Origin of the sequence: Albidovulum inexpectatum (assembly GCF_002927635.1) — a bacterium.
GTDB lineage: Bacteria > Pseudomonadota > Alphaproteobacteria > Rhodobacterales > Rhodobacteraceae > Albidovulum > Albidovulum inexpectatum.
Genome location: NZ_PRDS01000003.1, coordinates 1 through 113,658 on the forward strand (window position 1 = coordinate 1; position 113,658 = coordinate 113,658).

Consider the following 113,658-nt stretch of genomic DNA (forward strand, 5'->3'; position numbering starts at 1 on the left):
ACCGGTGTCGAGATGTTCCGCAAGCTGCTGGATCGCGGCGAGGCGGGCGACAACATCGGCGCGCTGCTGCGCGGTATCGAGCGTGACGGCGTCGAGCGCGGCCAGGTTCTGGCCAAGCCCGGCTCGGTGACGCCGCACACCGAGTTCGAGGCCGAGGCCTACATCCTGACCAAGGAAGAGGGTGGCCGCCACACGCCGTTCTTCGCCAACTACCGTCCGCAGTTCTACTTCCGCACGACGGACGTGACGGGCACGGTGAAGCTGCCCGAGGGCGTCGAGATGGTCATGCCGGGCGACAACCTGAAGTTCGAGGTCGAGCTGATCGCCCCGATCGCGATGGAAGAAGGCCTGCGCTTCGCCATCCGCGAAGGCGGCCGCACCGTCGGCGCCGGCGTCGTGTCCAAGATCCTGAAGTAAGAGACAGGTTCAGACAGGATCGGGGCGGCCCCTCCGGGCCGCCCCTTTTGTTTGACCCCGTGCGACAGGTCAGCCGATTCTGCTGTCTCGGGCGCCAGGTTGTGCGTATGTGACAAGGGAGTCCGCGTGCGGAACCACGCAGATCGTTGTCCGTCCGTCAGAGACGGTTCAATCCTTGGTGTTTTCGCGCTCGATATAGGCCCGCAATTCCTCGGCCTCCTTGCGCGCGTCCCGCAATCCGTCCATTGCAGCTTCCAGTTCGGCCTCGACCTGGTGCAGGCGGTTATTCAATTCCGCTTCGCGCTCGGCAAGGCGCTCTTCCGCGGCGTCCCGGGCAGCTTCGGCCTCGTGCAATTCGTGCGCCAGGCGCTCCAGCTCGCCCATGTCCGACTGGGTCACGCGCCCGAACCGTTGGACGATCCAGCAGGCCAGCCACCCCAGAAGGAAGGCCACGAACAGGATGACCGATGTGGCGATGATGAATTCCGTTCTGTTCATGACAGCCTCTTGCCTGCTTCTTCAAGGGACGCGTTGCATTACCGGTTCGGCCGGGGCTTCGGTCGCACGGTATCGGGGCCGGGCGTCTTGACCGCGACCCGAGGTTCGCCCGCGGCCTTGTCTCCGGTCTCGTCGCTCGCGATATCCGTGTCGAGCAACCGGAACTCGATCCGGCGGTTGGCCTCGCGGCCCTCCTCGGTGTCGTTTGGCGCGATCGGCTGCGCTTCGCCATAGCCCACAGCCGTAAGGTTGCTGGTCAGCACGCGCCGGTCCAGCAGGGCCGCGATCACCGCCTCGGCACGGCGCTGCGACAGCTGCTGATTCATCTCCTCGCGCCCCTGTGAATCAGTATGTCCGCCAACCTCCATCCGAACGTCGGCGCAGGATCGCAGCTGTTCTGCGATCCGGTCCAAAGTACGCCCGGCCTCGGGCGTGATCTGCGCCGATCCCGGCTCGAATGTGATCTTTGACTCTGCCATGATTGCGTTGATCCGGGCGACGCATTCCTCCGGTGTCGGCAGCGCCTTCAGCGGGTCCAGCGATTCGTCATAGCGGATATCGAGCGTCAGCTTCTGCCCTTCGCCAAGGCGTTGGGTCAGAATGCGTGCGGCTTCGTCGCTGGCATTTTGCGAGCCGCTGACACCCGCGATCTCGATCCGGTCGGGAAGGATGCGCGCCGTACCGTGATCAACCTCACCCAACGCGTCCAGCGCCGCAAGCACGCGAACCGTCCAGCCTCGCGGCATCTCGGGATCAAGACGGGCCGCCATCAGCACGGCATCAGAGCCGAATTCGGCACGGGCAAAGCTTTCCACCGCCTCGCGCGCCAGATCGTCCGCGACGCGGCCGCGCAGCTCGATACGGCCGTCCTCGTCCAGGACGGCGACGAATTCGCGGGGGCCTTCGGTACTGGCCTGTTCCTCGGCTCGCGGGGTCAAGGTCGCTTCGAGGGAAAAGACTTCGGGCAGGTTTGATTCCAGTTCCCCGACCACGCGGTCGAAATCGTCCTGCGAAACGGTTTCGCCGGCGATCAAGGCAACATCCGTGTCCGAGAAGGTGACCGAACCCGATCCAAGGCGCGCCAGGGCCCGGATCGCCATGCTGACCGCGTCGGCCCATTCCGGCGTGGGGACGCCCAGGCCGATGGTGCATGTCAGTTTGCCTTCGGCGCCTGCCTGGGACGCGGCAGCAAGGATGCGATCGCGGGCCGATTCGCTATCGGCTGCGCAAGCGTCGAAGCGTGCGCCCTTGTCATCCATGACAAAGCGCAGCGTGAAGGGTGCGATCACCGGGCGTGGCGCGGAGATGTCCATCACCAGACGCAGGCCTGCGGGCTTGCGGCGGGCCAGCTCGGCCTCGATCCGTGCCTTTTCGGCCGCGCTATCAGAGATTGCCGTCACGGTCATCTCCTGGGCGGTGATCGAGATCTTGGAGCGCGGCAGTTTCTTCAGCGCCTCGGCCCCGAAGGCGACGGCCTTTTCCCAACCCTCCGGGGGCGGGTAGTCCGCCGTTTCGACAAGATCGACCACGTCCTCCTTGGCCGCTGCGCTGAGTTCGGAGACCAGCCGCTCCTGATCGAACGATTCCGGAACCAGGCCGATCAGCGAGATGCCATCGGAATTGCGCAGGATCTCGAGGCTGAATTCAGGAGCAACGACGCCCGATCTGTCCTGAACGTCGATCAGGTCGACGACACGGTCCGAATCGATGACACCTGCCGCAACCGAAAGTGCCCGAAAGCGCGCGGCTTCGTTCGGGGCGGTGCCCGACAGCTGCACTTGCAAACCGTCGGCATCGACATGGACCCAGGTCAGGCCGTTCCGTTCAAGCGCGTTTTCGACCGCCGCGACCGACCGGGTCTCGAGCACGCCAACGCTCCAGACCGAGGTTCCGATCGAAAAGATCAAACCCACCGCAAGCGCGATCCCTGTCAGAAGCGTCCGGCGCATGGTACCCGTCGATGTGGCCGCAGATGGCATGACTAGCCCTCTCGTCTGGTCGTCCGCGCATTGTCTATGCGGGCATATGGCTGGGTTCAATCAAAGCGCAGCCGCGATGGCAAGAAACAGCGCAGCCAGAAGGCCCGTGTCGCGGTTCGACCGAAACAGGCGCAGACAGGTATCCGGGTCGTCGATGTCCAGCCTTTGCAGTTGCCAAAGCAGATGCCAGCCCATCGACCACGGAGCGATCAACGCCACGGCCAGTTTCATCGGCGCGGCATGTGGCAGCAATTCGATCAGAATTGCGACGGTCATCAGCGAGACGGCAAGGATCAGGAACAGGCCCAGCCATTTGCCCGTCCTTTCCCCGAACAGCCGCGCGGTGGACTTGACGCCGATCAGCACGTCGTCTTCCTTGTCCTGGTGGGCATAGATCGTGTCATAGAACAGGGTCCACGCGATGCCCGAGGCATAGAGCAACACGGCCCCCGGTCCCACGCGCCCCGAATGGGCGGCATAGGCCAGGATTGCGCCCCAGTTGAACGCCAGCCCCAGAAAGACCTGCGGCCACCATGTGAAGCGCTTTGCAAAGGGGTAGATCGCCACAAGTGCCAGCGAGGCCACGCCCAGAAGAATCGCCAGCCGGTCGAAGGTGAACAGGATCAGCCCGGCCAGCGCCATTTGCGCGAACATCCAGATCAGCGCCTGCCTTACGCTGACCTGACCTGACGGGATCGGGCGTGACCGGGTGCGCCGCACGGCCGCGTCGAAATCCCGATCGGTGATGTCGTTCCATGTGCAGCCGGCACCGCGCATCAGGAACGCGCCAAGCGCACAGCCCAGTGCGATCCACACGTCTTCGGACCGCCAGCGATCTCCCGCGGCGGCCAGTGCCAGCCCCCACCAGCAGGGCAGCAGCAACAGCCATGTCCCGATCGGCCGGTCCGCGCGCGACAGGCGCAGATAGGGGCGCACGGGCTCGGGCGCCCACGTGTCCACCCAGTTGCCGCGCACCGCGTCGGCGACCGGGGTATCGGAATTGCGTCCTGTTTCGGCCTCTGGTCTTTCGCCGGGCGCGCTCATACTCTCTGCCTCATGCGGGATACAAGGATCAGGCTCTGTTTAGACCAGCCCCTTGGTGCGGGGCAATCGGTTCTCCTGGCCGAGGCGCAGGCGCATTACCTGTTCGGGGTCATGCGGCTGACCGAAGGTGCGCGGCTTCTGGTGTTCAATGGCTGTGACGGCGAATGGCTGGCCGAGGTGAGCGAGGCCCGGCGCAAGCGCGGCGCGCTGACATGTCTCGAGCAGGTTCGTTCGCAGCAGATGCCGCCCGATCTGTGGCTGATCTTTGCCCCGGTCAAGAAGGCGCGAACCGATGTGATTGTCGAAAAGGCGGTCGAGCTTGGCGCCGCGCGTCTGATGCCGGTGCTGACCGACTACACCAATTCCGAACGCTTCCGCCGCGACAAGGCCGAAGCCCACGTTCGCGAGGCCGCCGAGCAATGCGGAGCGCTGTGGCTGCCGCAGGTCGAGGATGCGCAGCCGCTCTCGCGCCTGTTGCAGGGATGGCCCGAAGGGCGAACCCTGTTCTGGGCCGACGAATCGCGCGCCGGTGCACGCGACAGTTTCGCATCCGCCCCCGACGGGCCGGCCGGGATCCTGATCGGACCCGAAGGCGGCTTTTCCCCCGCCGAACGTGGCCGTCTGACCGAACTGCCTTTCGTCCATCCCGTGTCCCTGGGGCCACGGATCCTGCGTGCCGAGACCGCTGCGATCGCGGCCCTGACATTGTGGCAGGCCACCCATGGGGATTGGAGATGACCGGTCTGCGGCCCGAAGTCATCGAATTCCTGACACGCTGGCGCGAGCTGATCGCCGCCGTCGCCGCAGCACTTGTCGGCATCTGGGTTTGGTCGTGGGGGGGCTGGTTCTGGCAGGGCTTGGGTGTCGTGGTCGTGCTTGCCGCGGCAGGCTGGGCCCGGGTCGCATGGAGCCGTGCACGTCTTGCAGGCATCGCGCGCGCGCCTGGGATCGTCCAGGTGACCGAAGGCCAGATCTCGTTTTTCGGGCCTCATCGCGGAGGTTTCATCGCGCTGGCCGATCTGCGCGAGGTTCGTCTGTCGCAAGAGAATGGCCACCGCGTCTGGTGCCTGATCTCGACCGAGCGGGAAGCGCTGACCATTCCCGTTGCGGCCGAAGGCGCCGACAAGCTCTATGATCTGCTTGCCGCCCTGCCGGGCATGGACATTGGCGCGGTCTCGGCGGCGATTTCCGGCCCGATCCCGCCGGGGGCCCTGTGGACCCGGCCAGGCTCCCGCGCCTTGTTCCGCGGTGGTGCAGACCTGCTGCGCATGGGGGCACAAAATCGCGATCCGGGCCGGGCTTGACTTGAAGCCGGTGCCGATACAGGTCTATCCGTCCTGAAAGCCATCAGATCGAGGCGCTTCATGTCCATTCCCCAGACCGGCGGCGGTCCTATCGAACGCGAAGAGCAGCTGGCCGAGTTTCTTGCCGCGGGGTGCAAGCCCAGATCGGATTGGCGCATCGGGACCGAGCACGAGAAGTTCGGATATTGCAAGGATACGCTGAAGCCCTTGCCCTATGACGGGCCTCGGTCTGTTCGGGCGATGCTGGAGGGCCTGCGTGACCGCTATGGCTGGCAGCCCGTCTTCGAGCAGGACAATATCATCGGTCTGGTCAAGGGTGGCGCGAATATCAGCCTTGAACCCGGCGGCCAGCTGGAATTGTCCGGCGCGCCCGTGGAGACGATCCACCAGACCTGCGATGAGGTGAACGAACATCTGCGCGAGGTGCGCGATGTCGCAGAGACAATCGGCGCGGGGTTCATCGGACTGGGCGCGGCGCCGATCTGGCGTCACGAGGACATGCCGATGATGCCGAAGGGGCGCTATCGGCTGATGACCGACTACATGGACAAGGTCGGCACCCACGGCAAGCAGATGATGTACCGGACCTGCACGGTGCAGGTGAATCTCGACTTCGCCTCGGAAGCCGACATGGTCAAGAAGCTGCGCGTGGCGTTGAGCCTGCAGCCGGTTGCAACGGCCCTGTTCGCCAATTCCCCCTTCTTTGAGGGCAAGCCGACCGGGTTCAAGTCGTGGCGATCGCGCATCTGGCGCGATCTTGATCCGTCGCGCACGGGCATGCTGCCCTTCGTCTTCGAGGACGGAATGGGCTTCCAGCGCTATGTCGATTACGCGCTCGATGTGCCGATGTATTTCGTCTATCGCGACGGCCGGTACATCAACGCGCTGGGCCAGTCCTTCCGCGACTTCCTGCGCGGCGAGCTGCCCGCCTTGCCCGGGGAGAAGCCCACGCTTTCGGATTGGGCCGACCACCTGACGACGATCTTCCCCGAGGCACGCATCAAGAAGTTCATCGAGATGCGCGGCGCCGATGGGGGGCCTTGGCGGCGGCTATGCGCGTTGCCCGCGCTGTGGGTCGGTCTGATGTACGACGACAGCGCGCTGGACGCGGCATGGGATCTTGCCAAGAACTGGGATGCCGAGACGCGGGAAGCCTGGCGGGTCCAGGCCTCGATCCATGCGCTGCAGGCCGAGGTTGGCGGCCGCAAGATGCAGGATCTGGCGCGCGAGGTCGTCGCCATCGCCGAGGCGGGGCTGAAGGCCCGGGCGCGCAAGGGGGCGGGCGGCATGGTCCCCGATGAAACCCATTTCCTGAACCCGCTGCGCGAGAGTGTCGAGACGGGGCGCGTTCCGGCCGATGAGCTGCTGGAAAAATATCATGGCGAATGGAACGGGGACCTGACCCGGATCTACGCGGAATACAGCTACTGAACAGCGCAAGCCCCGTGTTGCGCGGGGAAGGAAGGTCGCGCCGGTCCTGGGTGCAAGTGCGCGATTACCTGCGCCCGCCGATCTTCGGTTCGGTCCCGGCCATCAGGCGTTCGATGTTCGGAATGTGCTTCCAGTAGATCATGGTCGCCAGGATGACCGTCAGATAGACAATCTGCGGATAACCAAGCCAGGCCGCCCAGATCGCAGCCAGAGCGGCAGAAACCAGCGCCGACAGCGACGAAATCCGTGTCACGAGAGCCGTCACCAGCCAGGTCGCGCAGGCCGCCAGCCCGACGGGCCAGGCAAGCGCCAGAAGCGTGCCAAGGAAGGTCGCCACGCCCTTGCCCCCGCGGAATTTCAACCAGACGGGGAACAGATGCCCGGCAAAGGCGCCAAGGGCGGCGGCCTGCGCGGCGTCCTCGGCGGCAATGGCGCGCGCGATCAGAACGGCCGCCGCGCCCTTGCCGCCATCGAGTATCAGCGTGGCCAGCGCTGCGGCCTTGTTGCCGGTGCGCAGCACATTGGTCGCCCCGATATTGCCCGACCCGATCCGCCGCAGATCGCCAAGGCCCATCAAGCGGGTAATCACCACCCCGAACGGGATCGAACCCAGCAGGTAGCCCAGAAGGAGCGCCCCGATCAGATACAGCGGCGCGGTCGTGAAATCGGGCATGTCAGTCCTCCGGGGTGAAAACGCGATGGCCGCCGACCCAGGTGCCCAGCACCCGACCCTCCATCCGATGGCCGTCAAAGGGCGTGTTCTTGCACTTCGAGCGCAGCGAGAAGCGGTCCAGGACAAAGGGCTGGTCCGGGTCGAACAGGACCAGGTCGGCCGGTGCGCCCTGGCTCAGCCGACCTTGCGGCAGGCCCAGGATTCGCGCCGGGTTCAGAGACATCGCGCGGAACAGCTGTGGAATCGTCAGGTCCCCGGAGTGATACAGACGCATCGCGGCCGGCAGCATCGTTTCCAGCCCGACCGCGCCGGACAGCGCGTCTTCAAAGGGCAGGCGCTTGCTTTCCTCGTCCAGCGGCGTGTGCATCGAGCAGATGACGTCGATCAGCCCGTCCGCCACGGCCTGGACGACGGCCTGCCGGTCGTCCTCGGATCGCAGGGGGGGCGTCAGCTTGAAGAAGGTGCGATAGTCACCGACATCGAACTCGTTCAGCGTCAGGTGATGGATCGACGTTCCGGCCGTGACCTTCAGCCCATTGGCCTTGGCCCGCTGCAGGGGCGGCAGGGCCCGGGCCGTCGTGATCTGGTCGAAATGGTAGCGGCAGCCGGTCATCTCGACGAGGCCAAGGTCGCGGTCGATCCCGATACGCTCGGCCATGGGGCTGACGGCGGGCAGGCCGCGCAGGCTGGCGAACTTGCCGCTGGTCGCCGAGGCGCCGCGCGACAGGCCGGGTTCCTGCGGATGGCCGATGACCAGCGCTTCCATGGCCCGGGCATAGGTCAGCGCACGCGACAGGACCTTGGTATCGGTCACGACCCGGTCGCTGTCGGTGAAGGCGACCGCGCCCGCATCTATCAGAAAGCCAAGTTCGGTCATCTCGCGGCCTTCGCGGCCCTTGGTCAGGGCGGCCATGTGGCGGATGCGGACCGGGCTGGATTCGGCCGCGCGTCGCGTAACGAATTCCAGCGTTTCAGGTGTATCGATCGCGGGCGTCGTGTCAGGGCGCGCGATGATCGTGGTGACCCCGCCCGCCGCGGCCGCCAGCCCGGCCGAGCGGAAACTTTCCTTGTGGCGTTCGCCCGGCTCGCCGATCTTGACACCCAGATCGACGATGCCGGGCGCCAGGCATTTGCCGCCACAATCGATCACCTCGGCGTCCGACGGGGGCTCGACCTGGCCGACGGCCACGATCGCTCCGTCGCGGACGAGAAGATCGCCATGCGATTCGGTCAACGACTCGGGGTCGATCAGGCGGGCATTGGTGAACAGGATCGTCATGCCATTTCTCCCGCTGCCTGGCGCCCGCGATCGGCGCGCAGGTTTCGCGCCAGAAGATCAAGGCAGGCCATGCGCACCGCCACGCCCATCTCGACCTGTTCCTGAATGACCGACCGGTTGATGTCATCGGCCAGTTCGCCGTCGATCTCGACCCCGCGGTTCATCGGGCCGGGATGCATGACGATCGCATCGGGACGCGCCAGTTTCAGCTTCTCGGCGTCCAGGCCATAGCGGTGATAGTATTCGCGTTCCGACGGAATGAAGCCGCCATCCATCCGTTCCTTCTGAAGACGCAGCATCATCACGACATCGGCATCCCGCAGACCCTCGCGCATGTCGTGATAGACCTCGCATCCCAGATCCGCGGCCCCCGCGGGCATCAGCGTCGGCGGCGCGATCAGGCGCACGCGGTTTTCCATCTTGCCCAGCAGGATCAGGTTCGACCGCGCCACGCGGCTATGTGCGATGTCGCCGCAGATCGCGATGGTCAGCCTCTGGATCCGCCCCTTCTTGCGCCGGATCGTCAGCGCGTCCAGCAGCGCCTGGGTGGGGTGTTCGTGCCTTCCGTCGCCCGCATTGATGACGGCGCAGTTGACCTTTTGCGCCAGAAGTTCGGCCGCGCCCGAGGCCGGGTGGCGTACGACCAGCAGGTCGGGATGCATCGCGTTCAGCGTCAGCGCCGTGTCGATCAGCGTTTCGCCCTTCTTCACGCTGGACTGGGCCACGCCCATGTTCATCACGTCTGCGCCCAGCCGCTTGCCGGCAAGTTCGAAACTGGCCTGCGTGCGCGTCGAGGGTTCGAAGAACATGTTGATCTGGGTCATGCCCGCCAGCGCATCCGAATGCTTGATCGTGCGCCGGTTCAGCGAGACATAGCTTTCGGCAAGGTCCAGAACGGTACGAATGTCCTCGGGCGAGAGATGCTCGATCCCCAGAAGGTGACGCGCGCGAAATGTCATGCAGCCGACCCTTTTCCGTTTGGTCGCTGCTTATGGCAAATGGCGGGGCATTGGGCAACGCCTGATGCGTCCTCTTGCCCCGCGCCTGCCACTTGCCCCGCCCGGCTTGGCGGCCTAGCTTGACCGCCATGAACGAGCCCCGGCATATCGACCCCCATGCTGCCGCCGCGCTGCTGGCGTGGATGGTGGAACTTGGCGCGGATGAGCCGATCCTCGATGCGCCGGTCGATCGCTATGCCCTGGCGGATGCGCCACGGCCCGCGCACGAGCCGGCGGCGGCCCCCGCAATCGTGGCTCCAGTCGTCGAGGAAGGTCCCGACCCGGTCGCCGTGGCGCGCGAGCTGGCCGCGCAGGCGCAGGACCTGGAAAGCCTGGCCGCACTTCAGGCTGGCTATGATCTGTGCGAGCTGAAGAAGGGCGCGCGGAATTTCGTTTTCGCCGATGGCGACCCATCGGCCCGCGTGATGATCATCGGTGAGGCGCCGGGGCGCGACGAGGATCTCGAGGGTCGGCCCTTCGTGGGGCGTGCCGGGCGCCTGCTGGACCGGATGTTTTCCGCCATCGGCCTGTCGCGCAATGCCAGCCATGCGGACGAAGCGCTTTACATCACCAATGTCATGCCGTGGCGGCCCCCGCGCAATCGCGACCCCGAGCCGCAGGAAATCGCGATGATGCTGCCCTTCGTGCAGCGCCATGTCGAGCTGGTCGATCCCGAGATCATCGTGCTGATGGGCAACACGCCCTGTCAGGCCGCGCTGGGCCGCAAGGGCGTGCTGCGGTTGCGGGGCACATGGGTTCAGGCCTTCGGGCGCAGCGCGATGCCGATGACGCATCCGGCCTATCTGCTGCGCAATCCCGCCGCCAAGCGCGAGGCCTGGGCCGATCTGTTGGAAATCCGCGCCAGATTGAGGGACGCCTGATGAGCCGCATCGACGAATCCAAGCCGTTCATTCCCGTTCGCATCGCCGTCCTGACCGTCTCGGACACGCGCAGCCTGGCCGAGGACCGCTCGGGCGACACGCTTGTCGAACGCATAGAGGTCGCCGGGCATGTCGTGGCCGACCGCCGTATCGTGCGGGATGAGCGCGCCGAGATTGCCAGACAGTTGCGCGACTGGATCGCCGATCCCGGGGTTGACGTCATCCTGACCACCGGGGGGACGGGGCTGACGGGCCGTGATGTCACCGTCGAGGCGCATCGCGACGTCTATGAGAAGGAGATCGAGGCATTCTCGACCGTCTTTACCATTGTTTCGATGCAGAAGATCGGCACATCCGCGGTGCAGTCGCGGGCCTGCGGCGGGGTCGCGGGCGGGACGTATCTGTTCGCCTTGCCAGGCAGTCCCGGCGCCTGCCGGGATGCATGGGACGAGATCCTGAAATGGCAGCTCGATTATCGCCATCGGCCCTGCAATTTCGTCGAGATCATGCCGCGCCTGCAGGAACATCTGCGGCGTAAATGATCACATGCGCCGTTCAGGCCGAATTGGGGGAAGACTTGGTGCATTCCGCCCGGACGCGCTAGACTGACCGGCAGGAACGGAGCCGAAGACATGCGCTTTCTCTATCGCAGCCTGATCGGTCTTGCCCTGGCTGCCATCACGCTTGCCCTTCTGGTCATGGCCGCGATGACCCTGCGCGATGCGATCACGGCGCGCAATGCAGACCGCGGGGCAGGGCGTCCCGCGCAAGAGCGTGTGTTTGCCGCGCGCGTCATCCGTCTGCAGCCTGCCCGCATCTCGCCGGTGCTCACGGCCTATGGCGAGATCCGTGCGCGCGACCAGATCGATCTGCGCGCCGCCGAGTCCGGCCGCATCGTCGAGCTGATCCCGGGATTTGGCGACGGGCTCCGAGTCGAGCGCGACGCCCTGATCGCGCGGATCGACCCCGAACCCGCGCGCACGGCGCTGGAACTTGCCCGGGCCGATCTGCGCCAGGCCGAGGCCGAACTGTCCGAGGCCGAGAATGCCCTGCAGCTGGCGCGCGACGATCTGGCGGCTGCCGAGGACCAGTTGCGACTGCGGCGTCAGGCGCTGGACCGCGTGCGCGGCATCTCGGGCCGGGGGCTGAATACGGCGACCGACCTGGAGGCCGCCGAACTTGCCGCATCCAACGCGACCCAGGCCGTCGTGTCGCGTCGGCAGGCGCTTGCAGCGGCCGAGGCGCGGCTGGATCAGGCGCGGATCATGCTGGATCGGCGCAGGCTTCAGGTCGCCGAGGCCGAGCGACGCCTGCGTGACACCGAAATCCGCGCCCCCTTTTCCGGCATCCTGGGAGAGACGGGCCCCAGCCTGGGCGCGCTGGTTGCACAGAACGAAGTCATTGCCCGGCTGATCGATACCGACCGGCTGGAAGTCGCGTTTCGCGTCTCGGCCGCCGCGCTGCAGGGGCTGACCGACCCGGATGGAGAGATCCTGCCGCTGCCGGTCATCGCCGAACTGGACGTTTCCGGGATGCGGCTTGGCGCCACGGGTCGGCTTGCGCGGCTGGACCCTTCGGTGGGCGAGGCCGCCGCGGGTCGCCTGCTCATCGCCGAACTGGACGCGGCGCGGGGGCTTCTGCCCGGTGACTTCGTGACCGTGCGCGTGGAAGAGCCTGCACGCGATGACCTTGCGCTTGTGCCGGCGCGTGCGCTGGACGCCGACGGGACCGTCCTGGTCGTGGGCGATCAGGATCGCCTGACAGAGGTTCCCGTTGTCCTGGTGCGCAGACAGGGCGACGATGCGCTGATCCGGGTCGGCGACCTTGCCGGGCGCGAGATCGTGGCCGAACGCACCGCGCTGCTTGGCGAGGGGATCCGCATACGCCCGCTGCGGCAGGAGCCGGACGCGCCCGACGCCAGCGATGCGGCGATGATCGAACTGACACCCGAACGGCGCAGCGCGTTGATTGCCTTCGTCGAGCGCGACGGAGACATGACCGAAGAGACACGAAGCCGCATCCTGAGCGCCCTGCGCGCGACCCGCGTCCCGCGCGAGATCGTCGAACGGCTTGAATCGCGGATGGGGGGCTAGGATGACCCGGCTGCGCGATGCGATGGCAGGGGCGTCCGGAATCCTTTCCTATTTCACGCGCCATGCGACGGCGGCAAACCTGCTGCTGATCGTCCTGATCGCCGCGGGGCTGTTCGCGCTGCCCCGGATGCGGGCACAGTATTTTCCCGACGTCATCATCGAGGAAATCTCGCTGACCGTCCGTTGGGAGGGCGCCGGGGCGGCGGATGTGGACCGCGCGATTGTCCAACCGCTCGAACCCGCCTTGTCGGCGGTCGAAGGCGTGACCTCGCTGCGGGCACGATCGCAGGAAGGAATCGCGCGGTTGTTCCTGGAATTCGAACCGGGCTGGGATCTTGGCCGGGCCATGGACGAGGTCAAGGCAGCGGTCGATTCAGTGACGGATCTGCCCGAGGATGCCGAGACGCCCGAGATCATTCGCGCGGCCTGGCGCGACCGTGTCGCGGATGTGGTGATTTCGGGACCGCTCGGAGAAGAACAGCTGGCTCGGCTTGCCGACGAATTCATGGCCCGTGCATGGGCGGAAGGCGTCACGCGGATCTCGGTCCAGGGGCTTGCGGGAACCGAAATCCGGGTCGAGGTCCCCATGGCCCAGTTGATCCGCCACGGCCTGACCCTGTCCGACATCGCCGCCCGCATCCGGGCCGAGACCCAGCCCGATCCGGCGGGCACGCTGTCGGACGGTTCGGCCCGGCTGCGCAGCGGCACTGAGCGGCGCAGCGCCGATTCGGTGGCCGGGATCGTGGTCATGACATTGCCCGATGGGGCAAGGGTAACCCTGGGCGATATCGCCGACATCCGGCATGTCGGCGCGACCGAGTCGCGACGGTTCATGGTTGGCGACAATCCGGCGGTCACCCTGCGTGTCGATCGCTCGGCCGAGGGGGATGCCATCGAGATTCATTCCCGGATCGAGAGCATCGCCGAAGCGATGCGCCCGGAACTGCCCGCCGGGGCGAAGATTGACCTGATCCGGGTGCGCACGAATGACATCATTGCCCGTCTGAACATCCTGGCCGAAAACGGCGCCTTCGGGCTGGCGCTGGTGCTGGGCCTGCTGTTTCTGTTTCTGAATGCCAGAACGGCGCTGTGGGTGGCGGCCGGAATTCCGGTCGCGATGCTGACCACCGTCGCGCTGATGTATGCCTTTGGGCTGACGCTGAACATGATCTCGCTTTTCGCGTTGATCCTGACGCTGGGCATCGTCGTGGATGACGCGATCGTGGTCGGGGAACATGCCGATTTCCGCTTTCGCCGCCGTGGCGAAGGCCCGGTCGAGGCCGCCGAGAATGCCGTGCGCCGCATGGCGGCGCCGGTCTTTTCTTCGACCATCACGACAATCATCGCCTTTCTGGGGCTGACGGCCATATCGGGACGGTTCGGCGATCTGATTTCTGACATTCCCTTTACGGTGGCGGTTGTCCTGGCCGCGTCGCTGATCGAATGTTTCCTGATCCTGCCAAATCACATGTCGCACGCGCTGGCCCATGCCGGGCAGGGGCGGTGGTACGATGCGCCCAGCCGCGTGTCCAACCGCGCGCTGGGCTGGTTTCGGGACCGCCTGATGCGGCCGATGACCGAGGCCGTGATGGCGGCCCGCTATCCTGTGCTGGCGGCCGCGATCCTTGCGCTGGCGGTTTGCGTGGCCATGTTCCTGCGCGGCGACGTCACATGGCGGTTCTTCAACGCGCCGGAACGGCCGACGATCACGGCCAATTTCGCCATGGTCGATGGCGCAAGCCGCGACGACACGGCGCGGATGCTGGCCGATCTGCAAGCGGCGATCGACGATCTTGCGCGGCAGTATCGCGAACAATACGGGGTCGAGCCGCTGAACCACGTGCTGGGCCAGATCGGTGCGAATTTCTGGCCCGAACTGGCCGTCGCCGAAACCAAGGACAACGATCTTCTGGGCGGCGTCGCGATCGAACTTGTCGATCCCGATCTGCGTCCGTGGTCTGCCTCGCAATTCATTTCCGACCTGCAAGAGGCTGCCCCGCGTCACCCATTGCTGGAGGAATTGTCGTTCCGCAGCTGGCGGCACGGTCCGGGCGGCGGCTCGCTGGAGGTCGATCTGACCGGCGCTGAGCCGGACGTTCTGAAGGAGGCGGCCGAGTCGCTGAAGCGCGAACTGGCGGGCTATCCCGAGGTGTCCGGGCTCGAAGACAGCCTGCCGTTCGATAAGGTCGAGCTGGTCCTGGAATTGACACCCCTTGGCCGCCACCTGGGCTTCACGGCCGAGGCGCTGGGCGCAGAGCTTCGCAACCGCCTGACGGGCATCGAGGCGGCGACCTTCCCCGAGGGCACGCGCAGCGCGGCCATCCGCGTCGAACTGCCAGCCTCGGATCTGACGGCGGACTTCCTGGACCGAACCATGCTGCCCACCGCCCAGGGCCATCCGGTGCCTCTGTCCGATATCGTCAGGGTCACGATGCGGCAGGGGTTCTCGACGATCCGGCGTGAACAGGGGCAGGCCGTGGTCACCGTCTCGGGCGAGCTGTCCGAGGATGACCCCGCGCGGGCCGAGGCGATACGAAAGGCTCTCGAGCTTCAGATCCTGCCACGTCTGACCGAGGAACACGGCGTGGGCTGGCGGCTTTCGGGTCTGGCCGAACAGGAAACGCGCTTTCTGGGCGATGCGATGATCGGCTTTGGTGCGGCGCTGGCCGGCATCTATGCCGTCCTGGCCTGGATCTTTGCCAGCTGGACGCGTCCGCTGGTCGTGATGTCCGTCATTCCGCTGGGTCTGGTCGGCGCGATCTGGGGCCATTGGTGGTGGGATGTGCCCTTGTCGATGTTTTCGGTCGTTGGCCTGATCGGGATGTCGGGCATCATCATCAATGACGCGATCGTGCTGATTTCGACCATCGACGAAAAGGCCCGCATCCGGGCCCTGCGCCCTGCGATCGTCGAGGGTGTGGCCGAGCGTCTGCGGCCCGTCCTCTTGACGACCCTGACGACCGTGCTGGGACTTGCGCCGCTGCTGTTCGAAACCTCGCGTCAGGCGCAGTTCCTGAAGCCCACGGTCATCACGCTGTGCTACGGGCTGGCCTTTGGCATGGTGCTGGTGCTGGTCGTGATCCCGGCGCTGATGGTCGTGCAGCGCGATATCGGACTTGCGGCCCGCGGATTGCGCCGGGCGCTGAGGGTGCGGCGCCTGCGCGGCATTCTTTTCATCGTCGGGGTTGGTCTTGCCGGGGCCTTCGCCGCGATCATGGGGTCGGCGCTGATCTCGGGCGGGGGATGGTCCACGGCCTTCGCCCTGTTCGTGGCGGCGGTCGTGGCAATCGTGTCAATTGCGGCGGTTTTCGCAGCTTTCATGCGCGCCCGGCATGGCGCGTGACCAGCCCGGTCAGGAGGCGCAGCCGCGTATCTCGATGGCCTTGCCGTTCTCGCCAATGACCGTCACGCGCAGGGCCGAACGGTCGAGCGCGAAGGGGCGCGCGTTGGCCGGGACCATGTCGACCGTCGCGCGCAGGACGTCGCCCGCCCGCGCGGTTTCCGCAGCCGAGATCCAGACCGGTTGCGCCTGATCCAGCTCGACCACGGTGACCTCGCGCGGGCCGACCGAAGGCGCAGTGATCTCGGTTGTCAGTCGCAGTCCGTCGCGGATCGGTTCGGCCCTGCAGCGCGCCGCACCATCGACGGGGCGTGGCTGGTTGGCCAGCGCGGCCTCGATCACGGGGTCCGGGGCAGGGGTATTTGTCGTCTGGGCTGCAAGATCCAGGACCATCGGCATGCAGATGGTTTCGCATACGCCAAGCTCGACCGATGTCTTGACCGTAACCGGCTGGTCGGGATCGACCGGCGCGATCTCGATCGGCAGGACCAGCTCGTCGCGGTAGCCTATGACCTCCATTCCGTTCAGGTCGAAGACCTGCGGGACTGGCCAGTGGAAGGCCACCGCGCGCAGATTTCGCGAGCCCGACCAGTCGAAGCGTGGCGGTATGCCTGCTTCGCCGGGCGCGCGCCAATAGGTCTTCCAACCCGGCTGCAGCTTCAGATGCAGCGCAACCATCCGGTTGCCGTTGGCCAGTCGCCAACCCGGGCGCAATTCGGCATCGGTTATGCCCTGAGGCACCGGTTGCGCAACGGCGGGCATGCCGCCGATGCTAAGCGCGAACGAAAGTATGGCCGTCGAAATCCTCATGCAGCCAAGCTAGTGCGGGCGCGGCGGAAGAAAAGCGCCAATCGGCACCGATCACGAAGAATTTTGTACGTACCGGGCCTTGTCTTGGCGCCATTCAGAACCGATCCTTATTGGGGAAGGAGGCATCGCCAATGAACCTGACAGGCAAGATGCTGATCGCCATGCCCGGCATGGGCGATCCGCGTTTCGAACACAGCGTGGTTCTGGTCTGCGCCCATTCCGACGACGGCGCGATGGGCCTGATCGTCAACAAGCCGACGCCGGATCTGACGTTCAGGGACCTGCAGGAACAGCTTGGCATTCCGCAGACCGAAGCGTCACGCCAGATCCGCGTGCATTTCGGCGGCCCGGTCGAGGTTTCGCGCGGCTTTGTCCTGCATTCGGCCGATTATGACGGCGAGGGCTCCACGCTGAAAGTGTCAGAGCAGTTCGGCATGACCGCGACGATCGACATCCTGCGTGCCATCGCGGCAGGGGCCGGTCCGCGACAGTCGCTTCTGGCGCTGGGTTATTCCGGCTGGGGCCCGGGGCAGCTGGAAAACGAGATCATGATGAACGGATGGCTGACCTGTGATGCCGATCCCCAGCTGGTCTTTTCCAGCGATGACGGCACGAAATGGGAAAGCGCGTTGCGGGCGATCGGAATCGATCCAATCGGTCTGTCGGCGACCGCCGGCCGGGCCTGATCTCAGCCCGCCCCGGGCCTTGGCGCGGCGGCACGGCGCAGGCGGTCGTTGATCGCGCGGCCCAATCCCTGGTCCGGGATCGGCGATACGGCGATCGTCGCGTCGGGGCTGATGCGCGCGTCGGCCTCGCGCAGATAGTGGAAGAGATTGGCCGCTGCTTCGACCAGATCCGCCGCGGGCGACAGGTTCAGTTCGGCTCCGGCGGCCTCGGGGCCAAAGCCCAGCCAGAATTCGCCCGGCTCGGGGCTGCGGACATTCAGCCGGACCCGCGCGCGCGGCGCGTAATGCGAGGAAAGCTGGCCCGGCGCATTGGGGCGTTCGGCCGCGGCCATGTTGTCCAGACGGGTGCCCAGAAGATCCTCGATGGCCTCGACCGGCAGACCGCCTGGCCGCAGCAGAACGGGCCGGGGGCCGTATAGCCCAAGGATCGTCGATTCCACGCCCACCTTGCAGGGGCCGCCATCGATCACCGCCGCGATCCGGCCCGAAAGGCCCGACAGGACGTGTTCCGCGCGCGTCGGGCTGACCCGCCCCGAGGGATTGGCCGAAGGCGCTGCGAGCGCGGCGCCAAATTCCGTCAACAGGGCCCGGGCCACCGGATGGGCCGGCACACGGATCGCCACCGTGTCCAGCCCGGCGGTCACCAGCGGCGACAGGCGGGCCCCTTCGGCAAGCGGCAGAACCAGCGTCAGGGGGCCGGGCCAGAACGCGTTCGCAATCCTTTCGGCCCTGTGGTCGAACCGGGCCAGCTTGCGCGCTGCGTCGAGCGAGGCGACATGCGCGATCAGCGGGTTGAAGCGCGGGCGGCCCTTGGCGTCGAAGATTCGGGCAACGGCGTGGTCATTGGCGGCGTCGCCGCCCAGGCCATAGACCGTTTCGGTCGGAAAGGCGACTAGGCCGCCATCGCGAAGGATTTCGCGGGCGCGGGACAGTCCGGCATCGTCCGGTTGCAGGATTTCGGTCGTCATCTCGGTCACTTCGCGCGGGGTCCTTCGTGACGCAGCGTTGCGGTTTGATGGGCGGCGGTGGCGTGGCAATTATGGGTTCAGTGAATTGTTGACATACGCGCCCCGTTCCTGCTTGCCAAGGCGGGCAGACAAGGAGTTCCCGATGCCCTATCGCGCACCTTCGGCCGATATTCGCTTCATCCTCGATCACGTCGTGCCGCTTGCCCCCGTTTCGGCGACCGAGAAATTCGCCGACGCGACAGCAGAGATGGCCGGCGCCATCCTGACCGAAGCCGGCCGCCTGTGCGAAACCATTCTGGCCCCGATCCAGCGCAACGGCGATCTGCACCCTGCGCGCCTGGAAGACGGGGTGGTGCGTACCTCACCGGGTTTCGCCGAGGCCTATCAGGCGATCTGCGAAGGCGGCTGGATCGCGGTCTGCGCGCCGACCGAACATGGCGGCATGGGCCTGCCGCAATGCGTGAACATGGCGATCCACGACATGATGTCGGGCGCCTGCCTGTCGTTGCAGCTTCTGCCGCTGATGACGCAGGGCCAGATCGAAGCCCTGGATCATCATGCCAGCGACGAACTCAAGGCGCTGTATCTGCCGAATCTCATCTCGGGCAAGTGGGCGGGCACCATGAACCTGACCGAGCCCCAGGCGGGGTCCGATGTCGGGGCCCTGCGCACGCGGGCCGAGCCGAACGGCGATGGCACCTATTCGATCACGGGGCAGAAGATCTTCATCTCCTGGGGCGACAGCGACCTGGTCGAGAATGTCTGTCACCTGGTCCTTGCCCGCCTTCCCGGGGCTGCGCCCGGCACCAAGGGCATCAGTCTTTTCATGGTGCCCAAATACATCCCCGACGAAAACGGTGCTCCGGGCAAGGCCAACAGCCTGCGGGTGGTCAGCCTGGAACACAAGATGGGCCTGCACGGATCGCCGACCTGCGTGATGTCGTACGAAGGCGCGACGGGATGGCTTGTGGGTCAGGAAAACCGCGGCATGGCGGCGATGTTCACCATGATGAACAATGCGCGCCTTGGGGTGGCGATGCAGGGCATAGGTGTTGCCGAGGCCGCCTGCCAGGCCGCGACCGCCTATGCGGCCGACCGGCAGCAATTCGGCCCGATCATCAACCATGCCGATGTGCGCCGGATGCTGGCGGAAATGCGCTGCGAAACCTTTGCGGCGCGCGCGATCGCGCTGGCCTGCGCCCAGGCGATCGACATGGCGCATGCGACCGGGGATGCGGACTGGGCGGCGCGTGCGGCCTTCCTGACCCCGATCGCCAAGACCATCGGCACCGAAACCGGGATGCGCGCCGCCGAAACCGCGATGCAGGTCCATGGCGGCATGGGATTTGTCGAGGAAACCGGCATCGCGCAATATTACCGCGACGTGCGGGTGACCGCGATCTACGAGGGCACGAACGGCATTCAGGCAATGGATCTGGTCGGCCGCAAGCTGTCGGACGGGGGCGAGGCCGCCTACCGCCTGCTTGAAGAGGTCCAGTCCTATGCCGAGTCGGTCCGCGCGGCAAATCCCGATCTTGCAGGGGCCGTCTGGGCCGCGGCCGAGACGCTGCGCGAGGCGACGGAATGGATGGTCGCGCAGGCCCCGCGGGATCGGCAGGCCGGGGCCATCCCCTATCTGCGCGCATTCGCGCGGGTCCTTGGCGCGCATTTCCACCTGAGGGCCGCCATGGCCGACGAAATCGGCGCGCGCAAGGCGCTGGCCGGGTTCTTCATCCGCAGGCTGCTGCCGCAACATGCCTCGCTTCTGGCCGAGGCGCGCGATGGTGCCGAAACGGTCGATTCCGTCACGCCGGAAGTGTTGGGCGCATGAGCGAAGCCCGCCTTGCCGATCCTGGGGCGGCGATCCGCCATCCTTTCGCGGACCCTCCCGCGCCCGGCGAGGCGGTCGAGATTGCAGAAGGAATCCTGTGGCTGCGTCTGCCGCTGCCGATGGCGCTGGACCATGTCAACCTGTATGCGCTGGACGATGGCGATGGCTGGACCCTGATCGATACCGGTCTGAACAGCCGCGCCTGCCGCGAGGCGTTGACGCGGGCTCTGGATGGTCCGCTGGCGGGCAAGGCCGTTCGGCGCGTCGTGCTGACACATTATCATCCCGACCATGTGGGGCTTGCGGGCTGGTTCCGCGAGCGCGGCGCCGAGCTGGTTGCCACCCGCACCACCTGGCTGTTCGCGCGGATGCTGACGCTGGATGAACAGGGCCGTCCGCGCCCCGAGGTGCTGGACTTCTGGCGTGACGCGGGCATGCCGGCCGATGAGTTGGCGCGGCGCGCGGGCGAACGACCTTTTAACTTTGCCGACGTCGTGGCGCCGATCCCCCTGGGGTACACGCGCATTCGCGACGGGCAGGTGATCCGCATGGGCGGGCGTGACTGGCGCGTTCGCATCGGCGACGGCCATGCGCCGGAACACGCGACCTTCTGGGAGGAAGGCGGCGATCTGGTGATCGGCGGCGATCAGCTGCTGCCCGCGATATCGCCCAATCTGGGTGTTTATGCAACCGAACCGATGGCCGATCCGGTGGCCGAATGGCTGGGTTCGTGCCGGGCCTTTGCGACGGTCGCAGACGATGACCAATTGGTCCTGCCCGGTCACCAGCTGCCCTTTACAGGCCTGTCCCGCCGACTGGGGCAGATGATCGACAATCACCTTGCCGCGCTGGCGCGGCTGGAAGACGCGCTGCAGGTTCCGCGAACGGCCGTCGAGTGCTTTCCGGTCCTGTATCGCCGTCGGATCGGACAGGGCGAATATACCCTGGCCCTGGTTGAAGCCGTGGCCCATCTGAACCATGTTTACCTCGCGGGTCGCATCACGCGGCAACGCCGCGAAGATGGAGCCTGGCTATGGAAGAGAAAGACGTCGGAAAGCTGATACAGACCTCGGCCGAGGTCCACGAGGCCAGCGCCTTGCCCTGTGCCCGCGTCGTTCATACCGCGCCGGATGCCCCGCGCACAGCCGAGATGCAACCGTTGCCCGACAGTGTCGCCGCCCAGCCGATCGAGGAAAAGAGCCCCGCCCAATGGGCCTATGAGCGGCTGATCCTTTACATTCGCAATTTCGAGGAACAGCTTGACGACGAACACGAAGTCGCCATGGGCTTTGTCGGCGGCGATACTGGCGTTCTTCGGATCGAGGGCCTGGGATATTTCGATCCCGACATCATCACATTCTACGGCGCGGGCGAAGATGGCGTGCGGATGCAACTGATCCAGCATGTCAGCCAGCTTTCGGTCATGCTGCGCGCCATGCCGAAGGCGCCGGAAGTCCAAGAGCCGCGCCGGATCGGCTTTCGGCTCGTCTCGGCGCTGGAGAGGGACAAGCAGGCCGACGGCTAAGCCGATCAGGTCGCCGAGCCGCCAACGGTCAGCCCACCGATCAGCAAGGTCGGCTGGCCCACGCCCACCGGCACCCACTGACCGGCCTTGCCACAATTGCCCATTCCCGGGTCCAGCGCCATGTCGTTGCCGATCGCCCGGATGTTCAGCAGCGCCGTCGCGCCGTCGCCGATCAGCGTGGCGCCCTTGACCGGATCGCCGATCCGGCCGTTCTTCACGCGGTAGGCTTCGGTGCAGGAAAAGACGAACTTGCCGTTGGTGATGTCCACCTGCCCGCCGCCAAAGCCCACGGCATAGATGCCATCCTTCAGCTCTGACAGGATGGCCGAAGGTTCGGCCGAACCGCCCAGCATGTAGGTGTTGGTCATGCGCGGCATGGGGGCATGGGCAAAGCTTTCGCGCCGCCCGTTGCCCGTGGGGCTGACGCCCATCAGCCGCGCGTTCTGCCGGTCCTGCATGAAGCCCACCAGGATGCCGTCCTCGATCAGGACATTGCGGCCCGACGGCGTGCCTTCGTCGTCCACGGTGATCGAGCCGCGGCGTTCGGGGATCGTGCCGTCATCGACGACCGTCACGCCGGGCGCGGCGATGCGCTGTCCCATCAGTCCGGCAAAGGCAGAGCTCCGCTTTCGGTTGAAGTCGCCTTCCAGCCCATGCCCCACGGCCTCGTGCAGCAGGATGCCCGGCCAGCCCGGGCCCAGCACGACGTCCATCACGCCGGCCGGCGCGGGCACCGCGCGCAGATTGACCGCGGCGATGCGCAGGGCCTCGCGCACCTGGGCCTGCCAATGGGCGGGGTCCAGCAGCGCGGCCAGTCCGTGCCGACCGCCGCCGCCGGCCGATCCGGTCTCGCGCCGGCCGTCTTCCTCGACGATCACCGAGACGTTCAGACGCACAAGGGGGCGGATGTCGCTGACGGTCTCTCCCTCGGGGCGCAGGATGACGACTTCCTGCAGCGAAGCCGCGATCGAGGCAGTCACCTGCACGACGCGTGGGTCCAGGGCCCGGGCAAAGGCATCGATTTCGCGCAGGGTTTCGACCTTCAGGCCAAAGCCTGCATCCGCCAGCGGATTCAGCTGGGGATACAGGTGCCGGTTGGTTCCGGGCGGGGGCGGGGCCATCACGCCGCCGCCATCGGCCACGGCCAGCCGGGCCGTCTGTGCCGCGCGGCGCAGGGCAGCCTCGGATATCTCGGTCGCATGGGCATAGCCCGTGACCTCGCCCCGCACGGCGCGCAGGCCAAAGCCCTCGGCCGCGTCGTAACTGGCCGAGCGCAATCGGCCGTCGTCGAAGACAAGCGATTCGGACCGCCGCCGTTCGAGGAACAACTCGCCGTCATCGGCCCCGGCGGTCGCCTCGCGCAGGATACGCAGGGCCGTGTCGCGGTCGATGAGGGTCTGGAACGGTGAAAAGCAGCTGTCTGTCATTGTGGGACTCCGCGGTCCTTGATCTGCGTCAATTCGCGGCGGTTTGCCGCTATGGTTTTGCTTGTCGGACTGCACTTAATATGATTTTAGGGTGCGCGGATACAACCGGGCCCCGGAAAAACCTGGGTCAGATCTGAAAGCGGCGCGAAAGCCGCGGCAAGAACGGGAATTCGACATGCGCTTTGCGACCAAACTTTCCGGCCTTGGGGCCGCCTTCAGTGCAATGATGGCGGCCGGGACGCTGATGGCACAGGACGGGATCACGGGACTCGAGGTCGTGGGTGCTCCGCACCCCAAGGGAACCGGGTTCCAGCCGGCGGCGACCGAACTGGCCCGCGATCAGCAATGGCTTGATCACATGCTGCTGTATCTTTGCATCGGCGTGGTTGCGCTGGTGCTGACGCTGCTGCTGGTGGTCATCCTGCGCTACAACCAGCGGGTCAACCCCAAACCGTCGCGCTTTACGCACAATACGCCGCTGGAGGTGACCTGGACGTTGATCCCGATCATCATCCTTGTGGTTCTGGGTTCCTTCTCGTTGCCGGTCCTGTTCAAGCAGCAGGAGATCCCCGAAGCCGACGTGGTCATCAAGGCGATCGGCAACCAGTGGTACTGGTCCTACGAATATCCCGATGAGGGGATCTCGTTCGACAGCTTCATGCTGGCCAAGGAAGACCTGGCCGACTACGGATATTCGGAAAGCGACTATCTGCTGGCCACGGACACGGCGGTCGTCGTTCCCGTGGGCAAGAAGGTCGTCGTTCAGGTCACCGCCAACGACGTGATCCATTCGTGGAAGATTCCGGCCTTTGCCGTGATGCAGGACGCCGTTCCGGGCCGCATCGCCGAGGCCTGGTTCCAGGCCGATCGCGAGGGTATCTATTTCGGCCAGTGCTCGGAACTGTGCGGCAAGGACCACGCCTATATGCCGATCACGGTCAAGGTCGTCAGCGAAGAGGTCTATCAGGACTGGCTGCAGCGGACCAAACTGGCCCAGATGGGCACCTCGGCCCCGGTTCAGGTGGCGCAGGCCGAGTGACGCGAAATCCTGCCGGGCGCTGGCATCGTGCCATGCCCGGTATTTGCCTGGGAGAGAGGGCGCCCGCTGCTGACGCGGACGCGAGGATGCAGGGATGAGCGATTTCACTGCGATAGAGCAGAGCCGCGAGGCAGGTTTCGGCGATTACGTGCAATTGCTGAAACCGCGCGTGATGTCTCTGGTCGTGTTCACGGCGATGGTGGGCCTCGTGGTTGCGCCTCAGCCGGTTCATCCCTATGTGGCCTTCGTCTCGATCCTGCTCATCGCGCTTGGGGGCGGCGCGTCCGGCGCGCTGAACATGTGGTATGACGCGGATATCGACCGTGTCATGCGCCGTACCATGGGACGCCCCATTCCGTCCGGACGCGTCAGCGAGGGCGAAGCCCTTGGACTTGGCCTTGGTCTTTCCGGCCTGTCCTGCCTGATGCTGGGGCTTGCGGCGAACTGGTTTGCCGCGGCCTTTCTGGCGTTCACGATCTTCTTCTATGTCGTCATCTACACGATGTGGCTGAAGCGCTTGACGCCGCAGAACATCGTGATCGGTGGCGCGGCGGGGGCGTTCCCGCCGATGATCGGCTGGGCCGTAGCGACCGGCGGGGTCAGCGTCGAATCCATCCTGATGTTCGCGCTGATCTTCATGTGGACGCCGCCGCATTTCTGGGCGCTGGCGCTGTTCATGAAGGACGACTATTCCCGCGCGGGCGTGCCGATGCTGACGGTGACGCATGGCCGCGCGGCCACGCGTCGGCACATCCTGGTCTACACGGTCCTTCTTGTACCGGTGGCGTTTGCACTGGCGTTCAGCTCGATAGGCGGTCCGGTGACCCTGCTCGCCGCTGTCATCCTGAACGCAATGTTCCTGCGCGGCGCCTGGGCGATCCGGCAGCGTGACGAGGCTGAGGCCGAGGCCGATGGCTATCGGATCGAAAAATCGTTCTTCAAGCTTTCGCTTGCCTATCTCTTTGCCCATTTCGGTGCGCTTCTGGTCGATGCATCGCTGAGGTCCTTCGGGGTCGGAGGCTGGGGATGGCTCTGAATCGTGAGCATGATCTTCATCGGCGCCGTTTGGGCCGCAACATGGGGCTGGGCCTGGTGCTTGGCGCACTGGTCCTGATGATCTTCGGTCTGTCCATCGTGAAGATGTCGCGGCTGGAAGAGGGCAAGCTGCCCGCGTCGCAGGAGACGTCGCAATGAAACGTCTGGACGGAAATGCACGTATCGCTGCGCTGCTGGTCGGCGTGGTCGTTGGCATGGGGGCACTGGCATGGGCGGCGGTGCCGTTCTACGACTGGTTCTGCCGCGTCACGGGCTATGGGGGCACCACGAACGTGGCCGAACAGGCCTCGGACAGGGTTCTGGACCGGACGATCAGCGTGCGTTTCGATGCGAATACCGCCCCCGACATGCCGTGGCAGTTCCGTTCCAAGCAGAATGTCATGAAGGTCCGTATCGGCGAGACCGCGATGGCGTTCTACGAGGCCTACAATCCCACGGACAAGCCCGTGGCCGGGACGGCCAGCTACAATGTCGCACCGGACGTGGCGGGCTATTACTTCAACAAGATCCAGTGCTTCTGCTTTACCGAGCAGGTATTGCAGCCCGGCGAGCGGGTCGAAATGCCGGTTGTGTTCTATGTCGATCCCGAAATCGTGGACGACCCGGATGCCAACCGTGTTCACCAGATCACGCTCAGCTATACCTTCTATCAGACCGAACTGCCGGACGTGCAGGCGGGACTTCCGTCGACAGAAGGCACGACCTATAACTGAGGCCAACCAGAGACACAGGCCAAATCAGGGAAACCGACATGGCGCATACCAAGAACCACGACTATCAGATCCTTCCCCCGTCAATCTGGCCGCTTCTGGGCTCGCTGGGCGGCTTCACGATGCTGTTCGGCGCGGTGCTGTGGATGCAGGGTATCACGCCCTTCGTCTTTGTCGCCGGGGCGATCCTTGTTGCCTATGTCATGTACGGCTGGTGGTCGGACATGATCCGCGAGGCGAATGCCGGCGAACACACCCCGGTCGTGCGGATCAGCCTGCGCTATGGCTTCATCCTGTTCATCATTTCCGAAGTGATGTTCTTCGCGGCGTGGTTTTGGACCTTCTTCAAGCACGCGCTGTACCCGATGCATCCCGAAGGGCTCAGCCCCAAGGTCGATGGCGTCTGGCCGCCTGCGGGGATCGAGACCTTTGACCCCTGGCATCTGCCGCTGATCAACACGCTTATCCTGCTTTGCTCGGGCGCGGCCGTGACCTGGGCTCACCATGCGCTGGTGCATGAAAACAACCGCAAGGACGTGGTCAACGGTCTTGCCCTTGCCGTGTTCCTGGGGGTCTGCTTCACGATCCTGCAGGTCTATGAATACAGCCATGCGGCCTTTGGTTTCGCGGGCAACATCTATGGCGCGACCTTCTTCATGGCGACCGGCTTCCACGGCGCGCATGTGATCATCGGCACGATCTTTCTGCTGGTCTGCATGATCCGCGCGATGAAGGGCCACTTCACGCCGGAACAGCATGTCGGCTTCGAGGCAGCCGCCTGGTACTGGCACTTCGTCGACGTGGTCTGGCTGTTCCTGTTTGCCGCGATCTATATCTGGGGCAGATGAGTCGCTCCTGCATGAAGAATGCCGAACGCGGGGGCCGGTCCCCCGCGTTTTTCTGTGAGGACGCATGAAACGATATCTGTCCGCGCTGATCCTTGGTCTTGGCGGTGTTGCGATTCTGGTTTCGCTGGGCGTGTGGCAGTTGCGCCGGCTCGAATGGAAGGAAGGCGTCATCGCCGCAATCGAGGCGCGGCTGAACGCTGACCCGGTGCCGCTGGCCCAGATCGAGTCGCCTGATCCCAGGAATGATCAGTATCGTCCGGTCCGGGTAAGCGGCCGCACCACCGGCCAGGAATTCCTTGTCCTGTCGGGCCGAAAGGGGCAGGGGGCCGGCTTTCGGGTGATCTCGGTCTTCCAGACCGAGGATGGCCGCCGGATCTTGCTCGACCGCGGTTTCATCCCCGAATCCCTGCGCGATGCCCCGCGCCCGCCTGCGCCGCTGTGGGTGGTTGGCAATCTGCTGTGGCCGGATGACGCCGACTCGTTCACGCCGCCGCCGGATCAGGCCACGGGGATCTGGTTCGCCCGTGATGTTCAGGAAATGGCCCGAGTGGCAGGAACAGAACCGGTCATGGTCGTTGCCCGCGCAATCGCCGGCGAGCTGCAAGGGGTCGAGCCGGTCGCCCTTGACACCTCGCATATCCCCAACGATCACCGCAACTACGCGATCACGTGGTTTTCCCTGGCCGTCGTCTGGGCGGGGATGACAGGCGTGCTTGTGTGGCGTATCAGGCAACGAACCGTTTGAGGAGGCGACATGCGCTATGTCTCGACCCGGGGGGCTGCCCCGACGCTTGGCTTTGACGAGGCGATGCTGACGGGCCTGGCCCGCGACGGTGGCCTGTACGTGCCCGAGACGGTTCCGACCTTGTCCCCCGACGAGATTGCGGCCCTTTCCGGCGTTTCCTATGAAGAGGCGGCCTACCGCGTGATCCGGCCCTTCATCGGCGACAGCTTTACCGACGACGAGCTGCGCGGAGCAATCGAGCGGGCCTATGCCCGGTTCGGGCACGCAGCGCGCGCGCCAATCGTGCAACTGGCGCCCAATCATTTCCTGCTGGAGCTGTTCCACGGCCCGACCCTGGCCTTTAAGGATTTCGCCATGCAGCTGATCGGGCAGCTGTTCCAGATCGCCCTTGCGCGTGACGGGCGGCGGATCACCATCGTCGGTGCGACCTCGGGCGATACCGGTTCAGCCGCGATCGAGGCCTTCCGTGGCCTGCCCAATGTCGATGTCTTCATCCTGTTTCCCGAGGGTCGCGTGTCGGACGTCCAGCGCCGCCAGATGACCACGCCGGACGAGGACAACGTGCATGCACTGGCCATTCAGGGCGATTTCGATGATGCCCAGGCGCGCGTAAAGGACATGTTCAACCATTTTGAGTTCCGCGATTCAGTAAATCTTGCCGGTGTGAACTCGATCAACTGGGCGCGGGTCCTGGCGCAGGTCGTCTATTACTTTACCTCGGCCGTATCCCTTGGTGCCCCGCACCGGCCGGTCAGCTTTACGGTGCCCACGGGCAATTTCGGCGATATCTATGCAGGCCATGTCGCGCGACGCATGGGGTTGCCGATCGACCGGCTGGTGATTGCGACCAACCAGAACGACATCCTGCACCGCTGCCTGACGACTGGCGAGTATCGACCCGATGGGGTCAAGCCGTCGATCTCGCCTTCGATGGACATTCAGGTCTCGTCGAATTTCGAACGGGCGCTGTTCGATGCCTATGGCCGCGACGGCAAGGCCGTGGCCCAGCTGATGGACGAATTGAAGCGCAACGGGGCCTTCAGCGTCTCGCAAGGGGCAGGCGAAGCGCTGCGCGAGGTCTTTGACTCGGGTCGCGTGTCCGAGGATCAGACGCTGGCCACGATCGCGCGGATCCGTCGGTCGACCGGGCAGCTGGTATGCCCGCATACGGCGGTCGGTATCGCCGTGGCAGAATTGCGGCACGATCCCGCGGTCCCGATGATCACCCTGGCTACGGCGCATCCCGCGAAGTTCCCCGATGCGGTGGAGCAGGCGACCGGTGAGCGGCCCGCACTGCCCGATCGCATGTCGGATCTCTTCTCGCGCCCCGAACGTGTGACCTCGGTTCCCAATGACCTGTCGGCCATCGAAAACCTGATTCAGCAAAGGCGCAGACGATGAGCACCGAACTGACTTCCCTGGACAATGGCCTGCGCGTCGTCACCGAACGGATGCCGGGACTGGAATCGGCCAGTATCGGCATCTGGATCCGGGCGGGTGCGCGCCATGAGCGTGCCGAACAGAACGGTATCGCGCATTTCCTCGAGCACATGGCTTTCAAGGGCACGTCCCGCCGCAGCGCGCGCCAGATCGCCGAGGAGATCGAGGACACCGGGGGCTACATGAACGCCTACACTTCGCGCGAGATGACGGCGTATTACGCGCGTGTCCTGCGCCAGGACGTACCGCGCGCCTTCGATGTCCTGTCCGATATCCTGCTGAACCCGCTGTTCCGGGATGCCGACATCGAAACCGAACGCCATGTCATCCTGCAAGAGATCGGCCAGGCGCTCGATACGCCCGATGACGTCATTTTCGACTGGTTGCAGGAGGTCGCCTATCCCGATCAGCCCTTGGGTCGCACGATCCTGGGGCCGGCAAAGCTGGTGGAACGGTTCGACGCCGAGGACCTGCGGGCATTCGTGGCCGAACATTACGGGCCCGACCGCATGATCGTGGCCGCGGCCGGCGCGGTCGAACACGATCAGATCGTACGTCTGGCCGAGGCGGCCTTTGGCGCGCTTGCGCCGCGAGGCGGCGGAGAGTTCGATCCAGCCCGCTGGGGCGGGGGTGAAAGACGCGAGGTCAAGGACCTGGAACAGGTCCACCTGACGATGGCCTTTCCGGCCCCCTCGGTGCGTGATGACGATTACTACATCGCCCAGGTCTATGCGACGGCAATGGGCGGGGGCATGTCCTCGCGCCTGTTCCAGACGATCCGCGAAGAGCGCGGGCTTGCCTATGCGATCCACGCGCAGGCGGGCAGCTACGAGGATACCGGCATGATCTCGATCTACGCCGGAACGTCGGGCTCGGAAATCGCGGAATTGTCCACCCTGACGATGGACGAGCTGAAGCGCGCCGCCGACGACATGTCCGAAGCCGAGGTTGCACGGGCCAGGGCCCAGTTGAAGGCCGGGTTGCTGATGGGGTTGGAGCGTCCTTCGGCGCGGGCCGAGCGAATGGCGCGGTCGCTTGCGATCTGGGGCCGGGTGCCTGACCCGGCGGAAACGGCGGCGCTGATCGATGCTGTCGGGCGCGATGACGTGCGCAGATTTGCCGCGCGATTGGCCGAAACGCCGAACATGGCAATGGCGCTGTATGGTCCGGCAGACGGCGCGCCGCACATCGACGCCCTGCGCGAAAGGTTGGCTGCCTGATGTTTCTGCGCCGTCGCAGGGTCCGCATCGAAACCGAGCGCATGACCCTGCGCCTGCCGCAACATACCGATTATCGTGCCTGGGCCGCCCTGCGCGCGCAAAGCCGGGACTTCCTGACCCCATGGGAGCCGACATGGGCGCCCGACCATCTCAGCCGCCGGGCCTTTACCAATCGTGTCTATTGGGCGCAGCGGGCCGAAACACAGGGAACCGCTTTGCCGCTGTTCCTGATCCGGCGCGAGGACCAGGTGCTTCTGGGCGCGATCACGGTGGACAATATCCGTCGGGGCCCGGCCCAGGCCGGCACGATCGGTTATTGGATCGGTCAACCCCATGCGCGCCAGGGATACATGGCCGAAGCCCTGCGTGCCGTCATCCATCATTGTTTCACGGTGCTGGACCTGTCGCGGCTGGAAAGCGCCTGCCTGCCGGAAAATGCCGCCTCGCGTGCCTTGCTGGAAAAATGTGGCTACAAGTACGAAGGCGTCGCGCAAAGCTATCTCCAGATCAACGGGCGTTGGCGAAATCATGTGCTGTACGCGAATCTTCGGGGCGACCGGCGCGGTCGCACCGATATCGGGCGCGGCTAGGCCATCGCCGCGCTTGCGCAGCCCGTTTCTGCCGTGCTTCATCATCCCATGCTGAACCCTGCCGACGCAACCTTTGCCCAGCGCCTTGCCGAGCGGCTTCCGCCCGATACGATCGGACCGGCAGAGCCGCGCCACCTGGAAGATCCGCGCGGGCGGGCGCGCACGCCGCAAGCCGTGCTGGCCCGTCCGCGCAGCGTAGCAGAGGTCGCCACGATCCTGAGCGCCTGCGCGAGCGCGCGGGTGGGGCTGGTGCCCTTCGGCGGAGGGACGGGGCTGGTTCTGGGGCAGATCGTGCCCGATGGTCCCGCGCCGCTGATCCTGTCGCTCGAGAGGATGAACAATCTGCGCGGCATCTGGCCCGAGGAAGGGCTGATGATCGTCGAGGCGGGCATGACGCTTGCCGCCGCGCAGGAGGCCGCGCAGGCGGCGGGCCGGCTGTTTCCGCTTTCGCTCGCCTCCGAGGGCACGGCGCGGATCGGCGGGGTGCTTGCGACGAATGCCGGCGGGGTCAACGTCTTGCGCTATGGCAATGCGCGCGAGCTGTGTCTTGGGATCGAGGCCGTCATGGCCGATGGATCGGTGCTGCATGGTCTGAAACGGCTGCGCAAGGACAATACGGGCTATGACCTGAAGGACCTGCTCATCGGTTCCGAGGGGACGCTGGGCATCATCACGGCGGCGGTGCTGCGGCTTTGGCCGATCCCCGCGGGTCGCGCCACGGCGCTGGTTCAGGTTCCGTCGCCCGAAGCGGCATTGAGCCTTCTGTCCCTGGCGCAGGACCACACCGGCGGCAATGTCACGAGCTTCGAACTGATCAGCGGGCAGGGGCTGCACTTCCTGCACGAGGTGATGCCCGATCTGCGCCAGCCCTTCGATCCGATTCCGGAATGGTCGGCACTGGTCGAACTGGGTCTGCCCCGCGGCGTCGATCCGGCCAGCACCATGGAAACCATCCTGCAGGCAGGCGCAGAGCGTGCGCTGCTGTCGGATGGCGTCATCGCGCAGTCCGAATCCCAGGCGCAGGCCCTTTGGACCATGCGCGAATCGATACCGCTGGCCAATCGCCGGATCGGCGCGATCGTCTCGCACGATATCGCGGTTCCCTTGGGCGAGATCGGAAATTTCGTGCGCGAGGCCACCCGTGCCGTGGGTCAGATCGGGCCGTTCCGCGTGAACTGCTTCGGCCATCTGGGCGACGGAAACCTGCATTTCAACGTCTTTCCACCCGCAGGCAACAGCGCGCAGACCTACCGGGCGCAGGCAGACGAAATCCAGCGGCGGGTTCATGACCTTGTCGATCGCTACGGGGGATCGATCAGCGCCGAACACGGTATCGGCCGCGCCAAGCGCGCCGAGCTTGAGCGTTACGGCGATCCGACGAAGCTTGCAGCGATGCGGGCGATCAAGGCGGTGCTAGATCCGGTGGGGATCCTCAATCCCGGTGCGGTGATCGGGCCGGCTTGGCCAGACAAGATCCTTTCTTGAAAAGGCCCCGCCGGAGAGAGACGGCGGGGCCCAACGAACGCGTGCGGGCGAAACCGTTGAGTAGTGGCTCAATTCTGCGAACCACGATCCTGTCGCTGCCTGCCCGGTTACGTTGCCACGCGGACCTTTTCAACGGGTTAACGACGCTCAACTTCCCTCGAATTCGCACAGGACGTGTACGTTCATCCCCATCTGTTCCAGCAGGCGATGACCGCCAAGTTCGGGCAGATCGACGACAAAGGCACAGCCCACGACCTCGGCGCCCAGCCGTTCGCAAAGCTTGATCGCGGCTTCACAGGTGCCGCCCGTGGCCAGAAGGTCGTCGACGATCAGGACCTTCTCGCCGGGTTGCAGGGCGTCGTCATGGATCTCCATCACCGCTTCGCCATATTCCAGCTTGTAGGCCTGGCTGATCACCGCGCCGGGCAGCTTGCCCTTCTTTCGGATCGGGACGAAGCCCGTCGCCAGCTGATGGGCAACCGCGCCACCCAGGATGAAACCGCGCGCCTCCAGCCCGACGACCTTGTCGATCCGCTGCCCTGCGAACGGGTGCAAGAGCTGGTCCACCGCCATGCGGAACCCGCGCGCGTCGGCAAACAGCGTGGTCACGTCGCGGAACATGATTCCTTCGTGCGGGAAATCGGCGATCGTGCGGATGTAGTCCTTGACGGTCTTTTTCATGGGGATCCTTTCGGCTGGTCAGGTCTGCGCACCCAGAACGCGTCCGGCCACGGCGTCAAGCCGGGCAAGCAGCCGGGGGTCGCGCCGGTCGGGTGCGGTCATGATCGCGTGGTCCAGCGCCCGGTCGCAGCCCTGCGGGCAGGCCGCGTGACGGGACGACAAAAGACCCGGCAAGGCGGCGATCAGCGCCCGGGCATTCGCGGCGTTCTGGCCGACGGTCTTGATGACAGCAGCCACGTCTACCGCATCGTGGTCGGGATGCCAGCAATCATAATCGGTGACCATCGCGACCGAGGCATAGCAAAGCTCGGCCTCGCGGGCCAGCGCCGCCTCGGGCATTCCGGTCATGCCGATGATGTCGGCGCCCCAATGGTCGCGATACATCAGGCTTTCGGCGCGGGTCGAGAATTGCGGCCCCTCCATCGCCAGGTAGGTGCCCCGTTCATGCACGCGCAGGTCCAGCGCGCGCGCGGCCTGCAGGCACAGCGCCGAAAGGCGCGCGCAGGTCGGATGGGCAAGGCTGACATGGGCCACGCAGCCGGTGCCAAAGAATGACTTTTCGCGCAGATGCGTGCGGTCGATGTACTGATCGACGATCACGAAATCGCCTGGCGCCATCTCCTCGCGAAAGCTTCCGCAGGCCGACACCGCGATCACGTCGGTCACACCCAGGCGCTTGAGCGCGTCGATATTCGCCCGATACGGCACGGTCGAGGGCGAATGCACGTGCCCCCGCCCGTGGCGTGGAAGAAAGGCCATGCGCATGCCGCCCAGCCGACCCGTCAGGATCTGGTCGCTGGGCTTGCCCCATGGCGTGTCCACGCTGACCCAGCGCGCATCCTCGAGCCCCGCGATGTCATAGACGCCCGAGCCGCCGATCACGCCGATCATGGTTTCCATTCCCCAGCCTCCTGTTCTGGCGTCGTTGTCGCCGGCAGGTTAGTGCGCGAGGGGCGCGCGGCAAAGGGGTCTCATGCCTCGTCGGGACGTGGCATTTCGAAGACCGAATCGATCCGGGCGTAATCGCGATATCCGCAGCGCGCGAGCGGCCGGACCAGTGTCAGATCGAACCGGCCGTCGCGCAGGCAATCGTCGCGCATGTGGATGCCGGTGACCTCGGCGATGACCATGTGATTGTCGGGGCCCTCCAGCCGCAGGATCTGACGCGCGGTGCATTCAAGAACGGCGGGCGAATCCGCCACGCGGGGGCAATCGATGGTTTCGCATTCGGCCTTTGGCACACTGGCATGGATGAATTCGTCCGTTCCGGCCGGAAGCGTGGCCGAGGTCAGGTTCATGCGCTCGGCCATTTCGGAAGCGACGATATTGACCGAAAAGACACCGGTTTCCTCGATATTTCGCAAGCTGTCCTTGCGCGCGGTCGAGGCGAACATGACCTGTGGCGGCGTATAGGCCACCGCGTTGAAGAATGAATAGGGCGCAAGATTGTCGCCCAGCCGGCCGCGCGTGGCGATCCATCCGATGGGGCGCGGGGCGACGATCGCGTTGAACGGGTTGTGGGGCAGGCCATGGCCGTCCTGCGGACGATAGAACATGCGTGTCTCCGATCCGGTTTGAACCGACAATTTCCCCATGATAGGGCCGATTGCCAGCGGATTCGCCAAGAGGGGGTGCCGCAATGTACAGGTTGCAGCAGGAAAGCGAGGCCGACGAACCCGAAGTCGAGGCCCTGTACGACCTGTGTTTTGCGCCGGGACGGACGGCACTGTCCTCTTATCGCTTGCGCGAGGGGGTGGATCCGGTCCGCGACCTGTGCCTGATCTTGCGCGATGGCGAGGGCATCCTGGCGGCGGCAATCCGGTACTGGCCGGTCCGGGTGGGAGGACAAGACGCTTTGCTGCTGGGTCCTGTCGCCGTTCATCCGACGCGGCAGGGCGAGGGGCTGGGTGCGATGCTGATCCTGCAAAGCCTGGCCGAGGCCGCACGACTGGGCTGGGAACGGGTGCTGCTGGTGGGCGATCTGCCCTATTACCAGCGTTTCGGTTTCCGGCGCCTTGACGGGGTCGTGATGCCGCCCCCCACCAACCCGGATCGGGTTCTGGGCCTGGAACTGCGTACAGGCGCGTGGGAGGGTGTAACCGGCGCCGTCATGCGCGCATGTCCTGGTGCCGATTGACCCAGGTTCCTTCGGCCCCCATCTTCATGTCATGAGCAAGGCCATCGAAACACAGCCCGGCAACGGGTCGCTGCCGGACCCCGGTCATTCGCTGCCGCCCCAGGCACGGGCGCGGGTCGCCGACTATGTGCGCCGCATGCGGCGGGCGAACGGGCCGGTCATTCGGGCGATTAATTCCTTGGGGGGTGGGCTGGAGAAACAGCTCAACTTTCTGCCACCTTCGGTCGCGCGGCTGGTCATGACTGGAACCGAGGGACTTCTGGAGCGCGCCTATCACGCCGCGGGGCGGATCGGCGCCGCCCAATTGCCCGATGCCGGAAATTGGGGGCATGCCGTGGCTGCAGCCACGGGCGGCGCGCTGGGCGGAATGGGCGGGCTGGGAACCGCGCTTGTCGAGCTGCCCGCCACCGTGACGTTGTTCTTCTCGGCCATGCAGAAGGTCGCGCAGGAACATGGTTTTGCACCCGAATCAGACGAGACGCGCCTTGCGTGCCTCGAGATTTTCGGCGCGGGCGGCCCGCTGGCCGATGATGACGGGGTGAATACCGCCTTTCTTGGCGCGCGGCTTGCGCTGAGCGGCCGCAGCGTGCAGGTGCTGATCCAGCAGGTCGCGCCGGGACTGGCGGCGGTGCTGACGCGCAAGCTGGCCAGCCAGGCCGTGCCGGTGCTTGGCGCCGCGGCAGGGGCGGGCGTCAACCTGGCCTTCCTGAGTTACTATCGCGAAATGGCGCATGTACGCTTTGGGTTGATGCGGCTTTCGCTGGATCATGGCCACGAACCGGTCGAGGCCGCCTTTCGCCGCGCATTGCTTGACGAGGGGCGCAAGCAGCGCGTTGGGACCGATTAGGCTTCGGCGGATTCGGTATTCGCTGCCAGCCAGGCCGTGATCGCGGGTCGCAGATTGTCTGTTCCCGCGTCGCATTCCGCGCGGATCATTTCCCCCAGTTCGCGCAGGTTCACGCGTCGAACAAGATGCTTGACCGGACCGATCGAGGCCGGGCGCATCGACAATGTCCTGAACCCGATCGCGGCCAGGCTGACCGCCTCGATCGGGCGGCCCGCGTCTTCGCCGCAGAATGACAGGGGCGTTCCGGTTTCGGCGCAACGCTCGACGATCGTCATCAGGAATCGCATGAACGACCCGTTCAGCATGTCATAGCGCCGCCTTACGGCCTCGTTCTCGCGGTCGGCGGCAAAGAAGAACTGCTTCAGGTCGTTGCCCCCGACCGAGATGAAATCGACCTCTTCGAAGAAGCTTCGGGGAGCAAAGGCCAGTGACGGGGTCTCCAGCATCGCCCCGATTTCCAGCTTTTGCGGCAGAACATGGCCAAGCGCGCGTTCGCGCTCGACCTCGGCCAGCAGCATGTCACGGGCGGTGCGAAATTCGGACGGTTCGGCCACGAAGGGAAACATCACGGCCAAGGGATGACCCCTGGCGGCGCGAAGCAGGGCCTGCAGTTGCATCCGCAGGATCCCGGGCCGGTCCAGCGCCAAGCGGATCGCGCGCCATCCCATCGCCGGATTCGGTTCCGGCACGCGCTTCATGTAGGGCAGCACCTTGTCCGACCCGATGTCGAGCGTGCGAAATGCCACGCGCTTGCCCGCCGCGGCATCCATCACGCCGGCGTAGATTCGGGCCAGTTCGCCGCGTTTGGGAACGTTGCTGCGCACCAGGAACTGCAGCTCGGTCCGGAACAGTCCGACGCCTTCGGCGCCGGACCCCTTGAGCGAGGGCAGGTCCGCCATCAGGCCGGCATTCATGTGCAGCGAAATCGTCGTCCCGCAGCGCGCCGTGGCAGGCTTGTCGCGCAAGCTGGCATAGCGGCTCTGGGCGCTGGCCTGCATCGCGACCTTGTCACGGAAAGCCGCGGCGACGGCATCATCGGGGCGCAGGTGAACGATTCCCTGGTCGCCGTCGACCAAAATCGGATCGCCATTCAAGGCTTCGGTCGTGACACGCGCGGCATGAATGACCAGGGGGATCGCAAGCGCCCGGCAGACGATCGCCGCATGAGAGCCGACGGCGCCTTCCTCCAGTACGACACCTTTCAGCTTGCGCCCGTAATCCAGCAGCTCTGCCGGCCCGATATTGCGCGCGACAAGAATCGGATCTTCGGGCATCTGGGCGCCCGTGTCGTTGCCCTGACCGGTCAGAATGCGCAGCAGCCGGTTCGACAGGTCATCCAGATCGTGCAGACGTTCGCGCAGATAGGGGTCGGGCACCGTTTCCAGACGCGCGCGCGCGATGGATTGCTCTTTCTCGACGGCGGCTTCGGCGGAAAGACCCGCGGCGATGTCTTCTTCCATTCGCCGCATCCAGCCGCGCGAATTGGCGAACATGCGATAGGCTTCAAGAACCTGGCGCTGTTCGGGGTTCTGCGCGTCGGTCATGGTCAGCATGGAATCGACCGAAATGCGCAATTGTTCGACCGCATCATGCAGCCTCTTGCGCTCGCGCTCGGGGTCGTCGGCGACCGGATTGGTCACGACGACGCGCGGTTCATGCAGCCAGACATGGCCAATGGCCGCGCCCTCCTGCGCGGTCGTGCCGCGGATCATGACCGGGCGCTGGTGCAGTGCCGACAGGGCCTCGCCCTCTCCGACAAAGGCGCCCAGTTCGGCCATTTCGGCCAGAACCATCGCAACGACTTCCAGCGCATAGACCTCGTCGTCGGAAAAGGCGCGGGCTTCCTTGGACTGGACAACCAGAACCCCCAGGCGTTCGCCAAGCCGCTGGATCGGGACGCCAAGGAAGGAGGAATAGATTTCCTCGCCCGTCTCGGGCATGTAGCGGAAGCCCTTTTCGGCGGGCGCGTTCGCGGTGTTGATCGGCGCGGCCGTCTTGGCGACGCGACCGACAAGGCCTTCGCCAACCCGCAGCCGGGTCTGATGCACGGCCTCGGGGCGCAGGCCTTCCGTCGCGCACAGTTCCAGCGTGTCGCGGTCGCGGAACAGGTAGATCGAGCACACTTCGGTGTGCATGGAATCGGCGATCAGATGCGTGATGCGATCCAGCCGCTCTTGCCCCGCGGCGGGCTCGGCCAGCGTGTCACGCAGGCGGCGCAGCAATTTGCGACTTTCGCTTTCCGTCCGGTCGGCCATGTTCCGTCCCGCTGTGAAATCCCCCTCTCTATAAGGGGGTTGGCGCCGGAAAGGAATCCGGAATTGCCCGCAGGATCCGCCAATGGGCAAACCATCGCGCGGCGCGGGCGCGGTGGGGCTGACACATGCGCAAGGCCCGGACGCAGTCGCGCCCGGGCCCGTGCAATCTGTACCGAGCGGCCAGTGTCAGGCGGTCTTGTCCAGTTCAAAGGCGTCGTGCAGCGCCTGGACCGCAAGTTCCATGTACTTTCGGTCGATCAGGACCGAGACCTTGATCTCGGACGTGGCGATGACCTTGATGTTGATATTCTCGTCGGCCAGCGCCTTGAACATGCGTGCAGCCACCCCGGACTGCGAGCGCATCCCGATTCCGACGACCGAAACCTTTGCGACCTCGGTATCAACGACCAGATCATCATAGGCGATCTCGCCACGTTCCCGGGCATCCTGAAGCGCCTTCTTGGCCCGTTCGACCTGATTGATGGGGCAGGAAAAGGTCATGTCGGTCACCGCGCCGCTGTGACCTTCGTAATTCTTTTCCGAGATGTTCTGCACGATCATGTCGACATTCACACCGGCCTCGGCCAGCGGGCCGAAGATCGCCGCGGCGATGCCGGGCTTGTCCTCGACTGTGACGAGCGTGATCTTGGCCTCGTCGCGGCTATAGGCGATGCCCGATACGGCTTTCGATTCCATGATTTCCTCCTCGTCACACACCAGGGTGCCGGAATTTTCGTCAGTATCCTCGAAACTGGACAGAACGCGCAGGCGTACCTTGTAGCGCATCGCCAGTTCGACCGACCGGGTCTGCAGGACCTTGGCGCCAAGGGATGCAAGTTCCAGCATCTCCTCGAAGGCGATCTTGTCAAGCTTGCGCGCCTTCGAGCAGATCCGCGGATCGGTCGTATAGACTCCATCGACGTCGGTATAGATATCGCAGCGTTCGGCGCCAAAGGCCGCCGCAAAGGCGACTGCTGTCGTGTCGGAACCGCCCCGGCCCAGCGTGGTGATGCGGCCTTCGGGGCTGACGCCCTGAAAGCCAGCGACCACGGCGACCTTCATGCCTTCCTCGAACTTGCGGTCGATATTGTCGCGCGGGATCGACACGAAGCGCGCCGCGCCATGCGCGCTGGTCGTGTTGATCGGCACCTGCCAGCCCTGCCAGCTGCGCGCAGGAATGCCCATTTCCTGCAGCCTCAGGGCCATCAGGCCGGCCGTCACGTTTTCCCCGGACGAAACGACTGCATCGTATTCGCGCGCGTCATACAGGTGCGATGTCTGCTCGACCCAGTTGACCAGTTCGTTGGTCTTGCCCGCCATGGCCGAGACGATGACAATGACGTTGTAGCCGCGATCGACCTCGCGCTTGACCTTCTCGGCGGCATTGGCAATGCGGTCGAGATCGGCCACCGAGGTGCCACCGAATTTCATCACCAGAAGCGGCATTCCAGCCCCCCAGCTGTGGCGCGCATGCGCACGGTCCAAGTCGCGCGCTTCTTATGCGCCCGCGCAGGCAAGGGCAAGGGGGCAGGAAAGTTTCAGAAAGGAATCGGCTGCCCCGTGTAATCTTCGAAACATCCGCTGGTGTTCGGGCCCAGCGCATCGAACCGGCCCAGCAATCCGCGCGCGGCCTCCTCGGGTTCGACCTGGGCCTGCGGGCCGCCCATTTCGGTGCGGACCCAGCCAGGATGATAGATGCCGACCGAAATGCCCCGCGGGGCAAGATCGACGGCCAGGTTGCGGCCCAGGTTCAGCGCCGCCGCCTTCGAGGCGCGATAGGCGTAGCTGCCGCCGGGCGCATTTGCATCGGATGCCATGATCGACGACAGGATGGCGATCTTTCCGCGTGCCTGCTCGACATTGGGCAGAAGCGCGCGGATCGTCAGGAAGACGCCCGTGACATTGACCGCGAACGCCTCGGCCCAGACCTCGGGGCCATAGCCATCCTCCAGCCGGTGTCCTTTGTCGGGATAGACGCCCGCATTGCAGACCAGCAGGTCGATCGGCTGACCCGACAGCCGGTCCGCCAGCGCACGCACCGATGCCGCGTCGGTGACGTCAAGCGGCAGCAGGTCATCTGCGGGCCGTCGCGCCGTGCCGGTGACGATATCCCCGCGAGCGCGCGCGGCGTCGGCCAGGGCCTTGCCGATGCCTCGGTTTGCGCCTGTGATCAGAACATGCATCGCGTATCCTCAGTTTGCCTTGCGCGTGGGCAGAAAGGGCAGGGGGGTGACGGGCACGCCATCCTCGATCAGGGTGCGGGCATCCTCGAGCCGCGCCTCGCCATAGATCGGCCGTTCGGGCGCCTCGCCTTCGTGAATGGCGCGCGCCTCGGCGGCAAAGTTCATGCCGACATATTCAGAGCTTGCCTCGATCTTGCGGCGCAGCTCGGCAAGCATGTGTTCGACCGGGTTCCTGGGCGCGTTCAGGGCCGGTTCGGAGGCCTTTTCCTCGGCCTTGCGGCCGCCCACGACCGAGGGCGCCATCAGCGATTTCGTGACTTCGGTCGAACCGCAGACCGCGCAGGCGACGTGGCCGCCCGCGTTCAGGCGATCGAAGGCGTCGGCAGACTGGAACCAGCTGTCGAAATCATGACCATCGGCACAGACGAGCGAGTAGCGGATCATGTGGCACCCTCAGGCTTGTGAGAGCATATCTGGTGATGTCTGCCGGAAGGATCAAGTCCGGTCATCAGGGCCGGTCGCCCTGGATGGCGGATGAAACGCGGCAAGCAGCGCCTGCAATTCGGGCTCGTCCACGCGCCGGGCTGCTTCCTCGGGGCTGACCCAGTCGCGCCGACGCTGGCGACGTTCGGGAAAATCGTCGACGACCTTGCGCACGGCGACCGGAAAGACCGAAACCACGACCGGCCGGGTCGATCCGTCCTTGAGCCGCTTGTCGTAGGCGTAGAAGCCCACGCAATCCGCGCAGACCTCGCCCTTGACCCCGGCTTCCTCCCAGGCTTCCTGAAGGGCTGCGTGCGGGTCGGACTTGCCCTTGATCGGCCAGCCCTTGGGAATGACCCAGCGCCCGGTGTCGCGGCTGGTGACCAGCAGGATTTCGGGCCGATCTTCGCGCATACGCCAGCACAGGGCGGCGACCTGCGACTTCACCTTCTCCCTGGTCCTGTCCTGCGCGGATCTTTTCCTTGACTCCTGCTTCATCCTGACGGTCTGTCTGTCCTGCCTCGAAATCGGTCTTGTGGCCGCTCATGCCGTTGCGCCGGTGTCAGCACCGATCCGCAATTGCCTTCGGAACAGGATAGCAGCCTTGATTCGCGCCTTCCAGTGCCTGCTGCGCGGCGTGCAAGCTATTTCACGGCGCCAGGGGCAGGCCGGTCGCCTGAGCCAGCTCTTGCCGGAACGCGGCCAGCCCCGACGGGTCGGCCAGGGCCGCCAGAGCCTCGCGCCCCTTTCGGCCCAACTCGGCTTGTGCAGCTGGGTTCCCAAGCGTGACGAGCGCGCGCGCAAGGCTGTGGGCGTCGGTGACCTCGATCGCGGCATTCCCGGCGCGCAAGGCCGCATAGGCCGGCGCCGAATTCGACACGTGGGGGCCATGCAGTATGGCGCAATCATGCGCCGCGGGCTCGAATGGCGTATGTCCGCCGCGATCGACCAGCGACCCGCCGACGAACACGATTCCGGCGGCGGAATACCACAGCGCCATTTCGCCCATCGTATCGGCCAGATAGACCGACGTCCGGGGCTGGATCGGAGTGCCGCGCGAGCGTGTCGCGAAGTCGAGGCCACGTTTGCGCAGCATGGCCTCGATATCGTCGCGACGCCTTGGGTGCCGCGGAGCCAGGACAAGGCGCAGCTCGGGCCGATGGAGCCGTGCGCGGTCAAAGGCGTCAAGCACGACTTCCTCTTCGCCCTCGTGGGTTGATGCGGCAAGAAACGTGTCCTCGCGCCGCCAGGGCAGTCCGTGCTCGGCGTCGGGGGGCAATGCGGCATGGGTCGCCTTCAGGTTCACCAGAGGCCCAAGGCGCGAATCCGGCAGCCCAAGGGCGCGAAAGCGTGCCTGCGAAGCGGGGTCCTGGGCGCAGAGCATCCGGACTGATCGCAACATGCGGCGCATGACGAAGGGTAGCCAGCGCCAGGCCCGGTACGACCCTTCGGACATTCGGGCGCCAATCACGAAGACCGGAACCGCGTGGCGAGCGCACATGGCGATACGCTCGGGCCAGAGCTCGGCCTCGATCACGATCAGTGCAAGCGGCTGCCAGCGGTCGAGGAATGCGCGCAGGGCAGGGCGGGTGTCGAAAGGGGCGAAGGCTGAACGAATGCGGCGGACGCCCCAGCTTTCGACCAGATCCCTGGCGGTCTGGCTGTTCACCGTCACCAGGACCGTCAGGTCCGGGGCGGCAGACAGAAGTTCCTGGATCATGGCGCGGGCCGATGTGACCTCGCCGTTCGAGGCCGCATGGACCCATATCAGCGGGCCAGACTCTTGCCGTTCCGGCCCGCGCGCCAGACGTTCGGCCAGTTCATCGGATCGGCCCGCGCGCCGCAGCTTGCGGGCGTAGATTGCAAAGCCAATCCGGGCAAGAAGTCGATAAAGCGGCAAGTTTCACCGGCCAGAATGGAAATCTGGCGCCAAACTGACCAGATGCAGGGTCCGGTTGCAAGCCTCAGGCGCCTCCGGCACTGTCCCGTGCAATCGCCGCCCGATACCAGTCACGGATCAGCGCGCGTTCCTCGGGTTCGATGAACGAGATGTTCGCGGGTGGCATCGCATGGGTGACGCCTGCCTGCAGATAGATCTCGCGCGCATGGATCGCGATCCGGGCCGGCGTGTCCAGCATCACGCCCCGCGGCGGCGCGACGAATCCCTCTTGCACCGGTTCGGCCGCATGGCACATCGAACACCGGCCAAGGACGATCGACTCGACGTCTTCGAACTGGGGGGCTGCGGCAAAGCGCAGCGCCGATCCGGGGATCGCGGCGCTGTCATCCCCAGAGCCGCGCAGGAGCGCGGTGGACAGCCAGATGAGGGCAAGAAACAGCAGCGCGGTGACAAACCATGTCCATGTCGGGCTGCCCTTGCGCGCGTGTCGCGTGTTGAACCAGTGCCGGATCGTCACGCCCATCAGGAAGACCAGCGAGGCGATGATCCAGTTGTATTCCGTGGCAAAGGCCAGCGGATAGTGGTTCGACAGCATCATGAAGATGACCGGCAGCGTCAGGTAGTTGTTGTGGGTCGAACGCAGCTTGGCGATGCGGCCATATTCAGGGTCGGGCCTGCGCCCCGCGATCAGGTCGGCGACCACGATCTTCTGGTTGGGAATGATGACCATGAAGACATTTGCCGACATGATCGTGGCGGTCACCGCCCCCAGATGCAGCAGCGCGGCACGGCCCGAAAAGACTTGCGTGTAGAACCATGCCAGCGCGACAAGGATCACGTACAGAACCACCATCAGCGCGGTCGGGTGATGCCCGAGCCGCGAGCGGCACAGCCTGTCATACAACACCCAGCCCGCGGCCAGCGACGCCAGAGAGATGGCGATGGCCTGCCAGGGCGCCAGCGCGCGCACCTGCGGGTCAATCAGGTACAGGTCGGCCCCAAGGTAATAGACCAGAACCAGCAGCGCGAATCCCGACAGCCACGTGCTGTAGCTTTCCCACTTGAACCAGACCAGATCGTCCGGCATCCGCTCGGGCGCGACCAGATATTTCTGGATATGGTAGAAGCCGCCGCCATGGACCTGCCATTGTTCGCCATCCGCGCCGCTCTCCAGCCTCCGGTCGCGGTGCAGCCCCAGATCCAGCGCAATGAAATAGAAGGATGAACCGATCCAGGCGATGGCGGTGATGACATGCAGCCAGCGCACGGCGAATTCCAGCCATTCGCCCATGATGATCCAGTCCTGCATCCTTGCTCTCCATTCTACTGGCAGGGTCAGCCTATCGCGGGCAGGATTGTCCTGATAATCCTGAGAATGACAGAAAACCTTCAATCATGGCCTGACAATCCAAAGGTATCCCATGGCCTATGTCAGCAATATCCGAATGTTCGTGCGTGTCTATGAACTGGGCTCGATGTCGGCGGCGGCGCGCGATCAGCGCACCTCGCCCGCCGTGGCGTCGGCCCGGATTGCCGAACTCGAGCGGCATCTGGGGGTGCGGCTGTTCAACCGAACGACGCGCCGTCTGCAGCCGACCGAAAGCGGACGGCTGTTCTATGACGGCGCGCGCCGGATACTCGAGGCGATCGACGACGCCGAGGCCGCAGTCATGGATTCCACGCGCAATCTGCGGGGAACGATCTTCGTTGCCGCGCCGCTGGGCGTCGGGCGGCGGTTCATCGCGCCCTGCCTTCCCGAGTTCAAGGATCAGCATCCCCGGATCGACATTCGGTTGCGCCTGTCGGACCGTCGGATCGACGTGGTCGGCGAGGGGCTGGACCTGGCCTTTCATCTGGGCCCGCTCGAGGATTCCTCGCTCAAGCGCCGCGTGGTCGCGGAATGTCCGCGCATATTATGCGCCGCTCCGTCCTATGTCGAACGGCGGGGCGATCCGGTCACGGCCGAGCGCATGGTGGCCGAGCGGCATGATTGTCTGAACCTTAGGTTCCCCGGCGCGCGCGAGTTCCGGTGGACCCTGATGACCCCGGACGGCCCGCGCCCCTTCGAGGTATCAGGCCCGTTCGAAAGCGATGATGGCGACGTGCTGACGGGATGGGCGCTGGATGGGCGGGGAATCGTGATGAAGCCCATATTCGAGGTGGCCGAGCATCTGAAGGCGGGCCGGCTGGTGCCGGTCGTGCGGGACTCTCCGCCGCTGCCGGTTCAGCTGGTCTGTCTGACGCAGCATCGGCGCCTGCGCGACCCGAAGATCCGCGCCTTTTCCGATTTCGTGATCGAGCGTTGCCGGGCCGAGCTGAATCGCGTGACCGAACGCCTGGATACCGCCTGTCTTTCCGGCGCGGGTCAGGTGGCTCTACGCCACGTCATGCTGGACGCAAATGCCGTTAGGAAGGATGATCCGCGTGGGGAGACGTTCAGGGAGGACCCGTAAATGAAGAAATATGTTGCCGCCGCGCTGTTGTCGCTTGTGGCCGGGATGGCTGCGGCCGATCCGGTGGAAGGCGTCTGGCAGACCGAGCCCGATGACGGCGCCTTTGCCCATGTGGTGATCGAGCCCTGCGGTCAGGCTTTCTGCGGCAAGATCGCGCGCACGTTCCGCGCGGATGGCGAATACAAGTCGCCCAACCTGGGCAAGACGCTGGTGATCGACATGGTGCCGAACGGGCCGAACGCCTACAAGGGCAAGGTCTGGCGTCCGTCGAACAACAAGATCTATCTGGGCAAGATCAAGCTGAATGGCGATCAGCTGAAGCTTTCGGGCTGCGTGGCGGGCGGTCTTCTGTGCTCCAGCCAGACCTGGGTGCGCGTGAAATAGTCGACCGCGACCGCAGGAATTCGGGCCCGGAGCGGATATCGCCCGGGCCTTTTCTATGGCTTCCAGGTCAGGAAATTCGCGATCAGCCTCAGCCCGGTTGCCTGGCTCTTCTCGGGATGGAACTGCGTGCCGACCATGTTGTCGCGCCCGACGATTGCCGTGATCGGGCCGCCATAGTCGCAATGCGCGACGAGATGTGCGGGGTCGGCAACGCGGAAGTGATAGGAATGGACGAAATAGGCGTGGCAGCCGGTTTCCACGCCGTTCAGAACCGGATGAGCGCGGTCGATCACCAAATCGTTCCAGCCCATATGCGGCACCTTCAGCGTCGGATCGACCGGCGTGATCCGCTCGACCTGGCCGGGGATCCAGCCAAAGCCCGCCGTTTCGCGATATTCCAGCCCGCGCGAGGCCATCATCTGCATTCCGATGCAGATTCCCAGGAACGGCCGCGCACGCGCAATCACGGCGTCCTCGATCGCTTCGAAAAGGCCCGATCGGCTGTCCAGCGCCACGCGGCAGGCGGGGAATGCGCCATCGCCCGGCAATACGATGCGATCGGCGCGCGCGATGTCCTCGGGGCGGGCAGAAACAAGAATCTCGCCCGCACCGACATCCTGGGCCATGTGGGCAAAGGCCTTGGCGGCCGAATGCAGATTGCCCGATTCGTAATCGACAAGAACCGTCAGGCTCACAGCGCACCTTTCGTCGATGGAAGGCTGTCCCCTGCGCGCGGATCGGGTTCGACCGCCATGCGCAGCGCCCGGGCAACGGACTTGAAGGCCGCTTCGGCGATGTGGTGGCTGTTCAGCCCGTGCACCAGATCGACATGCAGCGTGATGCCGCCATGAGTGGACAGGGCCTGGAAGAATTCCCGCACCAGTTCGGTGTCGAATGTACCGATCTTCTGTGTCGGGAAGGACAGGTTCCAAACCAGATACGGTCGGCCCGACAGGTCAAGCGCGCAGGAGACCTGTGCGTCGTCCATCGCCAGGGCGAAATGTCCATAGCGGCGAATACCGCGCTTGTCGCCCAGCGCCTGGGCCAATGCCTGGCCCAGGGCGATGCCGGTATCCTCGACCGTGTGGTGATCGTCGATATGCAGATCGCCCTTTGCCCGAACATTCATGTCGATCATCGAGTGGCGGGCAAGCTGGTCAAGCATGTGGTCGAAGAAGCCGACGCCGGTGCTGTTGGCGTATCGGCCCTGGCCGTCCAGGTCGATTTCGACGGTGATGTCGGTTTCCGCCGTCTTGCGGCTGATCGACGCCTTGCGCATGGCTGCCTCCGCTGTCTGCCCGCTGCTTATAGGCGGCGGTTCGCTTGGAGAAAAGGGGCAGGGTGCGCGGAAATCCGCATCCCCGTGGCTGCCGTGATCTTGACGATTGCCCAACCGGCCCGTCTTGCCTCAATCAGCGCCCCAAAGCGGTAACCAGTTGGGGAAGATCACATGAATTTTGGGCAGGGGGCGATCGCGGATCGCCCGTCGTGGCGTGTGACTCTGGCGATCGCAATTGCCGTCGTTGCGTGTGCAACTGGCCCGATTGGTTCGCCCGCCCATGGACGCGGGCTGAAGGATGTCCCGGCGCATCTGAGCACGATCAAGCCGATTCCGGCGCCGCCCGGTTTTGGCGGGATTTGCACGAAATACCCCTGGGCCTGTGCTGCCGATCGACACAAGACGGGCCTTACCCCAGAGGAGGTCCAATTGGTTAAGGCCGTAAACCGTGAGGTCAACCGCCGTGTCCCGATGGTCGAGGACCGGGTCCAATACGGCACCGATGAGCTGTGGACGTTGCCCGGTTCACGCGGGGGCGATTGCGAGGACCTTGTGCTGCTGAAAAAGCAGATCCTTATCTCGCGCGGAATTCCGGCGGGCAACCTGTTGATCGCCGCCGTTCTGGACAGGTCGGGCAGGTCGCATGCCGTGCTGGTTGCGCGTGCGGGCCATGCGGATCTGGTTCTGGATACCCTGACCGATCGCGTTCTGCCCTGGCATCGGACGGGGTACAGCTTTCTGAAGATGCAAAGTCCGCGGGCTCCCTCCCGCTGGGGGGCGGTTCTGGCAGGCGGTATCTTCAACCCCCGGCAGTAAACACGGCCGCGACGAGGCGCGACCGTGTTCCTTCATGACCAGGCCAAGAGCGAAGAGTTACTTCGCATCCGACTTCTCGGAGCCTTTTTCCTCCCGTTCCGGTTTCGAAGGCTCGGATCTTTCGGTTCGTTCGTCAGCCGTCTCGGCCTTGTCGGTTCCCTTGCGTCCGGGGCCATCTTCCTTCTTGCCCGGTCCATCCTTCTTTCCATGCCCGTCTTCCTTCTTTCCAGGCCCGTCGTTCTTTCCCGGTCCATCCTTCTTGCCGGGACCATCTTCCTTCTTGCCCGGGCCGTCCTTCTTCCCGGGGCCCTTGTGCTCTCCCGATCCGTCATCGCCGCCGCCGGAACCACCACTGCTGCCACCGGAACCATCCGACCCGCCACCGGCACCACTACCGCTGCCGTCCGAGCCACCACCGCTGCCGCCCGAGCCACCGGATCCACCCGACCCGCCGCCAGTACCACCGCCGCTGCCGCCCGAGCCGCCGGAACCACCCGACCCGCCGCCGGAACCGCCACCGCTGCCGCCCGAGCCACCCGACCCGCCACCGGTACCACTACCGCTGCCGCCCGAGCCACCGGATCCACCCGACCCGCCGCCGGTACCACCGCCGCTGCCGTCCGAGCCACCGGAGCCACCCGACCCGCCAGAGTCAGAGCCAGACCCGCCTCCGGCATTTCCGCCCGGGTTTGAATCTCGGTCAGAGGACGGATTCTCGTCACTGCCTGGAATCGCGGCTGTCGGCTGGCTGGTCAGCGCGGCCATGACAAGCGGACAATTCTGCAGGGTGTATTCGACGATCTGTGGGAAATCGGGGCTACGCTGCAGGCGCTGGATCTCGCTACGGTAAAACACGTCGCGCGCGCAAAGCTCGCGCAGGAATTCTTCCGTGACTGCGGCTTCGGCGCCTGAAGGCGCGACCGTCGGGGCAGTCAGGGCTGTCGCAATCATCAGGAATTTCAACGTGGGCCTGATACTCGCAATCATGGTGCACACTCCTGGCCGCAATGGCCATCTGGGTGAGGATGGCTTGATCCTCTGTGATGCGGTGGCCTGACCGAAAATCGGCTCATCACCGCTTGGCATTCGGTTGAAAAATGGGCCTTTCGCCGCAATGTGTCAATTGGGCGTCAGAAATAGGGCGCAAACGTGGCAATCATGCCTCACACGATTGGGCGCGCCGCAAGGCGCGCCCAGGTTCACGGCAGGTTGCCATGACCGTGTCAATTGGCGGAGCCTCCGAGCCCGCCGCCGGAACCACCGCCATTGCCTCCGACACCGCCGGAACCACCGCCATTGCCTCCGACACCGCCGGAACCACCGGTTCCACCGCCGGAGCCGCCGCCATTGCCACCGACACCGCCAGAGCCACCGCCAGAGCCACCGGTTCCACCGCCGGAACCACCGCCGCTGCCGCCCGAGCCACCGGCACCGCCACCGCTGCCGCCCGAGCCGCCGGAGCCTCCCGATCCGCCGCCGGTGCCACCACCGCTGCCGCCCGAGCCGCCGGAGCCACCCGATCCGCCGCCGGCACCGCCACCGCTGCCGCCCGATCCGCCGGAGCCTCCCGGCCCGCCGCCGTCATTGTCATCATCGCTGGGCGCGGGGATCGATGCGGTCGGTTGGCTTGTCAGCGCAGCCATCACCAAGGGACAGTTTTTCAATGTATATTCAACGATCTGGGCGAAATCCGGGCTGCGCTGCAGCTTGCGTATCTCGCTGCGATAGAAGACCTTCTTCTGGCACAGCGATTTCAGAAATTCCTCGCTTACATCGGCTCTGGACGCCGTCGGAGCGAGCATGGGCAGGGTCAACGCTGTCGCGACAACCAGCGACCTCCAGACCGTTCGCGAATGGGTAATCATCTTCAAATCCTCCGTCTCGAATGAGGCAGCTGAAAAATGTGTTCGTGCCGGCCCAATGCCGGGCGGACTGCCAAAAATTATGACATTGCCAAATTGTGCGCGGAAAATGCCGCAAGGTCAAACATGCGGCAAAAATGTGGCAGCAATATAGCTGATTTGCTCGTCACTCATGTGTGCGCTCCCGGCAGGGGCCACGACCTGCAAGTCTTGGCGCTGTGACGGCGCTGCGTCGAACGGCCACGGGACCCGACATTGATGGAGGAAAACTGGAGCGGGCGATGAGATTCGAACTCACGACCCTTACCTTGGCAAGGTAATGCTCTACCCCTGAGCTACGCCCGCTCTGTGCGGCTGCATCTAGCGATTCTTCCCAATGGATGCAAGGGCAAAAATGCGCGATTCCAGTCGCTTGGGCGTGGCGCGATGGAGGGTAAAAAACAAAGGGCGCCCCGTTGGCGCCCTTGTTTTCGAATGGAGCGGGCGATGAGATTCGAACTCACGACCCTTACCTTGGCAAGGTAATGCTCTACCCCTGAGCTACGCCCGCCCCGTTTCGATGCGCCGTCAGATAATTCGATCCGCCGGGGGCTTCAAGAGGAAAATTGCGGCCTGGCGTGATTTTTCGTCAACGTCCGCCCCCGGGGAGGCCCGGCGCCTTGCCTGCCGGGTGGCCCGCCATGCCCCAATCGACGGGGATCCGGGCCGGGCCGATTCTCACCTTCACTGCTCTCTTGCCGGTCACGCAAAAGGCCGGCGCAATCATGCGCCGGCCAGTGGGCGGGTTATCCCGCACTTTATTGGGCTTCGAACTCGATCAGCAGATCCTTGGCCTCGATCTGGCTGCCCGGCTGAACGTGCACCGCCTTGATGACGCCCGCCCGTTCCGAGTGGATGCCGGTTTCCATCTTCATGGCCTCGATCGTCAGCAGCAGATCGCCCTGGCCCACCTTCTGCCCCGGCTGAACCGCGACCGAGGCGACCGAGCCCGGCATCGGGGCGCCGACATGGTTGGGATTGCTCTCGTCGGCCTTCAGACGCGCGGCGGCCTTCGACTTGATCATGCGGTTCGGGACACGAATGACGCGCGGCTGGCCGTTGAGTTCGAAGAAGACCTTCACGTCGCCCTTGTCGTCGGTGTCGCTGACGGCCTGCAGGCGGATCTCCAGCGTCTTGCCAGGATCGATCTCGACCGAGATTTCCTCGCCCGGCTCCATCCCGTAAAAGAAGGTCCGGGTGGGCAGGGTGCGCACGGGGCCATAGATTCGGTGCCGGCCCATGTAGTCGAGGAAGACCTTCGGATACATCAGGTATCCATTCAGGTCCTCATCATCGACCTTGAAGCCCTCGAGCTCTTCGGACAGCTTGCGGCGCGTTTCCTCCAGATCCACCGGCGGCAGGTGCTTGCCCGGCCGGTCGGTCATCGGCTTTTCGCCTTTCAACACCTTCTTGACGATGCCCTCGGGGAATCCGCCCGGCGGCTGGCCCAGATTGCCACGCAGCATGTCCACCACCGAGTCGGGGAAGGCGACCTCGACATTCGGGTCCTCGACCTGCTCGCGTGTCAGTCCCTGCGCGACCATCATCAGCGCCATGTCGCCCACGACCTTCGACGATGGCGTGACCTTGACGATGTCACCGAACATCTTGTTGGCGTCCGCATAGGCCTGCGCGACTTCGTGCCAGCGTTCTTCCAGCCCCAGCGAGCGCGCCTGCGCCTTGAGATTGGTGAACTGCCCGCCCGGCATCTCGTGCAGGTAGACCTCGGAGGCGGGCGCCTGAAGACCCGATTCAAAGGCGGCATACTGGGCGCGGACCGCTTCCCAGTAGTTCGAGATCTCGCGGATGGCGCCGATATCCAGACCCGTGTCACGCTCGGTATGGCGCAGCGCCTCGACGATCGAACCCAGGCAGGGTTGCGATGTTCCGCCCGAGAACGCATCCATCGCCGCGTCAACCGCATCCACGCCCGCATCGGCCGCGGCAAGGATCGTCGCCCCCGCGATACCGCTGGTGTCATGTGTGTGGAAGTGAATCGGCAGACCGACCTCTTCCTTCAGCGCCTTGATCAGCACGCGCGCCGCGGCGGGTTTCAAAAGCCCCGCCATGTCCTTCAGACCCAGGATATGGGCCCCGGCATCGCGCAGCTGCTTGCCCATGTTGACGTAATAGTTCAGATCGTATTTCGCGCGATCCGGGTCAAGGATGTCGCCGGTATAGCAGATCGTGCCTTCGCAGACCTTGTTCTGCTCGATCACAGCATCCATGGCGACGCGCATGTTCTCGACCCAGTTCAGGCTGTCGAAGACGCGGAAGACGTCGACGCCGGTTTCCGCCGCCTGGCGGATGAATTCCCGCACGACGTTATCGGGATAGTTGGTATAGCCCACCGCGTTCGAGGCCCGCAGCAGCATCTGCGTCATCAGATTCGGCATGGCCGCGCGCAGGTCGCGCAGGCGCTGCCATGGACATTCCTGCAGGAAGCGATAGGCCACGTCGAAGGTCGCGCCGCCCCAGCATTCGACCGAGAACAGCTGCGGCAGGTTCGCCGCATAGGCGGGCGCCACCCGGATCATGTCGATCGAGCGCATCCGCGTCGCCAGAAGCGATTGATGCCCGTCACGCATCGTCGTGTCGGTGATCAGCACCCGCTTCTGTTCGGCCATCCAGTCGGCGACCGCCTGCGGACCCTTTTCGAGCAGCAGGTTTCGCGTGCCCGGCGCGGGTTCGGCCCGCAGCGCCGGCGGTTTGGGCTGGCGCGCTTCGGCCGGAGGCTTGGGCCGACCGGCGGTTTCGGGATGCCCGTTCACCGTGATGTCGGCAATATAGGTCAGGATCTTCGTCGCCCGGTCGCGCCGCTTGCGGAAGTTGAACAGCTCGGGCGTCGTGTCGATGAACTTCGTCGTGTATTCGTTCGACAGGAAGGTCGGGTGTTTCAGCAGGTTGATGACGAAGTCGATATTCGTGCTGACGCCGCGGATGCGGAATTCGCGCAGCGCCCGGTCCATGCGCGCGATGGCCTGTTCGGGCGTGTTGGCCCATGCCGTGACCTTGACCAGAAGCGAGTCATAATAACGCGTGATCACCCCGCCGGCATAGGCGGTGCCGCCGTCCAGACGAATGCCCATGCCCGTGGCCGAGCGATAGGCGGTGATGCGACCGTAATCGGGGATGAAGTTGTTCTGGGGGTCCTCGGTCGTGACCCGGCATTGCAGGGCGTGACCGGACAGCGTGATGTCCTCTTGCCGCGCGACGCCGGTCGCCTCGGCCAGTGTCTTGCCCTCGGCGATCTTGATCTGCGCCTGGACGATGTCGATGCCGGTCACTTCCTCGGTGACCGTATGTTCGACCTGGATGCGGGGGTTGACCTCGATGAAGTAGAAGGCGCCCGTGTCCATGTCCATCAGGAACTCGACGGTTCCGGCGCATTCATAGCCGACATGGGCGCAGATGCGGCGGCCAAGCTCGCACAGCTCCTCGCGTTGCTCTTGCGTCAGGTATGGGGCAGGCGCGCGCTCGACCACCTTCTGGTTGCGCCGCTGCACCGTGCAGTCGCGTTCGTAGAGGTGATAGATGTTGCCGTACTTGTCGCCGAGGATCTGGACCTCGACATGGCGGGCGCGCTGGATCATCTTTTCCAGATAACCCTCGCCATTGCCGAAGGCAGCCTCGGCCTCGCGCCGGCCTTCGCGAATCTTTTCGATCAATTCGTCCGGGCCAAGGATCGGGCGCATGCCGCGTCCGCCGCCGCCCCAGCTGGCCTTCAGCATCAGCGGATAGCCGATCTTTTCGGCTTCGGCCCTGATGGCCTCCCAATCGTCGCCCAGGACGTCCGTGGCAGGGATCACCGGCACGCCCGCTTCGATCGCCACGCGCCGGGCGCTGGCCTTGTCGCCAAGCGCGCGCATCGTTTCCGGGCGCGGGCCGATGAAGGCGATACCGGCCTTTTCGCAGGCTTCGGCGAATTCGGGATTTTCGGACAGAAGGCCATAGCCGGGATGAATCGCATCCGCGCCGCATTCCCTGGCGACCCGGATGATCGAGGGAATCGAAAGATAGGCCTGCACCGGGCCCAGCCCTTCGCCGATGCGATAGGCCTCGTCAGCCTTGAAGCGGTGAAGCGAGAGCTTGTCTTCCTCGGCATAGACGGCGACGGTGCGCTTTCCCAGCTCGGTCGCGGCGCGCATGACGCGGATCGCGATCTCGCCGCGGTTGGCCACAAGGATTTTCTTGAACTCGGTCATGTCCGTTTCTCCCCCGGTCGCGCTTGCAGCGCACAATAGGGATGCCGCGTCGCCGCGCAAGGCCCGTTTGCGACGCGTTGCAACATTCGTGCAACAAGTTGTTCGATTGATGTCCGGCATTCCGACGATTTGCCGGAGGCAGCCGACAATATGACGGAATTTGCGTCATTTACCGAACCAGGCGATGGGCCAGGTCGGACAGGCGCGCAGCTCCCATCTGGCCCATATTGGCCCGAAGATCGCGCGCCAGGATCTCGACCAGATGGGCGGGACCATCCGCACCCAGCGCGCCCAGCGCATAGTGCCAGGCCCGGCCCAGCATCACGAAATCGGCGCCCAGCGCAAGCGCGCGGCAGATGTCCAGGCCGCTCTCTATGCCGCTGTCGAACAAGATCGGCAGATCCGTGGCCGCGCGGATTTCGGGCAGGACTTTGATCGAGGCGGGCGCGGCATCGAACTGGCGCCCCGCATGGTTTGACACCCAGACCGCATCGACCCCCTCCTGTTCCAGGCGCCTGGCGTCGTCTGCGCGCAGGATGCCCTTGACGATCAAGGGCCCCCGCCATGCGTCCCGCACGGCACGCAGATAATCCCAGTCGGGCGACACACGCAGGCGATAGCCGATATGGTCGGTCGAGGAGCGGCTCTCGCAGCTGTCGGCATACTTTTCCAGCGTTCGCAGGCGGGGGCGGCCTTCTCGAGCGACATGCGCCGTCATTCCCAATGCCCATGCGGGGCGGGCCAGGACCTGCGCCAGCAATCCGGGCGTCAGCCGGGGCGGCTGGGTCAGGCCCGCGCGCACTTGCCGTTCGCGACGGCTTGCCGCGGGAAGATCCACCGTAAAAACCAACGCTGCAAAGCCCGCTTCCCTTGCGCGGCGCAAAAGGTCCGCCCGGATCTCGGGGTCGCGGGGCGGGTAGAGCTGGAACCAGCCATCCGGGCCGATAGCGGGCGCCAGTGCCTCGGGCGGCTGGGCCGCGACGGTGGAGAGGACATAGGGGATGCCCGCGCGCGCAGCGGCGCGTGCCAGAATGCGCTCGGCGTCGGGCCAGACCAGCCCCGACATCCCGACCGGCGCGATCCCGAACGGCAGTGGGTATTCGCGCCCCAGAAGCCGGGCCGAAAGGTCGGTCTCGATCTCTCCATGCAGGACCGAGGGGTAAAAAAGGATCTCGTCCAGTTTCCGGCGGTTGCGCTTCTGCGTGGCCTCGGTCCCGGTGGCGCTGTCGAGAAATTCCCAGACAAAATGTGGAATTCGCTCCCGGGCGCGGGATTTCAGATCCGATATCGCGGGATAGCGCTGGTGCAGGTCCATGCGCGAGTTGTCCAAAGCGTGCGCGGAAAAGTCCAGAGTTTTGCGCAAAGGCCTCTGGAACAGAGTGTGAACTTCTCTTTTCTTCGCCGTGCGATGCGTCTAGATTGCCGCACATGACCCGTACCGACGATACCGCCCCCGGCAACATGGTTCCGCTTTCCCGGCGCGCGATGGCTGCGCGCCCCGCGCCCTATCTGGAGGGCCTGAACCCCGCCCAGCGCGAGGCGGTCGAGGCGTTGGATGGGCCGGTCTTGATGCTGGCTGGCGCGGGAACCGGCAAGACGCGTGCCCTGACGGCGCGGATCGCGCATATTCTGGCGCAGGGCCGCGCGCGCGAGGGCGAGATCCTCGCCGTGACCTTTACCAACAAGGCCGCCCGCGAGATGAAGGAGCGCGTGGGCCAGCTGATGCGCCAGCCGGTCGAGGGGATGCCATGGATGGGCACGTTCCATTCGATCTGTGCCAAGATCCTGCGACGTCATGCCGAAATGGTGGGGCTGAAATCCAGCTTCGCGATCCTGGATACCGACGATCAGATCCGGTTGCTGAAACAGGTCATCACGGCCGCGAATATCGACGAAAAGCGCTGGCCGGCGCGGCAGCTGGCGGGCTTGATCGATCACTGGAAGAACCGCGCATGGCGGCCCGAACAGGTGCCGGCGGCCGAGGCTGGCGCCTTCAACCACCGGGGAAGCGAGCTGTATGCAGCCTATCAGGCGCGGCTTGTGACGCTGAACGCGGTCGATTTCGGCGACCTGCTGCTGCATGTCGTGACGATCTTCCAGAAGAACCCCGACATACTGACCCGGTACCAGCAGAAGTTCCGTTTCATCCTGGTGGACGAATACCAGGATACCAACGTGGCCCAGTATCTGTGGCTACGGCTTTTGGCGGCCGGCCATCGCAACATCTGCTGCGTGGGCGACGACGACCAGTCGATCTATGGCTGGCGCGGCGCCGAGGTCGGCAACATCCTGCGCTTTGAAAAGGATTTCCCGGGCGCCCGCGTGATCCGGCTGGAGCAGAATTACCGATCCACCGAACATATCCTGGGTGCGGCCTCGGGGCTGATCGCGGCCAATGCGGGCCGGCTGGGCAAGTCGTTGTGGACCGAATCGACGGGCGGCCAGAAGGTGCGCCTGATCGGCCACTGGGACGGCGAGGAAGAAGCGCGCTGGATCGGCGAGGAAATCGAGTCACTGGCCCGCGGCCGCGGCGAGATGGATCCCGTGCGGCTGAACGATCAGGCGATCCTGGTGCGCGCCAGCCACCAGATGCGCGCCTTCGAGGATCGTTTCATGACGATCGGTCTGCCCTATCGCGTCGTGGGTGGTCCGCGATTCTACGAAAGGCTCGAGATACGCGATGCGATGGCCTATTTCCGCCTGGCCGTTTCTCCCGCCGACGATCTGGCTTTCGAGCGGGTGGTCAACACGCCCAAGCGCGGTCTTGGCGACAAGGCGCAGCAATTGATCCAGTCGACCGCGCGCGCGGCGGGCACCAGCCTGTTCGAAGGCGCGCGCGCCGTCATCGAGAATGGGGCATTGGGTGGCAAGGGGGCGCGGAATCTGCGCGAATTCCTTTCGGGGATCGAACGCTGGCATGCCCAGACACTGCGACCGGGATACGACCACATTCGCCTTGCCGAAACGATCCTTGACGAATCCGGCTACACGGCGATGTGGCAGAATGACAAGACGCCCGAGGCGCCGGGGCGGCTGGACAACCTCAAGGAACTGGTCAAGGCGCTGGAAGGGTTCGAGAACCTGCAGGGCTTTCTTGAACACGTCGCCCTGGTCATGGACAACGATGCCGAAGAGGGCGAGGACAAGGTCACCATCATGACCCTGCATGCGGCCAAGGGGCTGGAGTTTCCCGTGGTCTTTCTGCCGGGCTGGGAGGACGGCCTGTTTCCCAGCCAGCGCAGCATGGACGAGAACGGCCTGAAGGGGCTGGAGGAAGAGCGCCGCCTGGCCTATGTCGGCATTACTCGGGCCGAACGTCTGTGCACCATATCCTTTGCCGGCAACAGGCGCGTCTATGGCCAGTGGCAAAGCCAGATGCCGTCGCGCTTCATCGATGAATTGCCGGCCGAGCATGTCGAGGTTCTGACGCCACCGGGCCTGTATGGCGGCGGCTATGGCGCGGCGTCCACGGCAGGCACTGCGTCCGGGATCGAAGAACGCGCCGCGCGGTCCGATGCCTATAATTCGCCCGGCTGGCGCCGCCTGCAAGAGCGGGCCCAAACGCGGCCGACAAGTCAGCCGCGCGAGGCGCGCAACGTGATCATCGACCTTGATGCCTCTTCCGTCTTCACGCTGGGCGACAGGGTGTTCCACCGAAAGTTCGGCTATGGCACGGTCGAGGCGATCGAAGGCGACAAGCTGGTCGTGGCCTTTGACAAGGCGGGTACCAAGCATGTCGTGGCGGGCTATGTCGTGGCCGCCGCGGCGGCGGACGACATGCCTTTCTGAAGACTGAAGCGGTTGTGAGGGTTGGCCCGCATTCGGGTCCGGATCGGCCGGCCGCACTTACCCGTGAATCAGGGCGATCGCCTCGTATTTCTTCAGGCACGGCCTTGCCGCGGATGCCGGAGCGTCGAGACTGGGTGCAAGGCCGGGAAACAGCATGCGCTGCTCTGCCAGAACCTCGGTTTCGGCATCGCTCAATGCGCTATCGGGGCCCAGAGCGTTGTCGGGATAGAAGCTTTCGCTTGGCACCCCGTTTGACAGAACGATCTCATGCCGGTCGAAAAGCAGATGAAAATAGGTGATCAGCATGCCTTCGGCACGGATGATGGTGCGCCCATTGACCATGTGCTTGGCTGCCACCAGAGCTTCGCGAAATCCGGTCAGCAATTCCAGCTTCGGACCGCGGACCAGCATGCGGTGATTGGGCGATACGCGCAGCTTGCCCTTGTTGCCGATCGCGCCATCGGCAAAGACGACCGGCGCCATGTCGCCCCTGGCAAGACATACGCTGCGTGCCACATGACGAAGCGGTTGGGGGCCATGATCAAGCGTCATCACCAGATCGCCGGGCGACAGCGATTCGATCGGGCGTTCTCCCCCGGGGGTCGCGATCATCGTGCCGCCGCAGAAGCAGGCAAGATTGGCATAGTCGACCTCGTTCCGGCCGATATTGAATTCTTGAATGAACGTGTATTGCTGCCCGGGTGTCAGGGGGCCTTCGGAAATCAGTGCGGTCGTTGTGTTGTTGCCTGAATTCGTGCCGCCGATCGTTATCGAATAGACGCGAAGGCCGTTCGCATCCTCCAACCCGTAGTTGACGAATATCCGGGTGCCGGCAGGATAGGTGGTCCCATCTATGGTGACCGGGGCGTCCAGAACCTGATTCGCGGAACTGATTTCGTCGAACCCATCGTTGCCGCCATCGTTGACCTGGACCTGTATTGGCTGGGCGGTCGGTTTCAGTTGCAGGTTGAACGGAGGAGACCCCTGTGCACGCGCGCCTTGCTCGTCCGGCGGCGCAATGTTGCCGCCGGATGTCTCGAAATCCGAGAGCTGGTAGACCCATTGAAGCTTCTCTATCGTCATGCTTCGATGCTAAGGGCTCTTTTGGGTTTTCGCAATTCGGAACAGGTCCTGTGCTGCCGGAACGCGTATCCGGGCCGTACGGCGTGCGACTGATGATGGAAAAGTGCCGCGAAACGAAAAAAGGCGGCGCCATTTGGCGCCGCCAGTTGCAACCACGATCCAGGGAGGAGGATCGTCGCAATTCCGCAGGCAGGGCAGTGTCGCGGGGAGGAGGAACACGACACTGCCCGCCTTGCAAAGGCGGCCCGGGGAGGGGGATGGGCCGCCAGAGGGGCTGAAGTGCGGCGGTGGCTGGGAGGAGGAAGCCACCGCCGCTCTTCACGACGCCAACCCAGGGAGGAGGAGGGAGGTCGGCGCGTTCTTCAGGCCGTTCTGGCCAAACTGTGCGGCGGCATCAGGGAGGAGGAGGTGCCGCCGCAACTCGCGCGCCTCGAGGGGGAGGAGAAGAGGCGCGGAGAAACCTTACTTGCCGTAGGCGGCTTCGATCGCGATCGACCGGATGGACGAGCGCGAGATGCCGAGATCGTTCAGTTCGCGGTCCGACAGCGCGGACAGTTCACGCACGGTCTGACGGTACATCTTGTAGCGGCGATGCGCGTCGCGCAGATTGCTGACAAGATTGCGGATCTGGTCGATAAGGCCGTGATCGGCCGTGCGGATCGTGTTCGAATAAGCCATGTCTTTTTCCTCGTTACTGACTGGCGGGGTCGTTCGTCGCTGATCCGTTCAGGTCCGATCGGCTGCGGCCCCGTCGATGCCGTTGCCCACAAGATGGCGCCAATGCTGCGCATGCACAATCCCGGGAATGCTCAATGCCGCTATGCAGCAATTGCATGGCAAGCGTCACATTTCTGTTAATGCTTCCGGCATTGGCAGCTTGCCCGCAGTCTAGGCAGCAAGCAGATGGCCAGCGCGTTCGCGCGATACGGCTTACGCGACGCGGCGGGGGCTGCCATGTGCTTGCGCCTGGTTGCCTTGCCGATGGCCCCACCGGATTTGAGTTGCATGGAATTCCCGTTGGGAAATCATGGGTGCCGCGTCGGGGGCCGTGATCGTTCCATGGGAATTCATGGAACTGGCGGCACCGAGAGCGGGCGCACGGGCGAATCACCCGGGGTGTTCGCGCGTATCAGGCCGGATTATCGCGGCTTGCAGTCGCTGATCGGTCGGACCTCAATGGCGCTGACGGCGCGATCTGCGGGTTTTGATGCAAAAATATGGGATTTCATGGAACCGTTTGAGGTCCGTTCCGTCCGGGCCATATGTAGTAAATTTCTCATCGATATGCGCATCATCATGTGTTGGTCTATGGATGTGCGTGGAATTTTCCTATCCATTCATTCGATTTCTGCCTTCTCGACGGCCTGCTGCCGAAAAGATTTTTGTTGATTCCCATGAATTCCCATGTCATCCCTTGAGGCACGATGAGGACGGGCTGACAAGGGCGGCAAGACCCAAACGGCGAAAGTCAGGTTTCATACAGGCACCCGCTTTCATCGCACAAAAGATCCGGCGCGCAAGCGAGCAGACATCCCCCCCAGGTGGCAAGCGCAGTCGGACACCCCAGTGATGGGACGAGGGCGGCGGATTGGGCAGTGGCAGCAGCCCGGTCCGCCGTTTTCCATCCCGGGACATCAGGCGGTTCGATCCGACCTGGGGGACGAAGGGGACAGGTAGGGAGCGCGGGCCCTTGGCACGCAGGTTCAGAGGTTCCGAGACTTACAAGGTGGACGCGAAGGGTCGCGTCTCCATCCCGGCCTCGTTCCGCCGCGTGATCGAGGCATGCGACCCAGACTGGAAGGAAGGTCTGCGCCCGAATATCGTCATCGTCTATGGTCCCGAAAGCCAGAAATTCCTTGAAGTCTATTCGATGGAGGCGATCCACGAGATCGACGAGCAGATCTCGCTGATGCAGCGCGGCTCTCCCGAACGCCTTCTGGTCGAAGAGCGCATGTACGGCCAATCGCTGGAAACCCAGATCGACGATGATGGTCGCCTGACGATCCCCCAGAAGTTGCGCGAAAAGATCGGCCTGAAGAACGAAGCCTTCTTCATCTCGGCCGGGGATTACTTCCGCATCTGGAATCCCGAAACCTATGCCGAACACCAGGCGCGGCTCAGCCAGCGCGCGGCCAGCCAGTATCCCGAGGATTTCGATCCGCGCAGCCTGCTGCCGCCGCTGCCGGGGCGAACGGGCCATGGGGGCTAGGCGATGAGTGCAGGTTCCGGATCGCCCCACGTTCCCGTCCTGATCGATCCCCTGATCGCGGCCGTCGCGCCGATATCGGGAACCTGGGTGGATGGCACCTTTGGCGCAGGCGGATATGCCCGGGCCTTGCTGGATGCCGGGGCGGACAGGGTGATCGGCATCGACCGCGACCCGACGGTCTTTGACCCGGCGCGGGCCTGGGCGGATGTCCATGGCGACAGGCTGATCCTGCGACAGGGCACCTTCTCGGATCTCGACCAGATTGCGGGCCAGCCGGTGGATGGTGTGGTCCTTGATCTGGGGGTTTCCTCGATGCAGCTGGATCAGCCCGAGCGCGGCTTTTCCTTTCAGAAGGACGGGCCGCTGGACATGCGCATGGGCGACAGCGGCCCGACCGCTGCCGATCTGGTCAACTCGGCCTCCGAGGCCGAGCTGGCCGACATCCTGTACCATTATGGCGAGGAACGCGCGGCGCGCCGGATCGCGCGTGCCATCGTCGCGCGCAGACCATTCACCCGGACGCTGGAACTGGCCGAAGTCATCGCATCGTGTCTGCCACGCCAGAAACCGGGACAAAGCCACCCGGCCACGCGCAGCTTCCAGGCACTCCGCATTGCGGTGAATGACGAATTCGGCCAGCTGGCCGAAGGGCTGATCGCGGCCGAGCGCGCATTGAAGCCGGGCGGCCAGCTTGCGGTGGTGACCTTCCATTCGCTCGAGGACCGGATCGTCAAGAGGTTCTTCCAGATCCGTTCCGGGGCTTTGGGGCAGGGCAGCCGCCACGCGCCCGAACAGCAGGAGATCGCGCCGACCTTCACGCTCAAGACACGCAGGGCGATCGCACCCGATGATGCGGAGCTGGCACGCAATCCGCGCGCGCGCTCGGCGCGGCTGCGGATCGGCGTCCGCACCGATGCGACCCCGGGTCCGATCGACAGGGCATCTCTTGGTCTTCCCATGCCGGCAAGGAAGGGAGGGGGCTGATGCGCATTCTGTTCGCAATCTTCACCATCATTTCCGTCATGGCTCTTGCCTTCTGGGCCTATCGAGAGAACTACCGGACCCAGGCAGAACTGTCCGAGATGCGCGAGCTGCAGGCCGAAATCGGTCAGTTGAACGAAAGCCTTGCCGTGCTGCGCGCCGAATGGGCCTATCTCAACCGGCCGGATCGTCTGCGCGAACTGGCCGACATCAATTTCGCCCGCCTCGGGCTGTTGCCCCTGGATCCGCGGCAATTCGGTCGCGTGGCGGATGTCGGCTATCCGGCCCCCGACCTGCCGCCGATCACCAAGCCGGTCGATACGGTTGCAACGCAGGATCTGACGCAATGACTCGCACGCCTCTACGTCCTCTTGCGCGCATTCTGGCCGCCCGGGCAAAGGGCGAAAATCCCGACGCGATCGAACGCGAGAATATCCGTCTTCGGCACGAACAGATGCGCGACAAGGCGCGGATGCGGGCCGAAAGCCGGCTTTTGATCCTGTCGGTTGCATTTGTCATGGGCTTTGGCCTTGTTGGCGCGCGGATGGCATCGCTTGCCGCCTCTGAACCGTCAGAGCCGCAGGTTGCTTCGCATGGCGCGGGAATCGTCGCGCAGCGCGCCGATATCGTCGACCGACGCGGCCGCATTCTGGCGACGAACCTTCTGACCCATTCGCTGTATGCGCAGCCGCCGCTGATGGTCGATCCGCAGCGCGCGGCACACGAACTGGCCGCGATCTTCCCGGACCTGGACGAGGATCGGCTGCTGAAGGATTTCACCGGCAAGCGCAAGTTTCTGTGGATCAAGCGCCGCATCTCGCCCGAGCAGATGCAGGCCGTGCACGAGATCGGCGAGCCGGGGCTTCTGTTCGGCCCGCGCGAAATGCGCCTGTATCCGAACGGGCCGCTGGCAGCCCATGTTCTTGGCGGTGCGGGGTTCGGGCGCGAAGGTGTGCGCGCGGCGGAAATCGTCGGACGCGCGGGGGTGGAAAAGACGTTCGATGCCTGGCTGCGCGACCCCGCCAATGCCGGCAAGCCCCTGCAGCTGTCTCTGGATCTGACCGTGCAGGCCACGGTCGAAGAGGTCCTGGACGCGGGCATGAAGCTGATGAACGCCAAGGGCGCGACCGCCATCCTGATGGATGCCCATAACGGCGAGATCGTGGCAATGGCCTCGCTGCCCGATTTCGATCCGAACGATCGGCCCTCTCCGCCCGTGTCGGGCGACCCTTCGGACAGCCCGTTGTTCAACCGCGCCGTGCAGGGCCTTTACGAGCTTGGGTCGACCTTCAAGCTGTTTGCCATCGCGCAGGCCGTCGATATGGGGCTGGTCAACCCCGATACGATGATCGACACCAAGGGGCCCCTGGTCTGGGGGCGTTTCAAGATTCGCGACTTCCACAATTACGGGCCCCAGCTTTCCGTCACCGATGTTCTGGTCAAGTCCTCGAATATCGGGACGGCGCGCATCGCGCTGCAGATCGGTGCGGTCAAGCAGCAGGAATTCCTGCGCGCGCTGGGCATGTTCGATCCCACCCCCGTCGAGCTGGTCGAGGCGCCGGGCGCCAAGCCCCTGCGCCCCGAAAAATGGCCCGAGATCACGACGATGACCGTTTCCTACGGGCATGGAATCGCGGCAAGCCCGCTGCATCTGGCGGCGGCCTATGCCTCGCTTGTCAACGGCGGCACGCGGATCACGCCGACATTGCTACGTCGAGATCATGTCGAACCGGGGCCGCGAATCATCTCGGAGCGTACCTCGGCGATCCTGCGGGACATGCTGCGACAGGTCGTTGCGCGCGGCACGGCCAGCTTCGGCGACGTGCCGGGCTATTCCGTCGGCGGCAAGACCGGCACGGCCGACAAGCCGCTGCGCACGGGCAAGGGCTATGCCAAGGACAAGGTGATCGCCACCTTCGCTTCGGTGTTTCCGACCACCGATCCGAAATACGTCCTTGTCGTCTCGCTGGACGAACCGGTCGAGACTTCGGGCGCCGAGCCGCGCCGCACCGCCGGATGGACGGCGGTACCCGTCGCGGCCGAGATCATCCGGCGCACCGCGCCCTTGCTGGGCCTTCGTCCGGAACTTGAACCCGTGGCCGATGCCGGGGTAATACGCGTCCGCAACTGAACCCCGAATGCGCGGAGGGCCGGGCGATGGCCGAAACAAAGACGCTTGCCGAGCTGGGCCTGACCGCACAGGGCGGGCGTGAGGCGCGCATAACGGGGCTGTCGGTGGACAGCCGGCAGGTCCGTCCCGGCCACCTGTTCGCGGCCCTGCCGGGCAGCACCATGCATGGCGGCGAATTCATCCAATACGCATTGCGGATGGGTGCCGCGGCGATCCTGACCGACCGGGAAGGCGCCCGCATCGCCAGGGATGCGCTGGCCGGCGCGGATGCCGCGCTGATCGTCTCGGAAGACCCCCGGCAGGCGCTTGCCTGCGCCGCGGCGCTCTGGTTCGGCGCACAGCCCGAAACGATGGTCGCGGTCACGGGTACTTCGGGCAAGACATCGGTGGCCACGTTCACCCGTCAGATATGGCAGGCGCTGGGGCATTCGGCGATCAATCTGGGCACGATGGGCGTCCTGGGCGATTTCGAGGCCCCTCTGGCCCATACCACGCCCGAACCGATCACCCTGCATCGCGTGCTGGCCGATGCCGCGCAGGCCGGCATCACCCATGCGGCAATGGAAGCTTCCAGTCACGGTCTTGACCAGCGGCGGCTTGACGGTGTGCGGCTGCAGGCCGCGGCCTTCACGAATTTCAGCCAGGATCATCTCGACTACCATGAGACATTCGAGGCCTATTTCGCGGCCAAGGCTGGCCTGTTTGATCGCGTCCTGCCCAAGGACGGCATGGCCGTGGTCAATATCGACGACCCGCGCGGCCGCGAGATTCTGGAAATCGCGCGCGCGCGCGGCCAGCAGGTGATCACCGTGGGCCGCAATCCCGCGGCCGATCTGTCCATTGCCGCCCAGAGGTTCGATGCAACCGGGCAGGATCTGCGCTTCATGTGGAAGGGGCAGCCCCATCTTGTCCGGCTGGCGCTGATCGGCGGGTTCCAGGCCGAAAACGTCTTGGCCGCGGCGGGCCTGGCCATCGCCACGGGGGACGAGCCCGCGCGCGTATTCGCGACCCTGCCGGGCCTGACGACGGTGCGAGGGCGCATGCAGCTGGTCGCGCGCCGGGACAACGGTGCGACCGTTTTCGTGGATTATTCGCACAAGCCCGGCGCTCTGGCGGCCGCGCTGCAATCCTTGCGCCCGCATGTCATGGGGCGCATCGTGGTGGTCTTTGGCGCGGGCGGGGATCGCGACCGGTCCAAGCGTCCGCTGATGGGAGAGGTTGCCGCGAAACACGCCGACCTGGTCATCGTGACCGACGACAATCCCAGAACCGAAGATCCCGCCTCGATCCGGGCCGAAGTCATGGCCGGCTGCCCCGAGGCCATCGAGGTCCCCGATCGGGCCGAGGCGATCCTGCGCGGCGTGGACGCGCTGCTGCCGGGCGATGCGCTGCTGATCGCGGGCAAGGGGCATGAAACCGGCCAGATCATCGGCCATGATGTCTATCCCTTCGACGATGCCGAACAGGCCTCGGTCGCGGTGGCCGCTTTGGAGGGGCGCATCTGATGTCGGCACTCTGGACCGGGGCCGAGGCGGCCCGTGCGATCGGCGGGCGCCTGACGCGCGATTTCGAAATTGCGGGCCTGTCGATCGACACGCGAACGATCCGACCGGGCGAGATGTTCATCGCCCTGACAGACAGGCGGGACGGACACGACTTCGTTGCCGATGCGCTGGCGCGCGGGGCGTCGGGCGCGATGGTGTCGCGCGTGCCTGACAACGTGGATTCGGACGCGCCGCTGTTGATCGTGCCGGACGTTCTGCGCGCCTTGTGGGATCTGGGTGCCGCGGGTCGGGCGCGCACGGGGGCACGGGTCATCGCCGTCACGGGTTCGGTCGGCAAGACATCGACCAAGGAGATGCTGCGCGCCATGCTTTCGGGCCAGGGCCGGGTCCATGCCGCCGAAGCCAGCTTCAACAACCATTGGGGTGTGCCGCTGACCCTTGCGCGCATGCCCCGCGAAGCGGACTTCGCGGTGATCGAGATCGGCATGAACCGGCCCGGAGAGATCGCCCCGCTCGCCCGTCTTGCCCGTCCGCATGTCGCCATGATCACCACCGTGGCGCCGGCGCACCTGGAGGCCTTTGGCGAGATCGCCGGAATTGCGCGCGAGAAGTCGTCGATCTTCGAGGGGCTCGAGCCCGACGGCACGGCGATCATTCCATCCGGCCTGGAGACGACGCCGATTCTGGCCAAGGCGGCAGCGCGGGCATCCCGGATCATGACCTTCGGCGCAGAGCGCGAAGACGACTTTCGCCTGCTCGAGGTGATGGTTTCTCAGGACAGGACCGTGGCACGTGTCGGCCATGCCGACGGACAGGTATTGTTGCGCCTGAACGGTCCGGGACGGCATTTCGCCACGAACGCGCTGGGCGTTCTTGCGGTGGCCCGGGCGCTGGATCTGGACCTTGCCGTTTCGGCCTGCGATCTGGCCCGATGGCAGCCGCCAGCCGGGCGCGGACAGCGCGAGGTGATCCATCTGGACATCGTGAACCAGGAGCAGAGCTTCGACCTGATCGACGACGCATTCAATGCCAATCCCGCCTCCGTTTCGGCGGCGCTGGACGTTCTGGCGTCGGCCAGGCCTCGGGACGGTATCGGACGTATCGGCCGGGGGCGGCGCATCGTCGTGCTGGGCGACATGCTGGAGCTGGGGCCGGACGAGATCGATCTGCATCGCCAGATTGCGGCCCATCCGGCGATGACATCCATCGACATCGTGCATTGCGTGGGGCCAAGGATGCGCGCACTGTGGCAGGCGCTGCCCGACAGCCGTCGCGGGCTGTGGTTCGAAACGGCCGACGAGATGGCCCGCGTGGCGCATCGCATCGTCGATGCCGGCGACGTCGTGCTGGTCAAGGGATCCAAGGGGTCGCGCGTCAGCCAGGTGGTTGACGCGTTGCGGAAACTGGGGCAACCCGGCGCGGATCGCGCCCAAGGGAAAGAATAGATGCTGTATTGGCTGTCCAGCCTGTCCGAGGGCGGAGACGTCTTCAACCTGTTCCGTTACATCACGTTCCGCGCGGGGGCGGCGTTCTTCACCGCGCTGATATTCGGTTTCCTGTTCGGGCGGCCGCTGATCGACCTGTTGCGCCGCAAGCAGAAGCGTGGCCAGCCCATTCGCGAGGACGGTCCTGAAACCCACTTTGCCAAGGCCGGCACGCCGACCATGGGCGGGCTTCTCATCCTTTCGGCGATGATCGTTTCGACCCTGCTTTGGGCGCGGCTCGACAATCCGTATATCTGGATCGTGCTCTTCGTGACTTGCGCCTATGGGCTGATCGGATTTGCCGACGACTATGCCAAGGTGTCGCGCCAGAACACGCGCGGCCTGTCCTCTCGGATGCGCCTTGCGCTGGGCTTCCTGATCGCCGGCTTCGCGGGCATGATGGCGGCGATGGTTCACCCCGAGCCCTTGGCGTGGAAGCTTGCCGTTCCGCTGTTCAAGGATGTTCTCTTGAACCTTGGCTGGTTCTTCGTGCCGTTCTCGATGATCGTGATTGTCGGTGCGGCGAATTCAGTCAACCTGACGGATGGTCTGGACGGACTGGCCGTCATGCCGGTGATGATCGCGGCGGCAGCGCTGGGCATCATTGCCTATGCCGTGGGCCGTATCGACTTCACCGAATATCTGGGGGTTCATTACGTGCCCGGATCCGGGGAGATCCTTGTCTTTTGCGCCGCGCTGATCGGCGGGGGGTTGGGATTCCTGTGGTACAACGCGCCGCCGGCCGCCGTGTTCATGGGCGATACCGGCTCGCTTGCGCTGGGCGGAGCGCTGGGGGCGATTGCCGTCGTGACGAAGCACGAAATTGTCCTCGCGATCGTCGGCGGCCTTTTCGTGGTCGAGGCGCTGTCGGTAATCATCCAGGTTCTGTATTTCAAGCGCACGGGCAAAAGGGTCTTCTTGATGGCGCCGATCCATCACCACTTTGAAAAGAAGGGCTGGTCGGAGCCTCAGATCGTGATACGATTCTGGATCATCTCGCTGATCCTTGCGCTGATCGGTCTTGCGACGCTGAAATTGCGCTGACCGGGGCGGAACGGGCTTTTGCGCCGCGCCTGACAGGGTATGCTCTGCCCAAGGGGCGCGACTGTCAGGCAGGGAACCCATGTCGCTCGTTCTGTATTCCGCATGGTATGGCGAGGCCGAACCGCTGAACGCGCAGGTGTTCGGACCGTTCGACAGCTGCCGCAGGGTGCTGTTCACCGACCGGCACGACCTGTCCCTTCCGGGGGTCGAAGTCATTCACGAGCCTGCCATGGGGCTGGACCCGGCGCGCGCTTCGCGTCGGGCAAAGCTGATGCCCCATCGCTATTTTCCCGATGCCGAATGGTCGATCTGGATCGACAACAAGAGCATTCTGCGCCGCGATCCGTGCGACCTGCTGGCAAGGCTGCAATCGGCAACCGACGCCGGCTTCCTTGCCTTTCCGCATTTCCGCCGCGACTGCGTCTATCAGGAACTGCGCACTGCCTGGGAGCTGGGCCTCGATGATCCGCGCATCCTGCGCGAACGCGCCCGGACCTATCGGCAAGAAGGCATGCCCGAACATTTCGGCCTGATCGAGGGGCATTTCCTGGTCCGTCGTCATAACGCCCCCGACATCGCCCGCTTTGGAGAGAGGTGGTTCGAACATGTGCTGCGCTTTTCGCGCCGCGACCAGGTGTCCTTTCCCTATCTCGCCTGGCGGTTGGGGCTGAGATACGAACCGATCACGATGCTTGACAGGCGCGATACGGTGACCTTCACGGTCTTCGACCGCAAGACGCGCAAGCCGGAATTCCGGCGCCACGACATGGCCCGCCAGATCGCCCGACGAATCTGGCACGGAATTCGGTCAGGGGGAAGAAAGTAACGATGCAGCGCATATTCGTGATCTCGACCCGGGGGGCGGGGCTGTATGAATTCACCCAGGACATACGCAAGTTCTGTGGGCCACTTGGCACGGGGCTTCTGACGCTGTTCGTTCGCCACACATCCTGTTCGCTGCTGATCCAGGAGAATGCCGATCCCGAGGTGCGTGACGACCTGGCCGAATTCCTGCGTCGTCTGGTTCCCGACGCCGACGATGCCTCGATGCGCTGGCTGCGCCATACCTATGAAGGCCCGGACGACATGCCGGCGCATATCAAGGCCGCGCTTTTGCCGGTGAGTATCTCGATCCCGGTGGCAGAGGGGCGCCCGGCTCTGGGAACATGGCAGGGAGTCTACCTGTTCGAACATCGCCGAGCGCCCCATGACCGTCAGGTGGTGGCTCATTTTGTCCGCTCGACCTGAGGAGGATGGCGCGCGGACTCCGTTATGACGGTCGTACCGGGCGTCGCGGCACTTCAGATGCTGCGTCTTCCCGATCGAGCGAAAATGCCCGCATTGCGCGTGCTGCGGCAGGGGAATGTGCGCGCACCTTTCCCCCCGGGATCGGGAATCGCGATCTGGTGGAGGAACATGCCCCCTACCCAAAGGATAGAGGTCGGCCTATAGTGCCTGTGGATAATGGGGGCTCTGGGCCAAGGGAGACGGGATGCGCTGTCCGTTTTGCGGGAATATCGACACGCAGGTGAAGGATTCTAGACCGGCCGAGGATCATGTTGCGATCCGCCGCCGCCGCTTTTGCGCGGCTTGCGGGGGACGGTTCACCACCTATGAGCGGGTCCAGCTGCGCGATCTGGTCGTCATCAAGTCCAACGGACGGCGCGAGGACTTTGATCGGGCCAAGCTGGAGCGTTCGATCCGTATCGCCATGCAGAAACGCCCCATCGAACCGGAACGGATCGACCAGATGATCTCGGGCATCGTGCGGCGGCTGGAATCTCTGGGCGAAACCGACATCCCGTCGAAGACGATCGGGGAAATCGTGATGGAGACGCTGGCGCGTATCGATACCGTCGCCTATGTGCGTTTCGCAAGCGTCTACAAGAACTTCCAGGCGGCAGACGATTTCGACAAGTTCGTATCGGAACTGCGCCCTTCAGTCGCGACCGAAGAGTGAGCAGCAGGGTAGACCTGTATCACATGACCCATGCCCTGGGGCTTGCGCGCAGGGGGCTGGGTCGGGTGTGGCCCAACCCGGCGGTGGGCTGCGTGATCGTGCGCGACGGGCGCGTCGTCGGGCGAGGCTGGACCCAGCCCGGCGGACGCCCCCATGCCGAAACGGTTGCCTTGCAACAGGCGGGATCCCGTGCGCGGGGTGCGACGGCATACGTCACTTTGGAGCCATGCGCCCATCACGGCCGCACACCGCCCTGCGCCGAGGCGCTGATCGGCTCGGGCGTGGCCCGTGTCGTGACCGCGATTCAGGACCCCGATCCGCGCGTGGCCGGGCGCGGCCACCAGATGCTGCGCGATGCGGGGATCGTGGTCGATACCGGCGTGTTGGCCGAAGAGGCACGCAGCTTGCAGCGGGGCTTCCTGACGCGCGTGACCGAGGGGCGGCCCATGGTCACGCTGAAGATGGCCTTCAGTCTGGATGGTCGGATCGCCACCGCCGGGGGCGAAAGCAAGTGGATCACCGGGGCGCTGGCGCGTCGCAGGGTTCATGCCATGCGTGCCAGCCATGACGCGATTCTGGTCGGCGCGGGCACGGTGCGCGCCGATGATCCATCGTTGACCGTGCGGGATCTGGGTATCGACCATCAACCCGTGCGCGTCGTGGCCTCCGGCCTGCTGGACCTTCCGCTGGATGGCATGCTGGCCTCGACCGCGCGTGAGGTTCCGGTATGGATTCTGCATGGCCCCGAAGCCCCGGTGGAGCGGCGCGAGGCGTGGCTGCGGGCTGGCGCTGAACTGATCGAATGCCCCGCTGACGGCACCGGGCTTGGGGTCCGTTCGATGCTGGCAGCCCTGGGGGCCCGTGGCCTGACGCGCGTCTTCTGCGAGGGCGGGGGGCAGCTGGCCGCTGCCTTGGTCGAGGCCGGTCTGGTGGATGAAATCGCGGTTTTCTCGGCTGGCATCCTGCTGGGCGCGAATGGCCGGCCCGGCATCGGTGCGCTTGGCCTGGATCGATTGGGCGATGCGCCCCGCTATTGTCTCAAGGGTATCGAGGTCGTCGGGCAAGACACGCTTTGCCTGTGGCATCGCGCGTGACGGGGCGCGCGGCCGGCGCCCCGCCAAATCCGCTCAGCGCTTGAAAAGCACTTCCTGCGCCTTGCGGTTAGAGGTCAGGTCCGCCCGATTTTCGGCGCCAAGCGCGCGGCCACGCTGAACGGCGGGACGTGCGCCGACCTCTTCCAGCCAGCGCTTCATGTTCGGCTTGTCATCCAGGGTCTGGCCCTGGCCTTCCCACAACGAACACCAGCCCCACAGCGCCATGTCGGCGATCGAATAGAAATCGCCCGCGACATAGCGGTTGTCGGCCAGACGACGATCAAGCACGCCGTAAAGCCGCGCGACCTCGCGTCGATAGCGTTCCTGCGCATAAGGCAGCACCTGCGGGGGTTCCATCGACGGGGCATATTTCAGGAAGTGGTGCGCCTGGCCCGCCATCGGGCCAACCCCGCCCACCTGCCAGAACAGCCATTCCTCGACCGCGACGCGCTCGCGTTCGTTCGTGCCATAGAATTTCCCCGTCTTGCGGGCGAGATATTGCAGGATCGCGCCGGACTCGAAGATCGAGATCGGAGCGCCATCAGGCCCATCGGGGTCGACGATGGCCGGCATCCGGTTGTTGGGCGAAATCTTCAGGAACTCGGGCTTGAACTGGTCGCCTGCGCCGATGTTGACGTAATGCACCTTGTAGGGCAGCTCCATCTCCTCCAATGCGATCGAGATTTTCCAGCCATTCGGCGTGGGCCAGTAGTAGAGTTCGATGGGTCTGGTCATGCTTGCTCTCCTTTTGCACCAACTTTGCCTCGCGTTGCTGCGGCTTCAAGTCCGGCCGTCGCGGAAGTTCGTGAATTCTTGCGCAGGCATTGTGCATCGGAATCGCCATGCCGATGCCAGCCGGCTGTTGACCCGGTCCTTCGCGCGCGCTATCGCCTGCGGCGTGGCGATTTGTTCACCGGATTGCGGGCCACGTTAAAGATGCCGCTAAAGAGGTAGGAGCAGGACGCCCCGCCTTTACCGGTGGGGCTTTTTTGTGCCGAGGGACCCGCCATGGCAGATTGGAAGACACGCACGAAACTGATCCACGAAGGCGCGCGGCGCAGCCAGTATGGCGAAATGTCCGAGGCGATCTTCCTGACACAGGGCTTCGTCTATGACAGCGCCGAACAGGCCGAGGCGCGTTTCATCGAGCTGGGCGAAGACGAATTCATCTATGCCCGTTACGGCAACCCGACCGTGCGGATATTCGAAGAGCGCATGGCGGCGCTTGAAGGCACCGAGGACGCGTTTGCCACCGCCAGCGGCATGGCGGCTGTGAATGGCGCGCTGACATCGCTGGTCAAGGCGGGCGACCATGTCGTGGCTGCCCGGGCGCTGTTTGGCTCCTGCCTCTATGTGCTGGAGCTGCTGGGACGGTTCGGCGTCGAGGTCACCTTTGTCGATGGGACCGACCTGGACCAGTGGCGCGCGGCGGTCCGTCCGGACACCAGGGCCGTCTTCCTGGAAAGCGTGTCGAACCCGACGCTGGAGGTGGTGGACATCCGCGCGGTGGCCGATATCGCCCATGCCAACGGGGCGCTGGTCATCGTGGACAACGTCTTTGCCACGCCGGTCTTTTCGCGCGCGGTCGAACTTGGTGCCGATGTCGTCGTCTATTCGGCCACCAAGCATATCGATGGGGCGGGGCGGTGCCTTGGCGGCGTTGTCTGTGGCAGCCGGGACTATATCCGCAAGGTGCTGGAACCCTATCTGAAGCATACCGGCGGCGCGCTGAGCCCCTTCAACGCCTGGGTCATGCTGAAGGGCATGGAGACGCTGGACCTGCGCGTGCGGGCACAGGCCGCGACCGCGCAGGCCGTGGCCGAGGCGCTGAGCGGCCACCCGAAGCTGAGCCGCGTCATCTATCCGGGCCTGAAAGACCATCCGCAGCACGATCTGGCGATGCAGCAGATGGGGGCCGGCGGTACCGTCGTCTCGCTTGACCTTGCGGGCGGCAAGGATGCGGCCTTTCGTTTCCTGAATGCGCTGAGGATCGTGAAGATCTCGAACAATCTGGGGGACGCGAAGTCCATCGCGACGCATCCGGCGACGACGACCCATCAGCGTCTGCCCGACGACCAGAAGGCGCGTCTGGGCATTACGCCCGGGCTGGTGCGCCTGTCGCTTGGGCTCGAGGATACCGATGATCTGATCGGGGATCTTCTGACCGCCCTGCAGGCCGCATGATCACGCATGGCAACTGATCCGGTGTCGCAATCGGATCGTAAAAGGTTGCGAGTGCTTGGGTGGCGCGGCAACAGACCCTACATTATGTCAGCGGTCCCCGCACCCGAAGGAGGGCAGGATGAACAGTTTCAGCAAGATTGGCGTCGCTCCCAGCGCCGAGGACGCGGCCAACGCATTGAAGACCCTGCGCGAATGGGCGGCCTCGGCCGACCCGGTCGAAGTGGCGCGGCTGGACCCGGCCATCGCGCGCCTGCTTCCGGGTGCAGAAGTGTCGAATTATCCTGACCTCTCAAGGTCCTATCCTTCGGACTTCAGGCCGGATGAAGCCTATCACGCCTCGATGCCCGATCTGCAGAATGGTCCGACCAGCCTGATCGTCGGGGCGCGGGCGGTGCTGCAGCATGTCGGCATTTCGAACTTCCGTCTGCCCATCCGGTTTCACCTGCGCGACGGGGGCGACTTGACGCTGGAGGCATCGGTCACCGGAACGGTATCGCTGGATGCCGACCGCAAGGGGATCAACATGAGCCGCATCATGCGGTCGTTCTATGCACATTCCGAACGCACCTTTTCCTTCGAGGTTCTGGAGGCGGTGATCGAGGACTACAAGCGCGACCATGATGCGGTGGATGCGCGGCTGATGATGCGATTCTCGTTCCCCGTTCGACAAAAGTCGCTGCGTTCGGGGCTGGAAGGGTGGCAGTATTACGATATCGCGCTGGAACTGGTCGAGCAGGCCGGTCAGCGCAAGCGTATCATCCACCTGGATTACGTCTATTCTTCGACCTGCCCGTGTTCGCTGGAACTGTCCGAACATGCCCGCAAGGTGCGCGGGCAGCTTGCAACGCCGCATTCGCAGCGCTCGGTCGCGCGCATCTCGGTGGTCGCCAGCGGGTCGAAATGCCTGTGGTTCGAAGACCTGATCGAACTGGCCCGCGCCGCCGTGCCGACCGAAACGCAGGTGATGGTCAAGCGCGAGGATGAGCAGGCCTTTGCCGAACTGAACGCAGCAAATCCGATCTTCGTCGAGGACGCCGCACGCGCCTTTGCGCAGCAATTGCTGGCCGATCAAAGGGTTGGTGATTTCCGCATCATCGCCAGCCATCAGGAAAGCCTGCATTCCCACGATGCGGTCTCGGTGCTGATCGAGGGGCCCACCTTTGTTTCCGAAAGCCTTGATCCGCGGCTGTTCGCCTCACTGCACAAGCCGGGCTGATATCGTCACCGCGGCCTTGACGCCGAAAACGGCGGGGTGCATCCAGCATGCATCATGCTGGACCTTCGCCCCGTAGGATTTGTGGTCGGACTGGTCGTGGCCGCGCTGGGCGCGGTCATGGTCATGCCCATGTTCCTTGACCTTGCGCTGGGCGATCCGAACTGGCGGGCCTTTCAGGAGGCCGCGATTATCACGATCCTGTCCGGTGCATTCCTTTCGCTGGCCTGCCACCAGCCCGATGCGCCGCCGCCAAGCCTGCGGCAGGCCTTCCTTTTGACCATTGGCATCTGGTTGACCTTGCCGGTGTTCGGCGCCTTGCCCTTCGTGATTGGCAAACCCGATGCGCGTTTTCTGGACGCGTGGTACGAGGCCGTCTCAGGCATAACGACGACCGGCGCGTCAGTTTTCGTCGACATCGACTCGCTGCCGGCAGGCGTTCACCTGTGGCGCGCGATGCTGAACTGGCTGGGCGGGCTTGGTATCGCGTTCATCGCCATGATCTTTCTGCCGGTCATGCGCGTGGGCGGCATGCAGTTCTTTCGCACCGAGGGCTTCGATACGTTCGGCAAGGTCCTGCCCCGCGCGCGCGATATCGCGATCGAGCTGTTCATGGTCTATTCCGGGCTGACATTGCTGTGCATCCTTGTCTATGCGGGGCTTGGCATGCCGCGCCTGGAGGCGCTGGATCACGGCCTGGCCACGATCGCGACGGGAGGATTTTCGCCGCGCGCGTCGTCTTTTGCGGGCTATGCCCCGCCGATCCATTATGCGGCGACGGCATTCATGCTGCTGGGCAGTCTGCCCTATATCCGCTATGTCCAGCTGATGCGCGGAGACGCCCGGGCGCTGCTGGCCGATGCGCAGGTGCGTGGCTATCTGACCTGGGTCGGATGCGCCGTGCTGGCGGTGTCCGTCTGGCGCGCGGCCACCTCGGATCAGGCCGCAGAGCCGGTTCTGCGCGAAACCATGTTCAACCTGGTGTCGGTGATGTCCTCGACGGGATTTTCCACCGAAACCTTTCCGTCCTGGGGCGGCTTTGCCATGATGGTCGCCTTCTGGCTGGGCATCGTCGGCGCCTGCTCGGGGTCAAGTGCGGCCGGTCTTTCGATCTTTCGCGTTCAGGTCTTGCTGCGCGGGGTCTGGGCCGAGATCAAGCGGATGCATGCCGCCCATCGCGTGGTTCCCCTGAAATATGACGGCCGCCCCGTCGATGCCGATACGATGGGCGCGATCACCCTGTATCTGGGCGCATTTCTGACGACGTTCGGCGTGATCGCCGTTCTGATCCTGGATACGGGCGTGGACGTTGAATCGGCGCTTCTGGCGGCGTGGACGACGATCGGAAATATCGGATATGGCTATGGCCCGCTTCTGGCGCGGACCGGCACATTCGTGGATTATCCCGACCTGGCCAAGATCCTGATGGCACTGGCCATGATCCTGGGGCGCCTGTCGCTCTTGTCGGTCTTCGTGATCGTGCTGCCGCGTTTCTGGCGGGTCTAGGGGGCGCCGTCTTGACACGTCGCGCGGGCAGGGGAAAGTCGTTCGAATGATGGATCTTCGGCCCGTCGTCTATGTCATTGGACTGCTAACCTGCGTTCTGGGTGCGACGATGGTCGTTCCCATGGGCGTGGACATCGCCGAACGCAATGGTCATTGGCCAGCCTTTGCCGAAAGCGCGATGATTTCGCTGGTCGTGGGTGGGGCCTTGGCCGTGGCCTCGGCCAATGGTCCGCGCGACCGGTTGACGCTGCAGCAAAGCTTTCTTCTGGCGACCGGAGTCTGGGTGGTCCTGCCGCTCTTCGGGGCCCTGCCGATGATCCTGGGCGCGACGGATGCGCGCGCTGTTGACGCGATTTTCGAAGCCATGTCGGGCCTTACCACGACCGGTTCGACCGTGTTCACGGGGCTTGATGCCCTGCCACGAGGCCTGCTGCTCTGGCGGTCGATGCTGCAATGGTTCGGCGGGATCGGGATCGTCATCGTGGCGATGGTCTTCCTGCCCGAACTTCGGGTCGGTGGTATGCAGATCTTCCGGTCCGAGGCCTTTGACACTGGCGGCAAGATCCTGCCGCGCGCGGCCGAGATCGCGTCCAGGATCACCGCGATCTATGTCGGGCTGACGGTTCTTTGCACGCTGGCCTATATCGCGGTGGGCATGGATGGGTTCCAGGCGATCAATCACGCGCTGACCACGATGTCGACGGGGGGCTTTTCCACGGGCGACGCGTCGTTCGGCGCCTATCAGGGCTTGCCGGAATATGTCGCCTCGGTCTTCATGGTGCTCGCCAGCCTGCCTTTTGTCCTGTACGTGCAGGCAATGGCAGGCAGGCTGCGACCGCTTTGGCAGGATCCGCAGGTGCGGGGCTTTCTTCAGGTGATTGCGGTTCTGGTGGCGGTGATCACGGCCTATCGGATCGTTGCCAATGGCGACCATTTCGAACATGCCCTGCGCGAGGCCCTGTTCAACGTGACCTCGATCATCACGGGCACGGGCTATGCCAGCGTGGACTACCAGTTGTGGGGCGGCTTCCCGGTTGTTCTGTTCTTCTTCATTGGCCTGATCGGCGGCTGCGCCGGATCGACCTGCTGTTCGGTCAAGATCTTCCGCTACCAATTGCTGTTTGCGTCGATCCGGGTTGCGGTGCGGCGAATTCATGCCCCGCATTGCGTCCTGACGCCACGCTATGCCGGTCAGCCGGTTGGCGAGGAAATCATGTCTTCGGTCATGAGTTTCTTTGGCGTCTTTGTGCTGGCTTTGGGACTGTTCGCCGTGGCGCTGGGGCTGACGGGGCTGGATTTCACGACGGCATTGTCCGGGGCGGCGACCGCCATCGCCAATGTCGGACCGGGGCTTGGCGATACGATCGGCCCCGCGGGAAACTTCGCCACGCTGAATGACGCGGCGAAGTGGATCCTGACATTTGCCATGCTGCTGGGGCGGCTGGAGCTGCTGGTCGTGCTGGTCCTGTTCCTGCCCCGCTTCTGGCGCGCATGACTGCGTTCAGTCCCAGCAGGATACAAGCACTGCCAGATCCCTGCCCAGCGCGGCCAGGTCTTCCGGTTCCATGGTCGCGACCTGCCGAGCCGCTGTTTCGGTCGGGATGCCCGCATCCGAAAGAACCCGCAAGATGGCCGCGCCATCAAGGCTGAGCGTGACATTGCCGGGCAGGATGCGATCGCCGCGTTGGGGCAGGACCATCCCGATGACCCCGCCCGCCATGTCGATGACCGGAGCACCGGCCTCTTGCGGGCGCGTGGCAAGGTCCAGCTGGTCCAGCTCGGGCTCGCCGCCCAGTCCCGACATCCGCGCGACGCGTCCCAAGGCGATGGTTGCCTGGTCCAGCGCGTCGCCATAGGCAAAGCCGGCGACGACAATCTCGGCGCCCTCGGCGGCGTTGCCCAGTCGTGCGATGGCGCGGGGTGCGATGGGGTCCAGCGGGTGCAAGAGAGCCAGGCCGGCCTCTTCGTCGCGATGGACGATGCGGGTGTCGATCCCGTCGCCGATCGTCACGCGGCCGCAGGCCGAAATCGGCTCCAGCGCCGTAGCGACAACACCATCGCGCGAGACGAAGAAGCCCGAAACCGCGCCAATGGGCCGGCGGACCCGCAAACCTGCCAGCATGTCACCGCTCGGAGCAAGCTGCGTTGCGGGTTCCGGCAGAACGGCGCCGTCAAGCGGTCGGAAGCTTGCCTGCATCTCTTCCAGCGCACGCTGGGCATTGCGATCCTGCTCGCGCGGCCAGATCAATGCAAAGCCCTTGATCGTGTTCCCGGCAAGATATGCCTCGACATGCGCCGCGCGGCTGTCGTTTGCGCCGTCGATCGTGAAATTGCGCGCGCGCAACCGGCGTTCGCCCTGGGTCGGGATCAGCGAAAGGCTCTGCATCACGTCATAAAGCGCCGACAGCGTGGTCTGGCTGCCCGGCATCGAAATCAGCAATGCGCGCATCCCCGATCCGTTGCGCGGCTTGTAATGCACGAAGGGCGGCTCGACCCTGTCGAACTCGACAAGGCCCAGGGGCAGGGTGATCTCGACCCCGGCAGAAGCTTCGGAAACGCTTTGCAAATTCAGCGCCGCGCGATCTGCGCGCCAATCCGACAGCAGCCGTTCGCGCTGGGCGGTGGTCAGAATGCCTGTCGGCTCGTATCCATGCGCGATCTGCCAGTCACGCATCGCTGCGCGCGTTCCGGGGCCGAAGGCGCCATCGATCATGCCCTTGTAATGCGCCTCCCAGCGCAGGGCTTCCTGCACCGCGCGACGCTCTTCGGGAAGCAGCAGGGCTTCGGCCGCGCGCGCCTCGGCCGGTGTCTGGTCGGCAGGCTCAAGTGTGGGGGAAGCCGGTGCGGCCTGCGGGGCCAGCGCCGTTCCCACCGCGCCATCGCGAGGCCAGAACCGCGCCGTGTATCGGCGGCCTTCCGTGACATAGGAATCCGACGGGATCAGGCCTTCGCGCTTGAGCGCCTGCATGCGCCGGCGCGCGCCTTCGGGCGTGTCGGGGCCAAGCGCAATTGCATACCAGCCGGTGGTCATCGCAAAACCCGCCACGTCGGGAAAGTCTGCGGCATAGTCGCGTGCACGCAATTCCGCCTGGGCAAGGGTCGCGCGCGCCTCGACCTGAATCCAGGTCTGCTGGGCCATGGCTGCGCCCGCACTCATCACAAGAACCAGAACCTGAATTGTCCTGGCCAGCACGCCCGAAATCCGCATATTCGAAGAACTCCTGTTTCCCATCGGAACGAATTGGTCCCGAAACTATCAACCTGTGCGGCAAGGTCACGGCCGAATCGTGCCTGCGCCGATTGACCGTGCCCCACCTGTTGCCTATTGAGAACGCGCTTTGGCGCAAGGACAAACCAGATGAAACAGACCGCCCCAAGATCGTTCCAGGAAATCATCCTGCGGCTTCAGAACTATTGGGCCGACAAGGGCTGTGCCATTCTTCAGCCATATGACATGGAAGTTGGCGCGGGCACGTTCCACCCCGCAACCACCTTGCGATCGCTGGGCGCAAAGCCCTGGGCCGCGGCCTATGTCCAGCCTTCGCGCCGGCCGACCGATGGGCGCTATGGCGAGAACCCGAACCGCCTGCAGCACTATTACCAGTATCAGGTCATCATCAAGCCCAGCCCGCCGGACCTGCAGGAGCTGTATCTGGGGTCGCTGGCCGCGATCGGAATCGATTCCAGCCTGCATGACATCCGCTTTGTCGAGGACGACTGGGAAAGCCCCACCCTGGGCGCCTGGGGGCTGGGCTGGGAGGTCTGGTGCGACGGCATGGAGGTCAGCCAGTTCACGTATTTCCAGCAGGTCGGGGGGCACGACTGCAAGCCGGTCTCGGGCGAGCTGACCTATGGCCTGGAACGTCTGGCGATGTACGTGCTGGGGATCGACCACGTGATGGACATGCCATTCAATGATCCCGACGCGCCCATTCCGCTGACCTATGGCGATGTCTTCCGCCAGACCGAACGGGAATACAGTCGCTGGAACTTCGAGCAGGCCGATACCGAGATGCTCTTGCGCCATTTCGAGGATGCCGAGGCCGAATGCGAGCGTATCCTTGCGGCGGCCGAAACCGACAGCGCCGGGCGGCGCATCGTCATGGCCCACCCGGCCTATGACCAATGCATCAAGGCCAGCCACCTGTTCAACCTGCTGGACGCGCGCGGCGTGATCTCGGTGACCGAGCGGCAGGCCTATATCGGCCGCGTGCGCACGCTGGCAAAGAAATGTGCCGACGCCTTCCTGCGCACGCCGGCCGCCGAGGAGGCCGCATGACAGGCCGCAACCGCGGGGAGCGTTTCGCATGAATGGCCGGATCGTTGCCGGTTTCCTGGTCGCCACGGCGCTGGCGGTCGGGGCGGGCGTGTACTACACGCAGGAATATGCCTATTACCGGACGATCCAGCCGGGAACCGAACGCGCCCGCATCCGCCTGACCGACCGCACCGGCGCGCTGCGCGACGTGCCGATCCGCGACTTTCAGGGGATCGATGCCGACAGCTCGCCACTGCGGTACCGGGCCTGCTTTCGCATTGATCTGCCCACCGAGGAACTGACGCGGGATTTCACGCCGTGGCCGCAGGCCGAGCCACGCATCGCCCCGCGCCATTTCCCATGTTTCGATGCCGTCCGGATCGGCAATGACCTCGAGGCCGGCCTTGCCCTTGCCTTTCTGGCCGAGCGTGACATCGCCCCCGGTGTGGATCGCGTCGTGGCGGTCTATCCCGATGGCCGGGCCTATGCCTGGCACCAACTGAATGAAAGCGCGGAATAGAAAATGCCCGATCTACTGATTGAACTCTTCTCCGAGGAAATTCCCGCGCGGATGCAGCCCCGGGCGCGCGAAGACCTGAAGCGGATGGTCACCGATGGGTTGGTCGAGGCCGGCCTGACCTATGCCGGGGCGCATGCGCTTTCGACGCCGCGCCGTCTGACGCTGGCGGTCGAGGGGCTGGACGCCGCAAGCCGCCCCCAGCGCGAGGAGCGCAAGGGCCCTTCGGTCAACGCGCCCGAGGCAGCGCTGCAGGGCTTCCTGCGGTCGACGGGACTGACGATCGATCAGCTGGAGAAGCGTGACACCCCCAAGGGCAAGGCGTGGTTCGCGGTGATCGAACGCCCCGGACGGCCTGCCGCGGAAATCGTGGCCGAGGTCCTGGAATCGACCATCCGCAACTTCCCGTGGCCAAAGTCGATGCGCTGGGGGTCAGGCGCGCTGCGCTGGGTGCGGCCGCTGCATTCGATCCTGTGCATATTGTCGGATGACGCGGGACACGAGATCGTGCCTCTCGAGATCGACGGCATCCGCGCCGGCGACACGACGCGCGGCCACCGGTTCCTTGCGCCAGAGCCGTTTTCGGTAACCTCCTTCGAGGATTATGCCGCAAAGCTGAAGCGCGCCAAGGTCATGCTGGACCCGGCAGAGCGCGAGGAGCATATCTGGCATGACGCCACCAACGCGGCCTTTGCCCAGGGGCTGGAGGTCGTCGAGGATCGCGGGCTTCTGACCGAGGTTGCGGGGCTGGTCGAATGGCCCGTCGTGCTGATGGGCCGGATCGATGATGCGTTTCTCGACCTGCCGCCCGAGGTGCTGCAAACATCGATGCGCGAACATCAGAAGTTCTTTTCGGCCCGTGATCCGAAGACCGGCCGCATCGAGGCCTTCGTGACCGTTGCCAACAATGAAACGGCCGATCGCGGCGCCACGATCCTGAAGGGCAACCAGAAGGTTCTGTCGGCGCGGCTGTCCGACGCAAAGTTCTTTTGGGAGAACGACTTGCGCACGGTTCATGACAAGGGTCTGGAAGGCATGGCCGAAGGCCTGCGCAATGTAACCTTCCACAACAGGCTGGGCAGCCAGTGGGACAGGATCGAGCGGATCGAGCGTCTGGCGCGCACGATTGCCCCGCAGGTCGGGGCATCGCCCGATCTGGCGGCCGAGGCCGCGCGGGTCGTCAAGGCCGACCTGCAATCGGCGATGGTGGGCGAATTCCCCGAACTTCAGGGCGTGATGGGGGTCTATTACGCCCGCGCCGCCGGCCTGCCCGAGGAAATCGCCAATGCCTGCCGCGCGCATTACCAGCCGCTTGGCCCCAATGACGACGTTCCGACAGAGCCGGTCTCGGTCGCGGTGGCGCTGGCCGACAAGATCGACATGCTGACCGGCTTCTGGGCGATCGACGAAAAGCCCACCGGGTCAAAGGACCCCTATGCCCTGCGCCGCGCCGCGCTGGGCGTGATCCGGCTGATTCTGACAAATGGGCTGAGACTGCAACTGTCCCGCATATTTGCCGAAGCGAACCCACATGCTGACGCAGAAGACCTGCTCGCCTTCTTCCACGACCGGCTGAAGGTCCATCTGCGCGATCAGGGTATCCGTCACGACGTCATCGACGCGGTGCTGGCGATGCCCGGAAATGACGACCTGACCCTGCTTGTCCGCCGCGCCACTGCGCTGGCCGATTTCCTGCGCACCGATGATGGCGAGAACCTGATCCAGGGTTTCAAGCGTGCCAACAACATCCTGACGCAGGCGGAGCAGAAGGATGGCGTGGAATATTCCTATGGCGCCGATCCCAAATTCGCCGAGACCGACGAAGAACGCGCCCTGTTCGCCGCGCTGGACGCCGCCGAGGCCGAGATTGCCCCTGCCATGAAGGCCGAAGATTTCGCCCCCGCCATGGCCGCAATGGCACGGCTGCGCGCGCCCATCGATGCCTTCTTCGAATCTGTCCAGGTCAATTCCGACAACGAGATCGTCCGGCGCAACCGGCTGAACCTGTTGTCCCGGATTCGCGCGATCTGTCTGCAGGTCGCCGACCTGACGCGGCTTGAGGGCTAGGGGGCTTCGCGCCGGCAGGGCTTCGCGAAGACTTGACGACTCTTCGCTTTGGGCCTAAACGGCGCGGACGGAATTCGCGGCGCTGCGCAGCAGGGCCCGCACAGGATTTGAACAGCCGGGCCACCGGCCCGAGAAACGAGGAACCAGACCATGTCGCGCGTTTGCGAACTGACCGGCAAGGGCCCGATGACGGGCAACAATGTTAGCCACGCCAACAACAAGTCGCGCCGTCGCTTTCTGCCGAACCTGAACGAGGTCACGCTGATCTCGGACGCGCTTGGCCGTGCGTTCAAGCTGCGCATTTCGGCCGCTGCCCTGCGGACGGTTGACCATCGCGGTGGCCTGGACGCCTTCCTGGCCAAGGCCAAGGACGAAGAGCTGTCGCCCAAGGCCCTGAAGATCAAGAAGGAAATCGAAAAGGCGCAGCAGACCGCCGCCTGAGCCGGTCCTGCATCCGTTTCATTCCGACCCCGCCGCGGCAGCGCGGCGGGGTTGCTGCATTTTGGCCTATCGTCTTCTTGCCGGCCCTGCGATAGACGAAGGCACATGAGGAATCGTCTGCCCAGACTGATCGCCGGGGTCGTCCTTGTGCTCTCGCTTGCCGCGATGGGCATGGGCGCGGCATGGGCCCGGGCCAGCATCCGTGCCGGGGGACAGGTGCTTGTCCTGTGTTCCTCGGGCGGGCCGATCCAGGTGACGCTTGACGGCAATGGCAAACCGACGGGACAGGTGCATATCTGTCCCGATCTGGCGCTCGGTCTTGTTGCCGCGGTCTCGGCGTCACATCCTGATGTGCAGGCCGACGCAGATTTCGATCGTATCGCCTTTTTCACGGCAACCCGGCACCGCGTTGACCGCGCGTTGCCCAGACCTTCGGTTCGGGACCCTCCGTTCTTTTCGTTCGAAAGTGGCTGCTGAATATCGAACGAAGGAGAAGTTGCATGAAACTCAAGACGATTTGCGCCGCGGCCTTGTCCGCGATGTTTCTGGCCGCGCCTGCATTGGCCGACGGCATGATCTCGATCCATGACGCCTATGCCCGATTCATGCCCGGTGGCATGGCCGGCGCGGCCTTCATGGAGATCCGCAACGACGGCGCCGAGGACGACCGGCTGGTCGATGTACGCTCGCCCATTGCCAAGCGGGTCGAGCTGCATACCCATGTGGCCGGCAATGACGGCGTGATGCAGATGATGCACGTTCCCGAGGGTTTTGAGGTCCCGGCCGCAGGCAGCCATGTGCTCGCCCGCGGCGGCGATCACGTCATGTTCATGGGCCTGGTCGAACGTCCGCGGGACGGTCAGACGATTCCCCTGACGCTGGTCTTTGAAAAGGCGGGCGAGATTACGATCGACGTGCCTGTCGACAACGCGCGCTGATCTGACGATACCGGACGCGGGGCCTTGATTTTTCCCGCGTCCGGCTGCACTCGGATGCGTCGATACGTCAACCGAGTCGTGTCATGTTTGCTCCCTACACCGTTACCGAAGCCTTCACCCCCGAGGAATGCGCGCGGATCATCGCGCTTGCGCAAGACGCGCCCATGTCCGACGCCGGCCTTGTGCGCAACGAGACCGACCACAAGGTGCGGCGCTCTGAACTTGCCTGGCTGGACGAACGCGAGGGCGCGGGCTGGGTCATGGACCGAATCCTTTCCCTGGTCGCGCGCGTCAACCGCGAGGTCTTCGATTTCGCGCTGACGGAATTTGCCGAAAGCCCGCAGGTGGCGCGCTATGGGGCCGACCGGCAGGGGCATTTCGGCTGGCATTCGGATATCGGGGCCGGCGCGGTCGCATCGCGGCGCAAGCTGACGATGGTCGTGCAGCTGTCCGATCCGTCGGACTATCAGGGCGGCGTGTTGGAGCTGATGCACGACGCCAATATCCGCACGGCCGAACCCGCGCGTGGCGCGGCGACGTTCTTTCCCAGCTTTGTCCTGCATCGAGTAACGCCAGTGACGGCGGGTGAACGCTGGTCGCTGACGATCTGGGCGCATGGACCGGCATTCCGCTAGGGGCGATCAGTCGCCCTTCATCCAGCGCGCGCGGTCCTGCCCGACGAGTTCGGAGATGTTGGCAATGCCGTCACGTTCCAGCATCGCGTCCAGATCGTGCAGGATACGCGGCACCAGCGACAGGCCGTTCCAGACCAGGGCGGAATACAGCTGAACGGCCGACGCCCCGGCAAGGATCTTTTGCAACGCCTCTTCGGCCGATCCGACGCCGCCAACGCCGATCAGCGGCAGGCGGCCCCGGGTCATGGCCGACAGGCGCGCGAGCACCCGGGTCGAGCGTTCGAACAGAGGCGCCCCGGACAGGCCACCCTTTTCGCCTGCATGGGCGCTGCGAAGTCCGTCGCGGGCAAGGGTGGTGTTGGTCGCGATGATCCCGTCGATGCGCGAGGACAGGGCGACTTCGGCGACATCCTCGATCTCGGCGGGTGTCAGGTCGGGTGCGATCTTCAGGAAGATCGGTATCGGCCGTGCCAGATCGTCCCGAGCCGCCGTGACCCCCGCAAGAAGGGCGGACAGCGCCTCGCGTCCCTGCAGGTCGCGCAGGCGTTCGGTATTGGGCGAAGAGACGTTGACGGTTGCGAAATCGACATGCGGCCCGCAGACGCGCAGAACCTGCAGGTAATCGGCGGCGCGGTCGTCCGAATCCTTGTTTGCGCCCAGATTGATGCCAACGGGAACATCGCGCCGGGCACGGGACAGACGCGATGCGATTGCCTCGGCGCCGTCATTGTTGAACCCGAACCGGTTGATGACGCCGCGATCCTCGGGCAGGCGGAACAGGCGCGGCCGCGGATTCCCCGGCTGCGGCCGCGGCGTCGCGGCGCCGACTTCGACAAAGCCGAAGCCTGCCCGAGTCAGGGGGCCGACCACCTCGGCATTCTTGTCATAGCCCGCGGCAAGGCCAAGGGGGTTCGGCAGGTCCAGCCCGGCGATGGTCGTCGCCAGACGGGGCGATGTGACCGGACCGGGCAGGGGAACAAGCCCCAACCGCAGCGCGCGGATCGACAGGCCATGCGCGCGCTCCGGGTCCATCCTGTGCAGCAGCCACAGGCCGGCGGTTTCGATGATGCTCACAGCATGCCCTCGGGAAAGATATGGCCGGTTGCGCCAAGCGGCAGCGACTTGTCCCACACGACGTCTTCGAGACGCAGCTCCCGGTAGAGATGGGGGAACAGATCCCCACCGCGCGACGGCTCCCAGCGCAGCGCATCGCCCAGTCTTTCGGTCTCGACCGCGACGAGGACGAGGTCGCTTTCTTGTGCAAAGTGGCGCGCGGCCGTTTCGGCGACCTGCTGGGCGGTCGAGAAATGGATATAGCCATCGGCCAGATCGACGGGCGCGCCCCGGGTGAAACCGGCGCGTTTCAGTTCATCCCATTCGGGGCGACGAAAGATCTTGTAGATCAGCATGGGCCTGTCTTGCCCCGATGAGGGAGGCTGGTCAATGGCCATGGATGCCGTCACATGACCTTTGGGAATCTTTGACATGGTGGGCCCGGATGCGCAGTCTGGGCGCATCAGGATTTCGTTTCACAGGGGGACACCATGAAACCGACCGGATTGCGCGCGGCTGCATTCCTGCTTGGCGCGACCGCGCTGGCCTCGCCGGCGATGGCCGAAACCGTCAAGATCACCATTCTTGGCGTCGGCGATGCCTATGAATTCCACGAAGAGGATGGCCGCGGCGGCTTTGCCCGCCTGAACGCTGTTGCGCGTGCCGAGCGCGCGGCCAACCCCAACACGCTGTATCTGTTCGACGGCGACATGCTGTCGCCCTCGCTGCTGTCGGGCTTCGACAAGGGGCAGAACACGATCGACCTGACGAATATCGTGCCCTTTGATCTGGCCGTTCCGGGCAACCACGAATTCGACTTTGGCCCGGAAAACTTCATCGAGAAGATGAAGGCGTCGAAATACCCCTGGGCAGCGATCAACATCACCAATGCCGATGGCTCGCCCGTGGAAGGTCTTGGCGGGGTGACCTGGAAAGAACTGGCCGGCCTGAATATCGCGCTGATCCCGGTCGCGCAGGACACCACCCCGCAAGTGTCGAGCCCGGGCGACCTGAAATTCCTGCCGACGGTCGAAACCGGCGTCGCTGCGGCCCGCAAGTCCCGCGAGGAAGGCGCCGATCTGGTGATCGGGGTGGTGCAGACAGACATGGAAAACGACCGCGCCCTGATTGCCAGCCATGCCTTCGACGTCATCGTCTCGGGCGACGACCATTCCTATGCCACGGCCTATGACGGGGTGACGGCCTATGTCGAAACCTCGATGGACGCGCGGTTCCTGGCGCCGATCGACCTGATGGTCGAGATCGGCACCGATCGCGACGGCAACCGCAAGATCGAATGGGTGCCGCATTTCCGCTTCATCGACACCGCGATGGTCGAGCCCGATCCCGAAACGCAGGCCAAGGTGGACGAGTTCAAGGCCCAACTGGATGCCAGCCTGAATGTCGAGATCGGCGTGACCGAGGTTCCGCTGGATTCGCGACGCAATGTCGTGCGCGCCGAAGAGGCCGCGATCGGCAACCTGATCGCCGATGCGATGCGCGAGGCCACCGGGGCCGAGATTGCCATCACCAATGGCGGCGGCATCCGCGGCGACCGCACCTATGACGCAGGCACCGTTCTGACCCGTCGGGACATCCTGACCGAACTGCCGTTCGGAAACGTCACCGTCGTCACCGAGCTGCCGGGCAGCCAGATCCTGGCCGCGCTGGAGAATGGTGTCAGCCAGGTGGAAAAGGGATCGGGTCGCTTCCCGCAGGTTTCGGGCATCAGCTTTGCGTTCGACCCCTCGGCTCCTGCCGGATCGCGTGTCTCGGACGTGAAGGTGGGGGGTGAGCCGCTGGATCCGGATCGCATCTATACCGTCGCCACCAATGACTACATGCTGGGCGGCGGTGACGGCTACTCTGCGCTGGGCGGCGGCCGGGTCGTCATCAATGCCGGCAATGGCAACCTGATGGCGAACGACGTGATCGACTACATCGCCAGGACCGGCAAGGTCACAACCCGGGTCGAGGGACGCATCCGCAAGCTGGGCGCGAACTGATCGCAGCACAGCCGAAGGTGAGGGGCGGTCCGGGCGGGCCGCCCCTTTTCGCGGAATTGCCGTCCGCTGCGCCCTGCGAGGTGCAGCCGCCACCCCCGGAATGCCGGGCAGGCGTCGCCCGCCACGGCCGGCGCCACGGGCCGGGGAAATGGGGAATCACTTCTCCGTGGACGTGGTCGATGTGCCATCCTCGATCGCGCCCCCGTTCGCGCGACCTGCGCGCCATGTCTCGTCCGAAAGGGGAAGGCGCATGCCGCAGATGCGGTTCATCGCATCGGTCCGGGGCTGAACACCTGTCAACGCGACTTCGAGGTCGTGCATGTCCTGCATGGTGGCGCAGGCTGCGGCCATCTCGACGGTCGTTGCCGCGACGATGGCGCCGACGCCATACAGGGGTACCGCCTCGGCAAACATCGCTGAAAAATTCACACTGGCGGCGCGTGCCGTGCGCGCGGTGACGGCTTGGGCGACGTCCGTCACCGCCGCTTTCAGCGGCACCTTTCGCCCGCGAAAGTCTACTTCGTGCCCGGACCGTTCGAGTTCGGCGATGCGTCCCTCAAGGATCTGCATGTTGCGCAGCAGCGTCCGGTTCAGGTCGCGCTGCGCGGCCAGATCGGCCCGACTGCGGGTCAGATCGTCTTCCAGCGCCGTTACTCGGGCCTGTGCCGCGTTCAGGCCAGCCTCCAGCCCGGCGATCTGGGCGCGCGAGCGCGACTGGACCGTGGACAGGCCCGTGGCGCCATGAATGATGTCCGAAAACGCGGCATTGACCGGGTCCAGCGTCAGGCTTGCCACGTTGAGCGCAACCATCGCGACCAGGACCAGCATCGCCGCACCGTTGCGCAGCAGGCGCAGAATGGCGCGCATGCCGCGCCAGCCAAGGCGCAGCAGGCTTGCGATCATCTTCATCGTTTCTACCCCTCCCCAGTCTTGCGACAGAGGTTAGGGGCGCGACATGCGGCTGCCAAGTGGCAACGGCGGGTCAGCGTTCAGTCGCGCCGCCCGGCGAAGCGGTGCTGCCATTCCTCGCGCTCTTCGTCCGAGATCTTGCGGAACAGGACATCCGGTGTCTCGAATTCATGGCCCGGGTGCAGGGCGCTCAGGGCATCGGCGATGGCGCCGGGCCAGGCCCAGTCGTCGCTGCGCATGGCCTTCATCATCGCGGCCGCGGCATCGGGGATGAAGGGTTCCGACAGCACGGCGTAAAGCCGCACGAGGTTCAGGCCCAGCCGGACGATGGCCGCGGCGCGCTCGGGGTCGGTCTTGAACACGCTCCAGGGGGCGGCTGATTGCAGATATTCGTTGCCCGCCGCCCAGATCGCGCGCAGCTCGGTCGCGGCCTTGCGGATCTCGATGGCCTCCATGTGGGCCTCGTAGGCGCGAACGCGGCGCTCCAGATCCTCGATCAGGGCGCGCTCGGCCGCGCCGATCTCGCCGCCTTCGGGCAGGGCTTCGCCGAATTTCGAGCGGCAGAACTTGGTGATCCGGCTGACGAAGTTGCCCAGAACGTCGGCGAGGTCCTTGTTCACCGAAACCTGGAAGTTCTCCCAGGTGAATTCGCTGTCCGCACTTTCGGGAGCGTGGCTTAGCAGCCACCAGCGCCAGTAATCCGCCGGCAGGATCGACAGCGCCTGATCCATGAACACGCCCCGACCCTGGCTGGTCGAGAACTGGCCGCCGTCATAGTTCAGGTAGTTGAAGCTCTTGATGTAATCGACCAGCTTCCAGGGCTCGCGCGAGCCCATGATCGTGGCCGGGAACGAGAGCGTGTGGAACGGCACGTTGTCCTTGCCCATGAACTGGACATAGCGGACATCCTCGGCGCCCTCGTCCAGCCGCCACCAGCGCCGCCATGCGGCATCGTCCAGACCCTTCGCATCCGCCCATTCGGCGGTGCCGGCGATGTATTCGATGGGCGCGTCGAACCAGACATAGAAGACCTTGCCCTCCATGCCTTCCCACGGTGCGCCCGGGAACTGCGCGGGCACCCCCCAGGACAGGTCGCGCGTGATGCCGCGGTCCTGCAAGCCGTCGCCGTCATGCAGCCATTTCTTTGCAATCGAGGTCGTCAGGATGGGCCAGTCGGTCTTGCTGTCGATCCAGGCCTCGATTTCGTCCTTGAGCGCGCGCTGGCGCAAATAGAGGTGACGGGTTTCGCGCAACTCCAGCTCGGTCGAGCCCGAGATCGCCGAGCGCGGATTGATGAGATCCGTCGGGTCGAGCTGCTTGGTGCAGTTTTCGCACTGGTCGCCGCGGGCCTTTTCGTAACCGCAATTGGGGCAGGTGCCCTCGATATAGCGGTCGGGCAGGAAGCGGTTGTCGGCGATCGAGAAGAACTGCCGCTCGGTCACGACCTCGATGAAGCCGTTCTCGGCCAGGCGGCGCGCGAAATGCTGGGTCAGGGCGTGGTTGCGCGCGCTGGACGAACGACCGAAATGGTCGAAGGACAGGCGGAAGCCGCGGGCCAGTTCGGCCTGCACTTCGTGCATCTCGGCGCAGTATTCGGCGACCGGCTTGCCGGCCTTGGCGGCGGCCAGCTCGGCGGGGGTGCCGTGTTCGTCGGTGGCGCAGATGAACATCACCTCGTGCCCGCGCGCGCGGCAATAGCGGGCATAGAGATCGGCGGGCAACTGGCTGCCCACGAGGTTTCCCAGGTGCTTGATGCCGTTGATGTACGGAATAGCCGAGGTGATGAGAATCCGTGCCATGCGCGCGCCTTTCCATCCTTTGGGTTGGCACGATTTAGCGGCTTTGATCGGAAAGGGCCAGAGGGTCAGTCACCGCTGCGCGATCTGCCCAGAAGGCGACCGATCAGAAAGCTGGTGCGGGGCGTATAGACATAGCGCGTGCGCCCCGATGGCGCGGGGCCGACAAGCGCGCGCACCGCGCCAAAGACAAGAAGGCCGACATGGATCGCCGCGATGAAGGCAAACATGGCTGCCGGGCCGAAGGCATCGATCAGCCCCGAGGAAATCACGGGCGAGGCAATCGCGCCGATCGCATAGAGGAACATCAGCGCGGCCGACAGTTCGACCCTTTCGTCGTCCGAGGCGAAATCATGGGCATGGGCTGTGGCGACCGAATAGATGGGCATGGTGGCCGCGCCGAACAGACCTGCGGCCAGGAAGACGGGCGCGGTTCCCATCGTCGCCGTGCCGACCGTCACCGCACAGGAAAGGGCGGCAGCGGCAGACAGCCACATCAGCACCGTGCGGCGATCGTGTTTATCCGCAAGCCAGCCTAGGGGAAATTGCGCAAGCGCCCCGCCCAGCACGAAGGCCGCGAGGAAAAGCGCGATCATGTCGGCGGTCAGACCGACCTGCAGACCATAGACCGGCCCGACCATGCGGAACGCCGCCGAGGACACGCCCGAGACGATCACGCCCGCGGCCGCGAGCGGAGAGCGCGCCCAGGCCATGGCCGGTCGCAGCCGTGGCGCCGGTGGAGTGGCGGGCTGAACGGCGCGGGTGATTGCCAGCGGCAGAAGCGCGGCGCAGCAGATGATTGCCAGCAGGTTGTAGGAAAAGTAGGTCGCCGGGCTCAGCACCCCGATCACCAGCTGCGCGGCCAGCGAGCCGCTGACATCGACGACGCGATACAGCGCGATCGCCCGGCCGCGGGTTTCATTCGTGACCTTGGCCTGCAACCAGGCCTCGATCACGGTATAGCAGCCGGCAACGCAAAGACCCGATCCCAGGCGCAGAATCGCCCAGGCCAGGGGATCGACCACCATCATGTGCGCGATCAGCCCGATCGTCCCGGCGGCGGTGAATGCCGCGAAGGCGCGCGAATGGCCGACGCTGCCCATCAGCCGTGGCGCCCACCAGCAGCCGATGAAAAACCCCATGAAATGGGCCGAGCCCAGCATGCCGATCTGGGCCGTGGTGAATCCAAGCTGTGCGCCCGACAAGGCATCAAGTGGCGCCACGCCCCCCGTGCCCAGTTGCAGCAGGATGACGGACAGGAACAGGGCGACGAGCGAGACGAGAATGCGCATCCTGAGCCTTGCGAATCATGACCCGTTTGGGTGGCTGCCGTCAGCCTGTCGCAAGCCCTTGCGCCGCGCCAGAGGAAATCGTTGACGCAGCGGGCTCGGCGGCATCCTTGGCGCCGTGGCCGGCCGTGGCCAGACGCAGCGCGCCGGTGTCGTGGTCCTGATGCAGGGTCCAGCTGCGGGGCGGGGCGGTGCGGTCATGCAGGCGGTCCAGCCGCCATCGGCTGTGATCGCGTTCATGGCGCGGGACCATGCGCCATCGGCTTTCCACGCCGCGCGCGCCGCCCGCGCCGGGCGTCAGGATCAGCCCGGTCGGTGTCACGGCGCCCTCGGCAGCGCCGGTTTCTGCCGCCAGTTGCAACCGGCGGATTGGCGTCAGACCCGGAGGCCGCGGCACTTCGGCCACGACCAGCCGGGCCGCCCCGCAGCGCAGGCTTTCCTCCATGCACCACAGAAGATCCTCGGGCCGGCGGGGCGTGACCAGGACCAGTCGCCCCGGATCGATGAAAGGCAGGATTCCTTCCGGAAACAACCGCTCGGGCAGCCAGGCGGGGCGCAGCCAAAGGATGGGATCGCGCCCCGGATCATCCCCCGCGCGCAACCGTCCGTCGTGTGCGGCACCCGCCACGATCAGGGCCAGCGTGCGTCGGGCTGGGCCGCAGAATTCATGCACCCGCGCCCGGGTCAGAGACAATTCGCCCAGAAAGGACAGACGCGCGCGCGGCCCCTTTGGCCCAAGGCGTGCCATCAGCCCGGCAAGATCACGATTCGACATGAGGACAGGGTATTTTGTTCTGCATATGCTCTCAAGCGTCTGGATGACATGCGTCTTCCGTTCGGTCACACTGGGGCGGCCCATCCGGGCAGAACACAGGAAATGGGGAGGAACGCATGACCAGATTCGCTGCTGCCTGCGCGGCGCTCGCGCTTTGTGCCGGTTCGGCCTGGGCCGAGGGCAAGACGCATTACCTGGCCATCCATGTCGACCAGAACGACCCGGCCGTCATGAACATGGCACTGAACAACGCGCAGAACGTGCACGATTACTATGCCGCACAGGGCGACAAGGTGGTGATCGAGATGGTCGCCTATGGTCCCGGCCTTGCGATGTATGTCGAGGGAGAAAGCCCCGTTGAGGATCGTATCTCGGCCATGTCGCTGGAGCTGTCGGACATTTCCTTTGCCGCCTGCGGTAACACGCTGGCCGGACTGAAGAAGAAGCGCGGAACCGACGTGGCGCTGATCAGTGAGGCCAGGGTCGTGCCGTCCGGCGTCGTGCGGCTGATGGAACTGCAGGAACAGGGCTACGCCTATATCCGGCCCTGAGCGTCCCGTCCCCTTGCCATGCCGGTTTCCGGCGCTAGGTTCGCCCGGCATGGCAAGAAACGGGGGCAGACGATGAAAAAGGTGACGTTGGGCGCGAATGGCCCTGAAGTATCGGTGCTGTGTCTTGGCACCATGACATGGGGAAACCAGACCGCCGAGCCGGAAGCCCATGCCCAGATCGATGCCGCTGCCGAACGGGGCGTGAATTTCATGGACACGGCCGAGATGTATCCGGTCAATCCGGTGCGGCGGGAAACCGTGGGGCGGACCGAAGAGATCATCGGCAACTGGATCGCGCGCGGTGGCCGGCGCGAAGACTGGATCATCGCGACCAAGATCGCGGGCGAAGGATCGGTCGCGCGCGAGGATGGCGAGATCATCGACGCACGCAGTATCCGCAAGGCGCTGGAGGGGTCGCTGCGCCGCTTGCGGACGGATCATGTGGACCTGTACCAGTTCCACTGGCCCAATCGCGGCAGCTACATGTTCCGACAGAACTGGCATTTCGATCCGTCGCGGCAGGACCGGGCGCAAATCCTTGACAATATGGCCGAATGCCTGCGCACGCTGGACGACCTGGTGCGCGAGGGCAAGATCCGTCACTGGGGTCTGTCGAACGAAAGCGCCTGGGGCATGGCGATGTGGATTCGCCTGGCAGAAGAGGGGGCGGGCCCCCGGCCGGTGTCTGTGCAGAACGAATATTCGCTGTTGTGCCGCCTGTATGACACCGACCTGGCCGAACTTGGCCATAACGAGCGCATCACCCTGCTGGCCTATTCGCCGCTCGCTGCGGGCCTGCTGACGGGCAAGTATTCGGGAGATGCGATCCCGGAGGGCTCGCGCAGGTCACTGAACCCCAAGCTGGGTGGACGCATCACGCCGCGCGTCTGGGGTGCGATCGACGCCTATCTGGACATCGCGCGACAGGCGGGGCTGGACCCGGTTCACATGGCGCTGGCATGGACCCTGACGCGGCCTTTCCCCACCATCCCGATCTTCGGTGCAACGACGCTGGCGCAGCTTGACCATGCGCTGGGCGCGGCGGATGTCGTCCTGCCACAGGATGTCCTGAAGGCGATCGACGCGGCGCATCGCAATCACCCCATGCCCTATTGACGCCGATCTGTCCGGGCGCGACTGTGCGTGCGGGCAATCCTTTGGCGAGGGCGACATGCGACGACTGGCTATTGCATTGGCACTGATGCTGGCCGCGTGCGATACGCCGCCGGCCGAGCCCGCGGCCGGCATGTCGTCCTCGGCCGTTTTCGACCCGTCGCGCTTTGTGGATGTCTGGCACATCGTGGCCGAGATCGCGCCCGGCCCGGCCTGCGGTCCGCGGGCCGAGACGTGGACGGCAACCGCCTCTGGGCAGTTTCGCGTGACGGGAACCATCTGCGGACCGACAGGGGCGCGCGCCTTCCTGGCAAATGCGCGCATGACCGGTCCGGGCCGCATGGCGCGAACATTCCCGGATGGCCGCAGCGAAGACTTGTGGGTTCTGTGGGTCGATGCCGATTACCGGCTTGCCGTGATCGGCACCCCCTCGCGCGCCTTTGCCCGTATCCTTGCTCGGCGCCCGCAACCTTCGGGCGATCTGCTGCAGGCAGCGCACGATGTCCTGCGGTTCAACGGATACGACCCGGCAATGCTGCGCAACCCGTAAGCGTTCCTCCGGCCGTACGAATTGTTGCAGCGTTACACCACCAGACGCTGAATGCGGGGGGGGTGGTGACGTTACGTAACCGTATTGCTTTGGTGATTCGGGCAGCCGGTGCTAGCGTGTGAGATATTACGGGCAGCATTCGGAAAGATCATGAAGAATTCATTTCAGTTTGTCGGTGCGATTGGTCTTGTTGCGTCCTGTTCCATGGTCGGGCCGGATTATCGCGCCCCGAAAATGGCCGTGTCGCAGAGTTTCGTGAATGGCGGCTCGTCGCCGCTGCGTGCCGCTGCGCAAGATCGCTGGTGGGCCGGTTTGAACGATTCCATTTTGAACGAGTTTGCCGCGCGCGGTCTGGGGCAGAATCTGGACATCCGTTCGGCACAGGCGCGGATTGCGCAGGCGCGGGCGGCGCTGGGGCGGACGGGGCTTGCCTCGCAGGTGTCGGGCGATCTTTCGGCCAGGGCGGCGCGCGAAAGGGATACCGCCGGCCAGATCGACGAGACGGGTTCGGCCCGGGCGGACGCGGCCTATGTGTTCGACCTGTTTGGCGGCATTCGCCGCGGGCAGCAGGCCGCGCAGGCCAGCCTGCAGGCGGCCGAATACGATGCAGGAACGGTCCGGTTGGCCTATCTGGCGGATCTGACCGATGCCTATGTCAACGCGCGGTATTTCCAGAACGCCGCCTGGATCACGCGCAAGTCCATCGCGTCGCGGCGTGAGACCCTGGACCTGGTCTCGCGGCAGGTTTCGGCGGGCGAAGCGACCTCGCTCGACCAATCCCAGGCGCGCGCCCTGCTGCGAAGTGCGGAAGCCGCCTTGCCCGGATACCAGGCGGGATTCGAGGCCAATGTGTTCCGCATTGCCACGCTGCTGGCCGAGCCCGCGGGGCCGATCATGGCGCGCATGACGAAAGGCGCGGGCCAGCCCGTGCCTGCCGCGATGCCGGCAACCGGGACGCCCGCCGACCTGCTGCGCAACCGTCCCGACATCCGGCGTGCCGAGCGGGAGCTTGCCGCTGCGACCGCCCAGATCGGCGTCGCCGAGGCGCAGCTCTACCCGTCGCTGACGCTTTCGGGATTCATCACCTCGGGTGAGGATCGCGCCTGGGCCTTTGGCCCGGCCCTGCGCCTGCCGGTCTTGAACCGCGGCATCCTGACGGCGAACCGCGATGTCGCCCGCGCCCGGGCGCAGGAGGCCGAGATCGCATGGCGCGCCAGCGTCCTGCGCGCCGTCGAAGAGGTGCAGGAGGCGCAATCCGCGACGCGCTACTGGCGGCGACAGGTCTCGGCGCAGCGTGCGGCCGTTCAGGCCAGTGAAGAGGTGCTGGACCTGTCGCGGCGCTCATATGCGGCGGGCGAGATCGTCCTGAACGATGTGCTGGATGCAGAGCGGCGCGCGCTGGATGCGCGGCTTGCCCTGGCCCAGGTGCTGCGCGAGCTGGCGCGCAGCTGGACCCGGTTGCAGATCGCGACGGGCAGGGGCTGGATGGATGCGGCGCCTGCACCGGGTGCGCAGGTCGCCTCGGCCGAATGAAAGCAGGACATGTGGCGCGGCGGCGATCGGGATCATCCGGTCGCCGTTGTCGTTTCATTCCTCGCGGAAGGCGCGCGCCATGCTGTCGACGATCGGCTTGGCGATGTATTGGGCAAAAGTGCGCTCTTCGGTCTTGATCATGACCTGCACGGGCATGCCGGGGCGAGGCTGGAAATTGTGCACGCGGCCCAGCTCCTCGGACGGAAGCGACACGCGCACGACATAGACCTCGCGCGCATTTGGCTGATCGAAGCCCTGCGCAACGGCATCGGCCGAAACATAGGTCACGGTTCCGTTCAGGATCGGGGTCGTCCGCTGGTTCAGGCCGACCAGCCGCACGGTGGCCGGCTGACCCACCTTGACCGTGTCGATGTCCTGCCGCAGCACCAGTGTCTCGATGATCAGGGGCGCGTCGTTGGGCAGGATCTCGGCAATCGGACGGCCAGGCTCGATGACGCCGCCCGGCGTGTGATAGAAAAGCCGCACGACGGTGCCCGTCACGGGGGCCAGGACTTCGGTCCGCGACAGGATGTTGTCGGCCTTGCGGATCTGTTCGCGCACGCTTTCAAGCTCGGCCTGGACCGATTGCAGTTCGGTCAATGCGGCGCGGCTGTATTCGTCGCGCGTCTTCTGCATCTGGGTCAGATACTTTGCCCGCATCTCCCCGATTTCCTCGAGCTCGGCTTCGACGCGGCCCAATTGGCCCAGGGTTTCCAGGCGGGACCGTTTGAGCGCGGTGACCTCGGCGCGTCGTGTCAGTCCGGAATCCAGCAGCGCATCCTTTGCCTTCAGTTCCTCGTCGATCAGGGCAAGCTGGGCCTGCAGCGAGTCGCGCAGGCGAGAATAGCCGCGATGTCGCGCGTCTATGGCGTCGACGTTCTGTTGCAGCAGCGTCAGATCGTTCATCAGGCCCGACCTGGCGATCGTGAAGGATTGGCGCTGGCTATCGATGATGGCGGCAATTTCGGGATCGGCCGCTTCGGCAAGAATTGATTCGGGCAGCACAAGTACATCGCGATCCAGATGCTGGGCAAGCAGCCGGGCCTCGGTTGCCTCGAGCCGCAACTGGCGCAGATAGAGCTCGCGCCGCGTCGCTTCGGCAATGGTTTCGTCAAGGCGCAACAACGTGTCGCCCACCTGCACCTGATCGCCCTCGGAGACAAGGATTTCCTGGATGATACCCCCTTCGAGGTGCTGGACGATCTTGTTCTGGCCCGTGGCGACGAAACTGCCCTGCGAGATCACCGCGGCGGCAAGCGGCGCCCGAAACGCCCAGACGCCGAAGCCGCCGAAGGCGAAGACCAACAGGGCAAGCCCGAAGGTCGCATGCCGCGCGATGGACCTGGGAACCTCTGCATACCAGTCCTCGGTTTCGCCGGGGGCAGCGCCGGTCGGTACCAGTTCAGTCGTCATCCTTTTCCCCCTTGTCGTCCTGTAGGCCCCTTGCACCGGAATCCAGCGCGGCTTTTGGCGTGTTGCGGCCGTTCAGGCGCGCCAGGACTTCCTCGCGCTTGCCAAACAAGGCGATATTTCCGTTGGCCAACAGCATGATCTTGTCTACGACATTCAGCAGGGCGGGCTTTTGCGTGATCACCACGCAGGTAATGCCGTTCGCGCGCGCATGTTCGATGGCGCGCGCAAGCGCCTTGTCGCCGGCCACGTCCAGGTTCGAGTTCGGCTCGTCCAGAACCAGAAGGCGCGGGTCGCCAAAGAAGGCCCGTGCCAGCGCGATACGCTGTTTCTGGCCGCCCGACAGGGGAGAGCCGTCAGCGGCGACCATCGTTTCATATCCCTGCGGCAATTGCGCGATCATGTCGTGCACATCGGCCAGAACGGCGGCCCGGTGGATCTGGTCGTCGGTCGCATCCTCGCGCATGCGCGCGATGTTCTGCTTGATCGTTCCGGGGAACAGCTGCACGTCCTGCGGCAGATAGCCGATATTTTCCCCCAGCTGGCGCGGGTCCCAGTTGCGCAGGTCCATCAGGTCCAGCCGCACATTGCCCGAGGTCGGCAGGATCGACCCCACCAGCATCTTGCCCAGCGTCGTCTTTCCCGCACCGGAATTGCCGATGACCGCAAGCGTTTCACCGGGATTGAGCGAAAACGAGATGCCGTTCAGGATGACCTGCTTGGTGCCGCCGGGAATGTAGAGCAGGCGCTCGACATCCAGACGGCCTTCGGGACGCGGCAGGCGCAGGCGTTCGTACTGATACCGCGAGCCGGTCAAGAGACGCGAAATGCGGTCATAGGCCGCGCGGGTCAGAAGGAATGCGTGCCAACCGTCGATTGCGCCCTCGACCGGCGCCAGGGCGCGGCCCGCGACGATCGAGGCGGCGATGACCATGCCGCCGGTCATCTCGCCCTGCAGGGCAAGATAGGCGCCCCAGCCAAGCATGCCGACCTGGGTCAACAGCCGGATCGCCCGCGACACGGCGGCCGAGATGATATTGCGGTCCTGGGCATGGACCTGCGCGGTCAGCGAATTGGCCGTGTCCTTGCCCCAGATCCTTACGGCTTCCGGGATCATGGCCATCGCATTGATGACCTGCGAATTCCGTGCCATCGAATCCAGATGCAGATTGGCGCGCGACTGGGCCATCGTTGCCTTCGAGAAATGCCCCGCGGTCACGCGCTGGTTCACGACCGCAATGACGAATAGGGCGATCGCGGTGCACAGAACGATCAGCCCCAGGTCTGGGTGGATCAACCAGATCACCAGCATGAAGAGCGGGGCAAAGGGAATGTCCAGGAAGGACAGAAGCGTGCCCGAGACAAGAAAGCCGCGCAGCTGCTGCAGATCGCCAAGGGTCTGGTATTCGCGCGCGCTGCCGGAAAGCGAGGCATGCGCCGCAGCCGACAGGATGGGCGCGCCCAGCCGGGCCGCGACCTCGACGGCCGTGCGCATCAGCATGAAGCGCCGGATCGCGTCGAACATCGCCTGCAACAGGACTGCGCCGACGATCACGACCGTCAGCATGATCAGCGTATCCACCGACCGGCTGGTCAGGACGCGGTCCGAGATCTGGAACAGGTAGATCGGGATTGCAAGGATCAGCAGGTTGGTCGCGCAGGTCAGGACAAAGACCATGAAGATGTTTCGTCGCACGGCGGCCAGGCCACGCTTGAGCGCCGCGCCGAAGTCTTCGGGATCAACGCGGCGATGGAACTTCTTGCCGCCGCCACCGCCACCTCCGCCCGAGGGCGGATCGGGAGGATCGCGGCGTGCCATGGGGCTGGACGAGCCCTCGATCGTCTGGCCAATCCGCGGCTTGCTTCCCGTATCGGGCATTCTGCCCTTGGATTCGGCCGGCTTCACGCGCATCTCCGGCTTCAGTTCAAGCACGGTTTCGCGGGGCCGGACCCTTGCGCCTTCGCGTCGGCTGGAAAACCGAAGGGGGGCATCGCGGCCATCCGTCGCGTCCATCGGGTCGTTGATATCCCTCACGCTTCGCTCCCTTGAATGATTACGAAAGGGCCGATTGCATCACGTCCAGATTGCCGGCATCTGCTGGTATCGGCGCAATCGCATCGGCGTCATCGGTCGCGACCGGATTGCCATCGATCATGTCGGGTGAAAGGAATGCGGCGACGGCTTCGTTGGTCAGAGCGGTCAATGCGACCCCATCGGGCAACGAGTCCATGTCGATGAGCTCGGCCTGGTGAATCAGCGCGTCCGAATAGACGTCACCGCCGGCCAGAACCGTCGAGTCGATGCCGAGATCCTCGATCGTCGCGGCGTTCAGCATGGCGTTCGACCCGGAGTTCACCGTCAGGTCGCCACCCGAGGCCAGGATGTCGGCCAGGGCCGCCTGAACCTGGTCGGCATCGCCAAGATGCGTGACCTGCTGGATTGCGTTGAACTCGATCAGATCGCCCGAGATATACAGCACCGACAGCGCGTCCTTGCCGGCGAAGAGGGCATCCTTGGCCACGGCGTCCGAGATGTCGCTGGCGCCCGCGGCCAGAGCGTCGAGATCGGCACGGAAGGGATCGGTCATCGCAATGGTCGTGTCGATCCCCGTTTCGCAGATCGCGGCCGCGTTCATCAGCAGGTTGTCGCCTCCTTCGACGATGGCATCGCCCCAGCCGTCGCCCAGGATCACGTCATCGTCGTGCAAGACGTTCACCTGCTCGATGAAGTTCATCGAGATCATGTCGCCGCCGACGATGATCAGGTCATAGTGGAATCCAAGCTCGATCAGTGAGGTGTAGTTTCCAAGCGCGTTTTCACCCAGGCCGATACTTGTATTCGACCCGGTCAGGACGACCTGCGCGCAATCGTTGTCGGTTGCGAAGATGTGGCTTTGAACCCAGTTCTCCAGCACCACGTCACCATCGACCCGCTCGACCTGCCAATGCTGCGGAAATACCGGATCGGCGGCCGGCCGGGACACGGGTTCCGCATCGTCCGGAGCCGACGAGACGGATTCGATCTTGGCCGCGTTGATCGTCGCCGATGGGGTTCCCGGAGCGCCCGGCCCGAAATCCTGATCGGAAAGGACATTCACCTGCGAGATGATATTCACCTGGATGACATCGCCGGCAACGGCAATCACCTCGGCATCGACCCAGTTCTTGACGATATGCGCCTCGTTCGCGGTCAGGTTTTCGCCGGTCGAGACATGGTGCCCGTCCTCGACCGCAAAGGGGCTGACGGGAAGGGCTATCTCGGTTACGCCATCGGTATCGTCCGTCTCTGCGTTCTGCATCGAGCGGGGAAGGCTGTCGTTGAAATCGGGTATTTCCTCGGCCGCTTCGCCATTCACGAAGATTCCCGCCAAGGCTTCGCCCTGAATTACCGCGACATGCGCGCCTTCGGGCGCGGCTTCGGTCACCAATTGGGCCTCGGCGAACGCGGCCAGAATCGCATCCGCCGAGGGGATGTGACCGGGTTCCATCAGTTCGGACAATCCGAAACCAAGAGAGTCGGCCACGACCGCCAGTTCCATGAGCTCGGCGGTAAATGCGTCCGGGTCGACGAAATGGAGATCATCGTCGAAGACCAGGATATCGTTGTCATTCATGTGTATCGTCTGCACCGTCACGGTCACGACGGTATTCGGCAAGGGAATCTCCCAGCGCAGGACGATCGCGGATGTCGGGTTGAGCATCTCGGGGTCCGGCGTGGGTGTCTCGACCTGCGCGGAAATTTCGGCTGGTGTCGGCTGCGTCGCAGGCTGGAGCTCGGCCACCGGGGTCGGCACGAATTCACGGGCAGGGGACTGGGCCGTTCCCATGGCGCTGCCCGAAACCTCGACGCCCTGCAATTCATGCGGCGCGCGGAAGGAGATGGTAACCTTTACCAGGTCGGAATCTTCGGTGTTTTCGGGGGGGCGAGCGCGAAAGCTGTCATACGCGTCGCGCAGCCGCATCTCTTCGATTTCAACCTGAAAAAGACCAATGAAATGGGCGATTGCTTCCGTCGTTCTGTCCAGGGGCATCGTTCTGCCCTCCGTTTGTCGGATTCCGGAAAATACCGGACTGCGTCATGAAAAAGGGGAGCGGGGCCGGTCAACCGGCCCCGTCCGTTGGTTTCGTCTCAGGCGTCGTCGCCGATCACCGTCGAGTTGAGGTCGCCACCGACAACGGTCATGTCGACCGAGTTGCTGAGCACATTGGCGCCCATCACGATGCTCTGGTTGAACGCCGCCAGGTCCAGCGTGCCCGAGGCATCGGCGCTCGACGAGCCATTGACGTAACCGTCATCGCCGTTGTTCGAGCCCCACATGCCGGCCGTGCCGCCTGCGCCGCCGTCACCGTTCATCGCGGTACCGCCGCCGCCGCCGCCGGACATCACGTCGCCGCCGTCAAGGCCAAGGCCGGACATCGTCGAGCTGGACGTGCCCGCGCCTGTCACGGCGTTCGAGGCATCGTCGTCCGAGCTTGCGTTGCCGCCATAGCCGGCGATCGCCTCGGCCATGGAGTCGGCCGCGCCGCTGGTGTCGATGTCGCTGAACAGGTCGGCCATGCCACCCGCGCCGCCAGCCGCATCGGCCGTCCCGGTGCCGCCGACATCCGACATCGCCGACGCATCAGATGCGTTGGACCCGTCGCCGCCGTTGCCAGCACCAGTGCCGGTTCCGGTACCGTCACCGTTCACGGCATTGTCGGCCGCATTGTCACCGCCTGCGCCAGCAGACGAGGTGCCCATGCCCGAACCCGAGCCATTGCCGGTGCCGTCGCCGGACGTGCCTGTGCCATCACCGCCATCGCCAGCGGGGGCATCGGCCGTACCGGTACCAGTGCCACCGGCTTCAGCGCCAGACTCTGCGCCGCTTTCACCGCCGTCGCCAGCCGTCGCGTCGGAGTCGCCAAGACCCAGACCAACGCCCAAGAGACCCAGTCCCAGGCCGACGCCAGAGATCGCGCCGGCATCGCCACCGTCGCCACCCGTGCTTGTGGAGCCGCTGCTGCTGGTTCCGCTGCCGGTTCCCGTGGCGTCCGCATCGCTGTCGCCGCCATCACCGCCATCGCCCGACGACCCGGTCATGCCAAGACCGGCGCCAAGCCCGGCGCCCATCGCACCGGAGTCACCGCCATCGGCGTCCGAATTCGCGGTGGAGCCCCCGCTGGAGCCGACGCCCGTTCCGGTCCCTGTTCCGGTCCCGTTACCGCCCGACGCATTGCCGTTGGACGAGTCGGACATCGCGCCGCCAAGCCCCAGGCCAACGCCCAGGCCAAAGCCCGCGCCGCCGTCGCCGCCGGTGCCGGTATTGGTCGAGTCCGAACCGGAATCGTTGCTGGCGTCGCTGTGGCTGTCGGCATCGCCACCGTCGCCGCCTTCGCTGTCGCTATCGGTCTCGGCCGAGCCCATGCCCATGCCCATTGCGCCCGAATGCGACATCGCATGGCCGCCGTCTCCGGCTTCGCCATCGGCATCACCGCCATCGGCATAGGCGTCGCTGCCGCCATAGCTTCCGCCACCCGTGGCATCGATACCTTCCTCGGCATAGGCATCACCGCCGTGGGCGCTGCCGCTGTTGCTGAAGTCGCCGCTGTTCTCAACGGTCGGGTTCATGAGGTGGTCGTTGTCCTCGAGATTCAGCGACTGAGCATTGAAGGTCGCCGAGAGGGACCCGCCGCCGGAATCCAGGCCGTTCAGCACATCGGTAATCGTGCTGTCGTTGCCCGGGTCATAGGACAGATCGCGACCGGCACCAATGACGTCACCACCGACCGACGAGTTGTCGATGTCGTTGATGTCGTCGTCGCGCGGAATCCATTCGCCACCGCCGAAGTCGATATTGATCGAGTTCGTGTTGGTGTTGCTGTCGTCCCCACCATTGGTGTTGGACTGCTGCTGCTGCTGGCTTTGCTCCTGGCCCTGCTCCTGACCCTGTTCCTGGTTGGTCGAGGAGCGGTTCGAATTGGAATTGCTCGCGTCAGCAGAGGACGACGATTCCGACCCGGCCTCGGAAGACGCCTCGGCGCCTGCTTCGGCATTCGCCTCGGCGCCAGCTTCGGCGCCGGATTCAGAAGAAGACGAGGAGGTCGCCGAAGCGTCGTCGTCTTCGCGGATGTCGATGTCGATGTCGATATCGTGATCATCCATGCCAAAAATTCTGCGGTCCATAATGATCTCCATTGATCAAATGCCAGCACGATCCGACCGCCATTCATCTGCCAGGCGGTATGGGCAATGTGCTGAAGGTTTCAACTTGATCCGGCTGGTTCGAGCGATGCCGAAGCATCAAGGGCCGCCAACCGATGCGGCCAGGACATCAATATTCCCCCCTTTCAAAAATGTTTCCGCCAAGAACCGATGCGGACCTTTAATAAGCAGCCGATCAAATAAATACGTACTGGTGACAGGCTTGAAATGCGCCGCACCGGAAACAAAGTCAGGCTACCAATCGAGCCCATTGGAATGATTGCACCGAGTCAGGCTTTCGGAAAGCTGTCGAAAGGTGCTAGTGCAGCAATGCAAGGGCTTGCAACGTGCGTCCGGGCGTATAAGTGCCCTGATTGACAAGGTATATTCAAGATTTCGACATATTTTTGACACGCCGATTCTGGCGCTTCATATTAATCGTTTGATTTATGGAAAAAGGTTTTATCCAATCTGTATCAAGTCCATTGGCAAGATCTGTCGGGGCCGTCCAGGTCGTTCAGGAGATCATTCAAGTAATTGTAATAATTTGGTAAAAAGTCGCGCGGAAGGATCGGATTCCGTCGGTGAAAGCCATGGTTTCCGCAAGCTGGAAAATTGGTTATACTGATCGACAGTTGTTCTTTCGACCTATTTCAAGAATGTCGGTCCATATGCCGGCGGGGAAATTTATTATGAAGTCCGACCGCGATCATCGATCCGGCGGCGCCGGAACAGACAGGGTTCTGTTCATAGGGAGTGCGCTTGCCTTTCCGGAAGTGACGCTGCGCCTTGTGCGTGCCGAGTTTGAAGGCGTCGAAGTCAGCCGGTTCGACACGATCGAACAGGCGATCGACGCCGGCCAGGCTGCGAGCGTCCGAATGGTTGTCCTCGATCAGAAATTTACCGAAGATCTTGCGGATATTCACGACCTCGCCAGGTCCACCTTTGGCAATGCGCATGTCGTGCTTGCCTATGACGATGTCAGTATCGCACGGCCCGTGTTTCAACGACAGCAGGCAGGCATGGGTCTGTCGGGGCTGAGATTCATTCCAATGCATTCGGCCGTGGGATCCTGGATATCCATCCTGCGGCTTCTGATGGCGGGCGAGGTGCTGGTTCCCGGCGACCTGATCCAGCCATTTGCGATGAATGATTCAATGAATGGTGCTGCCGACGCCTCCGGAAATCCCTCGCTGACGCGTCGGGAAATCGAGGTGCTCAGGCTGGTGGCGCAGGGGCATCGCAACAAGACGATCGCAGCGATGCTGGACGTTTCCGAACATACCGTGAAGCTGCACATTCATCACCTGATGCGCAAGATCGGGGTTGGAAATCGGACGGCGGCTGCAAACTGGTTCATGCAGAACGGTCACGCCGGTGACGAGGAGGGCCCCGCATGATCCGCCCACCCGATGAGTCCTTCGATCAGGCGCTGCTGCTGATTGGCAAGCTGAATTACACCTGGACCAATACGGAAAGCGTTCTGGTTCATCTGATCGCGGGCCTGGCCGGCGTGGACAAGGACATCGCGGTCATCATCTTTCTGACGCTGAACACGACGCGCGCGCGGGTCGATCTGGTCGAACGCCTGGCCAAGCTGGGCCGGGTGCCGGATGAGGAACGCGATCGGGTTCTGGCGGCGACACGGCGCCTTGTCTCGCTGGGGGCAGAGCGCAACCGATACAATCATTCGATCTATGCGTTCGATCCCGAAACGGGCAGCGTGCGCACGATCATGATGCGCATTGCCGATCGCCGGGATCAGATTCGTGTGGGCAAATCGACCGACCTGGACATTGCGGCGATGGAACGGATCCGCTCGGCGATCGACGATCTTGGAAAGCTCAACCGCGAGTTCTGGGCCATCATCCGCGACTTCGGATATCCTGCATGAGTGACCGGCATGTCGAGCTATCCGGCCCGCGGCGACAGGGGGCAGACCATGTTGCGTGAAAGTCTGGCATCGGGGCGCGACAGCGGTCCTCTTTCCCGCGCTGTTGCGCAGGCAGAGATCTTCGTCGGTCCGATGCAGGATGTCGCCCTGGATCGACTGCGCTTTGCGCTGCGCTCGCGGGCGGCACTGACCGTCTTTACCGGGGTTCCCGGCGCCGGGCGTTCGCGGCTGCTTGATGCATTGGTGGCCGGAGAGGCCGGCGATCTGCCGGTCGTGCTGCTTGACGGCGCCAAGATCCCGCCCGAAGGATTGGCGGGTTCGGTCCTGCGCGCGTTCGGTCATGACGGCCGGTCTGGCGGGGATGAAGTTCACCGTGTTGCACTTGCCCATGCGCAATCGGGTCACATTCCGGTGGTCGTGATTGACGACGCCGATGCGATGGATCGATCGTCTCTGGCCGAGATTGCCGACATGATCGGGCCTGATCCCGAGGAACGGCCGCTGTTCAAGTTCATCCTGACCGGTCCGCCGCAGCTTTATGAAGCGCTGCGCATGGAACTGCCGGAACTCGTCGGCCCCAGCGTGTCGCTCGACCCGATGGGCAAGGAAGATGCCGCGGCGTTCATCCGGCATGCATTGCGCGCCGCCGGGTTCGGGCCGGACAAGATGTGCGGTGAAGCGATCGAGGAAGTCGTGAAATGCGGCGGGGGGATCGCGGCGCGGATCCTGTCGATATGTGATGCCTGTCTTGAAACGGTGGATCGGAATACACCCGTCGCGGATCGCAGTACCGTGCGTCGGGCCATCATCGCGCGCGGCATCCGGGCCGCGCCGGCCTTGCCCAAAGCCGCCGAAGATGCACGGGGACAGACCGATCCGCTGCCGATCTCCGATCCGGACATGACGCGGGACGAGGACGTTGCCGGACCCGCGGCAAGGATGACGCGCGCGATGCGGGCTCTGCGCGGATCGAGAGGGGAAAAAGCCCCACCCGTGGCGGCTGCCGGGCAAACCGATGACGCGGCCGCGCCGATCGCGTTCGTGCGGCGAAGCCAGAACGATGCCGCGCAGGCCGCGCCGGGCAAGGACGACGCCACGCCCCGCCGAACATGGACAGGTCTGATCATGGCCGTGCTGGTTGGCCTCGTCCTGATGCTTGCCATGAGTCAGCGCGATCGGATCGCCTTGCTTCTGGCAAGCGTTGCGGATCGCCCCGAAGGCCTGGATCAGGCGCAGCCGATTTCACCTCCACCTGCCCAGACCGTGGCCCGTATCGAACGAATTTCGGCGTCGCTGCGAAATGTGCCTGCGGGTGCCGAGTCGCGATTCCGTCTTGGCGTCGATCTTGGCCTGTCGGATCCGCAGGCGGCGGTCGTCGCCTATTCTCTGGCCGCGCTCTTGGGCCATGACCGTGCCGCCTATTACCTTGGCCAGATTTTCGAAGCCGGTGAGGGCGTTGCAAGCGATCCCCTGCTGGCGGCACGATGGTATCGTCAGTCACGGCTGATGCCCGCGGCGGCCATGTCGCAAACCGCAGGCACAGCCGTGCCCGGCGGCGATGCGCCAGGACCGCCACAGCCCTTGTATTCGGGTTTTGACGCATCGGGTGCCGCAGAGTTCGTCTGGGCTCCCGGTCGCGGGGCTGTCGCTGACCATTTCCGGCTGGATTTCGCGGACCGATCCGGGAACATCGTCGACTCGATCGCGCCCATCGAATTGTCCGCCACGCGTGTCACCGTGCCACAACAGGCTGCCTATTGGCGCGTTGCTGCCGTCGGCGCAGGCGCCAACAGGGCGCAGGCCCAATCGCCCTGGCTTCCGATCACTGCTCGGTAAGGTTTGCCCCCATGGTGCAGGCATCTCTCGCTGCGGTGCATTCCGAGATCGACGCCGCCAGCCTTCCGATCTCATCCCGCAGCATCTGCGCTTGAACATCAAGTTCCGCTGCTTCGGCGCGCGCCATGGCCGAACGACGCTCGAGTGCTGCAAGTCCTTCGGCAAGCTCTCGTCTGCGCGTCTCTTGCGCTTTCAATTCGGCCAACACAACATTCAATTGCGCCAGCGCCTTGGCTGCACGTTCGACCGCCAGCTGGCGGTCGAACTCAAGATCTTCGAGTTCCGATTTCGTCCGATGCAGCTCGGCCCTGGCCGATACCGTCTGATCTGCCAGCGCAGCAATCTCGTCGCGTCTGGCCTGGATGGCCAGCGATGTTTCCTGGGCCTCCGCGCGCGCCGCGTCGGCTTCGGCCAGCGCCGCCTGGCGTGCCATTCGGGCCTGTTCGGCCTGCTCCCCCGCGGCGCGCAATTCGTCCTCGGCCTTGGCGATCTTGTCTTCCATGGCGCGAAGGGCTGCATGAAGCTCGCTCAATCGTGCGGTGTCAGCCGCCTTTGACTGGCCCATGGCCGCCATGTCGCGCCCAAGTTTCTGCAGGCGGGCGCTGGCATCTTCGATTTCGGCAAGCAGCCTGTCGCGGTCGCGCTGCGCGGCCGTGATCTCATCCTTCAGTGCCAACAGGATCCGGCGCAGCGCGGCGGGGTTGTCGACCGACGGGCCCGGGGCCGATGCAATCTGTTGGCCCTGGATCGTGACCGGCGCAAGACAGGCTGCCACGATCGCGATGGCGCGAAAAATACGGGCGCCGTTCATGGAAATACCCTGGCTGACAAAATTGAACCCGACCAATCCGGCAAGGCAATTCCAAGTGTCGCACGAATCGACAAGCCCTGTCGAATCCCCGGGGTCTGCCACCGGTGGTCGTCCCGGCGCCGGGACCATTGCACCATTACCGCGGGCGATCCGCGCGACCACCCCGGGCACGGCATTTCAAGGCCACGGTCATCGACAAGCACAGATCGCGCCCGGGCCCCATCAGGTCGGGGACGATGTGAAGCGGCCCCGGAAAGGCCCGGGGCCGCGATGTTCGATCAAGGTTGCAATGACGATCAGAGCGATTTCATCCACTCGTCAACTTCGCGCTCGGCTTCTTCCTTGGTCTTGCCATAGCGCTGCTGAAGGCGGCCCACCAGCTCTTCACGGCGACCTTCGATCTGGTCCAGTTCGTCGTCGGTCAGCTCGCCCCATTTGGCCTGAACCTTGCCTTTCAGCTCTTTCCACTTTCCCTGAATCATGTCCCAGTTCATGGCGTTTCTCCTGCATCGTGGTGGTTTGACGAGTCCGGGGCGACGGTTCATGCCCCGCTCATGAAACAAACGCGGCACAATCCATTCGGTTCCCTGCTTCATGTTGCCGCTGCGTGGAAAATATTCCTGGTCGCGAAGGGAACCCCGGCTGGGCGGCAGGCGTTGGCATGACGCGGCAAACTCTCTGGCGCCGGTGGCCATCAAGGAGCGGAAACAGTGCGGACCGACACAAATCGCGTCGCGATCGGTGCGATCGCCATCATACTGACTGTGGCCGCCCTGATGCGGGCCGAAGAGATCCTGGCGCCTGTCACTCTTGCGCTGACGGCCGGAATTGTCATGTCGCCGCTGTCCGATTGGTGGGACCGGGTCAGGCTGCCGCGCGTCCTAGGGGCGATGGCGTCTCTGGCCGTGGCCTTGTTCGTGATCGTTGCGGGGGGCGCGCTGCTGTATCCAGTGGTTGACCGGCTGGTGACGATGGCGCCGAAGGTCTGGGCCGATCTTCGGGAAACCGTTGCCGCGATGCGCGACATGGCCGAAAGCGTCGAGTCGATCAAGGATGACATCGCGATGGCGGTCGACAGTCAGGCAGTCGCCGCGCCAGCCGCGGTATCGGCCGAAGCCGAGATGCCCATTCCGTCCGTCACTGACGCGCTTTTCCTGGCCCCGTCGATCCTTGCGCAGGTCCTGATCTTCGCGGGCACGTTGTTCTTCTTCGTCCTGACCCGGTCCGAGATCTATGACTGGGTCGCGCGATTTCTTGCGCGGCAGGATCAGCCGCCGGCCCACGTCAGCACACGCCTGATGCGCGCAGAGCGACGGGTTTCGCGCTATTTCGTGACGATTTCCCTGATCAATCTGGGGCTGGGCGCGGCGACGGCAGCGCTGCTATACGCGCTTGGTCTGCCCGGCGCGGTCGTCTTTGGCCTGCTGGCGGCGCTGGCCAATTTCATCCTTTACCTTGGTCCTGCCGTGGTCGTCGTGACCCTGGCCTATGCCGGGATTGCTGCCTTCGACGGCCTTTTCGCGATCCTGCCTGCCCTGGGATTTGCCGGGCTCAACATCCTTGAGGGCCAGTTCGTCACGCCCGCCCTGGTGGGGCAAAGCCTGAAGGTCAATCCGCTGATCGTCTTTCTGGCGGTCGTCTTCGGCATGTGGTTGTGGGGTGCGCCGGGCGGCATCGTTGCCATTCCCCTGTTGTTGTGGATCCGCGCCCTTGTCGAAGATCACGATGCCGAAGCGCGTCTCATTGGAATCGCGCCCGCCGCGCGGGACTGATCGATCGTCAGACCATCTCGTCGGGTAGAACGGGAACGGGCGCCGCCCATCGTTCAGTCGCCTTCAAATCGAAGGGCAGCACGAAGCCGCGGCGGTTCTCCGGGCGATTGCGCGCATTCTCGAACGCCAGGGCACGCCACGCGCCAATCGCGCGGCACGGATCGAAGAATTCCTCGCCCGCATTCTCGGGCAGCCAGTGCGCCAGGATGCGTCGGCGCAATTCGTGTACCTGAACATGATTTCGCAGCACGACGCCCGCCTCGGTGTCCCAACGCAGGCTGCGGCCGTTCAGGTTCGCCGAAGACACGATCGCCGCGCGATCGTCGAAGATCGATACCTTGGAATGGATATAGACCAGGGGCGCGCCGCACAGGCTGGCGCGCTCATGCGTTCCATCCTTCGCGGGCTCGACGGGACAGGGCCGGGCGGGGGCCCCGACGAACATGCGGTTGCCGAAGGCCCGGCGCAGGATCCGCAGCGAGCGCGCCTGAAGCCATTCGCCCAGGCGCGTGTCGATATCGTCGCTGTTGTCGAAGGCCACATCGTCCGGGGCCGCGGGCAGCATGACAATCAGGCACAAGGCCGGTTTCTCGCGCGCCACTTGCGCCAATTGGCGGGCAAAGTCGCGATCGCGCAGATACTGGGTTTCCAGGTAGATCAGCCGACTGCTCTGCCGGGCCAGCGCGATATGCCGATCCAGGATTTCGGTGCGGATGGGGCGCGGTCCGAAATGCAGCAGCCCCGGCCGAGGGGCCGAGATCGTTCGGATCAGATGCCGCGTGGCCTCGGGCCGCGTCGTCCCGGCGGTCAGGGCGATGAAACGCTCGACATGGGTCTGGGCCTCGCGGGCCGCCGGGCCGTCCAGCATGATCTGAACGTCCTGCCAGGTGTCGGGGCCCGGCCGGTCGTGCGCGGGCGTGTCATAGCGCCGTTCGTTCAGGTCCAGCCCGCCGATATAGACAAGCCGCCGGTCGAACACCGCGATCTTCTGGTGGTGCGTCGCGGGAAACAGCGCAGGCGGTGGCCAATAGGGCGCCCGCAGGGTGCCGTCGTCTGTCCGCTTCAGACGCGCCGCAAGTCCAGGCATCTCGACCAGGGCGTTTCGGCGCGCGCCCTCATCCAGGCCATTCAGCCAGGCTGCGTGGTGAACCAGGTGTCGGCGCACCAAAGGCCAGGTCAGAACGCGGGGCACAAGCCCGGTCCGCGCGCTGTGCATGGCGGCGACCACGTCCAGATCGGCCGTCTTGCCCGCGCATTCCCGCGCCGCGCACAGGATGCGCATGCTGCGCCAGGTCAGGCGATGCAGTTCGGGGCGGGCAATGGGGTCGAAGTCGGAAATGGCAAGGCGGATGCGCACCCCGCGCTTCAGCGTCGCAACGATCAGGTCGAACCAGGTCTGTCCGATGCGCCGAGCTTCGGGCGACCGCAATCGGGTCATGGGATCGAAGATGCGAAAGCAGGCCCAGATTTCCGTTTGCGAGTCCAGAAAGGCCCGTTCGAGCGCCGGATAGCCCTCGGCCGCCGTGATCAACACGCGAAAGCCCGAGGAGCGGCTGGGTCGGAAATGGGCCATGCTGCGTTTCATCGCTCCGTTCGACAATCATGGGCAAGGGCATTGCCCGAGACAACGCCCCTTCGCCCTGTCGGGTTCCCTCACGAGGCTGGAACGGGATCATCCCGCGTGTCGCTGGTCGAGTCGTCGGCGACATTTCTGGGGCGAAAGACAAGGGTCACGCGATAGGTGCCTTCAGAGACGTCCTTCACCAGCTCTCCGTCAAGTTGGGTGGCAAAGGCGTCAAGCAATTGCCCACCCAGCCCGCCATCGAAGCTGGGCGCTTCGGGGTCGTCGTCGCCCACGACGGAATTGGCCAGTTCGACCTCGATCCTGCCATCGGATGTCTGGCGCAGGGCAATCGAGACCTGTGGAGGCCGGTCGGACGGGCTGCCGGCATATTTGAAGGCATTCGTCAGGGCCTCGGTCACGAACAGCGCGACGGGAACCGCCTGTTCGGGATCAAGCGTTACGGGGGCAAGATCCTCGACCAATTCCACGCGACGTTCGGGATCGGCGAACATGCCCGAAAGCTGACGAACGATCCCGTGAACCAGCTCATCCAGCCGGATCATCGCAAGCGATGAGGATTGGTAGAGCAGCCGATGCACGTCGGCCAGGCTTGTCACGCGCGCCTGCAGACGCTGCAGCAATGCGCGCGACTCTGCCGTGCGTGCCCGGCGCATCTTCAGGTTCATGATCGAGGCGATCAGTTGCAGGTTGTTCTTGACCCGGTGGTGGACCTCGCGCAGCAGCACTTCCTTTTCGGCCAGCGCGGTTTCCAGTTCGGCCTCTTCGGTGCGGATCGTCTCGGCCATCCGCTCGAAAGCGGCTGCAAGCGAGCGCAGCTCCTGTGGCGCCCGGGTCAGACCGGCAGGCAGTGGCGCATTCCGGTTCTCGCCGAATTCGTCGATAGCCCGGTTCAACGTGCGCACATGTCGCACGACCAGGCGTTCCGCGGCAAACAGGGCAATGACCAGGCTGACGATCCACATGGCCAGGGGCAGAAGGATCGGACCCGCCGCATGGGCCGCGCCCAGTTCCGGCACGGCGGATCGGGGCCAGATCGACAAGGCGTAATACTGTCCCAACGATAACGGGACGAGCGCGAATATCGCCGACTTTCCGGCAGCCGTTTCGTCCAGAAATACCCGCTCCGGATGGCCAACAAGGTCGGCAAGCGTCACGCCCCCTGGCAGGGATTGGCCCACCTCTTCCAGATCTTGCTGGGTGGACAGGATACGCCCGGTTCGGTCGAACAGGATCAGATCGTCGGCTGTGGCATTGCCGATCCGGGGCGGGGTGGCATTGACCTTCGAATAAGGAACGGAGACGGCAACATGGGCTGCGACGCGGCCGGTTGCGTCGCGGATCGGATGCTGGATGAACAGCACATCCTCGCCCGAAAAGGGGGCATCAAGCAGCATGCCCGCAAGGCGCGTCTCGGCCCCCAGAAACTGGCGCGCGCCTTCGGCGAAGGGGCGGTCGCCAAGATCGCCCTGGGACGAACACATGAAGCGACCATTCACGTCATACTGGACGATGAAGGAAAACAGGGCCGAGTCGCGGCCCAGTGTCCGCAGGATGTCGTTGCACCGCTCTGGCGTGACAGGGCCGGCCGGGGCAAGGATCCGGGCCAGCGTTTCGGTCACGCCGGTGGCGCGCTCCATCGCGATCAGCTCTTCGGTCGTGGCGCGACGCGTGGCGCCAAGCACCGTGTCTTCGGCCCGTGCGCGTGCCTCGCGGC

The 113,658-nt window shown here is 64.8% G+C and carries 103 protein-coding genes, 2 tRNA genes and 1 riboswitch (1 of these 106 only partly in view); of the genes, 60 read left to right on the forward strand and 45 right to left on the reverse strand.

Annotated features, from left to right (window positions below):
• Positions 1-417, forward strand: a 417-nt coding sequence (locus tag LV82_RS05465) for an elongation factor Tu (RefSeq protein WP_483860552.1), incomplete at its 5' end; no start/stop codon positions are given.
• 168 nt (positions 418-585) lie between these two features.
• Here LV82_RS05465 and LV82_RS05470 read toward each other — a convergent pair.
• The 3 genes from LV82_RS05470 to ubiA are packed head-to-tail and all read right to left on the reverse strand — an operon-like array spanning position 586 to position 3,938.
• A complete protein-coding gene (locus tag LV82_RS05470; RefSeq protein WP_104069813.1) occupies positions 586-915 on the reverse strand; it encodes a hypothetical protein in 330 nt (109 codons plus the stop codon).
• A 38-nt stretch (positions 916-953) separates the two neighbouring features.
• Positions 954-2,894 (reverse strand): OmpA family protein, encoded by a 1,941-nt coding sequence (locus tag LV82_RS05475; RefSeq protein WP_146065127.1) that lies wholly within the window; start codon positions 2,892-2,894, stop codon positions 954-956.
• Positions 2,895-2,954: 60 nt separating this feature from the next.
• The gene (gene ubiA, locus LV82_RS05480) at positions 2,955-3,938 is read right to left on the reverse strand and encodes a 4-hydroxybenzoate octaprenyltransferase (RefSeq protein WP_104069817.1); all 984 of its coding nucleotides are present in this window, start codon (positions 3,936-3,938) and stop codon (positions 2,955-2,957) included.
• Positions 3,939-3,950: 12 nt separating this feature from the next.
• Here ubiA and LV82_RS05485 point away from each other — a divergent pair, with 12 nt between their 5' ends.
• Genes LV82_RS05485 through LV82_RS05495 form a run of 3 tightly spaced genes read left to right on the forward strand, consistent with a single transcriptional unit; the run spans position 3,951 to position 6,673 of the window.
• The gene (locus LV82_RS05485) at positions 3,951-4,676 is read left to right on the forward strand and encodes a 16S rRNA (uracil(1498)-N(3))-methyltransferase (RefSeq protein WP_104069818.1); all 726 of its coding nucleotides are present in this window, start codon (positions 3,951-3,953) and stop codon (positions 4,674-4,676) included.
• On the forward strand, positions 4,673-5,242 hold the full coding sequence (locus LV82_RS05490) for a hypothetical protein (RefSeq protein WP_104069820.1): 570 nt from the start codon (positions 4,673-4,675) through the stop codon (positions 5,240-5,242). The genes LV82_RS05485 and LV82_RS05490 overlap by 4 nt, the downstream gene beginning before the upstream one ends.
• A gap of 60 nt (positions 5,243-5,302) precedes the next feature.
• Entirely contained in the window at positions 5,303-6,673 is a 1,371-nt protein-coding gene (locus LV82_RS05495; RefSeq protein WP_104069821.1) for a glutamate--cysteine ligase, read from the forward strand.
• A gap of 64 nt (positions 6,674-6,737) precedes the next feature.
• On the opposite strand, the gene plsY is transcribed toward LV82_RS05495, so the two are convergent.
• The 3 genes from plsY to LV82_RS05510 are packed head-to-tail and all read right to left on the reverse strand — an operon-like array spanning position 6,738 to position 9,584.
• Entirely contained in the window at positions 6,738-7,346 is a 609-nt protein-coding gene (gene plsY / locus LV82_RS05500) for a glycerol-3-phosphate 1-O-acyltransferase PlsY (RefSeq protein WP_104069823.1), read from the reverse strand.
• A gap of 1 nt (position 7,347) precedes the next feature.
• Positions 7,348-8,625: a dihydroorotase gene (gene pyrC, locus LV82_RS05505; RefSeq protein WP_104069825.1), complete on the reverse strand. Its 1,278-nt coding sequence runs from the start codon at positions 8,623-8,625 to the stop codon at positions 7,348-7,350.
• Positions 8,622-9,584, reverse strand: a complete 963-nt coding sequence (locus tag LV82_RS05510) for an aspartate carbamoyltransferase catalytic subunit (protein ID WP_104069827.1) — start codon at positions 9,582-9,584, stop codon at positions 8,622-8,624. Before LV82_RS05510 ends, pyrC begins: the two co-directional genes overlap by 4 nt.
• A 128-nt stretch (positions 9,585-9,712) precedes the next feature.
• Between LV82_RS05510 and LV82_RS05515 the strand changes: the two genes are divergently transcribed.
• From LV82_RS05515 to LV82_RS05530, 4 genes are all read left to right on the forward strand, one after another.
• Positions 9,713-10,504, forward strand: a complete 792-nt coding sequence (locus LV82_RS05515; protein ID WP_104069828.1) for a uracil-DNA glycosylase — start codon at positions 9,713-9,715, stop codon at positions 10,502-10,504.
• Positions 10,504-11,046: a molybdenum cofactor biosynthesis protein B gene (moaB, locus tag LV82_RS05520; protein ID WP_104069830.1), complete on the forward strand. Its 543-nt coding sequence runs from the start codon at positions 10,504-10,506 to the stop codon at positions 11,044-11,046. Before LV82_RS05515 ends, moaB begins: the two co-directional genes overlap by 1 nt.
• Positions 11,047-11,136: 90 nt before the next feature.
• Complete coding sequence (locus tag LV82_RS05525; protein WP_104069832.1) at positions 11,137-12,597, forward strand: efflux RND transporter periplasmic adaptor subunit; 1,461 nt, start codon at positions 11,137-11,139, stop codon at positions 12,595-12,597.
• A gap of 1 nt (position 12,598) precedes the next feature.
• Positions 12,599-15,940, forward strand: coding sequence for an efflux RND transporter permease subunit (locus LV82_RS05530; RefSeq protein WP_104069833.1), 3,342 nt, complete (start codon positions 12,599-12,601; stop codon positions 15,938-15,940).
• Between the two features lie 9 nt (positions 15,941-15,949).
• On the opposite strand, the gene LV82_RS05535 is transcribed toward LV82_RS05530, so the two are convergent.
• Positions 15,950-16,747: a protein-disulfide reductase DsbD domain-containing protein gene (locus LV82_RS05535; protein ID WP_104069835.1), complete on the reverse strand. Its 798-nt coding sequence runs from the start codon at positions 16,745-16,747 to the stop codon at positions 15,950-15,952.
• Positions 16,748-16,878: 131 nt separating this feature from the next.
• On the opposite strand from LV82_RS05535, the gene LV82_RS05540 reads away from it, so the two are divergent.
• A complete protein-coding gene (locus LV82_RS05540) occupies positions 16,879-17,433 on the forward strand; it encodes a YqgE/AlgH family protein (protein WP_104069836.1) in 555 nt (184 codons plus the stop codon).
• Between the two features lie 2 nt (positions 17,434-17,435).
• Here LV82_RS05540 and LV82_RS05545 read toward each other — a convergent pair whose 3' ends face one another.
• Positions 17,436-18,401: an L-threonylcarbamoyladenylate synthase gene (locus LV82_RS05545; protein WP_104070259.1), complete on the reverse strand. Its 966-nt coding sequence runs from the start codon at positions 18,399-18,401 to the stop codon at positions 17,436-17,438.
• Between the two features lie 142 nt (positions 18,402-18,543).
• On the opposite strand from LV82_RS05545, the gene LV82_RS05550 reads away from it, so the two are divergent.
• The 3 genes from LV82_RS05550 to LV82_RS05560 are packed head-to-tail and all read left to right on the forward strand — an operon-like array spanning position 18,544 to position 21,757.
• Entirely contained in the window at positions 18,544-20,232 is a 1,689-nt protein-coding gene (locus LV82_RS05550) for an acyl-CoA dehydrogenase (RefSeq protein WP_104069838.1), read from the forward strand.
• On the forward strand, positions 20,229-21,293 hold the full coding sequence (locus LV82_RS05555) for an MBL fold metallo-hydrolase (protein WP_104069839.1): 1,065 nt from the start codon (positions 20,229-20,231) through the stop codon (positions 21,291-21,293). Before LV82_RS05550 ends, LV82_RS05555 begins: the two co-directional genes overlap by 4 nt.
• The gene (locus LV82_RS05560) at positions 21,266-21,757 is read left to right on the forward strand and encodes a DUF6173 family protein (protein WP_104069841.1); all 492 of its coding nucleotides are present in this window, start codon (positions 21,266-21,268) and stop codon (positions 21,755-21,757) included. Before LV82_RS05555 ends, LV82_RS05560 begins: the two co-directional genes overlap by 28 nt.
• A 5-nt stretch (positions 21,758-21,762) precedes the next feature.
• Here the strand turns inward: LV82_RS05560 and tldD are convergent, their stop codons facing one another.
• Positions 21,763-23,184: a metalloprotease TldD gene (gene tldD, locus LV82_RS05565; RefSeq protein WP_104069843.1), complete on the reverse strand. Its 1,422-nt coding sequence runs from the start codon at positions 23,182-23,184 to the stop codon at positions 21,763-21,765.
• Positions 23,185-23,359: 175 nt separating this feature from the next.
• On the opposite strand from tldD, the gene coxB reads away from it, so the two are divergent.
• The 10 genes from coxB (at position 23,360) to LV82_RS05615 (ending at position 32,317) form a co-directional block, all read left to right on the forward strand.
• Positions 23,360-24,223, forward strand: coding sequence for a cytochrome c oxidase subunit II (gene coxB / locus LV82_RS05570; protein ID WP_104069845.1), 864 nt, complete (start codon positions 23,360-23,362; stop codon positions 24,221-24,223).
• Positions 24,224-24,317: 94 nt separating this feature from the next.
• A complete protein-coding gene (gene cyoE / locus LV82_RS05575; RefSeq protein ID WP_104069847.1) occupies positions 24,318-25,259 on the forward strand; it encodes a heme o synthase in 942 nt (313 codons plus the stop codon).
• The gene (locus LV82_RS05580) at positions 25,250-25,417 is read left to right on the forward strand and encodes a cytochrome C oxidase assembly protein (protein ID WP_104069848.1); all 168 of its coding nucleotides are present in this window, start codon (positions 25,250-25,252) and stop codon (positions 25,415-25,417) included. The genes cyoE and LV82_RS05580 overlap by 10 nt, the downstream gene beginning before the upstream one ends.
• Positions 25,414-25,992, forward strand: a complete 579-nt coding sequence (locus LV82_RS05585) for a cytochrome c oxidase assembly protein (RefSeq protein WP_104069850.1) — start codon at positions 25,414-25,416, stop codon at positions 25,990-25,992. Before LV82_RS05580 ends, LV82_RS05585 begins: the two co-directional genes overlap by 4 nt.
• A 38-nt stretch (positions 25,993-26,030) precedes the next feature.
• Positions 26,031-26,837 (forward strand): cytochrome c oxidase subunit 3, encoded by an 807-nt coding sequence (locus LV82_RS05590; protein WP_104069851.1) that lies wholly within the window; start codon positions 26,031-26,033, stop codon positions 26,835-26,837.
• Positions 26,838-26,901: 64 nt separating this feature from the next.
• Positions 26,902-27,582 carry an SURF1 family protein gene (locus tag LV82_RS05595; protein WP_104069853.1) on the forward strand — a complete coding sequence of 227 codons (681 nt, stop codon included), beginning with the start codon at positions 26,902-26,904 and terminating at the stop codon, positions 27,580-27,582.
• Between the two features lie 9 nt (positions 27,583-27,591).
• Entirely contained in the window at positions 27,592-28,983 is a 1,392-nt protein-coding gene (gene thrC, locus LV82_RS05600) for a threonine synthase (protein WP_104069855.1), read from the forward strand.
• Positions 28,980-30,242 carry a M16 family metallopeptidase gene (locus LV82_RS05605; protein ID WP_104069856.1) on the forward strand — a complete coding sequence of 421 codons (1,263 nt, stop codon included), beginning with the start codon at positions 28,980-28,982 and terminating at the stop codon, positions 30,240-30,242. The genes thrC and LV82_RS05605 overlap by 4 nt, the downstream gene beginning before the upstream one ends.
• Positions 30,242-30,832, forward strand: coding sequence for a GNAT family N-acetyltransferase (locus LV82_RS05610; RefSeq protein ID WP_104069858.1), 591 nt, complete (start codon positions 30,242-30,244; stop codon positions 30,830-30,832). Before LV82_RS05605 ends, LV82_RS05610 begins: the two co-directional genes overlap by 1 nt.
• A gap of 48 nt (positions 30,833-30,880) precedes the next feature.
• Positions 30,881-32,317, forward strand: a complete 1,437-nt coding sequence (locus tag LV82_RS05615) for an FAD-binding oxidoreductase (RefSeq protein ID WP_104069859.1) — start codon at positions 30,881-30,883, stop codon at positions 32,315-32,317.
• Between the two features lie 147 nt (positions 32,318-32,464).
• Here LV82_RS05615 and LV82_RS05620 read toward each other — a convergent pair whose 3' ends face one another.
• The 3 genes from LV82_RS05620 to LV82_RS05630 form a co-directional block, all read right to left on the reverse strand.
• Complete coding sequence (locus tag LV82_RS05620; RefSeq protein ID WP_104069861.1) at positions 32,465-33,004, reverse strand: adenine phosphoribosyltransferase; 540 nt, start codon at positions 33,002-33,004, stop codon at positions 32,465-32,467.
• Positions 33,005-33,016: 12 nt separating this feature from the next.
• Positions 33,017-33,898 (reverse strand): S-methyl-5'-thioadenosine phosphorylase, encoded by an 882-nt coding sequence (locus LV82_RS05625; RefSeq protein WP_104069863.1) that lies wholly within the window; start codon positions 33,896-33,898, stop codon positions 33,017-33,019.
• Positions 33,899-33,969: 71 nt separating this feature from the next.
• Positions 33,970-34,554, reverse strand: a complete 585-nt coding sequence (locus LV82_RS05630; protein ID WP_104069864.1) for a flavin reductase family protein — start codon at positions 34,552-34,554, stop codon at positions 33,970-33,972.
• Between the two features lie 83 nt (positions 34,555-34,637).
• On the opposite strand from LV82_RS05630, the gene LV82_RS05635 reads away from it, so the two are divergent.
• Positions 34,638-35,135 carry a GNAT family N-acetyltransferase gene (locus LV82_RS05635; RefSeq protein WP_104069866.1) on the forward strand — a complete coding sequence of 166 codons (498 nt, stop codon included), beginning with the start codon at positions 34,638-34,640 and terminating at the stop codon, positions 35,133-35,135.
• A 31-nt stretch (positions 35,136-35,166) separates the two neighbouring features.
• The gene (locus LV82_RS05640) at positions 35,167-35,982 is read left to right on the forward strand and encodes an EcsC family protein (RefSeq protein ID WP_104069868.1); all 816 of its coding nucleotides are present in this window, start codon (positions 35,167-35,169) and stop codon (positions 35,980-35,982) included.
• Here LV82_RS05640 and ptsP read toward each other — a convergent pair.
• From ptsP to LV82_RS05680, 7 genes are all read right to left on the reverse strand, one after another.
• Positions 35,979-38,237: a phosphoenolpyruvate--protein phosphotransferase gene (gene ptsP / locus LV82_RS05645; RefSeq protein WP_104069870.1), complete on the reverse strand. Its 2,259-nt coding sequence runs from the start codon at positions 38,235-38,237 to the stop codon at positions 35,979-35,981. The genes LV82_RS05640 and ptsP overlap by 4 nt on opposite strands.
• Before the next feature lie 186 nt (positions 38,238-38,423).
• Complete coding sequence (locus LV82_RS05650; protein ID WP_104069871.1) at positions 38,424-39,683, reverse strand: aspartate kinase; 1,260 nt, start codon at positions 39,681-39,683, stop codon at positions 38,424-38,426.
• Positions 39,684-39,775: 92 nt separating this feature from the next.
• Complete coding sequence (locus tag LV82_RS05655) at positions 39,776-40,420, reverse strand: SDR family oxidoreductase (RefSeq protein ID WP_104069873.1); 645 nt, start codon at positions 40,418-40,420, stop codon at positions 39,776-39,778.
• A gap of 9 nt (positions 40,421-40,429) precedes the next feature.
• Positions 40,430-40,864 (reverse strand): DUF1178 family protein, encoded by a 435-nt coding sequence (locus LV82_RS05660; RefSeq protein WP_104069874.1) that lies wholly within the window; start codon positions 40,862-40,864, stop codon positions 40,430-40,432.
• A gap of 51 nt (positions 40,865-40,915) precedes the next feature.
• Positions 40,916-41,350 (reverse strand): NUDIX hydrolase, encoded by a 435-nt coding sequence (locus tag LV82_RS05670; protein WP_245873082.1) that lies wholly within the window; start codon positions 41,348-41,350, stop codon positions 40,916-40,918.
• 202 nt (positions 41,351-41,552) lie between these two features.
• A complete protein-coding gene (locus LV82_RS05675) occupies positions 41,553-42,803 on the reverse strand; it encodes a 3-deoxy-D-manno-octulosonic acid transferase (RefSeq protein WP_104069879.1) in 1,251 nt (416 codons plus the stop codon).
• Positions 42,804-42,867: 64 nt separating this feature from the next.
• Positions 42,868-44,112: a urate hydroxylase PuuD gene (locus tag LV82_RS05680; protein ID WP_104069880.1), complete on the reverse strand. Its 1,245-nt coding sequence runs from the start codon at positions 44,110-44,112 to the stop codon at positions 42,868-42,870.
• 112 nt (positions 44,113-44,224) lie between these two features.
• Here LV82_RS05680 and LV82_RS05685 point away from each other — a divergent pair, with 112 nt between their 5' ends.
• Complete coding sequence (locus LV82_RS05685) at positions 44,225-45,256, forward strand: LysR family transcriptional regulator (protein WP_104069882.1); 1,032 nt, start codon at positions 44,225-44,227, stop codon at positions 45,254-45,256.
• Positions 45,257-45,640, forward strand: coding sequence for a DUF2147 domain-containing protein (locus tag LV82_RS05690; RefSeq protein WP_104069884.1), 384 nt, complete (start codon positions 45,257-45,259; stop codon positions 45,638-45,640).
• 53 nt (positions 45,641-45,693) lie between these two features.
• Here the strand turns inward: LV82_RS05690 and hisH are convergent, their stop codons facing one another.
• Positions 45,694-46,335 carry an imidazole glycerol phosphate synthase subunit HisH gene (gene hisH / locus LV82_RS05695; protein WP_104069885.1) on the reverse strand — a complete coding sequence of 214 codons (642 nt, stop codon included), beginning with the start codon at positions 46,333-46,335 and terminating at the stop codon, positions 45,694-45,696.
• Positions 46,332-46,919: an imidazoleglycerol-phosphate dehydratase HisB gene (gene hisB, locus LV82_RS05700; protein ID WP_104069887.1), complete on the reverse strand. Its 588-nt coding sequence runs from the start codon at positions 46,917-46,919 to the stop codon at positions 46,332-46,334. The genes hisH and hisB overlap by 4 nt, the downstream gene beginning before the upstream one ends.
• A 171-nt stretch (positions 46,920-47,090) precedes the next feature.
• Between hisB and LV82_RS05705 the strand changes: the two genes are divergently transcribed.
• The gene (locus tag LV82_RS05705; protein ID WP_245873083.1) at positions 47,091-47,735 is read left to right on the forward strand and encodes a transglutaminase-like cysteine peptidase; all 645 of its coding nucleotides are present in this window, start codon (positions 47,091-47,093) and stop codon (positions 47,733-47,735) included.
• A 57-nt stretch (positions 47,736-47,792) separates the two neighbouring features.
• Here LV82_RS05705 and LV82_RS15050 read toward each other — a convergent pair whose 3' ends face one another.
• The 6 genes from LV82_RS15050 to LV82_RS05735 form a co-directional block, all read right to left on the reverse strand.
• Positions 47,793-48,722: a hypothetical protein gene (locus tag LV82_RS15050; RefSeq protein ID WP_211289169.1), complete on the reverse strand. Its 930-nt coding sequence runs from the start codon at positions 48,720-48,722 to the stop codon at positions 47,793-47,795.
• A 236-nt stretch (positions 48,723-48,958) separates the two neighbouring features.
• Complete coding sequence (locus LV82_RS15055) at positions 48,959-49,600, reverse strand: hypothetical protein (protein WP_211289170.1); 642 nt, start codon at positions 49,598-49,600, stop codon at positions 48,959-48,961.
• 267 nt (positions 49,601-49,867) lie between these two features.
• Positions 49,868-49,942: transfer RNA gene (locus LV82_RS05720), tRNA-Gly, on the reverse strand.
• 130 nt (positions 49,943-50,072) lie between these two features.
• Positions 50,073-50,147: transfer RNA gene (locus tag LV82_RS05725), tRNA-Gly, on the reverse strand.
• Positions 50,148-50,394: 247 nt separating this feature from the next.
• Positions 50,395-53,841 (reverse strand): pyruvate carboxylase, encoded by a 3,447-nt coding sequence (locus tag LV82_RS05730; protein ID WP_104069888.1) that lies wholly within the window; start codon positions 53,839-53,841, stop codon positions 50,395-50,397.
• Positions 53,842-54,010: 169 nt separating this feature from the next.
• Positions 54,011-55,156: an alpha-hydroxy acid oxidase gene (locus tag LV82_RS05735; protein ID WP_104069890.1), complete on the reverse strand. Its 1,146-nt coding sequence runs from the start codon at positions 55,154-55,156 to the stop codon at positions 54,011-54,013.
• Between the two features lie 113 nt (positions 55,157-55,269).
• On the opposite strand from LV82_RS05735, the gene LV82_RS05740 reads away from it, so the two are divergent.
• The gene (locus LV82_RS05740; RefSeq protein ID WP_104069891.1) at positions 55,270-57,630 is read left to right on the forward strand and encodes an ATP-dependent helicase; all 2,361 of its coding nucleotides are present in this window, start codon (positions 55,270-55,272) and stop codon (positions 57,628-57,630) included.
• A gap of 57 nt (positions 57,631-57,687) precedes the next feature.
• Here the strand turns inward: LV82_RS05740 and LV82_RS05745 are convergent, their stop codons facing one another.
• Positions 57,688-58,713, reverse strand: coding sequence for a Hint domain-containing protein (locus LV82_RS05745; protein ID WP_104069893.1), 1,026 nt, complete (start codon positions 58,711-58,713; stop codon positions 57,688-57,690).
• A gap of 462 nt (positions 58,714-59,175) precedes the next feature.
• Positions 59,176-59,391 (reverse strand): DUF1127 domain-containing protein, encoded by a 216-nt coding sequence (locus LV82_RS05750; RefSeq protein ID WP_104069894.1) that lies wholly within the window; start codon positions 59,389-59,391, stop codon positions 59,176-59,178.
• Between the two features lie 225 nt (positions 59,392-59,616).
• Between LV82_RS05750 and LV82_RS14760 the strand changes: the two genes are divergently transcribed.
• The 12 genes from LV82_RS14760 (at position 59,617) to ribD (ending at position 71,121) form a co-directional block, all read left to right on the forward strand.
• Complete coding sequence (locus LV82_RS14760; protein ID WP_146065128.1) at positions 59,617-60,102, forward strand: hypothetical protein; 486 nt, start codon at positions 59,617-59,619, stop codon at positions 60,100-60,102.
• A 301-nt stretch (positions 60,103-60,403) separates the two neighbouring features.
• Entirely contained in the window at positions 60,404-60,922 is a 519-nt protein-coding gene (gene mraZ / locus LV82_RS05760; RefSeq protein ID WP_104069896.1) for a division/cell wall cluster transcriptional repressor MraZ, read from the forward strand.
• 3 nt (positions 60,923-60,925) lie between these two features.
• Positions 60,926-61,906 (forward strand): 16S rRNA (cytosine(1402)-N(4))-methyltransferase RsmH, encoded by a 981-nt coding sequence (rsmH, locus tag LV82_RS05765; protein WP_104069898.1) that lies wholly within the window; start codon positions 60,926-60,928, stop codon positions 61,904-61,906.
• A complete protein-coding gene (gene ftsL / locus LV82_RS05770) occupies positions 61,906-62,253 on the forward strand; it encodes a cell division protein FtsL (protein WP_104069899.1) in 348 nt (115 codons plus the stop codon). The genes rsmH and ftsL overlap by 1 nt, the downstream gene beginning before the upstream one ends.
• Positions 62,250-64,034 (forward strand): peptidoglycan D,D-transpeptidase FtsI family protein, encoded by a 1,785-nt coding sequence (locus tag LV82_RS05775; protein WP_104069901.1) that lies wholly within the window; start codon positions 62,250-62,252, stop codon positions 64,032-64,034. Before ftsL ends, LV82_RS05775 begins: the two co-directional genes overlap by 4 nt.
• 26 nt (positions 64,035-64,060) lie before the next feature.
• Positions 64,061-65,539 carry a UDP-N-acetylmuramoyl-L-alanyl-D-glutamate--2,6-diaminopimelate ligase gene (locus LV82_RS05780; protein ID WP_104069903.1) on the forward strand — a complete coding sequence of 493 codons (1,479 nt, stop codon included), beginning with the start codon at positions 64,061-64,063 and terminating at the stop codon, positions 65,537-65,539.
• Positions 65,539-66,984, forward strand: coding sequence for a UDP-N-acetylmuramoyl-tripeptide--D-alanyl-D-alanine ligase (locus LV82_RS05785; protein ID WP_104069904.1), 1,446 nt, complete (start codon positions 65,539-65,541; stop codon positions 66,982-66,984). Before LV82_RS05780 ends, LV82_RS05785 begins: the two co-directional genes overlap by 1 nt.
• Positions 66,985-68,067, forward strand: a complete 1,083-nt coding sequence (mraY, locus tag LV82_RS05790; protein WP_104069906.1) for a phospho-N-acetylmuramoyl-pentapeptide-transferase — start codon at positions 66,985-66,987, stop codon at positions 68,065-68,067.
• Positions 68,068-68,146: 79 nt separating this feature from the next.
• Entirely contained in the window at positions 68,147-68,893 is a 747-nt protein-coding gene (locus tag LV82_RS05795; RefSeq protein ID WP_104069908.1) for a glycosyltransferase domain-containing protein, read from the forward strand.
• 2 nt (positions 68,894-68,895) lie between these two features.
• Complete coding sequence (locus LV82_RS05800) at positions 68,896-69,315, forward strand: secondary thiamine-phosphate synthase enzyme YjbQ (protein WP_104069911.1); 420 nt, start codon at positions 68,896-68,898, stop codon at positions 69,313-69,315.
• A 244-nt stretch (positions 69,316-69,559) separates the two neighbouring features.
• A complete protein-coding gene (gene nrdR / locus LV82_RS05805; protein WP_104069912.1) occupies positions 69,560-70,027 on the forward strand; it encodes a transcriptional regulator NrdR in 468 nt (155 codons plus the stop codon).
• Between the two features lie 23 nt (positions 70,028-70,050).
• Complete coding sequence (ribD, locus tag LV82_RS05810; protein WP_104069914.1) at positions 70,051-71,121, forward strand: bifunctional diaminohydroxyphosphoribosylaminopyrimidine deaminase/5-amino-6-(5-phosphoribosylamino)uracil reductase RibD; 1,071 nt, start codon at positions 70,051-70,053, stop codon at positions 71,119-71,121.
• Positions 71,122-71,154: 33 nt separating this feature from the next.
• Here the strand turns inward: ribD and LV82_RS05815 are convergent, their stop codons facing one another.
• Positions 71,155-71,856 (reverse strand): glutathione S-transferase N-terminal domain-containing protein, encoded by a 702-nt coding sequence (locus tag LV82_RS05815; RefSeq protein WP_104069916.1) that lies wholly within the window; start codon positions 71,854-71,856, stop codon positions 71,155-71,157.
• Between the two features lie 153 nt (positions 71,857-72,009).
• Positions 72,010-72,088, forward strand: a riboswitch (SAM riboswitch).
• Between the two features lie 41 nt (positions 72,089-72,129).
• On the opposite strand from LV82_RS05815, the gene metZ reads away from it, so the two are divergent.
• From metZ to LV82_RS05835, 4 genes are all read left to right on the forward strand, one after another.
• Positions 72,130-73,305 carry an O-succinylhomoserine sulfhydrylase gene (gene metZ / locus LV82_RS05820; protein WP_104069917.1) on the forward strand — a complete coding sequence of 392 codons (1,176 nt, stop codon included), beginning with the start codon at positions 72,130-72,132 and terminating at the stop codon, positions 73,303-73,305.
• A 118-nt stretch (positions 73,306-73,423) separates the two neighbouring features.
• Entirely contained in the window at positions 73,424-74,521 is a 1,098-nt protein-coding gene (gene folE2, locus LV82_RS05825) for a GTP cyclohydrolase FolE2 (protein WP_104069919.1), read from the forward strand.
• A gap of 54 nt (positions 74,522-74,575) precedes the next feature.
• A complete protein-coding gene (locus LV82_RS05830) occupies positions 74,576-76,024 on the forward strand; it encodes a TrkH family potassium uptake protein (protein ID WP_104069921.1) in 1,449 nt (482 codons plus the stop codon).
• A gap of 46 nt (positions 76,025-76,070) precedes the next feature.
• Positions 76,071-77,519 (forward strand): TrkH family potassium uptake protein, encoded by a 1,449-nt coding sequence (locus LV82_RS05835; RefSeq protein WP_104069922.1) that lies wholly within the window; start codon positions 76,071-76,073, stop codon positions 77,517-77,519.
• 6 nt (positions 77,520-77,525) lie between these two features.
• Here the strand turns inward: LV82_RS05835 and LV82_RS05840 are convergent, their stop codons facing one another.
• Complete coding sequence (locus LV82_RS05840; RefSeq protein ID WP_170063362.1) at positions 77,526-79,217, reverse strand: serine protease; 1,692 nt, start codon at positions 79,215-79,217, stop codon at positions 77,526-77,528.
• A 165-nt stretch (positions 79,218-79,382) separates the two neighbouring features.
• Here LV82_RS05840 and LV82_RS05845 point away from each other — a divergent pair, with 165 nt between their 5' ends.
• The 7 genes from LV82_RS05845 (at position 79,383) to LV82_RS05875 (ending at position 84,880) form a co-directional block, all read left to right on the forward strand.
• Positions 79,383-80,303: a glycine--tRNA ligase subunit alpha gene (locus tag LV82_RS05845; RefSeq protein WP_104069925.1), complete on the forward strand. Its 921-nt coding sequence runs from the start codon at positions 79,383-79,385 to the stop codon at positions 80,301-80,303.
• Positions 80,304-80,331: 28 nt separating this feature from the next.
• On the forward strand, positions 80,332-80,802 hold the full coding sequence (locus LV82_RS05850; RefSeq protein WP_104069927.1) for a DUF6446 family protein: 471 nt from the start codon (positions 80,332-80,334) through the stop codon (positions 80,800-80,802).
• Positions 80,803-80,805: 3 nt separating this feature from the next.
• Entirely contained in the window at positions 80,806-82,866 is a 2,061-nt protein-coding gene (gene glyS / locus LV82_RS05855) for a glycine--tRNA ligase subunit beta (protein ID WP_104069928.1), read from the forward strand.
• A 150-nt stretch (positions 82,867-83,016) separates the two neighbouring features.
• Positions 83,017-83,307, forward strand: coding sequence for a 50S ribosomal protein L28 (gene rpmB, locus LV82_RS05860; RefSeq protein ID WP_104069930.1), 291 nt, complete (start codon positions 83,017-83,019; stop codon positions 83,305-83,307).
• A gap of 105 nt (positions 83,308-83,412) precedes the next feature.
• Positions 83,413-83,784, forward strand: coding sequence for a hypothetical protein (locus LV82_RS05865; RefSeq protein ID WP_104069931.1), 372 nt, complete (start codon positions 83,413-83,415; stop codon positions 83,782-83,784).
• Positions 83,785-83,807: 23 nt separating this feature from the next.
• Entirely contained in the window at positions 83,808-84,245 is a 438-nt protein-coding gene (locus tag LV82_RS05870; RefSeq protein WP_104069933.1) for a copper chaperone PCu(A)C, read from the forward strand.
• Between the two features lie 83 nt (positions 84,246-84,328).
• Positions 84,329-84,880 carry a 2OG-Fe(II) oxygenase gene (locus tag LV82_RS05875; RefSeq protein ID WP_104069935.1) on the forward strand — a complete coding sequence of 184 codons (552 nt, stop codon included), beginning with the start codon at positions 84,329-84,331 and terminating at the stop codon, positions 84,878-84,880.
• 6 nt (positions 84,881-84,886) lie between these two features.
• Here LV82_RS05875 and LV82_RS05880 read toward each other — a convergent pair whose 3' ends face one another.
• Both LV82_RS05880 and LV82_RS05885 read right to left on the reverse strand, forming a co-directional pair.
• Positions 84,887-85,954 (reverse strand): quinone-dependent dihydroorotate dehydrogenase, encoded by a 1,068-nt coding sequence (locus LV82_RS05880; protein WP_104069937.1) that lies wholly within the window; start codon positions 85,952-85,954, stop codon positions 84,887-84,889.
• Positions 85,951-86,289, reverse strand: coding sequence for a DUF952 domain-containing protein (locus LV82_RS05885; RefSeq protein WP_104069939.1), 339 nt, complete (start codon positions 86,287-86,289; stop codon positions 85,951-85,953). Before LV82_RS05885 ends, LV82_RS05880 begins: the two co-directional genes overlap by 4 nt.
• A 135-nt stretch (positions 86,290-86,424) precedes the next feature.
• Here LV82_RS05885 and LV82_RS05890 point away from each other — a divergent pair, with 135 nt between their 5' ends.
• On the forward strand, positions 86,425-87,939 hold the full coding sequence (locus tag LV82_RS05890) for a bifunctional metallophosphatase/5'-nucleotidase (RefSeq protein ID WP_104069940.1): 1,515 nt from the start codon (positions 86,425-86,427) through the stop codon (positions 87,937-87,939).
• Positions 87,940-88,095: 156 nt separating this feature from the next.
• Here LV82_RS05890 and LV82_RS05895 read toward each other — a convergent pair whose 3' ends face one another.
• The 4 genes from LV82_RS05895 to LV82_RS05910 form a co-directional block, all read right to left on the reverse strand.
• Positions 88,096-88,848: a hypothetical protein gene (locus tag LV82_RS05895; protein ID WP_104069942.1), complete on the reverse strand. Its 753-nt coding sequence runs from the start codon at positions 88,846-88,848 to the stop codon at positions 88,096-88,098.
• An 80-nt stretch (positions 88,849-88,928) separates the two neighbouring features.
• Positions 88,929-90,647, reverse strand: coding sequence for a methionine--tRNA ligase (gene metG, locus LV82_RS05900; protein WP_104069943.1), 1,719 nt, complete (start codon positions 90,645-90,647; stop codon positions 88,929-88,931).
• A 65-nt stretch (positions 90,648-90,712) separates the two neighbouring features.
• Complete coding sequence (locus LV82_RS05905; protein WP_104069945.1) at positions 90,713-91,936, reverse strand: MFS transporter; 1,224 nt, start codon at positions 91,934-91,936, stop codon at positions 90,713-90,715.
• Between the two features lie 40 nt (positions 91,937-91,976).
• On the reverse strand, positions 91,977-92,708 hold the full coding sequence (locus LV82_RS05910; RefSeq protein ID WP_425427730.1) for an ImuA family protein: 732 nt from the start codon (positions 92,706-92,708) through the stop codon (positions 91,977-91,979).
• Between the two features lie 116 nt (positions 92,709-92,824).
• Between LV82_RS05910 and LV82_RS05915 the strand changes: the two genes are divergently transcribed.
• The 4 genes from LV82_RS05915 to LV82_RS05930 all read left to right on the forward strand — a co-directional run bounded on the left by LV82_RS05915 (position 92,825) and on the right by LV82_RS05930 (position 96,455).
• Positions 92,825-93,259 (forward strand): DsrE family protein, encoded by a 435-nt coding sequence (locus LV82_RS05915; protein ID WP_104069947.1) that lies wholly within the window; start codon positions 92,825-92,827, stop codon positions 93,257-93,259.
• Positions 93,260-93,331: 72 nt separating this feature from the next.
• Complete coding sequence (locus LV82_RS05920; protein ID WP_104069948.1) at positions 93,332-94,375, forward strand: aldo/keto reductase; 1,044 nt, start codon at positions 93,332-93,334, stop codon at positions 94,373-94,375.
• Between the two features lie 55 nt (positions 94,376-94,430).
• Complete coding sequence (locus LV82_RS05925) at positions 94,431-94,922, forward strand: lipocalin family protein (RefSeq protein WP_104069950.1); 492 nt, start codon at positions 94,431-94,433, stop codon at positions 94,920-94,922.
• Between the two features lie 150 nt (positions 94,923-95,072).
• Positions 95,073-96,455 carry an efflux transporter outer membrane subunit gene (locus tag LV82_RS05930; protein WP_104069952.1) on the forward strand — a complete coding sequence of 461 codons (1,383 nt, stop codon included), beginning with the start codon at positions 95,073-95,075 and terminating at the stop codon, positions 96,453-96,455.
• 54 nt (positions 96,456-96,509) lie between these two features.
• Here the strand turns inward: LV82_RS05930 and LV82_RS05935 are convergent, their stop codons facing one another.
• The 4 genes from LV82_RS05935 to LV82_RS05950 all read right to left on the reverse strand — a co-directional run bounded on the left by LV82_RS05935 (position 96,510) and on the right by LV82_RS05950 (position 104,028).
• Complete coding sequence (locus tag LV82_RS05935; protein ID WP_104069954.1) at positions 96,510-97,868, reverse strand: HlyD family type I secretion periplasmic adaptor subunit; 1,359 nt, start codon at positions 97,866-97,868, stop codon at positions 96,510-96,512.
• Positions 97,858-99,879 carry a type I secretion system permease/ATPase gene (locus LV82_RS05940; RefSeq protein WP_104069956.1) on the reverse strand — a complete coding sequence of 674 codons (2,022 nt, stop codon included), beginning with the start codon at positions 99,877-99,879 and terminating at the stop codon, positions 97,858-97,860. Before LV82_RS05940 ends, LV82_RS05935 begins: the two co-directional genes overlap by 11 nt.
• A gap of 40 nt (positions 99,880-99,919) precedes the next feature.
• A complete protein-coding gene (locus tag LV82_RS05945; RefSeq protein WP_104069958.1) occupies positions 99,920-101,896 on the reverse strand; it encodes a hypothetical protein in 1,977 nt (658 codons plus the stop codon).
• A gap of 98 nt (positions 101,897-101,994) precedes the next feature.
• On the reverse strand, positions 101,995-104,028 hold the full coding sequence (locus tag LV82_RS05950) for a hypothetical protein (RefSeq protein WP_146065129.1): 2,034 nt from the start codon (positions 104,026-104,028) through the stop codon (positions 101,995-101,997).
• 611 nt (positions 104,029-104,639) lie between these two features.
• On the opposite strand from LV82_RS05950, the gene LV82_RS05955 reads away from it, so the two are divergent.
• The 3 genes from LV82_RS05955 to LV82_RS05965 are packed head-to-tail and all read left to right on the forward strand — an operon-like array spanning position 104,640 to position 107,776.
• Complete coding sequence (locus LV82_RS05955; protein WP_104069961.1) at positions 104,640-105,446, forward strand: helix-turn-helix transcriptional regulator; 807 nt, start codon at positions 104,640-104,642, stop codon at positions 105,444-105,446.
• Complete coding sequence (locus tag LV82_RS05960) at positions 105,443-105,940, forward strand: hypothetical protein (RefSeq protein ID WP_104069963.1); 498 nt, start codon at positions 105,443-105,445, stop codon at positions 105,938-105,940. Before LV82_RS05955 ends, LV82_RS05960 begins: the two co-directional genes overlap by 4 nt.
• Before the next feature lie 9 nt (positions 105,941-105,949).
• The gene (locus LV82_RS05965) at positions 105,950-107,776 is read left to right on the forward strand and encodes an AAA family ATPase (RefSeq protein WP_104069964.1); all 1,827 of its coding nucleotides are present in this window, start codon (positions 105,950-105,952) and stop codon (positions 107,774-107,776) included.
• Here LV82_RS05965 and LV82_RS05970 read toward each other — a convergent pair.
• Both LV82_RS05970 and LV82_RS05975 read right to left on the reverse strand, forming a co-directional pair.
• Positions 107,763-108,587, reverse strand: coding sequence for a coiled-coil domain-containing protein (locus tag LV82_RS05970; RefSeq protein ID WP_104069966.1), 825 nt, complete (start codon positions 108,585-108,587; stop codon positions 107,763-107,765). The two genes, LV82_RS05965 and LV82_RS05970, sit on opposite strands and share 14 nt — an antisense overlap.
• Positions 108,588-108,883: 296 nt before the next feature.
• Positions 108,884-109,081 carry a CsbD family protein gene (locus tag LV82_RS05975; protein WP_104069968.1) on the reverse strand — a complete coding sequence of 66 codons (198 nt, stop codon included), beginning with the start codon at positions 109,079-109,081 and terminating at the stop codon, positions 108,884-108,886.
• Between the two features lie 216 nt (positions 109,082-109,297).
• Between LV82_RS05975 and LV82_RS05980 the strand changes: the two genes are divergently transcribed.
• Positions 109,298-110,359 (forward strand): AI-2E family transporter, encoded by a 1,062-nt coding sequence (locus tag LV82_RS05980; protein WP_104069969.1) that lies wholly within the window; start codon positions 109,298-109,300, stop codon positions 110,357-110,359.
• A gap of 7 nt (positions 110,360-110,366) precedes the next feature.
• Here LV82_RS05980 and LV82_RS05985 read toward each other — a convergent pair whose 3' ends face one another.
• Together LV82_RS05985 and LV82_RS05990 are read right to left on the reverse strand one after the other, a co-directional pair.
• Positions 110,367-111,932, reverse strand: a complete 1,566-nt coding sequence (locus tag LV82_RS05985; protein ID WP_245873084.1) for a phospholipase D family protein — start codon at positions 111,930-111,932, stop codon at positions 110,367-110,369.
• Positions 111,933-112,012: 80 nt separating this feature from the next.
• A protein-coding gene (locus tag LV82_RS05990) for a sensor histidine kinase (RefSeq protein WP_104069973.1) crosses the window boundary here: on the reverse strand, positions 112,013-113,658 show its 3' portion. The gene runs 103 nt beyond the window's last position; 1,646 of the gene's 1,749 nt are visible here — the last part of the coding sequence; its start codon lies beyond the right edge, outside the window; the stop codon is at positions 112,013-112,015.

Bases quoted from the DNA above. Each gene is read 5' to 3' on its own strand.
- LV82_RS05470 (WP_104069813.1), bottom strand. From the start codon at position 915: ATGAACAGAACGGAATTCATCATCGCCACATCGGTCATCCTGTTCGTG.
- LV82_RS05475 (WP_146065127.1), bottom strand. From the start codon at position 2,894: ATGCCATCTGCGGCCACATCGACGGGTACCATGCGCCGGACGCTTCTG.
- ubiA (WP_104069817.1), bottom strand. From the start codon at position 3,938: ATGAGCGCGCCCGGCGAAAGACCAGAGGCCGAAACAGGACGCAATTCC.
- LV82_RS05485 (WP_104069818.1), top strand. From the start codon at position 3,951: ATGCGGGATACAAGGATCAGGCTCTGTTTAGACCAGCCCCTTGGTGCG.
- LV82_RS05490 (WP_104069820.1), top strand. From the start codon at position 4,673: ATGACCGGTCTGCGGCCCGAAGTCATCGAATTCCTGACACGCTGGCGC.
- LV82_RS05495 (WP_104069821.1), top strand. From the start codon at position 5,303: ATGTCCATTCCCCAGACCGGCGGCGGTCCTATCGAACGCGAAGAGCAG.
- plsY (WP_104069823.1), bottom strand. From the start codon at position 7,346: ATGCCCGATTTCACGACCGCGCCGCTGTATCTGATCGGGGCGCTCCTT.
- pyrC (WP_104069825.1), bottom strand. From the start codon at position 8,625: ATGACGATCCTGTTCACCAATGCCCGCCTGATCGACCCCGAGTCGTTG.
- LV82_RS05510 (WP_104069827.1), bottom strand. From the start codon at position 9,584: ATGACATTTCGCGCGCGTCACCTTCTGGGGATCGAGCATCTCTCGCCC.
- LV82_RS05515 (WP_104069828.1), top strand. From the start codon at position 9,713: ATGAACGAGCCCCGGCATATCGACCCCCATGCTGCCGCCGCGCTGCTG.
- moaB (WP_104069830.1), top strand. From the start codon at position 10,504: ATGAGCCGCATCGACGAATCCAAGCCGTTCATTCCCGTTCGCATCGCC.
- LV82_RS05525 (WP_104069832.1), top strand. From the start codon at position 11,137: ATGCGCTTTCTCTATCGCAGCCTGATCGGTCTTGCCCTGGCTGCCATC.
- LV82_RS05530 (WP_104069833.1), top strand. From the start codon at position 12,599: ATGACCCGGCTGCGCGATGCGATGGCAGGGGCGTCCGGAATCCTTTCC.
- LV82_RS05535 (WP_104069835.1), bottom strand. From the start codon at position 16,747: ATGAGGATTTCGACGGCCATACTTTCGTTCGCGCTTAGCATCGGCGGC.
- LV82_RS05540 (WP_104069836.1), top strand. From the start codon at position 16,879: ATGAACCTGACAGGCAAGATGCTGATCGCCATGCCCGGCATGGGCGAT.
- LV82_RS05545 (WP_104070259.1), bottom strand. From the start codon at position 18,401: ATGACGACCGAAATCCTGCAACCGGACGATGCCGGACTGTCCCGCGCC.
- LV82_RS05550 (WP_104069838.1), top strand. From the start codon at position 18,544: ATGCCCTATCGCGCACCTTCGGCCGATATTCGCTTCATCCTCGATCAC.
- LV82_RS05555 (WP_104069839.1), top strand. From the start codon at position 20,229: ATGAGCGAAGCCCGCCTTGCCGATCCTGGGGCGGCGATCCGCCATCCT.
- LV82_RS05560 (WP_104069841.1), top strand. From the start codon at position 21,266: ATGGAAGAGAAAGACGTCGGAAAGCTGATACAGACCTCGGCCGAGGTC.
- tldD (WP_104069843.1), bottom strand. From the start codon at position 23,184: ATGACAGACAGCTGCTTTTCACCGTTCCAGACCCTCATCGACCGCGAC.
- coxB (WP_104069845.1), top strand. From the start codon at position 23,360: ATGCGCTTTGCGACCAAACTTTCCGGCCTTGGGGCCGCCTTCAGTGCA.
- cyoE (WP_104069847.1), top strand. From the start codon at position 24,318: ATGAGCGATTTCACTGCGATAGAGCAGAGCCGCGAGGCAGGTTTCGGC.
- LV82_RS05580 (WP_104069848.1), top strand. From the start codon at position 25,250: ATGGCTCTGAATCGTGAGCATGATCTTCATCGGCGCCGTTTGGGCCGC.
- LV82_RS05585 (WP_104069850.1), top strand. From the start codon at position 25,414: ATGAAACGTCTGGACGGAAATGCACGTATCGCTGCGCTGCTGGTCGGC.
- LV82_RS05590 (WP_104069851.1), top strand. From the start codon at position 26,031: ATGGCGCATACCAAGAACCACGACTATCAGATCCTTCCCCCGTCAATC.
- LV82_RS05595 (WP_104069853.1), top strand. From the start codon at position 26,902: ATGAAACGATATCTGTCCGCGCTGATCCTTGGTCTTGGCGGTGTTGCG.
- thrC (WP_104069855.1), top strand. From the start codon at position 27,592: ATGCGCTATGTCTCGACCCGGGGGGCTGCCCCGACGCTTGGCTTTGAC.
- LV82_RS05605 (WP_104069856.1), top strand. From the start codon at position 28,980: ATGAGCACCGAACTGACTTCCCTGGACAATGGCCTGCGCGTCGTCACC.
- LV82_RS05610 (WP_104069858.1), top strand. From the start codon at position 30,242: ATGTTTCTGCGCCGTCGCAGGGTCCGCATCGAAACCGAGCGCATGACC.
- LV82_RS05615 (WP_104069859.1), top strand. From the start codon at position 30,881: ATGCTGAACCCTGCCGACGCAACCTTTGCCCAGCGCCTTGCCGAGCGG.
- LV82_RS05625 (WP_104069863.1), bottom strand. From the start codon at position 33,898: ATGGAAACCATGATCGGCGTGATCGGCGGCTCGGGCGTCTATGACATC.
- LV82_RS05630 (WP_104069864.1), bottom strand. From the start codon at position 34,554: ATGTTCTATCGTCCGCAGGACGGCCATGGCCTGCCCCACAACCCGTTC.
- LV82_RS05635 (WP_104069866.1), top strand. From the start codon at position 34,638: ATGTACAGGTTGCAGCAGGAAAGCGAGGCCGACGAACCCGAAGTCGAG.
- LV82_RS05640 (WP_104069868.1), top strand. From the start codon at position 35,167: ATGAGCAAGGCCATCGAAACACAGCCCGGCAACGGGTCGCTGCCGGAC.
- ptsP (WP_104069870.1), bottom strand. From the start codon at position 38,237: ATGGCCGACCGGACGGAAAGCGAAAGTCGCAAATTGCTGCGCCGCCTG.
- LV82_RS05650 (WP_104069871.1), bottom strand. From the start codon at position 39,683: ATGCCGCTTCTGGTGATGAAATTCGGTGGCACCTCGGTGGCCGATCTC.
- LV82_RS05655 (WP_104069873.1), bottom strand. From the start codon at position 40,420: ATGCATGTTCTGATCACAGGCGCAAACCGAGGCATCGGCAAGGCCCTG.
- LV82_RS05660 (WP_104069874.1), bottom strand. From the start codon at position 40,864: ATGATCCGCTACTCGCTCGTCTGTGCCGATGGTCATGATTTCGACAGC.
- LV82_RS05680 (WP_104069880.1), bottom strand. From the start codon at position 44,112: ATGCAGGACTGGATCATCATGGGCGAATGGCTGGAATTCGCCGTGCGC.
- LV82_RS05685 (WP_104069882.1), top strand. From the start codon at position 44,225: ATGGCCTATGTCAGCAATATCCGAATGTTCGTGCGTGTCTATGAACTG.
- LV82_RS05690 (WP_104069884.1), top strand. From the start codon at position 45,257: ATGAAGAAATATGTTGCCGCCGCGCTGTTGTCGCTTGTGGCCGGGATG.
- hisB (WP_104069887.1), bottom strand. From the start codon at position 46,919: ATGCGCAAGGCGTCGATCAGCCGCAAGACGGCGGAAACCGACATCACC.
- LV82_RS05705 (WP_245873083.1), top strand. From the start codon at position 47,091: ATGAATTTTGGGCAGGGGGCGATCGCGGATCGCCCGTCGTGGCGTGTG.
- LV82_RS15050 (WP_211289169.1), bottom strand. From the start codon at position 48,722: ATGATTGCGAGTATCAGGCCCACGTTGAAATTCCTGATGATTGCGACA.
- LV82_RS15055 (WP_211289170.1), bottom strand. From the start codon at position 49,600: ATGATTACCCATTCGCGAACGGTCTGGAGGTCGCTGGTTGTCGCGACA.
- LV82_RS05730 (WP_104069888.1), bottom strand. From the start codon at position 53,841: ATGACCGAGTTCAAGAAAATCCTTGTGGCCAACCGCGGCGAGATCGCG.
- LV82_RS05735 (WP_104069890.1), bottom strand. From the start codon at position 55,156: ATGGACCTGCACCAGCGCTATCCCGCGATATCGGATCTGAAATCCCGC.
- LV82_RS05740 (WP_104069891.1), top strand. From the start codon at position 55,270: ATGACCCGTACCGACGATACCGCCCCCGGCAACATGGTTCCGCTTTCC.
- LV82_RS05745 (WP_104069893.1), bottom strand. From the start codon at position 58,713: ATGACGATAGAGAAGCTTCAATGGGTCTACCAGCTCTCGGATTTCGAG.
- LV82_RS05750 (WP_104069894.1), bottom strand. From the start codon at position 59,391: ATGGCTTATTCGAACACGATCCGCACGGCCGATCACGGCCTTATCGAC.
- LV82_RS14760 (WP_146065128.1), top strand. From the start codon at position 59,617: ATGGCCAGCGCGTTCGCGCGATACGGCTTACGCGACGCGGCGGGGGCT.
- rsmH (WP_104069898.1), top strand. From the start codon at position 60,926: ATGAGTGCAGGTTCCGGATCGCCCCACGTTCCCGTCCTGATCGATCCC.
- ftsL (WP_104069899.1), top strand. From the start codon at position 61,906: ATGCGCATTCTGTTCGCAATCTTCACCATCATTTCCGTCATGGCTCTT.
- LV82_RS05775 (WP_104069901.1), top strand. From the start codon at position 62,250: ATGACTCGCACGCCTCTACGTCCTCTTGCGCGCATTCTGGCCGCCCGG.
- LV82_RS05780 (WP_104069903.1), top strand. From the start codon at position 64,061: ATGGCCGAAACAAAGACGCTTGCCGAGCTGGGCCTGACCGCACAGGGC.
- LV82_RS05785 (WP_104069904.1), top strand. From the start codon at position 65,539: ATGTCGGCACTCTGGACCGGGGCCGAGGCGGCCCGTGCGATCGGCGGG.
- mraY (WP_104069906.1), top strand. From the start codon at position 66,985: ATGCTGTATTGGCTGTCCAGCCTGTCCGAGGGCGGAGACGTCTTCAAC.
- LV82_RS05795 (WP_104069908.1), top strand. From the start codon at position 68,147: ATGTCGCTCGTTCTGTATTCCGCATGGTATGGCGAGGCCGAACCGCTG.
- LV82_RS05800 (WP_104069911.1), top strand. From the start codon at position 68,896: ATGCAGCGCATATTCGTGATCTCGACCCGGGGGGCGGGGCTGTATGAA.
- nrdR (WP_104069912.1), top strand. From the start codon at position 69,560: ATGCGCTGTCCGTTTTGCGGGAATATCGACACGCAGGTGAAGGATTCT.
- ribD (WP_104069914.1), top strand. From the start codon at position 70,051: ATGACCCATGCCCTGGGGCTTGCGCGCAGGGGGCTGGGTCGGGTGTGG.
- LV82_RS05815 (WP_104069916.1), bottom strand. From the start codon at position 71,856: ATGACCAGACCCATCGAACTCTACTACTGGCCCACGCCGAATGGCTGG.
- metZ (WP_104069917.1), top strand. From the start codon at position 72,130: ATGGCAGATTGGAAGACACGCACGAAACTGATCCACGAAGGCGCGCGG.
- folE2 (WP_104069919.1), top strand. From the start codon at position 73,424: ATGAACAGTTTCAGCAAGATTGGCGTCGCTCCCAGCGCCGAGGACGCG.
- LV82_RS05830 (WP_104069921.1), top strand. From the start codon at position 74,576: ATGCTGGACCTTCGCCCCGTAGGATTTGTGGTCGGACTGGTCGTGGCC.
- LV82_RS05835 (WP_104069922.1), top strand. From the start codon at position 76,071: ATGATGGATCTTCGGCCCGTCGTCTATGTCATTGGACTGCTAACCTGC.
- LV82_RS05845 (WP_104069925.1), top strand. From the start codon at position 79,383: ATGAAACAGACCGCCCCAAGATCGTTCCAGGAAATCATCCTGCGGCTT.
- LV82_RS05850 (WP_104069927.1), top strand. From the start codon at position 80,332: ATGAATGGCCGGATCGTTGCCGGTTTCCTGGTCGCCACGGCGCTGGCG.
- glyS (WP_104069928.1), top strand. From the start codon at position 80,806: ATGCCCGATCTACTGATTGAACTCTTCTCCGAGGAAATTCCCGCGCGG.
- rpmB (WP_104069930.1), top strand. From the start codon at position 83,017: ATGTCGCGCGTTTGCGAACTGACCGGCAAGGGCCCGATGACGGGCAAC.
- LV82_RS05865 (WP_104069931.1), top strand. From the start codon at position 83,413: ATGAGGAATCGTCTGCCCAGACTGATCGCCGGGGTCGTCCTTGTGCTC.
- LV82_RS05870 (WP_104069933.1), top strand. From the start codon at position 83,808: ATGAAACTCAAGACGATTTGCGCCGCGGCCTTGTCCGCGATGTTTCTG.
- LV82_RS05875 (WP_104069935.1), top strand. From the start codon at position 84,329: ATGTTTGCTCCCTACACCGTTACCGAAGCCTTCACCCCCGAGGAATGC.
- LV82_RS05885 (WP_104069939.1), bottom strand. From the start codon at position 86,289: ATGCTGATCTACAAGATCTTTCGTCGCCCCGAATGGGATGAACTGAAA.
- LV82_RS05890 (WP_104069940.1), top strand. From the start codon at position 86,425: ATGAAACCGACCGGATTGCGCGCGGCTGCATTCCTGCTTGGCGCGACC.
- LV82_RS05895 (WP_104069942.1), bottom strand. From the start codon at position 88,848: ATGAAGATGATCGCAAGCCTGCTGCGCCTTGGCTGGCGCGGCATGCGC.
- metG (WP_104069943.1), bottom strand. From the start codon at position 90,647: ATGGCACGGATTCTCATCACCTCGGCTATTCCGTACATCAACGGCATC.
- LV82_RS05905 (WP_104069945.1), bottom strand. From the start codon at position 91,936: ATGCGCATTCTCGTCTCGCTCGTCGCCCTGTTCCTGTCCGTCATCCTG.
- LV82_RS05910 (WP_425427730.1), bottom strand. From the start codon at position 92,708: ATGTCGAATCGTGATCTTGCCGGGCTGATGGCACGCCTTGGGCCAAAG.
- LV82_RS05915 (WP_104069947.1), top strand. From the start codon at position 92,825: ATGACCAGATTCGCTGCTGCCTGCGCGGCGCTCGCGCTTTGTGCCGGT.
- LV82_RS05920 (WP_104069948.1), top strand. From the start codon at position 93,332: ATGAAAAAGGTGACGTTGGGCGCGAATGGCCCTGAAGTATCGGTGCTG.
- LV82_RS05925 (WP_104069950.1), top strand. From the start codon at position 94,431: ATGCGACGACTGGCTATTGCATTGGCACTGATGCTGGCCGCGTGCGAT.
- LV82_RS05930 (WP_104069952.1), top strand. From the start codon at position 95,073: ATGAAGAATTCATTTCAGTTTGTCGGTGCGATTGGTCTTGTTGCGTCC.
- LV82_RS05935 (WP_104069954.1), bottom strand. From the start codon at position 97,868: ATGACGACTGAACTGGTACCGACCGGCGCTGCCCCCGGCGAAACCGAG.
- LV82_RS05940 (WP_104069956.1), bottom strand. From the start codon at position 99,879: ATGGACGCGACGGATGGCCGCGATGCCCCCCTTCGGTTTTCCAGCCGA.
- LV82_RS05945 (WP_104069958.1), bottom strand. From the start codon at position 101,896: ATGCCCCTGGACAGAACGACGGAAGCAATCGCCCATTTCATTGGTCTT.
- LV82_RS05950 (WP_146065129.1), bottom strand. From the start codon at position 104,028: ATGGACCGCAGAATTTTTGGCATGGATGATCACGATATCGACATCGAC.
- LV82_RS05955 (WP_104069961.1), top strand. From the start codon at position 104,640: ATGGTTTCCGCAAGCTGGAAAATTGGTTATACTGATCGACAGTTGTTC.
- LV82_RS05960 (WP_104069963.1), top strand. From the start codon at position 105,443: ATGATCCGCCCACCCGATGAGTCCTTCGATCAGGCGCTGCTGCTGATT.
- LV82_RS05965 (WP_104069964.1), top strand. From the start codon at position 105,950: ATGTCGAGCTATCCGGCCCGCGGCGACAGGGGGCAGACCATGTTGCGT.
- LV82_RS05970 (WP_104069966.1), bottom strand. From the start codon at position 108,587: ATGAACGGCGCCCGTATTTTTCGCGCCATCGCGATCGTGGCAGCCTGT.
- LV82_RS05975 (WP_104069968.1), bottom strand. From the start codon at position 109,081: ATGAACTGGGACATGATTCAGGGAAAGTGGAAAGAGCTGAAAGGCAAG.
- LV82_RS05985 (WP_245873084.1), bottom strand. From the start codon at position 111,932: ATGGCCCATTTCCGACCCAGCCGCTCCTCGGGCTTTCGCGTGTTGATC.